At 35.6% G+C, this 115,343-nt stretch carries 97 protein-coding genes, 2 tRNA genes, 1 other RNA gene and 2 pseudogenes (1 of these 102 running past the window's edge); 63 read left to right on the top strand and 39 right to left on the bottom strand.

Annotated features, from left to right (window positions below):
- The 3 genes in view from AC5XHR_RS05650 to murI are tightly spaced (at most 57 nt apart) and all read left to right on the top strand, a layout consistent with a single transcriptional unit that may run on beyond the window.
- Positions 1 to 551, top strand: the 3' portion of a protein-coding gene (locus AC5XHR_RS05650; RefSeq protein ID WP_495949811.1) for a PorP/SprF family type IX secretion system membrane protein. The gene continues 409 nt to the left of window position 1, outside the view; the window shows 551 of its 960 coding nt (coding positions 410-960); its start codon lies beyond the left edge, outside the window; its stop codon occupies positions 549 to 551.
- A 48-nt stretch (positions 552 to 599) separates the two neighbouring features.
- Positions 600 to 1,724 carry a radical SAM family heme chaperone HemW gene (gene hemW, locus AC5XHR_RS05645; RefSeq protein WP_495949810.1) on the top strand — a complete coding sequence of 375 codons (1,125 nt, stop codon included), beginning with the start codon at positions 600 to 602 and terminating at the stop codon, positions 1,722 to 1,724.
- A gap of 57 nt (positions 1,725 to 1,781) precedes the next feature.
- Positions 1,782 to 2,612: a glutamate racemase gene (gene murI / locus AC5XHR_RS05640; protein WP_495949809.1), complete on the top strand. Its 831-nt coding sequence runs from the start codon at positions 1,782 to 1,784 to the stop codon at positions 2,610 to 2,612.
- A 20-nt stretch (positions 2,613 to 2,632) separates the two neighbouring features.
- On the opposite strand, the gene AC5XHR_RS05635 is transcribed toward murI, so the two are convergent.
- Genes AC5XHR_RS05635 through AC5XHR_RS05615 form a run of 5 tightly spaced genes read right to left on the bottom strand, consistent with a single transcriptional unit; the run spans position 2,633 to position 6,235 of the window.
- Positions 2,633 to 3,217, bottom strand: coding sequence for an RsmD family RNA methyltransferase (locus AC5XHR_RS05635; RefSeq protein WP_495949808.1), 585 nt, complete (start codon positions 3,215 to 3,217; stop codon positions 2,633 to 2,635).
- Positions 3,218 to 3,227: 10 nt separating this feature from the next.
- Positions 3,228 to 3,944 carry a DUF3822 family protein gene (locus AC5XHR_RS05630; protein ID WP_495949807.1) on the bottom strand — a complete coding sequence of 239 codons (717 nt, stop codon included), beginning with the start codon at positions 3,942 to 3,944 and terminating at the stop codon, positions 3,228 to 3,230.
- Between the two features lie 17 nt (positions 3,945 to 3,961).
- Positions 3,962 to 4,456: a DUF8465 domain-containing protein gene (locus AC5XHR_RS05625; RefSeq protein WP_495949806.1), complete on the bottom strand. Its 495-nt coding sequence runs from the start codon at positions 4,454 to 4,456 to the stop codon at positions 3,962 to 3,964.
- A gap of 9 nt (positions 4,457 to 4,465) precedes the next feature.
- Positions 4,466 to 4,960 (bottom strand): metallophosphoesterase family protein, encoded by a 495-nt coding sequence (locus AC5XHR_RS05620; RefSeq protein WP_495949805.1) that lies wholly within the window; start codon positions 4,958 to 4,960, stop codon positions 4,466 to 4,468.
- Positions 4,961 to 6,235 (bottom strand): M64 family metallopeptidase, encoded by a 1,275-nt coding sequence (locus AC5XHR_RS05615; RefSeq protein WP_495949804.1) that lies wholly within the window; start codon positions 6,233 to 6,235, stop codon positions 4,961 to 4,963.
- Between the two features lie 91 nt (positions 6,236 to 6,326).
- On the opposite strand from AC5XHR_RS05615, the gene truA reads away from it, so the two are divergent.
- The 4 genes from truA to AC5XHR_RS05595 are packed head-to-tail and all read left to right on the top strand — an operon-like array spanning position 6,327 to position 10,820.
- Positions 6,327 to 7,067, top strand: coding sequence for a tRNA pseudouridine(38-40) synthase TruA (gene truA / locus AC5XHR_RS05610; RefSeq protein WP_495949803.1), 741 nt, complete (start codon positions 6,327 to 6,329; stop codon positions 7,065 to 7,067).
- A 16-nt stretch (positions 7,068 to 7,083) separates the two neighbouring features.
- Complete coding sequence (locus tag AC5XHR_RS05605; RefSeq protein ID WP_495949802.1) at positions 7,084 to 8,832, top strand: ABC transporter ATP-binding protein; 1,749 nt, start codon at positions 7,084 to 7,086, stop codon at positions 8,830 to 8,832.
- Between the two features lie 54 nt (positions 8,833 to 8,886).
- Positions 8,887 to 10,233 carry a DNA repair protein RadA gene (gene radA / locus AC5XHR_RS05600; protein WP_495949801.1) on the top strand — a complete coding sequence of 449 codons (1,347 nt, stop codon included), beginning with the start codon at positions 8,887 to 8,889 and terminating at the stop codon, positions 10,231 to 10,233.
- A gap of 5 nt (positions 10,234 to 10,238) precedes the next feature.
- The gene (locus AC5XHR_RS05595; protein ID WP_495949800.1) at positions 10,239 to 10,820 is read left to right on the top strand and encodes an acyl carrier protein phosphodiesterase; all 582 of its coding nucleotides are present in this window, start codon (positions 10,239 to 10,241) and stop codon (positions 10,818 to 10,820) included.
- A gap of 1 nt (position 10,821) precedes the next feature.
- On the opposite strand, the gene AC5XHR_RS05590 is transcribed toward AC5XHR_RS05595, so the two are convergent.
- Positions 10,822 to 11,325, bottom strand: coding sequence for a DUF6702 family protein (locus tag AC5XHR_RS05590; RefSeq protein WP_495949799.1), 504 nt, complete (start codon positions 11,323 to 11,325; stop codon positions 10,822 to 10,824).
- A gap of 60 nt (positions 11,326 to 11,385) precedes the next feature.
- Between AC5XHR_RS05590 and AC5XHR_RS05585 the strand changes: the two genes are divergently transcribed.
- The 5 genes from AC5XHR_RS05585 to AC5XHR_RS05565 all read left to right on the top strand — a co-directional run bounded on the left by AC5XHR_RS05585 (position 11,386) and on the right by AC5XHR_RS05565 (position 18,536).
- Positions 11,386 to 11,964 (top strand): HupE/UreJ family protein, encoded by a 579-nt coding sequence (locus AC5XHR_RS05585; protein ID WP_495949798.1) that lies wholly within the window; start codon positions 11,386 to 11,388, stop codon positions 11,962 to 11,964.
- A 67-nt stretch (positions 11,965 to 12,031) separates the two neighbouring features.
- A complete protein-coding gene (locus AC5XHR_RS05580) occupies positions 12,032 to 14,407 on the top strand; it encodes a M1 family metallopeptidase (protein ID WP_495949797.1) in 2,376 nt (791 codons plus the stop codon).
- A gap of 151 nt (positions 14,408 to 14,558) precedes the next feature.
- Entirely contained in the window at positions 14,559 to 15,161 is a 603-nt protein-coding gene (locus AC5XHR_RS05575; RefSeq protein ID WP_495949796.1) for a hypothetical protein, read from the top strand.
- Between the two features lie 188 nt (positions 15,162 to 15,349).
- Positions 15,350 to 17,980, top strand: coding sequence for a phage tail-like protein (locus AC5XHR_RS05570; protein ID WP_495949795.1), 2,631 nt, complete (start codon positions 15,350 to 15,352; stop codon positions 17,978 to 17,980).
- Positions 17,981 to 18,002: 22 nt separating this feature from the next.
- A complete protein-coding gene (locus AC5XHR_RS05565; RefSeq protein WP_495949794.1) occupies positions 18,003 to 18,536 on the top strand; it encodes a phage tail-like protein in 534 nt (177 codons plus the stop codon).
- A 70-nt stretch (positions 18,537 to 18,606) separates the two neighbouring features.
- Here the strand turns inward: AC5XHR_RS05565 and AC5XHR_RS05560 are convergent, their stop codons facing one another.
- On the bottom strand, positions 18,607 to 19,584 hold the full coding sequence (locus AC5XHR_RS05560) for a hypothetical protein (protein ID WP_495949793.1): 978 nt from the start codon (positions 19,582 to 19,584) through the stop codon (positions 18,607 to 18,609).
- Between the two features lie 96 nt (positions 19,585 to 19,680).
- Between AC5XHR_RS05560 and AC5XHR_RS05555 the strand changes: the two genes are divergently transcribed.
- Both AC5XHR_RS05555 and AC5XHR_RS05550 read left to right on the top strand, forming a co-directional pair.
- On the top strand, positions 19,681 to 20,271 hold the full coding sequence (locus AC5XHR_RS05555) for a Crp/Fnr family transcriptional regulator (RefSeq protein ID WP_495949792.1): 591 nt from the start codon (positions 19,681 to 19,683) through the stop codon (positions 20,269 to 20,271).
- A gap of 138 nt (positions 20,272 to 20,409) precedes the next feature.
- On the top strand, positions 20,410 to 23,754 hold the full coding sequence (locus tag AC5XHR_RS05550) for a T9SS type B sorting domain-containing protein (RefSeq protein WP_495949791.1): 3,345 nt from the start codon (positions 20,410 to 20,412) through the stop codon (positions 23,752 to 23,754).
- A gap of 28 nt (positions 23,755 to 23,782) precedes the next feature.
- Here AC5XHR_RS05550 and AC5XHR_RS05545 read toward each other — a convergent pair whose 3' ends face one another.
- On the bottom strand, positions 23,783 to 24,697 hold the full coding sequence (locus AC5XHR_RS05545; protein WP_495949790.1) for a WG repeat-containing protein: 915 nt from the start codon (positions 24,695 to 24,697) through the stop codon (positions 23,783 to 23,785).
- A gap of 167 nt (positions 24,698 to 24,864) precedes the next feature.
- On the opposite strand from AC5XHR_RS05545, the gene AC5XHR_RS05540 reads away from it, so the two are divergent.
- The 6 genes and pseudogenes from AC5XHR_RS05540 to yidC all read left to right on the top strand — a co-directional run bounded on the left by AC5XHR_RS05540 (position 24,865) and on the right by yidC (position 32,041).
- Positions 24,865 to 25,143: a co-chaperone GroES gene (locus AC5XHR_RS05540; RefSeq protein WP_495949789.1), complete on the top strand. Its 279-nt coding sequence runs from the start codon at positions 24,865 to 24,867 to the stop codon at positions 25,141 to 25,143.
- Positions 25,144 to 25,256: 113 nt separating this feature from the next.
- The gene (groL, locus tag AC5XHR_RS05535) at positions 25,257 to 26,882 is read left to right on the top strand and encodes a chaperonin GroEL (RefSeq protein WP_495949788.1); all 1,626 of its coding nucleotides are present in this window, start codon (positions 25,257 to 25,259) and stop codon (positions 26,880 to 26,882) included.
- 333 nt (positions 26,883 to 27,215) lie between these two features.
- Positions 27,216 to 27,680 (top strand): annotated as a pseudogene (locus AC5XHR_RS05530) (3,4-dihydroxy-2-butanone-4-phosphate synthase).
- A gap of 133 nt (positions 27,681 to 27,813) precedes the next feature.
- Positions 27,814 to 28,401: an FEKKY domain-containing protein gene (locus AC5XHR_RS05525; RefSeq protein WP_495949787.1), complete on the top strand. Its 588-nt coding sequence runs from the start codon at positions 27,814 to 27,816 to the stop codon at positions 28,399 to 28,401.
- Positions 28,402 to 28,469: 68 nt separating this feature from the next.
- Complete coding sequence (gene pyrG, locus AC5XHR_RS05520; protein ID WP_495949786.1) at positions 28,470 to 30,077, top strand: CTP synthase; 1,608 nt, start codon at positions 28,470 to 28,472, stop codon at positions 30,075 to 30,077.
- Between the two features lie 158 nt (positions 30,078 to 30,235).
- A complete protein-coding gene (gene yidC, locus AC5XHR_RS05515; RefSeq protein WP_495949785.1) occupies positions 30,236 to 32,041 on the top strand; it encodes a membrane protein insertase YidC in 1,806 nt (601 codons plus the stop codon).
- Positions 32,042 to 32,107: 66 nt separating this feature from the next.
- Here the strand turns inward: yidC and rnhB are convergent, their stop codons facing one another.
- On the bottom strand, positions 32,108 to 32,695 hold the full coding sequence (gene rnhB, locus AC5XHR_RS05510; RefSeq protein WP_495949784.1) for a ribonuclease HII: 588 nt from the start codon (positions 32,693 to 32,695) through the stop codon (positions 32,108 to 32,110).
- Positions 32,696 to 32,826: 131 nt separating this feature from the next.
- Here rnhB and AC5XHR_RS05505 point away from each other — a divergent pair, with 131 nt between their 5' ends.
- The 7 genes from AC5XHR_RS05505 (at position 32,827) to AC5XHR_RS05475 (ending at position 45,056) form a co-directional block, all read left to right on the top strand.
- A complete protein-coding gene (locus AC5XHR_RS05505; protein ID WP_495949783.1) occupies positions 32,827 to 35,841 on the top strand; it encodes a SusC/RagA family TonB-linked outer membrane protein in 3,015 nt (1,004 codons plus the stop codon).
- A gap of 14 nt (positions 35,842 to 35,855) precedes the next feature.
- Positions 35,856 to 37,283, top strand: coding sequence for a SusD/RagB family nutrient-binding outer membrane lipoprotein (locus tag AC5XHR_RS05500; protein WP_495949782.1), 1,428 nt, complete (start codon positions 35,856 to 35,858; stop codon positions 37,281 to 37,283).
- Between the two features lie 302 nt (positions 37,284 to 37,585).
- Positions 37,586 to 40,468, top strand: coding sequence for a SusC/RagA family TonB-linked outer membrane protein (locus tag AC5XHR_RS05495; RefSeq protein ID WP_495949781.1), 2,883 nt, complete (start codon positions 37,586 to 37,588; stop codon positions 40,466 to 40,468).
- A 10-nt stretch (positions 40,469 to 40,478) separates the two neighbouring features.
- Positions 40,479 to 41,981 (top strand): SusD/RagB family nutrient-binding outer membrane lipoprotein, encoded by a 1,503-nt coding sequence (locus AC5XHR_RS05490; protein ID WP_495949780.1) that lies wholly within the window; start codon positions 40,479 to 40,481, stop codon positions 41,979 to 41,981.
- 18 nt (positions 41,982 to 41,999) lie between these two features.
- Positions 42,000 to 42,773 carry a DUF1735 domain-containing protein gene (locus tag AC5XHR_RS05485; protein ID WP_495949779.1) on the top strand — a complete coding sequence of 258 codons (774 nt, stop codon included), beginning with the start codon at positions 42,000 to 42,002 and terminating at the stop codon, positions 42,771 to 42,773.
- A gap of 105 nt (positions 42,774 to 42,878) precedes the next feature.
- The gene (argS, locus tag AC5XHR_RS05480) at positions 42,879 to 44,639 is read left to right on the top strand and encodes an arginine--tRNA ligase (RefSeq protein WP_495949778.1); all 1,761 of its coding nucleotides are present in this window, start codon (positions 42,879 to 42,881) and stop codon (positions 44,637 to 44,639) included.
- A gap of 33 nt (positions 44,640 to 44,672) precedes the next feature.
- Positions 44,673 to 45,056 carry a hypothetical protein gene (locus tag AC5XHR_RS05475; protein WP_495949777.1) on the top strand — a complete coding sequence of 128 codons (384 nt, stop codon included), beginning with the start codon at positions 44,673 to 44,675 and terminating at the stop codon, positions 45,054 to 45,056.
- A gap of 69 nt (positions 45,057 to 45,125) precedes the next feature.
- On the opposite strand, the gene AC5XHR_RS05470 is transcribed toward AC5XHR_RS05475, so the two are convergent.
- Positions 45,126 to 45,196 (bottom strand) — tRNA-Gln (locus AC5XHR_RS05470).
- Between the two features lie 95 nt (positions 45,197 to 45,291).
- On the opposite strand from AC5XHR_RS05470, the gene AC5XHR_RS05465 reads away from it, so the two are divergent.
- The 3 genes from AC5XHR_RS05465 (at position 45,292) to AC5XHR_RS05455 (ending at position 47,936) form a co-directional block, all read left to right on the top strand.
- Complete coding sequence (locus AC5XHR_RS05465; RefSeq protein WP_495949776.1) at positions 45,292 to 46,338, top strand: AMP-binding protein; 1,047 nt, start codon at positions 45,292 to 45,294, stop codon at positions 46,336 to 46,338.
- 114 nt (positions 46,339 to 46,452) lie between these two features.
- Entirely contained in the window at positions 46,453 to 46,845 is a 393-nt protein-coding gene (gene arfB / locus AC5XHR_RS05460) for an alternative ribosome rescue aminoacyl-tRNA hydrolase ArfB (RefSeq protein WP_495949775.1), read from the top strand.
- 113 nt (positions 46,846 to 46,958) lie between these two features.
- The gene (locus AC5XHR_RS05455) at positions 46,959 to 47,936 is read left to right on the top strand and encodes a deoxyhypusine synthase family protein (RefSeq protein ID WP_079666860.1); all 978 of its coding nucleotides are present in this window, start codon (positions 46,959 to 46,961) and stop codon (positions 47,934 to 47,936) included.
- A 394-nt stretch (positions 47,937 to 48,330) separates the two neighbouring features.
- Here the strand turns inward: AC5XHR_RS05455 and AC5XHR_RS05450 are convergent, their stop codons facing one another.
- The 7 genes and pseudogenes from AC5XHR_RS05450 to AC5XHR_RS05420 all read right to left on the bottom strand — a co-directional run bounded on the left by AC5XHR_RS05450 (position 48,331) and on the right by AC5XHR_RS05420 (position 54,251).
- A complete protein-coding gene (locus AC5XHR_RS05450; RefSeq protein ID WP_495949774.1) occupies positions 48,331 to 48,480 on the bottom strand; it encodes a hypothetical protein in 150 nt (49 codons plus the stop codon).
- A gap of 15 nt (positions 48,481 to 48,495) precedes the next feature.
- A pseudogene (locus AC5XHR_RS05445) lies at positions 48,496 to 49,632 on the bottom strand (acyltransferase).
- A 138-nt stretch (positions 49,633 to 49,770) separates the two neighbouring features.
- Complete coding sequence (locus AC5XHR_RS05440) at positions 49,771 to 50,415, bottom strand: hypothetical protein (protein ID WP_495949773.1); 645 nt, start codon at positions 50,413 to 50,415, stop codon at positions 49,771 to 49,773.
- A gap of 22 nt (positions 50,416 to 50,437) precedes the next feature.
- On the bottom strand, positions 50,438 to 50,962 hold the full coding sequence (locus tag AC5XHR_RS05435; RefSeq protein WP_495949772.1) for a hypothetical protein: 525 nt from the start codon (positions 50,960 to 50,962) through the stop codon (positions 50,438 to 50,440).
- Between the two features lie 18 nt (positions 50,963 to 50,980).
- Complete coding sequence (locus tag AC5XHR_RS05430) at positions 50,981 to 51,589, bottom strand: hypothetical protein (RefSeq protein WP_495949771.1); 609 nt, start codon at positions 51,587 to 51,589, stop codon at positions 50,981 to 50,983.
- A gap of 102 nt (positions 51,590 to 51,691) precedes the next feature.
- Positions 51,692 to 52,315: a response regulator gene (locus AC5XHR_RS05425; protein ID WP_495949770.1), complete on the bottom strand. Its 624-nt coding sequence runs from the start codon at positions 52,313 to 52,315 to the stop codon at positions 51,692 to 51,694.
- On the bottom strand, positions 52,308 to 54,251 hold the full coding sequence (locus tag AC5XHR_RS05420) for an ATP-binding protein (protein WP_495949769.1): 1,944 nt from the start codon (positions 54,249 to 54,251) through the stop codon (positions 52,308 to 52,310). The genes AC5XHR_RS05425 and AC5XHR_RS05420 overlap by 8 nt, the downstream gene beginning before the upstream one ends.
- Before the next feature lie 140 nt (positions 54,252 to 54,391).
- Here AC5XHR_RS05420 and AC5XHR_RS05415 point away from each other — a divergent pair, with 140 nt between their 5' ends.
- Genes AC5XHR_RS05415 through AC5XHR_RS05405 form a run of 3 tightly spaced genes read left to right on the top strand, consistent with a single transcriptional unit; the run spans position 54,392 to position 56,290 of the window.
- Entirely contained in the window at positions 54,392 to 55,615 is a 1,224-nt protein-coding gene (locus tag AC5XHR_RS05415; protein WP_495949768.1) for an S-adenosylmethionine:tRNA ribosyltransferase-isomerase, read from the top strand.
- An 18-nt stretch (positions 55,616 to 55,633) separates the two neighbouring features.
- Complete coding sequence (locus AC5XHR_RS05410) at positions 55,634 to 55,945, top strand: MGMT family protein (RefSeq protein WP_495949767.1); 312 nt, start codon at positions 55,634 to 55,636, stop codon at positions 55,943 to 55,945.
- Between the two features lie 57 nt (positions 55,946 to 56,002).
- Positions 56,003 to 56,290 carry a hypothetical protein gene (locus tag AC5XHR_RS05405; RefSeq protein WP_495949766.1) on the top strand — a complete coding sequence of 96 codons (288 nt, stop codon included), beginning with the start codon at positions 56,003 to 56,005 and terminating at the stop codon, positions 56,288 to 56,290.
- Positions 56,291 to 56,412: 122 nt separating this feature from the next.
- Here the strand turns inward: AC5XHR_RS05405 and AC5XHR_RS05400 are convergent, their stop codons facing one another.
- The 9 genes from AC5XHR_RS05400 to lpxK form a co-directional block, all read right to left on the bottom strand.
- Positions 56,413 to 57,633: a hypothetical protein gene (locus tag AC5XHR_RS05400; protein WP_495949765.1), complete on the bottom strand. Its 1,221-nt coding sequence runs from the start codon at positions 57,631 to 57,633 to the stop codon at positions 56,413 to 56,415.
- Positions 57,617 to 60,202, bottom strand: coding sequence for a DUF2339 domain-containing protein (locus AC5XHR_RS05395; RefSeq protein ID WP_495949764.1), 2,586 nt, complete (start codon positions 60,200 to 60,202; stop codon positions 57,617 to 57,619). The genes AC5XHR_RS05400 and AC5XHR_RS05395 overlap by 17 nt, the downstream gene beginning before the upstream one ends.
- 164 nt (positions 60,203 to 60,366) lie before the next feature.
- A complete protein-coding gene (gene htpG / locus AC5XHR_RS05390; protein ID WP_495949763.1) occupies positions 60,367 to 62,256 on the bottom strand; it encodes a molecular chaperone HtpG in 1,890 nt (629 codons plus the stop codon).
- Between the two features lie 15 nt (positions 62,257 to 62,271).
- The gene (locus tag AC5XHR_RS05385) at positions 62,272 to 62,880 is read right to left on the bottom strand and encodes a class I SAM-dependent methyltransferase (protein WP_495949762.1); all 609 of its coding nucleotides are present in this window, start codon (positions 62,878 to 62,880) and stop codon (positions 62,272 to 62,274) included.
- A 237-nt stretch (positions 62,881 to 63,117) separates the two neighbouring features.
- Positions 63,118 to 64,122, bottom strand: a complete 1,005-nt coding sequence (recA, locus tag AC5XHR_RS05380; RefSeq protein ID WP_495949761.1) for a recombinase RecA — start codon at positions 64,120 to 64,122, stop codon at positions 63,118 to 63,120.
- Between the two features lie 147 nt (positions 64,123 to 64,269).
- Positions 64,270 to 65,469, bottom strand: coding sequence for an oxygenase MpaB family protein (locus tag AC5XHR_RS05375; RefSeq protein ID WP_495949760.1), 1,200 nt, complete (start codon positions 65,467 to 65,469; stop codon positions 64,270 to 64,272).
- A 60-nt stretch (positions 65,470 to 65,529) separates the two neighbouring features.
- Positions 65,530 to 66,618 carry a DNA polymerase IV gene (gene dinB, locus AC5XHR_RS05370; protein WP_495949759.1) on the bottom strand — a complete coding sequence of 363 codons (1,089 nt, stop codon included), beginning with the start codon at positions 66,616 to 66,618 and terminating at the stop codon, positions 65,530 to 65,532.
- A gap of 84 nt (positions 66,619 to 66,702) precedes the next feature.
- Complete coding sequence (locus tag AC5XHR_RS05365) at positions 66,703 to 67,518, bottom strand: purine-nucleoside phosphorylase (RefSeq protein WP_495949758.1); 816 nt, start codon at positions 67,516 to 67,518, stop codon at positions 66,703 to 66,705.
- The gene (lpxK, locus tag AC5XHR_RS05360; RefSeq protein ID WP_495949757.1) at positions 67,502 to 68,527 is read right to left on the bottom strand and encodes a tetraacyldisaccharide 4'-kinase; all 1,026 of its coding nucleotides are present in this window, start codon (positions 68,525 to 68,527) and stop codon (positions 67,502 to 67,504) included. The genes AC5XHR_RS05365 and lpxK overlap by 17 nt, the downstream gene beginning before the upstream one ends.
- Positions 68,528 to 68,769: 242 nt before the next feature.
- Between lpxK and galK the strand changes: the two genes are divergently transcribed.
- Together galK and AC5XHR_RS05350 are read left to right on the top strand one after the other, a co-directional pair.
- Entirely contained in the window at positions 68,770 to 69,957 is a 1,188-nt protein-coding gene (gene galK / locus AC5XHR_RS05355) for a galactokinase (protein WP_495949756.1), read from the top strand.
- Positions 69,944 to 70,993 carry a UDP-glucose--hexose-1-phosphate uridylyltransferase gene (locus tag AC5XHR_RS05350; protein ID WP_495949755.1) on the top strand — a complete coding sequence of 350 codons (1,050 nt, stop codon included), beginning with the start codon at positions 69,944 to 69,946 and terminating at the stop codon, positions 70,991 to 70,993. The genes galK and AC5XHR_RS05350 overlap by 14 nt, the downstream gene beginning before the upstream one ends.
- 42 nt (positions 70,994 to 71,035) lie before the next feature.
- On the opposite strand, the gene ssrA is transcribed toward AC5XHR_RS05350, so the two are convergent.
- Positions 71,036 to 71,434: a transfer-messenger RNA gene (ssrA, locus tag AC5XHR_RS05345) on the bottom strand.
- Positions 71,435 to 71,680: 246 nt separating this feature from the next.
- Between ssrA and AC5XHR_RS05340 the strand changes: the two genes are divergently transcribed.
- From AC5XHR_RS05340 to paaZ, 3 genes are read left to right on the top strand one after another with little or no spacing between them, the layout of a single operon-like run.
- Positions 71,681 to 71,944 (top strand): hypothetical protein, encoded by a 264-nt coding sequence (locus tag AC5XHR_RS05340; protein ID WP_495949754.1) that lies wholly within the window; start codon positions 71,681 to 71,683, stop codon positions 71,942 to 71,944.
- A 10-nt stretch (positions 71,945 to 71,954) separates the two neighbouring features.
- Entirely contained in the window at positions 71,955 to 72,722 is a 768-nt protein-coding gene (locus AC5XHR_RS05335) for a hypothetical protein (RefSeq protein ID WP_495949753.1), read from the top strand.
- Positions 72,719 to 75,214, top strand: a complete 2,496-nt coding sequence (gene paaZ / locus AC5XHR_RS05330; protein WP_495949752.1) for a phenylacetic acid degradation bifunctional protein PaaZ — start codon at positions 72,719 to 72,721, stop codon at positions 75,212 to 75,214. Before AC5XHR_RS05335 ends, paaZ begins: the two co-directional genes overlap by 4 nt.
- A gap of 37 nt (positions 75,215 to 75,251) precedes the next feature.
- Here the strand turns inward: paaZ and AC5XHR_RS05325 are convergent, their stop codons facing one another.
- From AC5XHR_RS05325 to AC5XHR_RS05305, 5 genes are read right to left on the bottom strand one after another with little or no spacing between them, the layout of a single operon-like run.
- On the bottom strand, positions 75,252 to 76,064 hold the full coding sequence (locus tag AC5XHR_RS05325; RefSeq protein WP_495949751.1) for a siderophore-interacting protein: 813 nt from the start codon (positions 76,062 to 76,064) through the stop codon (positions 75,252 to 75,254).
- 1 nt (position 76,065) lies between these two features.
- Complete coding sequence (locus AC5XHR_RS05320; protein ID WP_495949750.1) at positions 76,066 to 76,998, bottom strand: siderophore ABC transporter substrate-binding protein; 933 nt, start codon at positions 76,996 to 76,998, stop codon at positions 76,066 to 76,068.
- 17 nt (positions 76,999 to 77,015) lie between these two features.
- Positions 77,016 to 77,777, bottom strand: coding sequence for an iron ABC transporter ATP-binding protein (locus AC5XHR_RS05315; RefSeq protein WP_495949749.1), 762 nt, complete (start codon positions 77,775 to 77,777; stop codon positions 77,016 to 77,018).
- Positions 77,774 to 78,730, bottom strand: a complete 957-nt coding sequence (locus tag AC5XHR_RS05310) for an iron chelate uptake ABC transporter family permease subunit (RefSeq protein WP_495949748.1) — start codon at positions 78,728 to 78,730, stop codon at positions 77,774 to 77,776. Before AC5XHR_RS05310 ends, AC5XHR_RS05315 begins: the two co-directional genes overlap by 4 nt.
- Position 78,731: 1 nt before the next feature.
- The gene (locus AC5XHR_RS05305; protein WP_495949747.1) at positions 78,732 to 79,673 is read right to left on the bottom strand and encodes an ABC transporter permease; all 942 of its coding nucleotides are present in this window, start codon (positions 79,671 to 79,673) and stop codon (positions 78,732 to 78,734) included.
- Between the two features lie 151 nt (positions 79,674 to 79,824).
- Between AC5XHR_RS05305 and AC5XHR_RS05300 the strand changes: the two genes are divergently transcribed.
- The 4 genes from AC5XHR_RS05300 to AC5XHR_RS05285 are packed head-to-tail and all read left to right on the top strand — an operon-like array spanning position 79,825 to position 84,518.
- Positions 79,825 to 80,517, top strand: a complete 693-nt coding sequence (locus tag AC5XHR_RS05300) for an SMUG2 DNA glycosylase family protein (RefSeq protein WP_495949746.1) — start codon at positions 79,825 to 79,827, stop codon at positions 80,515 to 80,517.
- Positions 80,498 to 81,070 carry a DUF3997 domain-containing protein gene (locus tag AC5XHR_RS05295; protein WP_495949745.1) on the top strand — a complete coding sequence of 191 codons (573 nt, stop codon included), beginning with the start codon at positions 80,498 to 80,500 and terminating at the stop codon, positions 81,068 to 81,070. Before AC5XHR_RS05300 ends, AC5XHR_RS05295 begins: the two co-directional genes overlap by 20 nt.
- Complete coding sequence (locus tag AC5XHR_RS05290; protein ID WP_495949744.1) at positions 81,054 to 81,821, top strand: methyltransferase domain-containing protein; 768 nt, start codon at positions 81,054 to 81,056, stop codon at positions 81,819 to 81,821. Before AC5XHR_RS05295 ends, AC5XHR_RS05290 begins: the two co-directional genes overlap by 17 nt.
- A gap of 18 nt (positions 81,822 to 81,839) precedes the next feature.
- Complete coding sequence (locus AC5XHR_RS05285) at positions 81,840 to 84,518, top strand: DEAD/DEAH box helicase family protein (protein WP_495949743.1); 2,679 nt, start codon at positions 81,840 to 81,842, stop codon at positions 84,516 to 84,518.
- A gap of 265 nt (positions 84,519 to 84,783) precedes the next feature.
- On the opposite strand, the gene AC5XHR_RS05280 is transcribed toward AC5XHR_RS05285, so the two are convergent.
- Positions 84,784 to 86,568: a tetratricopeptide repeat protein gene (locus AC5XHR_RS05280; protein ID WP_495949742.1), complete on the bottom strand. Its 1,785-nt coding sequence runs from the start codon at positions 86,566 to 86,568 to the stop codon at positions 84,784 to 84,786.
- Between the two features lie 135 nt (positions 86,569 to 86,703).
- Here AC5XHR_RS05280 and AC5XHR_RS05275 point away from each other — a divergent pair, with 135 nt between their 5' ends.
- The 7 genes from AC5XHR_RS05275 to AC5XHR_RS05245 all read left to right on the top strand — a co-directional run bounded on the left by AC5XHR_RS05275 (position 86,704) and on the right by AC5XHR_RS05245 (position 91,492).
- Positions 86,704 to 87,468, top strand: coding sequence for an enoyl-CoA hydratase/isomerase family protein (locus AC5XHR_RS05275; RefSeq protein WP_495949741.1), 765 nt, complete (start codon positions 86,704 to 86,706; stop codon positions 87,466 to 87,468).
- A 179-nt stretch (positions 87,469 to 87,647) separates the two neighbouring features.
- On the top strand, positions 87,648 to 88,265 hold the full coding sequence (locus tag AC5XHR_RS05270; protein ID WP_495949740.1) for a hypothetical protein: 618 nt from the start codon (positions 87,648 to 87,650) through the stop codon (positions 88,263 to 88,265).
- 50 nt (positions 88,266 to 88,315) lie between these two features.
- Positions 88,316 to 88,603, top strand: a complete 288-nt coding sequence (locus AC5XHR_RS05265; protein ID WP_495949739.1) for a winged helix-turn-helix domain-containing protein — start codon at positions 88,316 to 88,318, stop codon at positions 88,601 to 88,603.
- Between the two features lie 55 nt (positions 88,604 to 88,658).
- Positions 88,659 to 88,955, top strand: a complete 297-nt coding sequence (locus AC5XHR_RS05260) for a hypothetical protein (protein WP_495949738.1) — start codon at positions 88,659 to 88,661, stop codon at positions 88,953 to 88,955.
- A 43-nt stretch (positions 88,956 to 88,998) separates the two neighbouring features.
- On the top strand, positions 88,999 to 89,484 hold the full coding sequence (locus tag AC5XHR_RS05255; protein WP_495949737.1) for a Coq4 family protein: 486 nt from the start codon (positions 88,999 to 89,001) through the stop codon (positions 89,482 to 89,484).
- 12 nt (positions 89,485 to 89,496) lie between these two features.
- Positions 89,497 to 90,882: a DUF4153 domain-containing protein gene (locus tag AC5XHR_RS05250; RefSeq protein ID WP_495949736.1), complete on the top strand. Its 1,386-nt coding sequence runs from the start codon at positions 89,497 to 89,499 to the stop codon at positions 90,880 to 90,882.
- A gap of 73 nt (positions 90,883 to 90,955) precedes the next feature.
- Complete coding sequence (locus AC5XHR_RS05245; RefSeq protein ID WP_495949735.1) at positions 90,956 to 91,492, top strand: hypothetical protein; 537 nt, start codon at positions 90,956 to 90,958, stop codon at positions 91,490 to 91,492.
- A gap of 99 nt (positions 91,493 to 91,591) precedes the next feature.
- Here the strand turns inward: AC5XHR_RS05245 and dtd are convergent, their stop codons facing one another.
- The gene (gene dtd, locus AC5XHR_RS05240) at positions 91,592 to 92,041 is read right to left on the bottom strand and encodes a D-aminoacyl-tRNA deacylase (protein ID WP_495949734.1); all 450 of its coding nucleotides are present in this window, start codon (positions 92,039 to 92,041) and stop codon (positions 91,592 to 91,594) included.
- A gap of 31 nt (positions 92,042 to 92,072) precedes the next feature.
- A complete protein-coding gene (locus AC5XHR_RS05235; protein WP_495949733.1) occupies positions 92,073 to 92,432 on the bottom strand; it encodes a hypothetical protein in 360 nt (119 codons plus the stop codon).
- A 195-nt stretch (positions 92,433 to 92,627) separates the two neighbouring features.
- Between AC5XHR_RS05235 and greA the strand changes: the two genes are divergently transcribed.
- From greA to AC5XHR_RS05200, 7 genes are all read left to right on the top strand, one after another.
- The gene (gene greA, locus AC5XHR_RS05230) at positions 92,628 to 93,098 is read left to right on the top strand and encodes a transcription elongation factor GreA (protein ID WP_495949732.1); all 471 of its coding nucleotides are present in this window, start codon (positions 92,628 to 92,630) and stop codon (positions 93,096 to 93,098) included.
- A 25-nt stretch (positions 93,099 to 93,123) separates the two neighbouring features.
- Positions 93,124 to 93,513 carry an HIT family protein gene (locus AC5XHR_RS05225; RefSeq protein WP_495949731.1) on the top strand — a complete coding sequence of 130 codons (390 nt, stop codon included), beginning with the start codon at positions 93,124 to 93,126 and terminating at the stop codon, positions 93,511 to 93,513.
- 70 nt (positions 93,514 to 93,583) lie between these two features.
- The gene (clpX, locus tag AC5XHR_RS05220; protein WP_495949730.1) at positions 93,584 to 94,747 is read left to right on the top strand and encodes an ATP-dependent Clp protease ATP-binding subunit ClpX; all 1,164 of its coding nucleotides are present in this window, start codon (positions 93,584 to 93,586) and stop codon (positions 94,745 to 94,747) included.
- Between the two features lie 95 nt (positions 94,748 to 94,842).
- Positions 94,843 to 96,897, top strand: a complete 2,055-nt coding sequence (locus AC5XHR_RS05215; RefSeq protein WP_495949729.1) for a T9SS type A sorting domain-containing protein — start codon at positions 94,843 to 94,845, stop codon at positions 96,895 to 96,897.
- Between the two features lie 11 nt (positions 96,898 to 96,908).
- Entirely contained in the window at positions 96,909 to 97,121 is a 213-nt protein-coding gene (locus AC5XHR_RS05210) for a hypothetical protein (protein ID WP_495949728.1), read from the top strand.
- Positions 97,122 to 97,190: 69 nt separating this feature from the next.
- A complete protein-coding gene (locus AC5XHR_RS05205; RefSeq protein WP_495949727.1) occupies positions 97,191 to 98,483 on the top strand; it encodes a peroxiredoxin family protein in 1,293 nt (430 codons plus the stop codon).
- A 43-nt stretch (positions 98,484 to 98,526) separates the two neighbouring features.
- Positions 98,527 to 98,600 (top strand) — tRNA-Met (locus AC5XHR_RS05200).
- 367 nt (positions 98,601 to 98,967) lie between these two features.
- On the opposite strand, the gene AC5XHR_RS05195 is transcribed toward AC5XHR_RS05200, so the two are convergent.
- Genes AC5XHR_RS05195 through AC5XHR_RS05180 form a run of 4 tightly spaced genes read right to left on the bottom strand, consistent with a single transcriptional unit; the run spans position 98,968 to position 102,754 of the window.
- Positions 98,968 to 100,041 carry a DUF3810 domain-containing protein gene (locus tag AC5XHR_RS05195; protein ID WP_495949726.1) on the bottom strand — a complete coding sequence of 358 codons (1,074 nt, stop codon included), beginning with the start codon at positions 100,039 to 100,041 and terminating at the stop codon, positions 98,968 to 98,970.
- Positions 100,031 to 101,476: an MFS transporter gene (locus tag AC5XHR_RS05190; RefSeq protein ID WP_495949725.1), complete on the bottom strand. Its 1,446-nt coding sequence runs from the start codon at positions 101,474 to 101,476 to the stop codon at positions 100,031 to 100,033. The genes AC5XHR_RS05195 and AC5XHR_RS05190 overlap by 11 nt, the downstream gene beginning before the upstream one ends.
- A 32-nt stretch (positions 101,477 to 101,508) precedes the next feature.
- Positions 101,509 to 102,246: a lysophospholipid acyltransferase family protein gene (locus AC5XHR_RS05185; RefSeq protein WP_495949724.1), complete on the bottom strand. Its 738-nt coding sequence runs from the start codon at positions 102,244 to 102,246 to the stop codon at positions 101,509 to 101,511.
- Positions 102,247 to 102,295: 49 nt separating this feature from the next.
- Positions 102,296 to 102,754, bottom strand: coding sequence for a GtrA family protein (locus AC5XHR_RS05180; RefSeq protein WP_495949723.1), 459 nt, complete (start codon positions 102,752 to 102,754; stop codon positions 102,296 to 102,298).
- Positions 102,755 to 102,973: 219 nt separating this feature from the next.
- Between AC5XHR_RS05180 and AC5XHR_RS05175 the strand changes: the two genes are divergently transcribed.
- The 7 genes from AC5XHR_RS05175 to AC5XHR_RS05145 all read left to right on the top strand — a co-directional run bounded on the left by AC5XHR_RS05175 (position 102,974) and on the right by AC5XHR_RS05145 (position 115,024).
- A complete protein-coding gene (locus AC5XHR_RS05175; RefSeq protein WP_495949722.1) occupies positions 102,974 to 103,225 on the top strand; it encodes a hypothetical protein in 252 nt (83 codons plus the stop codon).
- Between the two features lie 58 nt (positions 103,226 to 103,283).
- Positions 103,284 to 104,147 carry a BadF/BadG/BcrA/BcrD ATPase family protein gene (locus AC5XHR_RS05170; RefSeq protein ID WP_495949721.1) on the top strand — a complete coding sequence of 288 codons (864 nt, stop codon included), beginning with the start codon at positions 103,284 to 103,286 and terminating at the stop codon, positions 104,145 to 104,147.
- A 51-nt stretch (positions 104,148 to 104,198) separates the two neighbouring features.
- Positions 104,199 to 106,484 carry an NADP-dependent malic enzyme gene (locus AC5XHR_RS05165; protein ID WP_495949720.1) on the top strand — a complete coding sequence of 762 codons (2,286 nt, stop codon included), beginning with the start codon at positions 104,199 to 104,201 and terminating at the stop codon, positions 106,482 to 106,484.
- 89 nt (positions 106,485 to 106,573) lie between these two features.
- Positions 106,574 to 107,158: a Holliday junction branch migration protein RuvA gene (gene ruvA, locus AC5XHR_RS05160; RefSeq protein WP_495949719.1), complete on the top strand. Its 585-nt coding sequence runs from the start codon at positions 106,574 to 106,576 to the stop codon at positions 107,156 to 107,158.
- Between the two features lie 6 nt (positions 107,159 to 107,164).
- Entirely contained in the window at positions 107,165 to 114,226 is a 7,062-nt protein-coding gene (gene sov / locus AC5XHR_RS05155) for a T9SS outer membrane translocon Sov/SprA (protein WP_495949718.1), read from the top strand.
- A 59-nt stretch (positions 114,227 to 114,285) separates the two neighbouring features.
- On the top strand, positions 114,286 to 114,663 hold the full coding sequence (gene gcvH / locus AC5XHR_RS05150; protein WP_495949717.1) for a glycine cleavage system protein GcvH: 378 nt from the start codon (positions 114,286 to 114,288) through the stop codon (positions 114,661 to 114,663).
- 55 nt (positions 114,664 to 114,718) lie between these two features.
- Positions 114,719 to 115,024, top strand: a complete 306-nt coding sequence (locus tag AC5XHR_RS05145) for a VanZ family protein (protein WP_495950493.1) — start codon at positions 114,719 to 114,721, stop codon at positions 115,022 to 115,024.
- Positions 115,025 to 115,343 lie beyond the last annotated feature (319 nt).

Raw genomic sequence — 115,343 nt, 5'->3', positions numbered from 1 at the left:
CCATGTTAAATCCACAAGATCCAAATGATCCTGTTTTACATGATGGTTCTAATTCAATTTTCATTGCTTATGCCAATTTAGGTTTGCAAGCCACGTACAGCAATTTTTTTGCGGGCGTTTCCATTTTAGATATTCCTTTGTCTAACGATATTCCGATTGTGAATGGTATTGAACCTTCACCAACCAAATATATTTTAAACGCGGGTTACGATTACGAAATCACAGAAGGACTTTCTGTAGAACCTTCGGTTTTGTTAAATTTAAATACCAATTCTTCTCGCATGCTCGATTTGAATTTGATGGGAAAAGTATATAGTGAAGAAAATATGTTTGCGGCGGGAGTAAGTTTCCGTACAGCGAAAGATCATGTTGGTAGTCAGCAATTGAGTATTTCTCCGATCATTAAAGGACGCGTAAATCGGTTGACTTTTGGCGCGAGTTACAATATCGGAATGAGCGATATTCAAACGTATGGCGGAAATAGTTTTATGATTAGTTTAGGCTACAACATTCCGAATTTTATTAATCCACGGGGATACCGTTATCGTTAACGGATAGAAAAATACTACATTTGTGCCCTGAATCAGGGCATTTTTTTTATGATTTATTTCCATATTCCTTTTTGCAAGCAGAAATGCACATATTGCAATTTCCATTTTTCCACCTCTTTGGCGCACAAAAAGGAAATGTTGGATGCGATTGCGCAAGAACTTCATATTCGACATTCGGAACTGGAAATTTCGCAAGTACCATCGGTATATTTTGGGGGAGGAACGCCTTCAATTTTAGAGCCGGATGAAATTCAAAAATTATTAGATGATGTTTCTAGATTTTATTCGATTGGTGAAACGACGGAACTTACTTTAGAAGCAAATCCAGATGATTTGGATGCGAAATTTTTAAAAGGCATTGTCAAAGCTGGGATTAATCGACTTTCCATCGGAACGCAAAGTTTTGATGATCGAGATCTAAAAATGATGAATCGCGCGCATCACGCCGAACAAGCGGAATCGTCCATTAAAAGAGCGCAAGATATAGGAATTGAAAATATAAGTATTGATTTAATTTACGGTTCGCCCACCTCAGATTTCGAAGTTTGGAAGCAAAATCTTCAAAAAACAATTGAACTTCAAGTTCCGCACGTTTCGAGTTATGCTTTGACGGTTGAGCCCAAAACCATCCTCGAAAATTGGATTGAAAAAGGCAAAATAAAAGCACCAAAAGAAGTCGAACAAAATAAGGAATTCTACTACATGATTGATTTTTTAAAAGATCATGGGTTTGATCATTACGAAATTTCCAATTTTGGAAAGCCAGGTTTTCATTCCGAGCACAATTCGGCATATTGGGAATCGCATCCGTATTTAGGTTTGGGACCTTCTGCGCATTCGTATGACGGGAAAAATACGCGATCGTGGAATGTGGCAAACAATGCAAAATATGTGAAAGCATTGCAAGAAAATACACTTCCGATTGAACGGGAAATATTATCCGATAAAGATCAATACAACGAGCGATTGATGATTGGCTTACGTACTGCGAAAGGCGTTGATATGCAACGTTTGAAGGAAGAAATGAATGATGAAATTGCAGCTCACTATCAACATTCAGTTCAACAAAAATTGGATGATGGAAAACTGATTGTGGAAGATGGATTTCTGAAAATTCCAGAAAAAGATTGGTTTTTTGCCGATGGAATTGCTTCCGACTTATTTATTCTTTAATCAATTGAAAACGCAATGCTCTAAATTGCGTATTTTTGCACTACAATTCAACTCATTTTGAAAAAGAAAAAAATAGATTACTCGCATTTGGATGCATCACAACCCATCGGAATTTTCGATTCTGGAGTTGGTGGACTTACGGTTGCTAAGGAAATTAAACGATTGCTGCCCAACGAAAATCTGATTTATTTTGGCGATACAAAACACCTTCCTTACGGTGAAAAATCGAAGGAAGCGATTATTGAATATTCATCAAAAATTACCAACTTCCTTTTAGAAAAGAACTGCAAAGCGATTGTAATTGCGTGTAATACAGCAACAGCAAATGCTTTGAAAGAAGTTTTGGAATTGGTGAATGAAAAAGTTCCCGTAATTGATGTGATTAATCCGGTTGCTGAAAAAGTTGCCTACGAATTGCACACGAACGTGGGCGTTATTGCGACCAAAGCAACGGTGAATTCTGGGTTGTATAAAAAATCTATCCGCAAGCATAATCGCTTCATTAAAGTCGATGAATTGGCGACGCCTTTATTGGTTCCTGCAATTGAAGAAGGTTTTAAAAACCATCCAATCACACATTCGATTATTTACAATTATTTGAGCAATCAAAAGCTGAAAAATATTGAAACGTTGATTCTAGGATGTACGCATTATCCGCTTGTTTTAGACGAAATCAAACAGTATTACGGAAACCGAGTTCGCGTGATTGATTCACCAAATATTGTGGCAAATCAACTTAAAATGATTTTGGAAAAGCATCAATTATTGAACGAGCAAAATCCAAATCCTACCTATGAGTTTTTCCTTTCGGACATCACGAAAAATTTTGAGAAAATCTCGAAAAAGTTCTTTGGGAAATCGATTGATTTAGAATTAAAAGTATTGTAAGAAGCCTTCAGGCTTCTTTTTTATTCGTTATTTTCTAGAGATTCTTCAGTTGGCAACGGATTAAAGAAACTGAAACTAAGATTTCCGTACTTTCTTGTCGTTGAAATTTGCGGATGTTCTAGCTTTAGACGCGCTTGATGCTCCAAAATAAAAACACCGTTTGGTTTCAGATAGTTGTTGTTCAACACTAAAGAAATTAATTCTCCATATTTTTTTTCATCCGTAATATCAAAAGGCGCATCCGCGAAAATAATATCGTATTGTTTTCTTTTGCGATTTTTCTTCAACCAATCGTAGACATCACCACGCTGAACATTCACTTGCAAGGCCATATCCAATTCGGCTGCTGTAGCGTTGACAAAAGCCGTATGTTTTGGGTTTAAATCAACCGATGTTACGTCTTGGCAATCACGAGATGCGAATTCCAACGAAATGGAACCAATCCCACAAAACAAATCTAAAACCGAACAGAATTCGAGATCGTATTTGTTTTCGATAATGCTGAAAAGGGCTTCCTTCGCAAAATCGGTGGTTGGTCGTACATCAAAATTTTTGGGAGCTGCTATTTTTTTTGCCTTCCATCTTCCGGAAATAATTCGATACATAGGCGTTAATTTAAGATAATATGAAATTCTTGTTTGGGATATTGTCAAAACTAATTTTTAGGTTTTTGACAAATTTTCGCAACTCAGAAATAAAGGTTTCGTTTTCGGTGGTTTCGCCGTACACGTAAAAGTTGGTTTCTTTAATTTGGAATCCAATTTTGCTCAACGTAAACATCACAAAATAAAGAAAATCGACTTCCGAATTCACATCCAAATTGTTGTATAATAGGACTTTTTTACGGTCAATTGCGAAAAATTCACATTGATTATGATACAAATTAATATGGATTTCTTTTCCGTTTTTTGGATGCAAACTGCTTAAAAATTTTTCGCCCGAAAAATTGAAAAATGTTGGTTTGTTTTTACCTTTTATTTTCGAATAATACACTTTTGGAAATGCGTAATAGAACTGCACATCGTACTTTTTGTTTACAGAAAGCATCAATTCTTCCTTGCTTCTGTCCACTGCCGCATTGTAACCAATCAATTGATAGCCCATCTCGTGAACGGAAAAACCAGCCGGCATCATGGTAAAATGATTGAGCGCCGAAAGCGTAATGATTTCGCCATAGGATTTTTCAGAAAGAAGTTCGGCAAGTTTCTGCTCAATATACTGGGCAGGCGTTTCTTCTGTTACGAAAAATGCCCCTTCTTCAACGGTGCTTCGGCCTTTGTTCAGCTGAAATTGCAATCCATCTTGGGTAAAAAGTAGTAAAAGTTTGTTCATAATCGATTGGGACAAATTTAGTGAAATTCTACTAGAACCGAACCGGCTTGATTGTGGAGGATTTCTTTGTTGTAAAAATCAATGTTAATTTGGGATTCCAGCGTTCGCCAAACCAATTGTTGAAGTGTTCCATCGCCTATTCCGTGGATGATTTCCAGTCGTTTAATTCTGTTTTTTCTACAGAAGTCTATCGTTTCCAAAAGTTTTTCTTTTTGAAGAAATAGGCGTTCAAAACTTTCGTAGTTTTCGGCATCAGGAACTAGCTTTTCGAAATGCAAATCGAGAACGAGTTCATTTTTCTTATTCTTTTTGGACTTTGGCGGCGTGTATTCAAATTTATTTTTGATTTTTATTCCATCGTAAAGTGCTGTTTCGCGAAGCACGACTTTTTCGGTGGGATATTGATAATTAAAACCATGTTCATCTTGAAAACAAATGGTATTTCCTTGGACGGACGTTATTTTTCCTTCCAAATCTTCATCAATAACCGCAACTAAATCTCCAATTTTCATCTTTTTATTTTATCGAGTTCCGAGTTCGATTAGTTCTAAATTTTTAATTTCTTTTCCCTCAATTTCGAATCTCAACATGGTTTTCATCGTGTGCCAACCTTGATTTCCACAAGCGCCAGGATTCATGTGTAAAAGTTGATTTTTCTCATCAAACATCACTTTCAAAATATGCGAATGTCCTGAAATAAACAAATTAGGAACTTTTTCCGCAATTTCCTTTTTTGCTAAAGGTGTATATTTTCCGGGATAACCACCGATATGAATCATCAAAACCTCGACATCTTCGCACTTGAATCGATTAACTTCGGGAAATTCTTTTCGAATAATAGGATCGTCAATATTTCCGTAAACGCCTTTTAAAGGTTTTATTTTTTCTAATTTTTTTATCAAATCCAAACTTCCAAAATCGCCTGCATGCCATATTTCATCGGCTTCTTGAGCGTACGTCAAAATGCGATCATCCAAATAAGAATGGGTGTCCGATAAAAGCAGAATTTTCGTCATTTAGTTTTCTTCTTTTGACGTGTAAAACAAAATCATTTCTTCCAAAGCATTGCTGCAAACTGGGCAAAAATCCGGTGTATTGTTGATTTTCATTCGGCAAGTCAAGGTTGGAATGTACAATTTATTGCCTTCCAAACCTTCATAAGCTCCAATTTTATACTTTTTGCTATCGATAATTGGTGTTGGAATCGGCGTTTTTGCTTTGATGAGTTTTTCCCACTTGCTTTTGAAATTAGCTAAAGACGTCACGTTTTTCTCCCAAGGTTCCACGTTTTTATTTCCTGAAGGATCGAAAATATCGTTTGGATAAAAATATTCATCTCCTAAACCTCCAAAACTATGTCCAAATTCATGAACAACAACGGGCGCAAATTCTTTGTTTTTAGTTGTTGTCAATGTGTACGAATTTAAAACGCCGCCACCTCCGTAAATGTCGGTGTTTGCAAGAATGATGATATGTTGATACGGCATATTTTCCAGCCAATTGTGAAGCTGTTTCAAATGCGTTGTTGTTAAATAGCGCTTGGAATAAAACGTATCAAAATTGGATTGAACTGCCGTTGATTTCCAATTGTTTTCCGATGGTTGAGAAACGCCTGAGTCTTTAGACGGCGTTTTAATTGCTGTAATTTCGAAACTAGATTCGTATTTTTTGAAAATCGCGCGATTGAACAAACTTTTTACCGTTTCTTTCGCGTATTTCATAAACTGATCCATTTCAGCTTCTTGATAGCCTTCCGCAACAATTGCTACTTTAATTGGGTTGGGAACCGTTGCTTTATGAATAACTTCAAACGGCGTTTCGTTGATTTTTGCTTTGCGAATTAAAATGTCATTAGGTTTAACAACATGCGTTAAAAGAACTTTTTCCTCATTTTTTGAGTTGAAGAACGAAACTTGAATTTTCGCTTCTTTTTTTGGAAACGGAACGAGGTAGGTATTTTCAAAACTTTTGGAAAGGGTTTTTGCTTCTTCCTGCGTAAGCCATTCTTGAAACAAGCTACTGAAAGGCAATACGTAAATAAGTTTTCCACTCGCGACATCGTATACTTTTACTTGTCCATTTCCTTGGATGGGCGTTTTACTCAATAGGCCTTTTCGCCCGTTCCAGCCGTCCATTTGGATGAGTTCACTCAAAAAAATACTTTGTTGATCCTTGTTTCCACCAAAAATATAATCCAATCGTAATGTTTTGTTTTCAAAATAATCGGAGAATTTTTGAGCCGAAATCGACAAACACATGATGCTGAAGAGCAAACTGATAATGTATTTCATGAAACCGCTTTTTGCAAAAATATTTACTTTTTTCGAATATCTAGGGTTACACCGAATTAAACTATATTTGTACTGGAAAAAATATAATAAGTTGCGGTATTTTATCGAGTTTTCATACAACGGAAAGAACTATTTCGGATATCAAATTCAGCCTAATCAGATTTCGGTTCAGGAGGTTTTAGAAAAAGCACTTTCTACCATTCTTCGGGAAGATGTGAAAACGACGGGAGCTGGACGAACAGACACAGGCGTTCATGCAAAGAAAATTTTTGCGCATTTTGATACAACACAAGAAATCAAACCTGAATTAGCCGATCGATTGAATTCTTTTCTACCAGAAGATATTAGTATTCATCGAATTTTTCCGGTTGCAGATGATTTTCATGCCCGTTTTGATGCGACGTATCGAACGTATACTTATTATATTTTTCAGGGAAAAGATCCGTTTAGTTCTGAGTTTGCTTGGCAAATTAGAAAGCGAAAATTGGATGTTGAAAAGATGAATGAAGCATGCAAAATTCTATTTGATTATAAGGATTTTAGCAGTTTTGCGAAAGTTGGTGGCGACAACAAAACTAATTTTTGTGAAATCTATCAAGCCGAATGGTCTGAAGATGGTCCGATGTTGAAATTCACCATTTCTGCAAATCGTTTTTTACGAAATATGGTTCGCGCGATTGTGGGGACTTTGGTGGAAGTGGGGTCTGGGAAAATTCAGCCCGAAGAAATGCATCAAGTCATCCAAAATCAAAATCGAAACTCAGCAGGAACTTCAGCTCCAGCACACGGACTTTTCTTGGTAGATGTTGGTTATAATTTTGAAAATAAATAGGCTGTAAAGCCAGTGTATGAGTAGCAAAACACATAGTACTTGGGAAATTATCCGAAGATTATTCGGGATCGGAATGAAATTTAAAGGGTGGTTTATTGCCGCTTTGCTGATTTCTATTGCGCTTTCGGCTGTTTCTACGTATCGACCGTACTTGAGTATGGAAATTGTTGATGTGGATATCATCAAACTGAAAGATAAAGAACAGATGATGAAGCACATTTATCTTTTCATCGGTTTGGTTGTTGCAGAAACGATTTTGAACTTCTTTTTGGTTTATTTTTCCAATTTTATTTCTCAAAATGCGATTCGAGATATTCGGGAACGTTTATTCAAGAAATTGATTTATTTCAAAACCTCTTTTTTCGATAAAACACCGATTGGTCAGTTGGTAACGCGCGCCGTTGGCGATGTAGAAACCATTGCGACGGTGTATACGGATGGATTTTTGATGGTTTTTGGCGATGTGTTGCGAATTATTTTCGTCTTGGTAATGATGTTTGCCGTAAACGTTCATTTAAGTTATATTTCACTTGCGATTTTACCGTTAATGTTGATCATTACTCGATTTTTCCAAAAGCGATTGAAAAAAGCATTTGGTGATGAGCGAAGTTGGACAGCGATTCAAAATACGTTTGTTCAAGAACGTTTGGCGGGAATGTCGTTGATTCAAGTTTTTAATCGTCAAGAAGCCGAGTTTAAGAAGTTTGATGACATTAACATCACGTTGAAAGGCGCTTTGTTGAGAACGGTTTTTATATTCTCTTTGTTTTTCCCGGTTGTGGAATTAATTTCTTCCCTTTTTATAGGATTCATATTAGTTTATGGAGGTTATATTACGATCACCGCGGGAGAAGTTATTGCATTTATTCAATTTATTAATATGTTGATTCGTCCGCTTCGTCAAATTGCAGATAGATTCAACAATATTCAACGTGGAATTGTCGGTGCAGAACGTGTTTTGGGAATTATGGACCAAGATATTGTGATGCCGAATAACGGAACAATCAAAAAAGATCATTTTGCTGGAAAAATTGAATTTCAAAACGTTCATTTTTCGTACGATGAAAAACAAGAAGTTCTTAAAGGAATTGATTTTGTCGTTCAACCAGGAGAATTGGTGGCTATCGTGGGCGCGACTGGCGCTGGGAAATCAACGATTATTAGTTTGATTCCACGATTGTATGAAATCAATTCTGGAAAGATTTTAATAGACGATGTCGAAGTTCAAGACTACGAATTGTATAATCTACGAGGTCATATTGGTGTTGTTTTGCAAGATGTTTTCCTTTTCCATGGAAGTATTTTCGAAAACCTTTCATTTGGAGACGATTCGATTACGTTAGAACAAGTTCAAAAAGCTGCAAAAGAAATTGAAGTTGATGATTTTATTAATCAACTTCCTGGCGGTTACGATTATGTGGTGAGTGAGCGTGGATCTTCCATTTCGCTTGGTCAACGTCAGTTATTATCGTTTTTACGAGCTTATCTTTCGGATCCTAAGATTTTGATTTTGGATGAAGCAACCTCGTCCATCGACCACGAAAGTGAAAAGTTAATTCAGCGAGCGACCGAAAAAATTACCCAAAATAGAACAGCAATTGTGATTGCGCACCGTTTGTCAACCATTGAAAAAGCCGATCGCATTATTGTGATGGATCAAGGAAAAATTGTGGAAACAGGTAAGCATTCGGATTTGTTGCTTCAAGACGGCTATTATTCTAATTTATATAAAGCGCAGTTGCGCAATCGTTTGGATATTGAATAAAATTGAAGGTGGAAAACCTTTTAAAACTTCAAATCAAATCTGTATTTTTACATTATGGCAAAACTAAAGACGGTCTATTTCTGTCAGAATTGTGGTTCTCAATATTCGCAGTGGCATGGGCAATGTAAAAATTGCAACCAGTGGAATACGTTGGTGGAGGAAGTGGTAGAAAAGTCTGCTGCGAAGTCTCCGCACACCAAAAATAAACAACAGCTTATCAATATTATCGAGGTTGTAACCAACGAAGAACCTCGTATTGCAACGCCTTCCGACGAATTGAATCGCGTTTTGGGTGGTGGAATTGTCTTAGGTTCGGTGACGTTAATTGGTGGTGAACCCGGAATTGGAAAATCAACCTTGCTGCTTCAATTAGCGTTGAAGATGAAGAAGAAAATTCTTTATGTTTCGGGTGAAGAAAGTGCGTCGCAGATTAAGATGCGTGCCGATCGTTTAACGGATGCTCAAAATCCGGAATGTTTTCTTTTTACGGAAACTTCGGTGGAAAAAATTATTCATGAAGCACAGAAATTAGAGCCTGATTTTGTGATTATTGATTCCATTCAAACTTTGCAATCGTCTTTAATTGAAAGTTCGCCAGGTTCTGTTTCGCAAATTCGCGAATGCTCCAATGAAATTATAAAATACGCTAAAGAAACCAATACACCTGTGTTTTTAGTAGGTCATATCACCAAAGATGGGCAGATTGCTGGACCAAAAGTTTTGGAGCATATGGTGGATGTGGTTTTGAATTTTGATGGCGACCGAAATCATCTTTTCCGCTTGTTGCGAGCGAATAAAAATCGTTTTGGATCAACGTCTGAAATTGGGATTTATGAAATGATTTCCCAAGGTTTGAAAGAAATTAAAAACCCATCGCAAATATTAATCACCAAGAAAACGGAGGAACTCTCAGGAAACTCTGTAGCGGTGACCTTAGAAGGGAATCGTCCGATGTTATTGGAAATTCAAGCATTGGTAAGTACTGCGGTTTATGGAACTCCACAGCGAAGTTCTACCGGTTTTGATGCCAAACGATTGAATATGCTTTTGGCGGTTTTGGAAAAGCGAGCTGGCTTTCAATTGGGTGCAAAAGACGTTTTCTTAAACATTACGGGCGGAATAAAAACCGACGATCCCGCATTGGATTTGGCCGTCGTTGCATCGATTTTGTCCAGCAACCAAGATATTGCGATTTCAGAACATTTTTGCTTTGCAGGTGAAATTGGATTGAGTGGTGAAATTAGACCGATTGCTCAAATTGAACAACGGATTACGGAAGCCGAAAAATTAGGCTACGAATCTATTTTTGTGTCGAATCTAAATAAAATTCCAAAACGAAAATTCGGAATTAAAATCGAAGAAGTAAGCAAGGTTGAAGATTTTGCAGAACGTTTATTTTAGAGACTATGAACTATCTAGCCCATTCTTATTTGACTTTCACGGACGAACAAATTGTTGGTCAGTTTTTGCAGGATTATATCCAAAATAAGGATCGGTTTTCTTTGCCAAAGCCAATACAAGAAGGTGTCACACTACATCGCGAGATCGATACATTTACGGATTCACATCCTGCAATTTCGGAAGCGAAGAAGATTTTTTCGCCTTTAGTTCGGTTGTATTCAGGTGCGTTTGTGGATGTGGCTATGGATTATTTTTTAGCAAATGATCCCAAAATAAAATCTCCACAAGAATGGAAAGATTTTTCACAGCATGTGTATCAGGTTTTGGATAAGTTCGAATCTCTTTTCCCAGAAGCATTTCATCGGATGTTGGGAAGAATGTCTTCTGATGATTGGTTGTATAATTACCGTGAAGATTGGGGCGTGAAATTCAGCATGAAAAATGTACTAAACAAAGCAAAATATCTTGATAAAGAACTGAATGTTTTTCAACTTTTTCTAGATCATAAACATGAATTACAAGGGGTTTACGATGTTTTTTTTCCTGATTTGCAGAAGCGTGTCAAGGAAGTTGCTTCTCGGTTTTAATTTAAAACTGTTGATATAAATAGCGATCTGGATAGCCTAGTTTTGAAGATTTTCGTTGTCCATTAACGATAACATGAATGATATTCAATTGATCGTCGTATAGATTATAAATAAAACTCACGGCGGTTTCTACTTTTTTAGGATCGGCGATACGTTCGGATTCTAAATAAACATTGACACTTTCTCTATCTTCTTCAAACCCCAAATAATTGACATTAACAAAATTGGAGTTTACTTTCAATTTTAAATAATCTGAAGTATAGGCTTCTAGAGCTTTGTTCATTAATTCCTTTTGTTTGCTATCGTGGAAGCGAAGTGTTTTCCCTACTTTTTTACTCACCGCATTTTCAAGATCATCGGTGAAAAATCGACCTGTAATTTCAAATGTTTGCGACTTTTTATTGTAATTAAACTCAACCGAACCTACATGGTATGGGTGAATTCTAAATGACGTAAAACAAAAACAAAAAACCAATAAAAAGAAGTAAACTAGCCACTTTTTCATTTGAAATAATCTTTAAGCCTCAAAAATAATCATTATTTTCGTCGGCTAACTCATGAAACTATGCAAGACTTTATTTTTTATTTAAAATTAGGCTGGGAGCACATCATTTCTTTGGATGCTTTAGACCATCAATTATTTATTTTGGCGCTTATTGCCGTGTATTCGTACAATGATTTTAAAAAGATTCTGATTCTTGTTACGGCCTTTACCATTGGACATTCGATAACTTTGGCTCTAAGTGTTTTGGATGTTTTTCGGATTCCTTCGGATTGGGTGGAATTTCTTATTCCCCTAACCATTGCAATAACAGCTTTCGATAACATTTTGATGCGAAATAAACAAAGCCGATTGATGAAGATGAACTACTATCTTGCGCTCGTTTTTGGATTGGTTCACGGAATGGGATTTGCCAACCTCGCGCGAATGACGATGGCTTCTGAGCAGTCTATTTTTATGCCGCTTTTAGGCTTTAATATTGGTTTGGAGTTGGGGCAAATTGTTGTCGTTATCGCTTTTATGATCCTGTTTTTCATTTTGTTGAAGGTGTTCCGCATTCAAAAGAAAGATTGGGTGATGTTTGTGTCTTCAGGCGTCTTTGCATTGGCTATGCAAATGTGTCTTGAAAGAATTCCTGTTTAAAGCTTTCTATATTAATACTGATTCTTTACATTTGTAATGAAATCGCTATTTTTTTAATAATATCCTTATGAAATTCAAAGTTGGTATACTGCTGTGTTTAAGTATTTTGGCTAAATCACAGAATCTGCAGCATAATCCGGGAAGCAACCACGGAAATAAATTTGAGCAATTAGGATCTCTTTTACCCACTCCCAATGTATTTCGATCAGCTTCTGGAGCACCTGGAAGTCAGTATTGGCAGAATAGGGCAGACTATGATATTACCGCTTATTTGGATGAAGATAAACGTCATCTAAAAGCATCAGAAACAATTACATACCACAATAATTCACCCGATGATTTAGATTATTTATGGCTGCAGTTGGATGAAAACGAACATTCAACGGTACGGAATGCCGACTTTCCATTTGCATCAACGTTACCCAAAGCGGTGAATTATGACAAATTAGAATTGTCTCAACTTCCTGAGCCTGATAATGGCTATGGTATTAATATTGATAAAATAACAGATTTATCTGGGAAAGCTTTACCATACGTTATCAACAAAACGATGATGCGTATTGACTTACCAAAACCATTGAAAAAAGGAGAAAAAATTTCATTTAAAGTAGATTGGAATTACAAAATTTCTGATCGTATGGCGATGGGAGGACGTGGTGGTTACGAGCATTTTCAAGATGATGGAAACGATTTATACACGATGACACAGTGGTTTCCAAGAATGTGCGTTTACAGTGATTTTCACGGCTGGCAAAATCATCAATTTACGGGTAGAGGCGAGTTTGCATTGCCTTTTGGAAATTATAAAGTTAGCGTAAACGTTCCTGCAGATCATGTTGTTGGTGGGACGGGAGTTGTTAAAAACTACGATCAAGTTCTTTCATCAGCTCAATTAGCTCGATACAAACAGGCTGAAAAATCATCAGAACCAATAGAAATTGTAACTCTTGATGAAGCGAAAAAAGCCGAAAAGTCAAAATCAAAACAAAGAAAAACGTGGATTTTCGAAGCCAATGATGTTCGTGATTTTGCATGGACTTCATCGCGAAAATTTGTGTGGGACGCGATGGGCGTTTTGATTCCTGAAAACAACAATAAAGTTATGGCCATGAGCTTCTACGGAAAAGAAGCGTATGGTTTGTACAGAAAATATTCAACAAAAGCGGTTGCTCATACGATAAAAACGTATTCTGAATTTACCATTCCGTATCCGTATCCTACTGCTCAATCTGTTGAGGCAGCGAATGGAATGGAATATCCGATGATTTGTTTTAACTACGGACGTACAGAAAAAGATGGAACGTATTCTGAAGCTACGAAAAACGGAATGTTGGGTGTCATTATTCACGAAGTAGGACATAACTTTTTCCCGATGATTATTAATTCCGATGAGCGTCAATGGACATGGATGGATGAAGGATTGAATACATTTGTTGAATATCTTACCGAAGAAAAGTGGGATCCAACATTTCCTTCGAGACGAGGTCCAGCTTGGACGATTGTTGATTACATGAAACTTCCTAAAGATCAGTTGGAACCTATTATGAGTAACTCAGAAAATATTCGTCAGTTTGGTCCAAACGCTTACGCAAAGCCAGCTACAGGATTGAATATTCTTCGTGAAACTATTATGGGAAGAGAGTTGTTTGATAAAGCGTTTAAAACCTATTCGCAACGATGGGCATTCCGTCATCCTGAGCCTGCCGATTTTTTCAGAACGATGGAAGATGCGAGCGGTGAAGACTTGGATTGGTTTTGGAGAGGTTGGTTCTACGGATCGGATCCTGTCGATATTTCTTTGGATAAAGTGACGTTGGCAACACCAGATTACGCGTCAATTCCAGATATAAAGGCGAGAACATATACCGTTGATAAACCTCAAGTTCATGATTTTGAAGATATTTCAAAAGTGAGAAATAAGGCCGATAAGTCGATTCAATTTGAAGTTGAGAAAGATAAATCGCTTCAAGATTTTTATTACCGCTACGATCGTGGACAAGAAAAAGTTGATACCAATAAGCAATACACAGCAAAAGGTCCGGAGTTAGAAAAGGTTTCGGATAAAGATCAGAAAGCAAAAGGTGACGTGTACGCCTATCAATTGGATTTTTCCAACAAAGGAGGTTTGGTAATGCCTATTATATTAGAATTTACTTTTGAAGATGGTTCGAAATTGAATGATAAAATTAATGCACAAGTTTGGCGACATAATGAAAATACGACGTCGAAATCGTATATTTTTTCAAAGAAATTAAAGTCCGTGCAAATGGATCCAATGAAAGAAACGGCGGATATTAATGTGGCAAATAATTATTGGTCCGCAGACGGATCAGCTCAAACAACACCATCTAAATTTTCTGTTTTCAAAGAAAAAGGTGGAGCGAGCGCTCGAGGTGCTTCAAACGGTCGAGTTAACCCAATGCAAGCTGCAGGAAAGAAGTAGAAATAAGCTTACAAAAAATCATAAACTATTCATTTTACTTGTGAAATAGGTGTAAAATGAGTTTGTAATTTGAATGATATTGTCAAAATAAACTGAAATTTTGACAATATCATTTTTTTATTATATTTGTCTCAACAAAAACACAAATTAGGTGGAGAAAATTCTATTTTTTCATCATTTCCTTTTTATTCGATTATTTCCAAAGTATTTGGGGGTAATTCTTGTGTTTTTATTTTCCTTTCAAATCTCTTTTGCGCAAACAACTTCAGAAGTTTCCCAAAAAGAAGAGGCGGTATTATATAATGCCGAGAATATCTATCTAGTTGGTGATGCGGAGATTATCGTTAAACAAAGTAATGGAGAAGAAATTCTTTTAAGCCAAGTTAAGTCGTCGAAAATTGAACCAAAAAAAGTTTTAGCAAAATCGACAAAGGCAGATGAACTTGTAAAAAAAGAACTACAGAAAAAGGTAGAAAGTCCACAAAAGAAAGAAATTGAAGTTGTTGCTTATTTTAAAAATAATGGTTCTAGCTCAACTAACTTTACGTTTTACGTTTTACAGAAAAAATCGTGTGTTCTTTCGCAAAATACGCTCGATTATTCAGTAAAATATGTGCAAGACTGTCCATCGTCCACTTTTGCTCCATTTATCGTAAGTAGGGAAAGGGAAAGTGAATTTTCTGAATTTCTTGTCAACAAAGCGCAATCTAATTGGCGGCCTTCAGTCTATTCTAGACCTCCGCCTTTGGCGTAAAATTCAATCCTTGTCGAAATCTAGATAACAATTTTCTGTTTAGATTGTTGGTGTTTGGTGTCGCTTATTTCAATCCATTTAGTTCAGTTTAACGAAACTTTGGATTAGAAATGTGATTGAATTTTTCTTGAAAACGATAAGCTTATTGTAAATGAGATCTTCATTTACTTATTTCAAAAAAAACAAATATGAAAAACAATATATTTATTTCAATGCTCTTGATGCTTTTTACTCTTTTTGGAGTAACTATGAAGGGACAATGTCCAGCTGCATCGAGCGTTACTTTAAGCGTTTCTAGTACTGCTACAACATGTGGTAGCAATGGTACCATAACTGCAACTTTTTCACCTGCTGGATCATCTTCTAATGTAACGGTTCAACTATTGAAAAATGGAGCTCCGATGGACTCAAAAGTGAATGTGGCAAGCCCATACACGTTTCCGAATCTTCAAGCAGGTTCAGATTATACGGTAAGATTAATTTGTTCCAATGATAATAGCATCGTCTTTAGAAGTGAAGCTGTCACGGTTGTTGATGGTTATAATGAGATTACAGATGTTGCTGTCTCTACAAGCGGCGTATGTACTAGTTTTACACCTGGTGGTATGATTAAGATTGATGGAGTTACCGGTGGAAAAGCACCACTTCAATACTCTATTATTCAAAATACGTCAGCAAATTATCCAGATAATTTAAGTGTTTATTCATCAAGTATGTCTAAAACAGTTACTGCTTTTGGAACATACCAAATCCGAGTTAAGGATGCTTGTGGCGAATTCTATACAAAAACAATAGAACTAGCTCCTTCTCTACCAAAAGTCGATTATTATTGGAAGCCAACTCGTGTTTGCGGTAGTAGTACTCAAGCTACGGGATCTTATTGGTATATGAGTAATGTTGATTCTGGTGGAGGCGCATCTATTGATGATCACCCACTAGGTATTAGGATCGAAATTCGAGATACGAGTTCAACGGGTACAGTTTTGTTTAGCGGAAGTGTTGCGAACGCAGGTTCAACTTTTCAGTATACAATGAGTCCATCTCATAAATATTATATTAAAACGACCAATGCTTGTGGAATTTCGAGCGAGTCTTATCACGATTTGTCATCCAATACAACAGATAATGGAGAGCGTTATGAGTTTGAGCCTGTTGTGAAATCTACTGGTTGCGGATCTAATCAAACCATGTCAATTTTTGGTGACTTAACTCGAGAGTCTTTTTGGAAATATCCTGTTACTGCTGTTTTAAAGGATGCCTCGGGAACTCAAATTGGTGCTGCTCAGACTTTAACCGGGCAATATACAAATCAAAGCTCATATAATTTTACAGGATTAACCATGGGGAACTATAAATTGACCTTAACTGATGCTTGTGGTGGCTCTTATACGGTTGATGTTACGAACCCTCAAGGGGCTGGTGCACCAAAGTTGCAAGTTTATAGAACCTTAAAATGGTTATGTGGTGAAGTTGGATTATTACCTCTTTCTCAAACCAATACAACGCAGATACAAATTGAAATTTTAGGGTTTTTCCCTGATGTTGATAATGCATCTGTTAAAATAATTAGTGGCCCTTCGAATATTGGAGTTGCCGGAATTTTAATTGATGGTAGATATTGGAGTTGGTCTAATTTGTTACCTGGAACATATACGGTTCAATACTCTTCTTGTAATCAAGTACATACAGGGATATTTACTATTGATCCAAACGATTATGGTTTACTCCATCAAAGTTTTACCGCAAAGGCGAATTCTCAATGTGGTGGCACAGGTACTATTACTTCAACGATGAATTATGATGGGTCATACACCTACGAAGTTGAATTATTAAATAGTGCTGGGCAATTAATTACTAGTAACAATACAGGGAATTTTTCTAATCTACCTGCAGGAGAATATACAGTGAGAATGAAAGTGACGCCATATTGCGGTGATGATAAATACGATTATTTTGTAGATCAACCTGTGAAATTAACTATTGTTGGTGCTAATGCAGGACCTCAAGTTTCTTCCCGCGTAGGAATTATTTGTGAAGACGGATCAGGAAACGCACTTTCAACAGGTTCTGCTTATTTGGATATTGATGGTGCTGGACCGTTTACGGTTGCTTATTCTACGAGTCAAACGGGGCCGTGGACAACAATAAACAATGTTGGAAACTCGCTTACATTAAACAATCTTGTCGCTAATACAGAATATTTTGTGGAGGTAACTGACCTTTGTGGTATTAAGAAAACGCATACGGTTCAAGTAAATAAAATGGGAAGTTTAAGTTCTTCCAATTCTGTTCACCCTTGTAATAATCAACCATACGTACTTGAAATTCCATATTACAGTGGTGCAACGTATGAATGGACTAATCCTCAAGGTGCTGTGGTTTCTAATACAAGAACGTATTCAATCTCCACATACGATCCAAGTTATAATGGTACTTATGTAGCCAAAATTTCGTGGGGTAATTGTGTGACTCGCTATGTTAATTTAACAATTAATAGTACTCAGTGTGGTGAGCCTATTCAGGAGGCGTGTTATCGTTTCCCAGGATCTTCATCTCCAGTTTTAGACTCAAAACATGGTGTTACAACATTAGGAAGAGCTGGAACCACCAATGGTAATTGGCCAATGGTTAGAAAAGGAGCGCATACGGTTCTAGAATCTAAAACAAAAGGTTTTGTTGTTAATCGTTTAACAACAACAGATAAAAATAAATTGACTCCAGTTTTGGGTATGACGGTTTATGATGTAGATCTTGATTGTTTAAGTATTTATGACGGTACGGCATGGAAATGTTACCGCCGTCCAGGATGTCCAGACTAATAATTAATAAAAATTGATTCAAATGAAAAATAATATAATAGTATGTGCATTAACCTTGTTTGGGATTTCTAGCATGAGTGCACAAGTAATTATTGGAACGGGAAAAACAGAACCAACCAACGCTTCAGTTTCGTTAGAGTTTGGTACCGAAGAAAAAGGAATTGTTTTGCCGTGGGTAACCAATGCTCAAGTTGTTAAAGATGCTGGAGCCATAGATGGAACACTTATTTTTGATTCAAATGATAAAAAAGTGAAATTGCTTGCTAATAATACTTGGTTTGATTATTCTACAATTAACGATGGTGTTGTCGATACATCACTTCAAAATCCGTTAACGGAGAAAACAAATGCAAAAGCATCAATTGGAGTTCCTAAAACACCAGCTGTTCAAGGTGTTTTAGTTCTTGAAGATACTAATAAAGGGATGATTTTACCTCAGGTTTCATCCTATACACACATTACGAGCCCAACTGCAGGGATGATGGTTTTTGATACATCGAAAAAACTATTGTGTTTTTTCAACGGTACAAAATGGTCCTTTTGGAAGGGGGAATAATTTAGATTTTTAATAGAAAGAATCCGCTTCATTTTTGGAGCGGATTTTTCTTTATTTTTTCTTTGAATGTTTATTCGTTGATGTACATGCTTACTTTTTTTAATTTCTTGAAAGCTTTACCATTTTCGTCCCATTCATAGCCTTCGTAAGGAGTGCCGTCAATTCGAACTTCGGTTCTGCACACATTTGCAATGAATAAACGACTGTCTCTCTCAAAATTAAAACCCCATTCCGGTTTGATGCAACTCATTGGCGTTTCGTAAATAGTTCCCGTACGAGAATCAATCATAAATCCTAGATAATTCGAATTTTTTTCAACGAAAACTAAAGTATAGAAATTAGCAAAATTGGGTTCGGTGGATTGAATACTATTTTCAATTTGTTTTTGAAATTTTTGCACTTTGCTATTGCTCTTCCAATTTACAGGAACTTGCTGGTTTTGAGAGGTTGTTTTCACCAAATACTGGTCAAATTTAAAAGACGTAACAATAGTGGCTGTGTCCATAACGGCTTCAGAAATAGTCGTATACTCTTCCTCGCCAGAAGAGGCCGCTGAAACCGTGTCCACAGGAATTGATTCAGTTTCTGGGAAAAAGCGTTCCATTTTTAAACTTTTTTCAAAATAAGTAGCAATTTTATCAACCACATCTTTGTCAGATTCACTATCGCAAAAAACTGTTGAAATTAAACTGCCTTTTTTCAAATAAACTTGTCTATTTGTACCATCATCCTTCATTTTTTGAGATTCACTTTCTGCACTGGAATTAGATATATATTGATAATGAACTACGCCTACTTCACTACTATTTTTCTTGGAAATGATGTCTCCATATATAAAGTTAATTTGCTTTTCATCGGCGTTATCATACAAACGTGCGGCTCCTGATTTGTCAAAAATTCCGGGGTTTTTTGGGAAGTTTTTGTCTTTTTCGCTGTTGTGTCCCCAAAAATTGGGGATTAACGAATTGGGTATTTTGTAAGCGTCGTAATTTTGGGCAAAGCCAATAGTGCTAAAGAAAAATAGGACAATTGCAAGTAGATTTTTCATCAATTTTTTTTATTTTTAATCAGTCGTAAATGTACTAATTCCAATTTATTTGTAGAATATTCCGATGTTTTGCATACTATTTGTTGAAATTTAAAAATGAGTTTTAAACATCTTTTAAAAGAAAAAATACTTCAATTTCATCCGCATTTTAATGAGGAAGTTCTAGAATTAGGGCTTCAGAAATTCAAATGTATGGATGTGCAAGCTGGAGATCATATTGTAAATTCTGGCGATGTTATTTCGGAATTATTCATTGCAGAAAAGTCTATTTCTCGGGCATATCGTGTTTCTGATGATGGAGAAGAGCAGACGCTTTGGATAGAGCCTGAACTCAAATTTCTTACCGATATGGAAAGTTTCAGGAATGGAACTCCAAATTTCATGAATATTCAGTTGTATGAAGATTCGGAGGTGATGTATATTGATCGAAAAGACTTGGTAGAGCTTTATGCAACCTATCATGATTGGTCTCTATTCGGGAATGCACTTATGGAGGATTATCTTATTTACATCTTTTCCATCACCAATTTGATGTTTTCTAACGATGCAACTTCCAATTATCAATTAATTGAAAAGCATTACGCACGCTATTTACAAGTAGTTCCTTTAAAACATATTGCTTCCCGACTAAATGTAAGCCCCATTACTATTTCAAGAATTCGTGGTGACAAACAAAAGAAAAAGTAAGCGTTAACAGATGTTAATTACAGAAAAAAATAGGGTTTTATATTTGTAAAAAACAACTACAAAACCATGGAAATTCGCTGATATCAAGTAAAGCTGATGCAAAGGATTTCTATCTTTTTTATTCTATTATTTTCTTTTTTGTCAATTGCTCTCGTAGGGCAAACGATTTGGTATGTCACGCCAACAGGCGCTGGAACCCAAAACGGAAATTCTTGGGCCAATGCACGATCGCTACAAAATGCCATTGCTAATTTGAATTCTGGACAAACTGAACTTAGATTACGACAAGGAAATTATCTTATCAATTCAACACTTAATATTGATTGGGGAAAAAAAGTTCGTTTAGTTGGCGGTTACAGCGGTGTGGGAACAACCCGAAATTACACTTTATATCCAACAAATCTCAATGGGCAAAATACCACTCAAATCATGTATATTCAAGAAGATGATTGTAGTATTGACGGTGTTAATTTCGTTAATGGATTCGCTACAGGAGCAAATGAAGGCGGAGCTGGACTTGTATTAAGAACCAATATTGCTCAGATTCGGAATTCAACTTTTAGAAATAATATTTCGGAAGGCGGTCGTGGTGCAGGTGCACTTTATCTCATGCACGGTTTCCAAGGTGCAATTCTTATTGATAACTGTACCTTCGAGAATAACAGGAGCAATCACAAAGTTTATCCAATGGGTGACAATGGCGGCGGCGCGATCCATAATTGGTCGGATAATGTCACCATAAAAAATTCTGTGTTCCGAAACAACTATGCGGAAAATGATGGTGGTGCCATTTATACTTGGGGAGAAAATTTCCAACTAGAAAATACACGGTTTGAAAATAATACTACCGAAACACAAGGCGGTGGTATTTATATTAATTATTATGATGTTAAATTAAAAAACACTCAATTTATTGGCAACAAAGCAGACGAAGGTGGTGGAATTTTTATTTTTGGAACATCACTTTCGGTTGAGAATTCACAATTCAATAATAATGAAGCCCAAGAAGGAGGTGCACTTAACAGCAGTTTTGGGAAATGGGATTTCCTGAATACCGTTTTTAGAAATAATAAAGCAAGCGAAAATGGAGGCGCAATATACAATCATCGATTTTCGGAAGTTTCAACGATTAACAAGTCTGAATTTTATGATAATGCTGCAAAACAAGGCGGTGCCATTTATAATTTTAGCGATGAAGGATTAAAAATTTCGAACGCGCTTTTCCACAAAAATTTAGCAAGTGACAAAGGTGGCGCTATATATAATTATCGAAATATTGAAGTTGCCAATGCAACTTTTGTTGGGAATACAAATACCGCTTTTATAATTCCCCGTTACGCAAATACGCCATCCAATCCGAATATTACTCATATTTATAATTCTATTTTTTATCAAAATACAGCAAAAACGGGAGGTTTTAGACCCGATATTCATTCTGAAATTGTCAACGCAGATAGTGGAGAGAAAGATATCCGACGAAATATTACGCAAAGTTACACTGCAGGTACCGCGAACCTTGTTGGCGTAAATCCACTTTTTATAAATAATTCAGCGAATTTCCGAGTACAACAAACAAGTCCAGCTGTTAATTATGGTGTGAATGCTTTGTATAATCAAGTTTCTGCAACTCCGGCCGGTACTTCTACCGATTTGGCTAATTTGCCAAGATTGGTGGGGGCTTCTATCGACTTAGGTGTTTATGAAGTGCAACCAGTTGTACTTGCGTGCCCTGCGATGACTTTACCCACGCCCAATGCAACCAATGTTCCCATTACAACAAATATTTCCTGGAATGCGATTGCCAATGCAACGGGTTATCGACTTTCCATTGGTACAACGCCAGGTGGAACCAATATTCGAAATAATTTTGATGTTGGAAATCTAACAACGTATAATCACCCAACCAATTTTTCACCTGCAACAAGATATTATGTGAGAATTACGCCATATAATACTGTTTCGGCTACAGCAAATTGTAGTGAATATTCATTTACCACTGCAAATCCTACGATAACGATCCCATCGTGTTCAACCATTACGTTTCCTGCTAATAATGGAATCAATGTTTCTGTTAGTCCAACAATAACTTGGACGGCTAGTTCAGGTGCGACAGGATATCGAATTCGAGTTGGAACCACGGCTGGCGGAAATGATGTTTTCAGTCAAAATTTAGGAAATGTTACTTCTTTTACACTTCCATCGAATTTAAATTACGGCACGAATTACTTTGTTCAGATTATTCCGTTTAATTCAGCGGGTGATGCAACGGGTTGTTCCGAACATCGCTTTAGAACGGAGAATGCTCCGATCTCGATTCCACCATGTTCTACGATTACTTTCCCAGCGAATAATGCGACAAACGTTCCCATCAATCCAACGATTTCGTGGACTGCAAGTTCAGACGCGACAGGTTACATAATTAGAATTGGAACCACGTCTGGAGGAAGTGATGTTTTCAGTCAAAATTTAGGAAATGTTACTTCTTTTACACTTCCTTCGAATTTAAATTACGGCACGAATTACTTTGTTCAGATTATTCCGTTTAATTCTGCTGGTGATGCAACGGGTTGTTCTGAACATCGATTTGTGACAGAATCTGCACCGGTTACAATTCCAACTTGTTCTGCGATTACATTTCCTACAAATAATGCAACGAATGTTTCGGTTAGTCCAACGATTTCGTGGACAGCAAGTTCAGGCGCGACAGGTTACAGAATTAGAATCGGTACAACTGCAGGTGGAAATGATATTTTGAATCAGAATTTAGGAAATGTAACAAGTTTCACGCTTCCAGCAAATTTGAACCACAACACGAATTATTTTGTTCAGATTATTCCATTCAATTCTGCAGGAGATGCGACTGGATGTTTCGAACATCGATTTAGAACGGAGAATGCTCCGATCTCGATTCCACCATGTTCTACGATTACATTCCCAGCGAATAATGCAACCAACGTTTCCATCAATCCAACGATTTCGTGGACTGCAAGTTCAGGTGCGACAGGATATCGAATTCGAGTTGGAACCACGGCTGGCGGAAATGATGTTTTCAGTCAGAATCTTGGAAATGTTACTTCTTTTACACTTCCATCAAATTTAAATTACAGCACGAATTATTTTGTTCAGATTATTCCATTCAATTCTGCAGGAGATGCGACAGGATGTATTGAGAATCAATTTACAACGGAGAGCCAAATCATTCAAGAGTTTAAAATTCCAAATGCGTTTACTCCAAACGGAGATGGAATAAATGATACGATTGATTTTTCAGAATTACTGAATCAAAACGACCTAAAGATTAAAGTTTTTGATCGCTATGGGAAACTACATTTCGAAGGAAATCAATCCAATCAATTTATTTGGGATGGTTCGTTTTATGGCAAAAAATCTTCAACAGGAACGTATTGGTATCTGATTGAGTGGAGTGATGCTCTTGGAGAAAAACATCTCGAAAAAGGTTGGATTTTATTAAAAAGCAGGTAAGGTATTTTTGAAGCTTTAGCTCGAGAAATTAATTTGAATGAATATCTTTGTTTTTCAACCATTTTTCAATCGGTTGCTTTTTGACAGGTGTATCATAGTATTCCTCACCGTTTTTCTTTAAAATTTTTGTTTCTTCATATTGACCATAAAAAGTGTCGGTTTTTGGGTCGTAATAGAAATTGTCTTCGGTTTCATTATCAAACGTCGTATGCCAATAATTGCTGTATTTATTGTACAATTTTATATGGTAATACGGCTCGTATTTTGTGGGTGGATATACGATTTCAAATTTAATATCATCTTTTGGTTGCTTGATTTTATCAGCAATTTTTGATTTATACGAACCAAATTTCTTAAGAATTTCAGCCTCTTTTTCTGCGTATTTAAATTGATGATCTAGATTCGATTTTAGTTTTTCAGGATAATTTTTAGCATCCAGAATGTTTCCGTTTTTATCCAATTGAAACCAAGTTCCGTCAACTAACGGAGGGTGTTCCGGATCAACTTTTCGATTAAAATAGCAACCCTTACAAGCGTCAACAATTCCATTTGTTAGAAATCCCATATAATCGTACTCGGCTGGAATTGCAATTTTTCCTTCTTTGTTGGCCAAACCTTGTTTTCCTTTTTCTTCGAATGCAACATGACCTTCAGAAAATACGACACTATAATCAAAAATCGTCGGTGTAAATAAGAATTTACCTTCACGATTATAGACTTTATAATCGATCATGTTTTCTTGAATTAAAATAAGATCCGTTTTTATTTCTTCTTTCTCTTTATAAGCTTCCCATAAGATACGGAATGACGGAATGATAACCTTGTTTTTAGAATCTCGAACACTCATGGTTGAATCGTTTTCCTTCACAAAAAACAACTTTGTTGCTTGTCCAAAATTTAAGGTAGAAATTAAAAATACAAGTCCAAAAAAAGGTCTTTTCATCATTCAGAATTAGAAATCTAAATATACTTTTTTCTGCCAAATTTTCTCGTTTTTATTTTTAGTGTGACAATTCTAACTTCAAACATGAAACTTCAAACATGAAATTTCAAATGGCACATTCTTGGAGAAAAATTAGAGAGAAAATAACTATTAAATAAAGATAAATTATGTCAGTAAATTTCAAACCACTAGCAGACAGAGTTTTAGTTGAGCCAACTCCGGCAGAAACGAAAACAGCTTCAGGAATTATCATCCCAGATACAGCAAAAGAAAAACCTCAAGAAGGAACTGTTGTTGCAGTAGGACCAGGGAAAAAAGACGAAGCGATGACTGTAAATGTTGGCGATAAAGTACTTTACGGTAAATATTCTGGAACAGAATTGAAATTCGAAGGAAAAGATTATTTAATCATCAAAGAATCTGATTTATTAGGAATCTTAGGATAGGATTTGTAAAAAGTACAATGTACTAAGTACACTGTATTTTTCTTATTCAGCTTAAAATCTAAACATTAAAAAGTACATTTTACATTGTACATCATACAATAATACATTTAAAAATGGCAAAAGAAATAAAATTCGATATCGAATCAAGAGACGCTCTTAAAAGAGGAGTTGATGCATTGGCTAATGCAGTAAAAGTAACTTTAGGACCTAAAGGTAGAAATGTGGTAATCGAGAAAGCTTTCGGTGCGCCTCACGTAACGAAAGATGGGGTTTCGGTAGCGAAAGAAATCGAACTTGAAGATAGAGTAGAAAACATGGGTGCTCAAATGGTAAAAGAAGTTGCTTCTAAAACCAATGACATCGCAGGTGATGGAACGACAACGGCAACGGTTTTGGCTCAAGCTATCGTAAGAGAAGGTCTTAAAAACGTAGCTGCGGGTGCAAACCCAATGGATTTGAAAAGAGGGATTGACAAAGCGGTAGCTAATGTTGTTGAAAATTTGAAATCTCAATCTCAAACGGTTGGTGATTCTACAGATAAAATTAAGCAAGTAGCTTCTGTATCAGCAAATAATGATGAAACGATTGGTTCTCTTATTTCTGAAGCTTTTGGAAAAGTTGGAAAAGAAGGTGTAATTACAGTTGAAGAAGCAAAAGGTATTGATACGACAGTTGATGTTGTAGAAGGTATGCAGTTTGACAGAGGTTTCCAATCTCCATATTTCGTAACGAATCCAGAAAAAATGGTTGCTGAATTGGATAATCCATACATTCTTTTAGTTGAGAAAAAAATCTCTTCAATGAAAGAATTACTTCCAGTTTTGGAGCCAATTGCCCAAGGTGGAAAATCATTATTGATTATTTCTGAAGAAGTTGAAGGAGAAGCTTTGGCAACTTTAGTAGTAAACAAATTGAGAGGTTCTCTTAAAATTGCTGCCGTTAAAGCGCCAGGTTTTGGTGATAGAAGAAAAGCAATGCTAGAAGATATCGCAATTCTTACAGGTGGAACAGTAATCTCTGAAGAAAGAGGTTTCACAATGGAGAATGCTACAATCGAAATGTTAGGTACTGCTGAAAAAGTGGTTATCGACAAAGATAATACGACTCTTGTAAATGGAGGTGGAGACGAAGCTCAAATCAAAGGAAGAGTTGGTCAAATCAAAGCTCAGATGGAAACAACAACATCGGATTACGATAGAGAAAAATTGCAAGAGCGTTTGGCCAAATTAGCTGGCGGTGTTGCTGTTCTTTACGTAGGTGCCGCTTCTGAGGTTGAAATGAAAGAGAAAAAAGACAGAGTTGATGATGCGCTTCACGCAACAAGAGCAGCGGTAGAAGAAGGTATCGTTGCTGGTGGAGGTGTTGCTTTAGTTAGAGCAATCGCTTCTTTAAATTCAGTTTCTGGAGATAATGCAGATGAAACGACAGGGATCAAAATCGTAAAAAGAGCAATCGAGGAGCCATTGAGACAAATCGTTGCTAATGCAGGTGGAGAAGGTTCTGTTATCGTTGCTAAAGTAGCAGAAGGTAACGGAGATTTCGGATACAATGCAAAAACAGACGAGTATGTAAACATGCTTGAAGCAGGAATTATCGACCCAACTAAAGTAACGAGAGTTGCTCTAGAAAATGCGGCTTCAGTTGCAGGAATGCTTTTAACAACGGAATGTGTAATTACAGAAGTTAAGAAAGACGAACCAGCAATGCCAATGGGCGGTGGTATGCCAGGAATGATGTAATGGTAAATAATTGATTATATGAAAACCTTCACTTTTCAGTGAAGGTTTTTTTTTATTTTTTTAATATGAATTACACAGCTGCTAATATCGTATATCTAGCGCAAAAATTTTAAAACGCCGGTCTTATTTTAGAGCAAAATTATATTAAGAATAGTAATAATTTGAGTAAAGAAAAAACTTTAATACTAAATAAGCAAAGTCTTACTCATGAAATAGAGCCTGCATCAACTTTATGTGGGTTATCATTGGAATTGTATTCTCCTTGTAGATGATGAAAATCGCGAAAACGAAGGCAACATCATCTTTCCAGCATCCACCATTACATAACAAGATATGGCGCTTCTCATCCGAGAATGTAGCATTATTGTTTGTCTTTGTAATTCTGAAGAGAAAAGTAAAAAACTGAATCTCCGACCAATGGTGGAAACTAACACCAGTAAAAATCAAACCGCTTTTACAATTTCGATTGAAGCTAAAGAAGGTGCGGAATTTGGTGTGTCAGCAAAAGATCGAGTAACTTCCATTAGAACAGCCGTTGCAAAAATGCCGATTGCAGATGATATTGCATCTCCAGGTCACGTTTTTCCTTTAATAGCGAAAAATGATGGCGTTTTCGAAAGACTTGGACATACCGAGGGAAGTGTTGATTTGGTGAAGTAAGCAAATCTTGGTGAAGATGCGGTTCTTTGTGAACTGACCAATGAAGATGGCACGATGGCTCGACTTCCAGAAATTATTCAGTTTGCATCAAACAGAGAAATGACGGTAGTTACTATCGACGATCTATCAGTATCGTAAAATGATGAATTAAATAGATAAATTATTTAACGTACATTATTCCTTCATTAAGTTAAATGAAGGATTTTTTTTCTGTTTTTCCGTTTCGATTTAACTAAATAGAATAAAAAGAATCAAAGTTTAAAATCACGATATGAAATGGTCCTATTTTAGTTTTGTCTTTGCTTTATTGTTGTTATTAAGCTTTGGTCATGCGCCTTTGAGGGTGAAAGTTGAAGTTGAGAATCTATCAGGCGAAACCTTTGAAGGTGGAACCCTGAAAATTCCAAAACTAAATAAGTCGTTTACGATTGATGACGAAAAAAATGTCGATATTTACCTAGAGAAAGGCGATTACAAATTTGTTTTTATTCCGAAAAATAAATCAGTTTCTGCGATTGTTTTTCATCCAAAAATAATTTCGAAATCAAACGATGTTGTAAAAATTCAAATTCACAAAAACAAAACGATGATAGATACCACTTTAGATAGTTCTAACGTAGAACAGAGAATTAAAGAAAAGAAAGCACGTTTTATTTCTTTTGGAATTAGTCCTATGTTCGATAAAGCGTTTTCTGAAAAGTACGGCGTTGAGTTTACAAATTTGGGATGTGTGATGACGGAAACCTTGATGGAGCAAACGTCTCAAAACAATAAGATCATAGGTGATTTTTTAACTAAAAAGTTCGGTAAAGACTGGAAAGCTGATTTACAAGCGCTTCCGTACGGTTTAGAAAGATAAAGAATTAAGATGGGCGAAAAATTGCCTTGTATCTCTTTTTCCTTTAACTTTGCACAAACCTAAATCTAATGAGTAAAAAGAATACCAAATACATCTTCGTTACAGGGGGTGTTACTTCTTCACTTGGTAAAGGAATTGTTTCCGCTTCACTTGGCCTACTTCTAAAATCCCGAGGATACAACGTCACTATTCAAAAATTAGATCCTTATATCAATATCGATCCAGGAACTTTAAATCCGTATGAGCATGGTGAATGTTATGTAACGGAAGATGGTGCCGAAACCGATTTAGACTTGGGACATTATGAGCGTTTTCTGAATTCGAAAACCTCGCAGAATAATAATGTGACTACGGGAAGAATCTATCAAACTGTAATCGAAAAAGAAAGAAAAGGAGACTTTTTGGGGAAAACTGTTCAGGTTATTCCGCATATCACCAACGAAATTAAAAGACGAATTAAAATTCTTGCGAAAGAAAATTACGATATCATTATCACAGAAATCGGTGGTACGGTGGGTGATATTGAATCGTTACCGTATATTGAATCGGTTCGTCAGTTGAAATGGGAATTGGGTGAAAATAACTCGATGGTTATCCATTTAACATTATTGCCGTATTTGGCCTCTAGTGGCGAGTTGAAAACAAAACCTTCACAACATTCTGTTCGTCAATTGATGGAAAGTGGAATTATGGCGGATGTTTTGGTTTGCCGTACAGAGCATAAAATTGCAAAAGACCTTCGTGCCAAATTGGCGCAATTTTGTAACGTTGGAATCGAAAACGTGATTGAATGTATGGATATGGACACGATTTATGAAGTTCCTATCTATCTTCAAAAGCAGAATTTCGACGATGTTGTGTTGAAAGAACTGGGTCTTAACAATGATAAAACAGCAGATCTTAGTGATTGGAAAACGTTTTTGAAAAAACACAAAAGCCCGAAAAAATCTGTAGAAATTGCATTGGTTGGAAAATATGTGAGTTTGCAAGATTCGTATAAATCAATTGCAGAAGCATTTATTCATGCAGGAGCAGATTTGGATACCGAAGTGAAAGTTCGTTGGGTGTATAGTGGAGATATTACGGCAGAAAACGTAGCTGAAACTTTTAAAGGAATTGACGGAATGTTAATTGCTCCAGGTTTTGGAGATCGTGGTATTGAAGGTAAAATCGAAGCCGCGAATTATGCAAGAACGAATAATATTCCGCTTTTAGGAATTTGTTTGGGAATGCAGATTATGACTATTGAATTTGCGCGCAATGTTTTAGGTTTAACAAAGGCCAATTCAATGGAATTTGATACATCAACTCCAGAACCAGTTATTTCATTAATGGAAGATCAGAAAAATGTGGTTGATAAAGGTGGAACGATGCGTTTGGGAGCTTGGAAATGTACATTGAAGCAAGGTTCGAAATTAGCAGAAATCTACGGAGCGAAGAATATTTCCGAAAGACATAGGCACCGTTACGAGTTCAATTCAGAGTTTAAAAACGATTTTGAAAAGAACGGTTTAGTTCCAACGGGAATCAACCCAGATACGGGACTTGTAGAAACGTTAGAATTGAAAGATCATCCGTTTTATGTTGGGGTGCAATACCATCCAGAATATAAAAGTACGGTACTTACGCCGCATCCGCTTTTCAAAGCGCTTATTAAGGCAGCAAGTTCAAAATAGAAACATAAAATCACCCAATTTTTGGGTGATTTTTATTTCACACCATTTCACAAAGGAATCCCAAAAAAAATCAGTAATTTTGTCCGCCTTTAATTCTATGCAAAATATTGGTATTGTTTTGATAGAGTTGAAGAATATCCATTTTTAAGAATTTAACAATGCAACAGAAATCCGGTCTTGACAAAAATCAGTTAATCAGTTTCGTTATTTTTTCGATTCTTTTGATTGCTTCGATGTTCTATTTTCAGAACAAGCAAATGAAAGAAGAGCAAGAGTTACAAGCTCAAAAAGCGAAAACAGAAAAGGTTACTGCTTCTAAAACTCCTGTGGCTCCCGCTGCGCAACTTAATGGAACAGTGCAACCCGCTGCTATCCAAAATGTAAACCTAAAAAATTCTGAATTGAATTTGGAGTTTTCAAGTTTAGGAGGTCAACTTTCTAAAGTTGAATTATCGCAATATAAAGCGTACGACGAAAAATCAGATAATGCTGATCTTCCATTAAACTTGATAGCGAATAATTCTTCTTCGTACGGATTTCAATTCAAAGATAAAGCTGGAAAGGTTATTAATACCAAAGATTTGGTGTTTACGCCAACGGTTGCTGGAAATGTTGTAACATTTACCCATTCTAATAATGGAGCGACAATTCAGTTTGTTTATACTTTACTTCCAAAATATACCGTTGATTTTAAAGTTAAGTCTCAAGGTTTAGCACAACTTACGAATTCACCAACATCGGATTTTGTTTGGGATTATAATGTTCGTAAGATGGAAAAAGGACGTTCTCAAGAACAGACGCATTCCGAGTTCTCGTACGCGTTCAATAATTATAAAGATTATGATTATGATGGACGAACGGATATGGATGAAACCAAGGAAACATTGAACTGGATTGGTGTAAAACAACAGTTTTTTGCATCGGTAATTGAAGCAAAAAATGGATTTACAAATAGTAAGGGGTTTCAAGAAAATGTTGATGCTGGAGAATATTTGAAGAAAATGAACTACAGTGGAAGTGTAGCACTTCACGGTGGCGAATTGAATCAGGATTTTACATGGTATTTTATGCCATTGGACTTACCTTTATTAAAAGAATACAATAAGAATTTTGACGAAATCCTTCCTTTAGGATGGTCATTTATTGGCGCGATGAACCGTTTGTTCTTCATTCCGATGTATAACCTAATTGCATCTTGGGGAATAACTGCCGGTTGGGTGATCTTCCTTATGACGATCATTGTAAAATTGATTTTATCGCCAGTAATGTTCAAGCAGCACAAGCTAAGTGCAATGATGCGTGTTATTCGTCCAGAAATTGATGAGGTAAACGAAAAATATAAGAATGCGGATCCGATGAAGAAGCAGCAAGAAACAATGGCTGTCTATCGAAAGGCGGGTGTGAACCAGTTCGCGGGATGTTTGCCGGCATTGCTTCAGATTCCTATTTTCTATGCCTTATTCCGTTTCTTCCCGAACTTTATTGATCTTCGTGGTAAGAGCTTCTGGTTTGCAAAAGACCTTACAGCATACGATGATTTGATTAAATTACCATTCCAAATTCCGTTTTTCGGATGGGATCACATCAGTATTTTTGCGGTAGCGTGTACGGCAGTAGTTCTTATCTATACGGTTATGACGACGGGGCAAATGCAGCAACCACAACAAGAAGGAATGCCTAATATGAAAGTGTTAATGTACATTTTCCCAATTACATTCTTCTTCTTCTTGAACTCTGCAGCGTCTGGTTTATCATGGTATTATTTCGTGTCGAACGCGATTAACATTATCATTATTCTCGTTATTAAATATTGGATTTTAGATGAAAAGAAAATTCATGCTCAGATCCAAGCCAATAAGGAAAAGCCGAAGAAAGAAGGTAAATTCCAAAAGAGAATGCGTGAAATGATGGAACAAGCTCAAGAGCAACAAAAAGCTGCTGAAAAAGCAAGAAACAAAAAATAAGAACAACGAGTAAAATTTGTTCAATATCATAAAATAAAAAAGTCCGAAACGAAGTTTCGGACTTTTTTATTCTGAATAATCTAAACGGAACGATTTCCGATGATGTACCGTTGGTCCGTATTTGTTTAAAGCTTCTCGATGTTGTTTTGTTGCATAACCCATATTTTTGTTCCAACCATATTCGGGAAATTCTTCATGAAGTTCAATAAGTAATTTGTCCCGATAGTTTTTTGCAAGAATAGAGGCGCATGCAATACTTAAATATTTAGAATCTCCTTTAATGATGCATTCGTGTGGAATAAAATTATACGGTTTGAATTTATTACCGTCCACCAAGATGAATTCAGGTCTTGTTTTTAGTTGATCCAATGCAAGGTGCATCGCATGAATACTTGCATTAAGGATATTATGCTCATCAATAAATGCTGGTGGAAGTTCTGCAATTGCGTATTCCTGAACATTGTCTTTGATGAATTGATCAAGATCATTTCGCATCTTAAATGTTAATTTTTTAGAATCATTAACAAACTCATTTTCAAAATTTGGATCTAAAATTACAGCCGCTGCAACTACAGGCCCGCAAAGACATCCTCTACCAACTTCGTCGCAACCTGCTTCAATGTAATTATCGGTGTGACTTTTTATTAAATTCATAATTCTATGATCTTAATATTGTTAAAAATTATAAGATGTGTAAATATAGTCGATTTTTTTGATTTTTTTAACAAATTATTTGTCTATTTTAACTTTAATCCACATATTTGTAACGAAAAATTTAATTTGATATGAAGAAACTAACATCAAGTGTTTTAGCTGTGGTGCTATCGTCGTCTTTTGTGATGATGAATGCACAAACAGATTCAACTAAAACTACTGAAATCGAGGGTGTAGTTGTTACAGCACTCGGTATCAAAAGAGAGAAAAGATCTCTTGGTTACGCAACCACAGAAGTAAAAGGAGATCAGGTTTCGCAAGTTCCTGTTGCAAACGTTTCTGATGCATTAGCAGGACAAGTTGCAGGTTTGAATATTACCCAATCTGGTACTATGGGTGGTTCTGCGAACATGGTGATTCGTGGTGTAAAATCTTTGACTTCAAGTAACCAAGCGTTAATTGTTGTTGATGGTACACCTATTAACAATGACACGTTTAACCAATCTGGAATTGGTCAAGGTGGAGGTGGTTACGATTACTCCAATGGTATGGCGGATATCAACCCGAACGACATCGAAAGTGTAAACGTATTGAAAGGTGCTGCTGCATCTGCACTTTACGGATCACGAGGGATGAACGGGGTTATCATGATTACTACTAAAAAAGGAAAGAGATCAAGAAAAATCGGTGTAGAGTTCAATAGTTCTGCAACCTACGGTTTTGTAGATCGTGAGACGTTACCAAAATACCAAAACCAATACGGTGGAGGTTATACGGGGGGTTCATTTTATGCTGGTGATATTAATGGGGACGGTGTAGAAGATAAAAACATTGTATATACTTACGATGATGCTTCTTTTGGTACGAAGTTCGACCCGAACATGATGGTATATAATTGGGATTCTCAATATCCTCAATTGCCAGGTTATTTAAAGCCTACGGCTTGGGTTGCTGGTAAGAACCCAAATTCTATTTGGAACACAGCTGCAACCTATCAAAACTCAGTTGCTTTTTCTGGAGGTAACGAAAGTGGAAAATTTAGATTAGGTTTTACAAACTTCTTGCAAGAAGGGGCTTTAGTTAACAGTAATATCAAGAGAAATACATTAGATTTCTCTGCGGATTATAACTTAACAGAAAAATTGAATGTTTTTGGTAGCTTAACTTACTCTAATACCAATGGAAAAGGAAGAGTGTATACAGGTTACGAAACGAGAAACCCAATGCAAGGTTTCAGACAATGGTGGAATCTTTCTGTTGATATGGATAAGCAAAGACAAGCGTATGACTTGACAGGGCAAAACATGACTTGGAACATTAAAGATTATGAGTCACAAGCAGTTGGTTATACGGATAACTTCTATTTTAACAGATACCAAAACTTCCAAACAGATAAAAGAAATCGTTATTTCGGAAACTTTGGTTTAAACTATAAGTTTACGGATTGGTTAAGTGCAATGGGGAGATATACTTTTGACTCTTTTGATGATTTAAGAGAAGAAAGAGTTGCGATTGGATCGTCTGACCAAGGTCGTTTAGCGAATGGAGGAAAAGGAGAGTATTATTTCTTACAACAAAAAGTGTATGAAATGAACTACGATGCCATCTTGAATATTGATAAAGATTTAAGTGACGATTTAAATTTAACTGGTAACATCGGTTTCAACTTAAGAAGAAACGGACGTTATGGAAACTCTGCAGTAACTAATGGTGGATTGAAAGTGCCAGGATTGTACTCAATCTCTAATACTGCTGAACCATTAACTGAAAATAACGTTACCGATTTTTACGGAAGAAAAAGTGTTGACGGGTTATTCGCACAGGCAAGTTTAGGATACAAAAATATGTTGTTCTTAGATGGTTCCGTAAGAAGAGACCGTTCATCAGCTTTACCTAAAGATAACAACACGTATTGGTATTACTCAGGATCTGCGAGTTTAGTGTTCTCAGAATTATTGAACAATAAAGATAAAATCAATTTTGGTAAGTTGAGATTCAACTACGCGAAAGTAGGTAACGATACAGGTGAATACAGATTGTATAATACCTATACATTAAACCCTGCATTCAACGGTTCATTTAATGCTACTTCACCTTCTACATCAAACAACCCATATTTGAAGCCTGAATTCATGACAGAAATGGAAGCAGGTTTAGAAATGGCTTTCTTCAAAAATAGAATTAGTTTCGATGTTTCTGTTTACAAACAAAAAACGGAAGACTTAATTACGCCTACGGATATTTCTGGAGCATCTGGATTTACAAGTATGTGGGTTAACGCTGGAGATATTGAAAACAAAGGTATTGAAGCAAGATTAACAGTTGTTCCAGTGAAAAACGAAAACTTCACTTGGGAATTAACTGGAAACTGGTCGAAAAACAAATCTAAAGTTACTCATATCTTCGGTGAAAGTACGTTCTTAGAATTCGGATCAATGTGGAATGTTACTACTGGTGCAATGCTAGGAGAATCTACAGGAACTTTGAGAGGAACGAACTATGTTTATCTTGATGGACAAAGAGTTGTAGGAGCTAATGGTAAATATTTAGTGAGCGACGATCCTCAAGAAGTAATTGGTGATGCGGTTCCAGATTGGAGAGGAAGTATTATGAATACATTGAAGTACAAAAACTTTAGCTTAAGCTTCTTGGTTGACTTCAAGAAAGGAGGTGATGTATATTCTCAAGATATGGCATTCGGACTTGCGACAGGTTTGTATCAAGAAACAGCAGGTGTTAACGATTTAGGGAATTTAAAAAGATTACCAATTGCTCAAGGTGGTGGTGTGATCTTGCCAGGTGTGAAAGCAGATGGTTCACCTAACGATATTCGTACACAGATGTCCAATTATACAAACGCATATGGTTTCTACGGAGGTCCAGAAGCAATGCATGTTTATGATGGTTCATTTGTGAAGTTGAGAAACGTAACGGTTTCTTATAGACTTCCGAAAGAGATGTTTGGAAATTCATTTATTGATAATATGACATTCTCATTAATTGGTAGAAATTTATGGATCATCCATAAAAATATGCCGTACTCAGATCCTGAAGCAACAATTGGAAATGGTAACTTAATGGGATTCCAAAACGGGGCGCACCCTTCATTTAGAGAAATTGGTGCTAGTATCAAAGTTGAATTTTAAAATTTAGAAACGAAATGAAAAAAATAATATTAGGATCCTTGATAGCATTGTCTATTACAGCTTGTACTGATCAAGATTATGCTAATCTTAATGAAGATCCAAAAAATCCGTCGGAAGTTCCAGGAAGTTTCCTTTTTACCAATGGAGTGAAAAGTTTATTCGACCAAATGGGAAATACCAATGTTAATGCTAATATCTTTAGATTAGTGGCGCAACAATGGACGGAAACACAGTATGTTGAAGAAACGAACTTTGATATTCGTAATAGAAGTATTCCTGATACGCACTGGAACAGAGTGTATATGAATGTTCTATACGATTTGAAAAAAGCAAAAGAATCGGTAAATGCGGATCATAATTTGCTAGAAGGTGAAAAGAAAAACCAAGCAGCCTATATTACAATTGTAGAAGTTTATACTTGGCAACAGTTGGTAGATTTATTTGGAAATATTCCGTACACAGAGGCATTAGCTGGAGTTGATGGGACGTTACCAAAATATGATGATGCTGCGACTATTTATAAAGACTTGTTAACGAAAGTTACAGCGGCTTATAATGATATCGATGCTTCAGCAGATGGTTTAGAAAATGATTTTATCTTCAATGGAGATCATTCAAAATGGAAAAAGTTAGCAGCTTCTTTACGTTTCAAATTGGCAATGAGAATTGCTGATGCTGATCCGGCTTTATCTAAAGCAGAAGCGGAAGCAGCAGTAGCAAAAGGGCTAATTGCTTCTAACCAAGATAACTTTACATTAGCGTACGAAGATAATACAACAAACGCGAACCCATTATATGCAGATTTGGTATTAAGTGGAAGACAAGATTTCTTACCATCGGATACGTTTGTAGATTATATGAATGATCTTGCAGATCCAAGAAGAGAGATTTTCTTTGACAATAATAAAACACCATATAAAGGTGGGGTTTATGGAGATTTCAATACGTATACAGAGTTCACACATATCGGCCCATTGTTCTTTACAAGAAACCTAAAAGGTGATTTGATGGACTTTTCTGAGATCTCATTCTTGTTGGCAGAAGCTAAAGAAAGAGGATATAATGTTCCATTAACAGCTGCGGCTTATTACACGCAAGGTGTTACAGCGAGTTTAGATTATTGGGGAGTTCCTGCAGCGGATATCGCAACGTATTTGGCGAGACCGGATGTTAACTATGCAACAGCGGCTGGGACATGGAAACAGAAAATTGGAAAACAATTCTGGATTGCGATGTATAACAGAGGTTTTGAAGCATGGTCTGTTTACAGAAAGTATGATGCACCTGCGCTTAAGCTTCCTGCAGCAACGCAAACTCCAATTCCTAAGAGATTTACGTACCCTGTAACAGAACGTAACTTGAACAAAACAAATTACGAGCAAGCAGCTACTGCGATTGGTGGTGATGAGCAGCAAACTAAATTGTTCTGGGATAAATTTTAATTAAACTTAAATTTTTTAAAATAGTAATAAAGCCGTTTTTAAACGGCTTTATTTTTTTATAACTACAGTCTTAAGTAGTATTTTTTTTAACAATTTTTAATATTTTTTTTTAATTCACAGTAATAAGTGATTGCTTATTACTGTATTTCAGATAAAATTGTAGATAAACTAGTAATTTATAATTGAAATTATTTTAAAACTAACTGGTTGTTAGTTTTTTTTACGTTTTATGAATTTTTTAACAAAATGTTTGGTTAATTTAACAGAATTATACATATTTGTAACGAAAAATTTAATTTGATATGAAGAAACTAACAACAAATGTTTTAGCTGTAGTGCTAACATCCGCTTTTGTGGTTGCCAATGCGCAAACAGATACAACTAAAACAAGAGATATCGATGAAGTTGTAGTAACTGCAATCGGTATTAAAAGAAAACCAAAAGAGATGTCTTACTCGGTAAGTAGAGTTAAAGACGAGGATCTTACAGCAACAAATGCAACTAACGCTGCATCAGTAATGATTGGTAAGGTTTCAGGTTTGAATGTTAATGTCGTTAATAATGGTGTTAACCCTTCAACAAGAGTTATTTTAAGGGGTTTTAGAAGTATTGGAGGAGACAACGAAGCTTTAGTAGTCGTTGATGGTTTTCCTGCTCCAAGAGGTGTTCTAGACAGAATTAACCCTGATGATATTCAGGAGGTTACTGTTCTTAAAGGGGCCAATGCATCCGCATTATATGGTTCCGATGCATCGAACGGGGTTATCGTTATTACAACGAAAAAAGGAAAATCTGACCGCTTAAAAGTGACCTTAAATTCGGCTGTAGAAGCAGAATCTGTTTCGTTTATGCCGAAGATGCAATCCGAATTTGGGGTTGGAGGTTTTCCTGACGGTACCTTATATCCTTTAGAAAACGTAAACTGGGGTCCTAGATACGATGGTAGTTTAGTTCCAGCTTCAGAAACGTATGATAATGGGGATGTTTGGATGGTTCCTTTCAGACCTATTAAGAATAATCACAAGAATTTCTTTGACACAGGAATGGGGTATCGTAATGGTATTACGGTTTCTAGTGGTGATAGAGATTCTAATATGTTATTCTCTGTGGACTTCTTTGATAAAGCAGGTATTGTTCCAAAAGATGAGTATAATAGAACTAACGTAAGATTGAAGGCTGGTAAAAGAGTTGGAAATCTTGAGTACAATGGTAACTTTTCATTCTTTACTTCAAAATCAGATGTAGTTCCTACAGCTGCAGGAAGACAAGGACGTCCTTTGTATTGGAATATTTTGAATACACCAATGCATATTCCATTATCTCAAATGAAAAATTGGAGAGATGGTTATTATACTAGAAATGAAGTTTCATACTACAGATTCTATGAAAATCCTTATTTCATCATTGACAACAACAGACAAACGTCTAAATTTAATGAATTTACATTCATTGGAGATATGAAATATGATTTCAATGATTGGTTGTCTGCGAAATTAATTGTTGGTTACACTTTCAATAACCAAAGAGTAAAAACAAACTTGGGAGCGTTGCGATATGCTTTTGAATTAGAGCATACCTATTCAACAATGGATGAATATGGAGCATCAACTTCGACTTCCCAAACGACAACGGATAGATTCAATTCGGATTTCTTAATCAGTATGGATAAAGATATTTCGGAATCCTTCAATTTGAAAGCTAACGTTGGTTATAACGTAAGAATTGAAAACGCGAACTCTATTAACGTTTCAGGTTCTAACCTTATTATTCCAGATTTCTGGAATGTTTCTACAAGAACTGGTGAATTAGGAGGTGGAGAAAGTGAGTCTAAATATAGAAAAATTGGTTTCTATGGGGATGCAACAATCGGATTTAAAGATTTCTTATTCTTAAACGGATCTGTTAGAAATGACGTGAGTTCTGCTTTAAGTAAAGAGAATAGATCGTATTGGTATCCAGGTGGAGGTATCTCTTTCATCGCATCTAGTGCGTTTCCAGGAATGGTTACGGCTAAGGGACTTAGCTACATGAAACTAAGTGCTAACATTACAAGATCAGGTAAAGATACAGATCCGTACAGAATCAATGAAACATTTGGTACTGCTGCAGGCTTCCCACATGGTGCATTGCCAGGATTAACTCAAGGTAACGGTGCTACTGATCCAAACTTAAGTCCAGAATTTACCCTTTCTAAAGAAGTTGGCTTAGAATTAGGTTTCTTAAATAATAGAATCACAGCCAATCTTACTGCGTTTAGAACGAATACAACAAAACAAATTTTAGCATTTACAACTTCAGTTGCTTCTGGAGCGAATTCATATACTACCAATATTGGGGATATGATGAGTGAAGGTATTGAAGCGGATTTGAATTTAGGAATTATTAGAAAGCCAAAATTCACTTGGGATGTTGGATTTAACTATTCATACTACGGTTCAATGGTAGAAAACCTAATTGAAGGTGTAGATGAAGTAAGTTTAGGTGGTTATGCAGAGGCAGCTTATATTTATGCTGTTTTAGGAAGACCATTTACAATCATTAAAACAACACATTACGAGAGAGATCCTCAAGGAAGAGTAATTGTTGGTGATGATGGGGACCCTATTATTGCAAGTGGATTGAAAGATATGGGTAAAACAACTCCATCCTCTATTTATGGTCTTAATACAACAATCGGTTATAAAGGATTCAAATTGTATGTTGCTGCAGATTATAGAACAGGACATGTTTTCTACAATCAATTAGGAGATTTATTAGAATTTACAGGTTTGTCAGAGCATAGTGCTTCTTCTGGTAGAATGCCGTTTGTATTTCCTAACTCGTCATATTCAGATGGTAATGGAGGATTTATAGCGAATACTGATCGATTAACTTCTGGTGGAGGAAATGCATTCTGGGATGAGTATAACACTGTAAAAGAAAATTACGTTTCAGATGCCTCAGCAATAAAGATTAGAGAGATTTCATTATCCTACGATATGAATAAGAATTTAGTACAGAGCATGGGACTTACAGGACTTACTTTTGGAGTTTACGCAAGAAATCCATTTATGTTCTTACCTAAAACGAATGTATTATCAGATCCAGAATTTAACTTTACAACAGGAAATGCTATTGGTATTGGTAACCAAGCGCAGACGCCACCTACAAGAATTATTGGATTTAAATTAACTGCAAATTTTTAATATAATGAAAATGAAAAAATATATACTTAAATCAGTTTTTGCATTGCTTACACTCTCTGCAGTGGTAAGTTGTAAAGATGAGTTTTATGATGTTAATGAAAACCCGAATAATCCATCGGTGAGTAATCCGGGGTTAACATTACCTGTTGCTCAAGATCAATTAGTCAATCTTAATGCAACCACAATGACAATTGTTGGGCAGTATTTCATGTATAATTGGGCTACGCCATCAAACTGGTCTGCAAATCAGGATTTTACAAGATATCAGATTACGTCAACATTTCAAACTGGAATTTTTACGACATCGTATTTAAATGTATTCAAAAATTTAACATATGTTGAAAATTTCACAGATCCAGCTGGTGTAATTGATTATTCGTATTACAAAGGGATTTCATCAATCTTGAAAGCATACCAGTATCAACATTTGGTAGATACGTATGGTGATGTGCCTTATACGGAGGCTAATCAAAGACAAAATAATCTAACACCAAAATACGACAAAGCTGAAGACATTTATAAGGATCTTATCCTAAAAATGACAGAAGTTGTTCCAGCTTTAGATAACATGCCTTTAACAGCAGAAAATCCTGGTGCAAAAGACATTATTTTTGGTGGTGATGTTGTGAAGTGGCAAAAATTTGCAAACACTGTTAAATTAAGATTGTTGATGAGGTTAACCAATACCAAACAAGATTCTTTTATTAAAGACGAGATTGCAAAAATTACAGCTAACGGAAAAGGATTTATTACGGCTAACGTAAGTGTTGCTGGTGCAACTTTTTATTCAGATAATGTTGGTAAATTGAACCCTTTCTATGGATTGTTTAAGGCAGCGAGTACAGGAAATCAAACAGATAGAAATGACTTTACAGTAGCAACCGACACTGCTATTGATTTCTTTACTAATAATAATGATAAGAGATTGGCTAGATTGTATGCTCCTGCAAAAACAGGTGGTGCTTTCAAAGGTGCTCCTCAAAAAACAACTTTGCCAGGGGTAGGTTTTACATCTAACGATTTGTCTAAGGTTGGACCAGGTCTTATCAAGACTCCTACTCAAGATCAGCCATTAATGCTTTTGTCTGAAGCTTTATTCTTACAAGCTGAAGCAGTTCAAAGAGGATTCTTAGCTGGAAATGCAGAAGCTTTATACAACAAAGCGGTTCAAGAATCATTTACATTCCTTGGAGTTGAAAATGCAACAGTTGAAGCAAATACGTATTTAGCTCAAGCAATACAAAATGTAAACTTTGCGACGTCTACTGATAAGATTGAAGCAATCATTACGCAGAAATGGGCAGCTTTAAATGGTACGTCTTCAATTGAGTCTTGGTTTGAATATAACAGAACAGGTTTTCCTAAAGGATTGCCAATTCCAGCAGAATCTGGTAGAACAACAAGACCTTACAGATTGTTGATTCCTGTAAGTGAAGTTGCAACCAACTCTAATAATGTTCCAACACAAACGCCAGAAACAGCTTTCAATCAGAAAATCTTTTGGCAACGTTAATCTAATAGTCTAATTATTATGAAAAAAATAAGTATAAATATATTTCTAGTTTTATTTAGTCTTTTGACGCTAAGTTCTTGTTTACTTGAGGATGAAAAACTAGATTTTGGAAATGGTCCTATCGTGGTTCAGTTTCCTAAGAGTACTGCGGATGTTACATTCTTTGCAAATGGAAAAGTAAGAGATTACATTATTCCTGTGCAATATTTTGGGGGGAAAGGTCTTCCGTTAGATAAAGACGTTACTGCAACAATAGAAGTTGATCCTTCATCGGTTGCTAAAGACGGTGTAGAAGTAACTATCCCGAGTAAAGAAATTCATATTCCAGCGGGAAGTAACTCAGGAAACTTGTTGATCCAAGTCAACACAGCAAAACTGAGTACAACAAAAGCGATTCCTTTAGTGATTAAAATTAAAGAATCTTCTGAAACTGCATCTAACAATAGAGGTACAATGAATATTAACCTTACAGGTATTTGTGCTTCAGCTTTAGCAGGAAATTATTACTATACTAACACACCAACTAGAAACGTAACGGTAAAATCTGTTGATGCGGATTATGGCGACGGGTCTTATAGAATTAGTAGAGACAATGCTTTCGCATCTGACTATGGCTTTATTATCAGTGATGTTTGTGGAAAACTAACAGTAATTGATGCTGACCTTACAGGTATGGGTTATGCTGCTAGTGGTACTGGTACTGTAGATCCTGTTACAGGAACTATGGTGTTCAAGTATACTGTAAACAAACAGTTTACTGGTAGATCTATGACTTTGGTTAAAAAACCATAAAACTTTTTAGTTAAACTCTGAGGGCTGTATGATTTTCATGCAGCCCTTTTGTAATGGCTAGATTTGGTTTTTTTATTTTGTATCTTTGCAGGACAATATTTTCAGATGAATTCTAAAGAAATACTACAAAAAGAAATACAAAAATCCTTACTTAATCTGTATCAATTGCAAGATGTAGAGCTTGAGTTACAAAAAACAAAATCTGATTTTGAGGGTGATTTTACCGTGGTTACATTTCCGCTGGTGAAGCTTTTGAAGAAAAGTCCTGATGGGATTGCGACCGAATTGGGAAATGAACTATCAAATTCTGATTATATTGAAAGCTACAATATTGTTAAAGGCTTTTTGAATTTAAAATTAAAGGATTCTCTATTTGTAGAAACACTTTCTACCATTGTTGATAGGTTTGATGATATTCAACCTAAAAACGAAACAGTAATGGTGGAATATTCTTCTCCGAATACCAATAAACCGCTTCACTTAGGCCATATTCGTAACAATTTGTTAGGATTTTCCATTGCTTCCATTCTTCAGGAAGATGGATATAAGGTTATTAAAACCCAAATCATCAACGATCGTGGAATCCATATTTGTAAGTCTATGTTGGCTTGGCAAGAGTATGGAAACGGAGAAACTCCAGAATCTACAGGTTTGAAAGGTGATAAATTGGTAGGGAATTATTATGTAGAATTCGACAAAAATTATAAAAAAGAAATTGAAGACCTGAAAAGTCAAGGTATAGAAGAGGAGCAAGCGAAAAAGCAAGCACCTTCTATTTTGGACGCTCAGAATATGTTGTTAGATTGGGAAAAAGAAGATCAAACGGTTCGTGATTTATGGAACATGATGAACTCTTGGGTGTACGCTGGTTTCAACCAAACATATAATAGATTGGGGGTTCAATTTGATCAAGTTCAATACGAAAGTCAAACCTATATTCTAGGAAAAGATATTATTCAAGAAGGTTTGAATAAGAAGATTTTCTTCAAAAAAGACGATGGATCGGTTTGGGTAGATCTTACCGATGAAGGTTTAGATCAAAAATTATTGCTTCGTGGAGACGGAACTTCGGTGTATATGACTCAAGATTTGGGTACAGCAGTTGAGCGCTTCAAAGAGAATGATATCCAGAGATTGATTTATACCGTAGGAAACGAGCAAGATTACCATTTCCAAGTTTTATTTAAAATTTTAAAGAAATTGGGTTATCAATGGGCGGATCAACTATACCATTTGTCGTATGGAATGGTTGAGCTTCCACATGGTAAAATGAAGTCGCGTGAAGGGACAGTTGTAGATGCTGACGATTTAATGCAGGAAATGTATGAAACGGCAAAAATGAAGGCGCAAGAACTTGGAAAGCTTGAGAATCTGACTGACGAAGAGAAAGAAAAATCGTATGAAACGGTTGGTTTAGGAGCTTTGAAATATTTCATGTTGAAAGTAGATCCTAAGAAGAAAATGCTTTTCAATCCAGAAGAAAGTATCGATTTTAATGGTAATACAGGGCCTTTTATTCAATATACATACGCTCGAATTCAATCGCTTTTGGCAAGAGCGGAAGCTGGTTACGAAACATATTCTAAGGAAATAGTTCCAAATGAGTATGAGAAGGAACTGATTTCCGTTTTGTCCGAGTATAAAGATACTGTAGCGAGAGCAGCAGCAAGTTTGAGTCCGGCGCATGTAGCGAATTACGTTTATGATTTGGTGAAAACCTATAATGGATTTTATCAAAACAATCCAATTTTGAATAATGAAGATGAAAATGTGAAGAAATTCCGTTTGTTTTTGTCTGAATTAACTGGAAAAACGATTCAAAAATCCTTGAGATTACTAGGGATAGGAACAGTTAATAGAATGTAAAATACGAGCCTTCTTTGGAAGGCTTTTTAATTGATGAATACGATGAATAGTTTTGAAGATAATCATGTTGAATACCGTCGTCAATTGCAGGAGATTATTCAGCAATTGAAATCAGGGAATTCCAATATTCAACCGTTGGTTCATGATTTGGAATGGAGTGTGAAAAATGACCTTAATAGACTTGAAGTCATTGGAAAAGATGCGTTTGAAGATGAGATTGAAGAATTGATGAAGTTTCAGGAAGTTATCGATGCAATCAAAGCGAAATATGCGATGAATTTTCAAGTGGACACGGCTTCTTTCGATGATGTTGATGGCGATAGTGATGATGAAGATTTGTATTGGGAAGACGAAAATGAGTGGGACGACGATTTTGATGAAAAGGACTTACTAAAAGAAGAGTCTGAAGACGAATAATAGAAAATCTGAGAAAAATTTCTCAGATTTTTTTAATAAAAAAAACCATCTGAAAAATCAGATGGTTTGTAGACCCACAGGGATTCGAACCCCGACAGACGGTACCAAAAACCGGAGTGCTACCGTTACACCATGGGTCTGTCGTTTATTGTGGTGCAAATATACAACGTTTTTCTGTATTTGCAAGTCTTTTCTAAAAAATTATTGATAATTTTATCCCTCAATCATGGGCTTTATGCAAACAATAGACTTTAAAAATCTCAAAATAAAAGAATTACAACCTAATTCAGAATTCGAAAAAAAAGTACAAATTTTTATTAATTCGTGGTTTTCGGATATGGAAAAAGTAGAGGTTCAAACTTCGGGCTCGACAGGAACTCCCAAAATTTTCGAAATTGAGAAATCGAGAATGTTAGCTTCGGCAAAAAAGACCTGTGATTTTCTTGATTTGAAAGATGGTGATTCCGCTTTATTGTGTTTACCGGTTGAATACATTTCAGGGAAAATGATGGTGGTTCGTTCTATTTTGAGAAATTTAAAATTAACGATTTCAGATCCTTCAATAAAGCCATTAGAAAACCTAAAACAAGAAGTTGATTTCTGCGCTATGACGCCATTGCAAGTGGAAAATTCGCTGGACAAATTGCATTTGATTAAAAAGTTAATTATCGGTGGAGCTTCTGTTTCTACAAGTCTCAAATCTCAAATCTCAAATCTCAAATTGCAAAATCAAATTTTCGAAACTTACGGAATGTCAGAAACGCTTTCCCATATTGGTTTGCGACAAATTTTTCCAATTGAAGAAACGTATTTTAAATTGTTTGATGGCATTTCAATCTCAAAAGATGATCGTGGATGCTTAACAATCAATGCCCCAGAACTTAATTCTGAAGTCTTGCAAACCAATGATTTGGTTGAAATTATCAATGAAAATCAATTTCGGTTTTTAGGTCGAGTGGATAATGTCATCAATTCTGGTGGTGCAAAAATTTTCCCTGAAAAATTAGAAGCTTTGGTTAAAAAAGAAATTTCAAATGAAGTTGTTTTTTTAGGAACTCCAGATGAAACTTTAGGGCAGAAATTGGTATTAGTTGTTGAAATGAACCAAGAATCAAGAACCAAGAATCAAGATAATTTAAAATCTCAAATCTCAAATCTCAAATTCGAAAAATCCTTTCACAAGCCTAAAGAAATTCTTTTTGTGGATGAAATTCCAAGAACGCCTAATGGAAAGGTTAATAGGAGAGCACTTTTAAGTAAAATTATGAATTATGAATTATGAATTATGAATTATGAATTATGAATTATGAATTATGAATTACTTTTGCCTAACTTCTAACTTCTAACTTCTAACTTCTAACTTCTAACTTCTAACTTCTAACTTGTAACTTCAAAAATGAAAAACTTTACATCGGAAATACAATATAAAACCGCTCAAAGTAGTGGAGCTGGCGGACAGAACGTCAATAAAGTGGAGACCATGGTTTCAGCTAAATGGAACGTGTCTGCTTCTCAGTATTTTTCGGAGGAAGAAAAACTTTTGATTTTAGAAAAACTCAAGAATAAAATCAATTCGGAGGGATTTTTGCAACTGAGTTCGCAAGAATCGCGTTCGCAATTGGAGAACAAAGAAATCGTAACCGAAAAAATGCTTGTTTTAGTGGATAAAGCTCTTTTTATTCCAAAAAATCGAAAAGCAACAAAACCCACCAAAGGTTCCAAAGAAAAACGTTTGAATCAAAAAAAGCAACATTCTGAAAAGAAGGAAAATCGGAAATTTAGACTTTAGATACGAGACATGAGACGCAAGACTTTAGAATTAACAAATTTAGTAAAAGTCTCAAATCTCAGATCTTTTACTCTCAAGTCTAATCCCTATCTTTGCAAAAACAAATTTCAAAAATGAGCAATAGACCAATTTCAGAATTTCTTGAAAAGTACTATTTACACTTTAACGCAGCTGCACTTGTAGACGCGTCTAAAGGTTATGTTGCCCACCTAAAAGATGGCGGGAAAATGATGATTACTCTTGCTGGTGCAATGTCAACGGCAGAAATGGGTAAAATTCTTGCGGACATGATTCGTCAAGGTAAAGTGGATATTATTTCTTGTACAGGTGCCAACTTGGAGGAAGATGTAATGAATCTTGTTGCACATTCGCATTATAAAAGAGTTCCTAACTACCGTGATTTAACGCCGGAGCAGGAGAGAGAACTTTTAGATCAGCACTATAACCGTGTTACCGATACATGTATTCCAGAAGAGGAGGCTTTCAGAAGATTGCAAACGCATTTGGAAGATGTTTGGCATGCAGCCGAAGAAAAAGGCGAAAGATATTTCCCACACGAATTCTTATATCAAGTGGTGAATTCTGGAGTTCTAGAACAATATTACGAAATCGACCCTAAAGATTCTTGGATTGTAGCGGCGGCGGAGAAAAACTTGCCAATCGTTTGTCCAGGATGGGAAGATTCTACCACAGGAAACATCTTTACATCTAACGTTATCAAAGGAAATCTTAATGTTCACACCGTAAAATCAGGTATTGAATATATGATTTACTTAACGGAGTGGTATCGTGCAAATTCAGGTGGAAAAGGCGTTGGATTTTTCCAAATTGGAGGAGGTATCGCTGGAGATTTCCCAATTTGCGTTGTTCCGATGATGTACCAAGATCTGGAGTGGGAAGACGTACCTTTCTGGTCATATTTCTGTCAGATTTCAGATTCTACAACATCTTACGGATCGTATTCTGGAGCTGTTCCTAACGAGAAAATCACTTGGGGGAAATTGGATATCGATACACCAAAATACATCGTGGAATCAGATGCAACTATTTGCGCACCATTGATGTTTACATACATTTTGGAGAATTCTTAATTCGGAAATCAAAATATAGAAATTGCTCAACCTTGTGTTGGGCATTTTTTTTTGGGCGTGCCCCTCGCCAAAGCTTTCCAGCCGCTGAGGTCGGGCTGCTTTGGGCTCCGCTTCGCTTCGGTGCTTCGCACTGCTCCCTTCGGTCGCACCCGCCGCATCCCTCACGCGACTTTTTCGTTATTATTTCACGTCAGTTCGAGTAGTGTTTGCAAAACTCGTATCGAGAACTTCTTGTCAAAAACTTCTCGATACGCTTCGCTACTCGAAGTGACGGCGATTTAGAATATAGATTCATCTCTACATATTTTTTTGCTCAAGTCAGTTCGAGTGAAATTCTGAAAGAATTTTGTATCGAGAACTTTTGAAATAACTCCAAAAGATGTCAAAACAACAATCAATCATCCAACGAATTAATCAAAACATAGTATTTAATACCCAACAAAACCTTTTCAAATTTGGTTAGTTTCAAAGGATCTTTCTTCGCGAATTTGGGTAAAACGACTCGAGTAATTTTATTCAGAAATTTAAAAAATGTCTTTTTCATAGTTTATTTTTTACATTATTTCACAAATCGTCTTGTAAAACGATTCGAATCAAAAGCCAAAGTTATGACATAACTAATAATAAATCCTAAAATAGCAATCGATAGTATCTTTACCGTTGTTGGGAGCGTATTCAAATCTAAAAATACATCCGTTAGTATTTGAACGATAATAAAATGCGAAAGGAAAATTCCAAATGTTGCCGCCGAAACCTTTTTAATTAGGGCTGATGGTTCTATATTCAATTTTTGAAAAACGATGAACAAAGCAAAAGTCATCATAGCGACATTGATGCTGCAGAAATACCAAACTTGTTCAAGATTAGCAACATCAGAGGGAGAATATTTTTGGATCAATATGAATCCCGACATGGTTATTGCGAAGCCAACTATAAATGTAGGAATAGCGATGCTTAACGTCTTTTTCCAAGACCAGTTCACAGGATATTTTAGAAGATAATACGCTAAAATAATATACCCTAAAAACCCAGAAAAATAATAGAACGTCCCGAATTCATTCCAATTACTCACTCCCCAAATCCCATTATTTCCCCAATTTCCTGGAAAGCCAAGTGCTGGAGCTAGCATTTTTATATACGGAATAAACAAAGAAACAATCCAAAAGCTTAAGAATATTTTGAGGTCTTTTTTGCTCGCATGATTAATCCAAACACCGAATATAGGAATGATTAAATACAATCCAAGGAGCATATAAATGTACCATAAAGGCGTTGTATCGTAATTAAAATTGAAAACCGCAGTGAATATTTTGGTTAATGTGGCTTTAATTGTAAAATTATTCATGTCAATTAACGCGCTATTACTGGTTTTAATGAAATTTAGATATATGTAAAAACAGATTGGAAGTATAATCTACCAAAAAATCAACGGAACCACTATTCTTTTGATTCTTTTTTTGTAAAATGTAGCTAAATCGGTGGTTACTGGAAAAAGCAAAATCCCTGACATCATCGCAAATAGAGGAACACAAGCGCGAACAAGGCTTCCCCAGAAAACACCTGTCACAAACGTTGAACTTCCATCAAAAGTTCCTACAAAAGCATCGCAACTATGTGAAATGAGAACCATAAAGCAAGCTAAAATTCGTAAAAGATCAATCCAGGGTAGGTATTCTCTTTTTGCCGTGTTTTCCATTTTTAAATGATGTTGATTTGAGGGAACAAACTAGGGAAAAAATGGTAGAATTTATGCTGGTTTGCAATTTATTTAAATAAAAAAAACTTCTACAACATTGTAGAAGTTCGTGTTAAAATTTAAAAATAGAGAGTTACGTTATCTAAGATCCGCTTTTACAAGCTTTTCTCCTTCTTTAATTTCGATAATTTTCATCAGAAAATCACTATGGGTAATTCTGTAATGTTCTCTACGATAATAGTTGATCGTTCTTCCGGAATTACCATCGAATTGAGACCCGTTATACCGATCATTATATCCGGTTTCATTCCAAGGAAGGGTTCCCACGAGTATGTATTTTCCGGGCTTCATCTCGGGAAACGTAAAGTCGCCAACTTTATTTGTAACGCAGGTTAATCGATTTTCGTAAGCTTTGGAATCCATGTAAACTATCTTGTTCTTCTTTACTTTTTCTTTTTTTCGTTTCAGATCATACCATTCGGCATAATATGCTGTGTAAGGGAAAAGTTCTACCGTAATTTGATTTGCATAAATTTTGTCTGCAAAAGGATTTTTAAAACCCAAAGGATCTCTCCGTTTCGTAAATGCTTTTCCCTTCAAGGTTGTGGTGCCTTTTGCTAATGCATTTCGTGCTTCAGCCTCATCAAATTTGAGCGATGGAAAAATCTTTTCTCCGGAAGCGTAATCGTCTTCTTGGTATTGCGAATATGAATGAAGAGAAAGTCCGATCGCCAATAGGAACAGTATTTTTTGTATCGACCTTTTTATATGTAAATATTCCATGAATCTTTTTTTTAAATTGAACTTAATTTGCTAGAGGAATATTGAAAGATCCGTTTTCAACGGTCATTGTACTAAGAACTTGTGATGCTTGACCAACCACCATAATTCCTGAAAAACTTCCTTTAATATTGGATGAAGAAATCTCATCTATTTTAAATGAAAATTCATCGTTCCAAGTTGTTCCTCTAGATGCTGTATGATTTTTTTGTTGGTTGTTTTCTAGCATCTCGTTATGGACAGCCAAAATGGAATACGGTGTGTTATCATCTAAAGAATACGATCCAGCGGGTACTTTCTGGGCATCTGTCAAAATTGTAATCATCAAATTCGTATTATCGTGCTTACCGATTATTTCAAGATAATTACTGTTATCTACCCATCGAGCTCTCACATTCGTATAAACAACTTCTTTTCCATTTATGGTCGCTTTTAATATTCCGCTTCCGCCACCTGCATTGTCATCATCGCTACCATTACTGCAGCTTGCAAACGTGAAAGCTACTAATGCAAAAAGGAAAACCAGAATTGTGTTCGTTCTACTTTTCATACCTGTTTTTTTTATAATTTATCTTAAATGTTGCGTTACTTCGGATTTTCCTTCTTCAATTTCTATTATTCGCATGACTCTAGAATGTTGCTGTAAAGTGTAGTTTTCGTCGGTATAATAGTTGACCATTCGTCCCGAATTTCCATCAAATTGACTTCCGTTGTAATATCTTTTTGAAACGCCTTCTTTCCAGGGAATTATGGTAAATAAAATATATTTTCCTGGTTTCATGTTGGGGAATTCAAATACTCCTTTTTCGTTTGTTACTGCGGTTAATTTGTATTTGTACGCTTCGGTATCCATGTATACAATCTTATTTTTTCTTAGATTTTCTTTTTTCTTTTTCAGATTGTACCATTCGTCAAAATAAGGCGTGTAAGGAAATAGCTCCACCGTAACGTTGATGCCAATAAGAGAGGGAGCACCTATTACCCATTGCTTGCTTTTACCTGGTGTCGCTTTTGTTATTGCTTTTCCCTTTAATGTGGTCGTACCTTTTGCTAAACCGATTCTTGCTGCTTCGGCATCAAATTTCTGAGTTGGAAAAATCTTTTCTTCAACTCTGTTTTGTGCGTTGGTTATTAGAACTCCAAATAAAAACAGGAGAAGTGTCGATAGGTATTTCATATCATTGACCTTAAAATTAATACTACAAAGTTAGAGTCGATATATACCTTATACAATACCAATGATTAGGGTTTTTCACCCTCCTAATGTTAGGGTATTCTGCTAGATCATTTTATTCTGAACGAGAAGCATTAGTAATTCGGAGGTGTTTTTTACATCGAATTTTTGGAGAAGATTTTTTCTGTAGGTGTCCACAGTAAAGCGGCTAAGGAAAAGCTCATCGGCAATAATCGCCGTTGTTTTTCCTTGGGCTAGAAGTTCGATAAGTTGTTTTTCTCTCTTGGTGATTGATGGGAATTCACTTTTAGAAGTTTCGAACATCAATTTTCGGATTTCGTCATTCAAAATCATTTTTCCTTTAGCAGCTTCTTCGATTCCGTCTAAAATTTCTTCCGAGGGAGCACTTTTCAGAATAAAGCCAGAAGCGCCGTTTTGTAACATCGTATTAATCGTACTTTGTTCTGCCTGATTGCTAAAACCAATGATGATTGTATCTGGACTTAACGTTTTTATTTCTTTGCAAAAATCAACTCCATTTCCATCTGGCAAAACGATATCAAGAAGAATAATGTCTATTTTTTGATTTTGAAAGGCTTCAATCACCGATTTTCCATTGAAGAAACTGATTACTTCATACTTGTTTACCGACTGCAAAAGAGATTTCAAACCATCAACAACAATAGGATGATCATCTACAATCGCAATGATTTTCTGGTTTTCAGACATACACTTCTATATTTATTGTGGTTCCTTGATTGATTGCGCTATCAATGTCAATTTTTCCGTTGAGGTAGGTAACGCGATTTTTTACATTTTCTAAACCAATTCCTTTGGAAATAGTTTTTTTAGAAGGATCAAATCCTTTACCATTATCTTCAATCGTGATGAAAAAAGTTTTTTCGTTTTGGATGCATTGGATCAACACGTGTTTGGCTTCACCGTGTTTAATCGCGTTTATCAAAAGCTCTTGAACAATACGATAAATGTTAACTTGTGAATTGAGTTCCATATTCGCATCAAAATCGTTCGTTTGCAACTCAACTTTTGTGTCTTGAGTCGTTAAAGAATGTTGAAGATCGACCAACGCAATCTTCAAACCGGAACGAACAAGGGTTTCGGGCATCATGTTTCTAGAAATTCGTCTCAATTCATCGATCGATTTTTCGAGTTGATGAATGGTTTCATCCAAAACAGGGTTTGTTTTTGGATTTTGTTGCCCCGATAATTTTATTTTGATTCCAGATAAAGTTCCGCCCAAACCATCATGAAGGTCTCTCGCAATACGTTGTCTTTCGGTTTCTTCGCCTTCCATCATTGCTTTTACAAGTTGTAATTTTTTCTCTTGTTGTATTTCCTTGAGTTCGAATTTTGAGTTTCGCTTATGATTTCGATACAATAGGCCAACAAAAATTAGAGCTAAACAGAAAACGCAAATTCCAATTCCGAGTAACCAATTAAGTAGATTTTGATTTTTTTGTTTTAGAAGAGCTTCTTTTTTTTCGGATTCTAATTGAAGTATTTTTTTCTCTTTTACCGTATTATTAAATTTTAATTCCGTTTTTGCGATTTCCTCTTTCAGGTTTTTAGCGTACATGGTATCGCGAATGGTACTGTATTTTTTTTGCCATAAATAAGCATTTTTGTAATCATTCAACTTTTCATACGTATTCGAAAATTCATAGCTGAACATCGCTTGTTCTTCGGTGAAATCATATACCTTATTGTTATACGTTTTTTTTAACGCATCTAAAGCATTGTTGTATTGGTTGAGTTCTGTATAGACTTTGTATAATTGATATTGCAAACTGTTTTTCTGGATTGTATTTCCTAGATTTTCCGCGATTTGTATTCCTTCTTTTAAAATTTCTGCCGCTTTTTCGTTTTGATTAGTCGTTCGATAATACAAACTTTTATTAAGTAAATTATCCAAATGAATATCAGAAAGTGGGCGTTTTTGCAATAGTTGGTCCGTCTGGTCAATAATTACTTTTGCTTGTTTCGACTGTTTTAAAAAGCAAAGGGTTCGGGCTCGATAAATTTTTGCAACAAGAAGTCGATCCAAATCAACCTTAGTATTTTCAAGAATTTCTTCGGCTTTTTGCAGCTTTTCTTCAGCTTGTTTGTACAGTAATTGATTCATCAGTACCATACCGATATCGGTGTAATAAATTCCTACTAAATCATGAGCATTCGCTTTTTCCGCAAGTGGAATCGCTTTGTTCTGTATAGTCTCCATCATTCCTTTTTCATTGTTTTTCAATTGCAAAAGAATCCCGTAACTTCTCCAAGCTCTAGCTCGAAATTTATATGACTCCGTCGTATTGAACTTTGAAAACATTTTTTCGCTTTCAAGAAACTTCTTACTTGCTTTTTCTGGATTAACATCAAACAAATAATTGGCTTCGTAGAATGCAGAAACTGCCTTTAAATAGGAATTTGTCCCAACGGTTTTGTCGCCTTGAAGTAGATATTGTTTTGATTTTATACTGTCGGAATAGCTCCAATGATCAGATAGTAAAAAAGCAATGCGCGTTTTTACACTATCGGATTTTGAGGTTTTAAGCAGCGTTGTAAGGCTGTCAACTTGTTTTTTATTTGGTATATGTTGTGCGTTGGATAGGGTTGATAACAACAAAAAGAAATACAGTAAAAACAACTTCATCTTTTGGCTAAATATATAATTTTCAAATATCATCATTTTATTAGATATGAAAAATACCTAAAAATAGGAGGTTCTATTGAATATGTTAATCTCATGGCGAAAAATTATTGAAAAAGAAAAGTTTTTCAGAAATTTGCAAGATGCATCCACGAGAACTGAAAATCGAAGATTTTACTTACGATTTGCCCAACGAAAAAATAGCGTACAATCCTGCCAATCCTAGAGATTCTTCCAAATTATTGGTGTATAAAAACGGTGAAGTTTCACAGGATATTTACCAACATATTTCGTCGTACTTACCGAAAGATTCTGTTTTGGTTTTCAATGATACGAAAGTGATTAAGTCACGCATCTTTTTTCAGAACGAAACGGGCGCTACTATTGAAGTTTTCTGTTTGGAACCTTACGGCGAAAATGTGAACTATGAAGCGTGTTTTCAGAAGCAAGGTTCTGTTTTGTGGACATGTCTTATTGGAAAAGTAGCGAAATGGCGAGCGCCACATCTTACAAAAAAACTTCAAGTCAATGGAGTAGAAGTAGAACTTTCAGCAGAAATTGTTGAAAAGCTACCCGATTCCTATGTGGTGAAATTAGCATGGACGCCCGAGGAATTACCTTTTGCAGACGTTGTCGATGCCGCTGGAGTAACACCACTTCCACCATACATCAAACGAATTGCCGATAAAACCGATGAAGAAACCTATCAGACGGTTTATTCCGAACATGATGGTTCTGTAGCCGCTCCAACCGCTGGTTTACATTTCACAAAACGTATTTTAGATGATCTTTCTGAAAATGGAATTTCAACTTTGTTTACAACGCTACACGTTGGTGCAGGAACGTTCAAACCGGTGAAAACAGAGACGATGGAAGATCATATTATGCATTCGGAATGTATGAATATTACATTGGAGTTTCTAGAAAATTTACTTTCTAAAGTTATTCAACCCATTATTCCTGTTGGAACAACATCCATGAGAACGGTGGAAAGTATCTATTGGATGGGAAATAAAATTGCTCACGATCCTACTATTTCCGTTGAAAAATTAAAAGTTACGCAATGGGAACCGTATGAAACTAAAGATTTAGTTTCTGCAGAAAATGCTCTTAAAGCCTTTATTAATTGGCTAAAAATGAATAACCAAACCCATGTTTCTGTGGAAACGGAAATTATTATAGCGCCTTCTTATCAGTTTAAAATAGCGAAAGGGTTGGTGACTAATTTCCATCAGCCACAATCGACTTTATTGTTGTTGGTTTCGGCTTTGATAGGCGATAAGTGGAAAGAAATTTACGAATATGCTTTTCAAAATGATTTCCGATTTTTAAGTTACGGCGACGGAAGTTTGTTGTTGCCAAGTTAAATTGCGTATTTTTAAAAGATGAATCAGCAATTTAAAGATCAAGTTTTCGAAATTATCCAAATGATTCCGGAAGGTCGCGTGACTACGTATGGCGCGATTGCAAAAGCCGTTGGTTTCCCAAATCATTCTCGACATGTGGGAAATGCGCTTCGAAACTATGCTGTTGATTTTCCTGCACATCGTGTTTGTGGTGCTTGTGGCTATATTACGGCTTCTTGTCTAGATAAATTTATTGTGAAACTCAACCAAGAAGGTGTTGAAGTGAAAGGCAATAAGATTCAGAATTTCAAAACCATTTTCTGGGATCCGACTGAAGAGATTGAACTTTAATTCGTCATTTTTACCATTCAGGTTTTAAAATTTACCATTCAGAATTATTTTTTAGCATTGGCTTCGTTCACAGATATTGCAATGGCTTACGCTCCCGATTACAAAGATATGATTCAGCAAATGTTAGTTTCGCCGTATTCTGCAAAAACAGATTTGAAAGATTTGAATACACTTCCAAAGTTAATTATCAGAAGTAATAAAGACGAAAGCTTCTTTTTCGAGCAAGGGAAAGTTGTTTTTGATAACGCTAGCGAACCGAAGAAAATGCTTGAAGTAAGCGGAGGTCACATCGGTGGAATGAAAAGTAATACACAAGAAATTTTGAAAGCAATTGATATGATGTAAGAGAAGTTCCAGCGGCGGCTTCGCCGCCGCTGGAACTTATTCAAACCACATTATATATGATTTTCGCGGAGCCGAAGGCTCCGCGCAATTTCTTTTAAAACAATTTTATTGAAACTAAGTAGTTATTCATTTTTATTCATTTCTTTAATCATGCCTAACGAGAAATAACCAATAATCACAATGGCAATGACAATGCAAATCCACATGAACAAAGGTGTTTGCCAGAATTCCTTTTCGGAAGCTGGTTTAGCCGTTTTTTGAACTTCTTCTACATTAGAAACGGTCAAACTAGGATAGTTCTGATTAAAATTAATTCCTGATTGCGCCAAATCATAACTAGGAACCGAAAATTGAGGATTAATTTGTAACGTATAAGTTTCATTGGCTTTTACATCAGCTAAAATACTTATCGGATTTTGTAGAATTGTAATCTTCTTAATGTCAAGCTCTGGATTATCTTGATTATCAATTTCGATTACAAAGGAATCTGCGAATAAATCGGACAAATCAAATTGGTTTTTCAATTTAGAGTTAAGTTCAAAATGACTAAGAACTTCCTCGTAAGATTCGATACTTTTTTTGAGGTTTCTCGTTTTGTTTACCAAGATTTTAGCATCTCGAAGATAAAAATTGGGCGACGCGATTTCGAAACCAATTCCGTCTATTGCTTGCGGTTTTTTGAAGGAAATTTCAATTCTTGTTTGCTTGTTTTTAGTGTCGTGGACGATTTTCTGTTCAAAATTATCTAAAGAAATTTTTGCATTCGAAACAGAATGGTTTCTTTCTAAACTCGCATTTAAAACATTTATCGGAAGTGAATTTTTATCTATAAAATCGAATTTTAGAAATCGGTAATTGTTTAATGGAAAGCTAAAACTTCGATCGACTGACGTTTTCCCAGATTCATTTAATTGAGAAACCGTTTGGTTATTGACCAATCCAAACCATTCTTTTCCATCATTACTCCCGCTGATATTGTATTTTTTATCAACTTCTGTATTGGCTATTTTTAAAGTAAGTTCGTTCAGTTGAAGTCCATTTTCATTCGAAATAACAACGGACGTCATTACATTAGGAATGGCAGTTTTCGACTGTATTGTTAAGTTTTCTGTTGTCGAATTTGATGATTTTCCATCAAACAAAACATAGGGAACTTCTTTATTTTTTGCATCAAAAATTCTAACATGGTTGACGTTGTTTTCCATTGCAGAAACAACATCAGGCGAGAACTCTATTTTATGCAATCCGTTTTGGGAAGCACTGCTAATTTTGCCTTGAAAGTTTTGAGCAAATGAAATTTGGAGCGCAAAAAATATGAGTATAAGACTAACTAATTTCTTCATCAGTATTGTTTTTTGGTTCATCAACAACCAGTTTTTTTATCTTCTGATACACAAAAGAAATGATTAATATTAAAACACCAAGCAGAATAAATGCTATAATTTTCCCTGTTTCTGAAACGTTTTTGATGTCGTAAACAAACAGTTTCACAATGGTAAGTCCGAGCAAGGATAATGCAATAATTCGAAGTGTTTTGTTCTGTTTTTTTATTCCTAAAATCAGAAAAACGAAAGATAAAAGTCCCCACAGAATTGGATAACCTATCTTGATAATTTGTTCTTTTGCAACATTATAGTGATCTCTAAGATACAAGTCTTTATCATAGTCAAAACGATGTTCGTTTCCTTTCAAAATTGGGAATCTCTTTGCCAATTCTGCTTTGTTTATAATATCGTTGTTTAGTAATAAACCGTGGATCATTACTTCATTACTCAAAATGTAAACAACACAAAACGCAAATATCCAAGGCGTAATTTTATTTTCTAAAACGAAGAAAAGGTGCTCATTGGTTCTGTTTTTCACAAGAACGTAAAGGAAATAGCCCACGCATAACAAAAGCAAATAATGAATGTAATACGCTGACTTTCCGCTAAAGTTAAGATTTTGATTTTCTAAAATCTCGTTGTAAGGTAATTGGTAAACAAATACAATGTACAAGGCGATGTTAATCGTCGCTAATGCAATAGCAATAACAACTCCTGCCGCTTTTTTGTTTTTTAACAAGAAAAAGATGAGGATTGCACTAAAAACGGAATGATACAATATTGGGTACGCTAACGCCGAGTAATAGTTGGGAATATATTCCATTGACTGATACGAAACTTCAAAAATGCCCACGAAATAAGCAACAATAACGGAAGCTACTAAAGCAATGTTTCCATATATTTTTGGATCTATTGTTAAGAAATAGAATTTGGTTGATGTTTTTTCTTTTTTCAACAAATAATAGGTCGCGACCAAAGAGGCTACTGCAACCAATCCGGTGATGAAAATTTTGTTCAATAAAGGTTTTAAATCTTTCACTTCGTAAAGCGAGTAAGCTTGTCCCCAATCGATTAACAAACTGGATATCATTAATATTTGAACGATAATTCCGCCAACTTTGAATGTTGGAATTTTTGATTTTTGAGATAACCAAAGCAATAAAACGGCTTCGGTAGCCCAGAAAAGAGTAATATAGTTTCCGTTGAATTGGAATGGTATTGTGAGTGTGATGAACGTAAGCGCTAAGCCCAAAAGGAAATAGATTGCATTCTTATTAATTCCGAATTTTCTGTAGAGAACAATCGCAAAAACTAAGTTGTACAAGGCTAATGCAATCGTGAAAACACCTTTTAGTTCTGGTTTCCAATTTTCAATAATCGTTGCTCCCATCCCAAAATAAAAGAAGGTATTGGTAAGCATAATGAAATATTCCAACTTGGTGAAACTTCCTTTGTTTCGGATGTTGTTAATCACCGTTGCAATGCTAAATATCAAATAGAATAGGGTTGCAAAGAAAAAAGCGCCTTTATATGGCAATCGATCGCTTGAAAATTCATATCCAAACCATGATGAATAAAGAATGCATGTGAAAATAAATGCGAGAAGCGTGACAATACTCCATTTTTTGAAATACGCAATAATGAGCATTCCAATATTTAAAATCGCAATGTATGTCATGAGAACTTTGTAGTTACCTTCTCCTGAACTTACCATAAATGGAACCGCAAATCCGCCAATTAATGAAAGTATGGCAAGTTCTTTTCGGTTATACGATATGGAAACAAATGCACCAAAAATGGTGATGACAACCATGATAATAAACGCAACGGTTTGGTTAAAAAGTTTGTAATCGTGGTACGCAATCCCAATGGTGAGATAAAAAATACTGATGGCTCCGGCGACAAAAACAGAACTAAATGCAGCGTAGTTTTTTCGTAATCGATGGGCTATTCCCATAACGATGGATCCCGCTAAAATTCCGATTCCAACTCGAGCCGGTTCGTTTATCCAATCTTTGTCAATCGCGTATTTTACAAAGAAACTGATACCCAAAACCAATATTAAAATACCAATTTTATTGATAAGGTTTTCTCCAATGAATTTCTCGATATCTGGATTTTTCTCGCGGAAGTTTTCCATCCACGATTTCTTAGGGATTTTTGGAATAAGAGGTTCGTAAGGTTTTGTTGTTTCGAAAACAATTTCTTTTTTCGCCTTTATAGGACTGTAATTTGAAGAAAATGCCGCTGTAGTAACTGGTTTTTCCACTTCAACGGTTTCTACTTTTTTGATCTCTTCTATATGAGTTTCAGTAGGGACGATAACTTCTTTTTCAATCGGAATTTCTTCTTTCTCTACTATTGGAACTTCGGCTGTTACAGGTTTTTCTATTGGTGCTTCTTGGCTTAACTCCGAAGGTTGATTTTTTTCAATCGTGATCGGTTTAGATGCTAATTGCTTTTTTAAATCGTCAATTTTACTTTCAAGATTTTTAAATTGGTCTTGATTTTCGGCGCTTAATTTTTTTTGTTTTTTAAAAATTAGAAAGGCAAATAATAGTATTGCCAGAAGTAGTGTGATCTCCATTCTTTGCGTTTATGCAAAACAAATATAGAGAAAAAAAACTCGAAGCAACCTTGAATTTAAGTTGTAGAAATAGCGAAAAGCTTGATGTAAAAAACAAAATCGTTTTCAAAGCCTTGGCTCTGAAAACGATTTTTAAATTTTGAAAAACCTTTAGGTTTCGCTATTTATTTCTTCAACTGCTCGTAACTTCTCGCGATAAACTCGTTCAAATCTTTTCCTTTCAACAAGTTTTGAGATAGTTTTGCTAAATCCAAAGCATATTTAATTTTAGCATTTTTAGATTCAGAATCCTCCGATTTCAACAATTCCGAAGCAAAATCTGAGTTGGAATTCACCACCAAATTATACATCTCTGGGAAGTTCCCCATTCCGAACATTCCACCGCCGCCCGTCGCTTGCATGTCTTTCATACGACGCATAAATTCGGGTTGTGTAATTACGAAAGGCGCATCATCACTTGCTAAATCTTCTAACTGAACTGTGAATTTTTGATCATTAACCGCCGCTTCGATATCTTTTTTCAACGATTCTTTTTCGGTTTCGTTCAATTTAGAGATGATTGGTTCATCTTTTTTAATCAAATTATTCAAATGATCGGCATCAACGCGAGCAAAAGTAATGTTGTCTTTCGAAGATTCTAATTTCTGAATAACGTGCGGAACTATTGGCGAATCCAATAACAGAACTTCATAACCTTTGTCTTTCGCCGCTTGAATATAGCTGTATTGCTCATCAATATTGGTTGCGTAAAGAATCACCAACTTTCCATCTTTGTCCGTTTGATTTGGTTTGATTTTTTCTTCCAATTCATTCCATAAAAAGAATTTATTGTCGGTTGTTGGGTACATCGCAAATTTGTCCGATTTCTCGTAGAATTTGTCTTCCGTAATCATTCCGTATTCGATAACGACTTTAATATCATTCCATTTTTGTTCGTAATCTTCACGGTTTTCATTGATTAACGAAACCATTTTATCCGCTACTTTTTTCGTGATATACGACGAAATTTTCTTCACCGCTCCATCCGCTTGTAAATACGAACGAGAAACGTTCAACGGGATATCTGGAGAATCAATCACACCACGAAGAAGCATCAAGAAATCTGGAACAATTCCTTTCACTTCATCGGTCACGAAAACTTGATTTTGGTATAATTGAATTTTATCTTTTTCGATATTTAGATTGTTACCCAATTTTGGAAAGAACAAAATCCCTGTTAAGTTAAACGGATAATCCACATTCAAATGAATATTGAAAAGTGGCTCTTCAAACTGCATTGGATACAATTCGTGGTAGAATTTCACATAATCTTCCTTCGATAAATCACTTGGTGCAATCGTCCAAGCTGGATGCGGATTGTTGATGATATTATCGATTTCCACTTTCTCTAGTTCTGTTCCTTCGGGAGCATCTGCTGGCAAAGGAAGCGTTTCCGTTTTTGTTCCGAATTTAATAGGAACAGGCATGAATTTATTGTATTTTTCCAATAATTCACGGATTTTTCCTTCTTCTAAAAACTCAGTTGAATCTTCTGCGATATGCAAAATAATATCCGTTCCTCTTTCTGTTTTTGAACTTTCTTCTAAAGTAAATTCTGGACTTCCATCACAAATCCAATGAACCGCTGGTGCGTCTTTGTACGATTTTGTAATGATTTCTACTTGGTCTGCCACCATAAAAGCAGAGTAGAATCCAAGTCCGAAATGTCCTATAATTCCTGAATCCTTAGCTGAATCTTTATATTTTTCTAAAAACTCTTCCGCACCCGAAAATGCTACTTGGTTGATGTATTTTTCAACTTCTTCAGCGGTCATCCCCAAACCTTGGTCAGAAATGGTTAGCGTTTTCTTTTCTTTATCGATTTTAACTTCAATTTTTGGAGTCCCATATTCAACTTTGGCTTCTCCGATTGAGGTTAGATGTTTTAATTTTAAAGTAGCGTCCGTTGCATTCGAAATTAATTCTCTCAAGAAAATTTCGTGGTCGCTGTACAAGAATTTTTTAATTAGTGGAAAAATATTCTCCACACTTACATTAATATTTCCTTTAGTCATAGTATTTTGTATTGTTTATTTTATTTTTTTGAAGTTGCAATAAATGAAGTTTTGTTCTGTATCAAAAGGAGTTTTATGATTTTCAGTAAAACATTCTATTTTTTCAAATTGATCTTTCAAAAGATTCTCTAAACCTTCTTCGTTGTATTGAGTGATTTCCAATCCGCTACATTTTAAAGGTCCGTCTTTTGAAAATGTACTGATTATCAAGTTTCCATCAAGATTTGAATTTAATAAGTCCACATATTTTTGAATATCATTTTTATCAGTCAAGAAGTGGAAAGTAGCTCTATCATGCCAAATGTCGTAGTTTTCAACGGGTTGAAACTCGGTGATATCCGAAACAATCCAACTAATTTTTTCTGCAGATTTTCCTAATCTTTCTTTCGCATTTTCTAAAACTTTTTTAGAAATATTCAGAACACTAATGTTTTCAAACCCTTCATCCAAAAGTGCTTGAACAAAGCTTCCATCGCCACCGCCAACATCTAGTATTTTAGCTGATTTATCTGCATTTAAAGATTTTATCAAACGAAGAGAAGTTGCATATTCGTCCTGAGTCCAGCTCATTTGATCTGGCGTTTTTGTTTCGTACACATTTTCCCAATGTTCCTTTGTATTCATAAAACTTCTTTCCTTCTATTGCTCAAAAAAAATACCACTCAGCCGAAAGTGACAGAATGGCATTTTTGTTCGTTTTTTAGTGAAGTTTTTAGTTCCAGCGGCGGCTTCGCCGCCGCTGGAACTCTTTTTTAAGATAGAATAATTTCCTTTTGCGCAGCCGAACGCTGCGCAAAAGGAAATTCAAAAAAATCGGCGGAGCCTTTGGCTCCGCCGATTCAATATTTCAAAAGAAAAAGCTTATTTCTTGTTCGCAATTTCCTCTTTAATTTTATTTTCAAGCTCTTCCGCTAACTCAGGGTTGTCTTTCAAAACTTCCTTCACAGCATCACGACCCTGACCTAATTTAGTCTCCTCATAGCTAAACCAAGAACCACTTTTCTTCACGATTCCCATTTCAACAGCTTGATCTAGGATTTCTCCTGTTTTTGAAACACCTTCACCATACATAATGTCAAATTCCGCCATTTTGAAAGGAGGAGCAACTTTGTTCTTCACGATTTTTACTTTCACACGAGAACCAACCGCTTCGTCACCATTTTTAATTGGTGCAGAAGCTTTTCTGATGTCAATTCTTACAGAAGCGTAGAATTTAAGGGCGTTACCACCTGTTGTTGTTTCAGGATTTCCGAACATCACACCGATTTTTTCTCTCAACTGGTTGATGAAAATTACGGTACATTTCGTTCTTGAAATGGTCGCTGTCAATTTTCTCAAAGCTTGAGACATCAATCTTGCGTGCAATCCCATTTTAGAATCACCCATTTCACCTTCGATTTCCGCTTTTGGAGTTAAAGCTGCAACCGAGTCAATTACAACGATGTCAATTGCTCCAGAACGGATCAAATTATCTGCAATTTCTAAAGCTTGCTCACCGTTATCAGGCTGAGAAATAATTAAATTTTCTAAATCAATTCCTAATTTAGCGGCATAAGTTCTATCAAAAGCGTGCTCCGCATCGATGAAAGCTGCGATACCGCCTTGTTTTTGAGCTTCTGCAATCGCATGAAGCGTTAAAGTTGTTTTACCAGAAGATTCAGGTCCGTAGATTTCAATCACTCTTCCTTTCGGGTAACCGCCTACACCTAAAGCCAAATCCAATCCCAAAGATCCCGAAGGAATAACTTCGATGGTATGGTCAATAGAATCTTCTCCTAACGTCATCACGGTTCCTTTTCCGTAGGTTTTATCTAGTTTTTCTAGTACTAAGGCTAGTGCTTTTTTCTTATCGTCTGCGTTGCTCATTCTAAAATTTATTTTGTCAAAAATACGGAAATAATTTCTGAAAAGTTGCTACGTTTTGTAGCAATTATTGCTAATGATTTCATTTTCACTTCGCTGCCAAAATTGGACTTTTTTAAAGAAGTCTTGCTGCATTTTTATGAATATTAATCATCCATGCACATTTCTTGGAGCAATTTTCAAGTAGTCGTCCAAAACTTTTTCTTGGGCATCGCCACCAATTTTTATCTGTTTTTCGAGTGAATTAAACTTTTGAAACCATCGATTTCTAAAACGAATCATGTTTGCAAATGCATTGGGAAATTTCACTTTTGTAATTTTCAAACGTTCATTCACTTCTTTATCCAACAAAAACCAATTCATGGAAGCATGAAGATTCCTCAATGTTTTACGTTGGAAATGATATTTTAAAAAAGTGGCTTCAAGATTTTCATCTAAAAGTGATTGCGCTAACAAAACCGAATCTTCATCTGATGACGGTTGTATGGAAGTCCATAAATAAAAGGATTCTGTAGCTTCTTTTTTTGTGTTGGGTAAAAGGTTTTCTGGAATTCCGATGAGGTAACCAATGTATTTCCAAAGCATAAAATGTCCTTTTTCTTCCTCTTCGGAAATATGCATTTCCATTTTTTTAAGTCCATGTAAAAACACGAGTGAAAATCCAATATACGTGGCAACCATATCCCAAGTGTTGATAGGAAGCCCGTATTTTTCAGTGTCCCAATTTTTTGATTTTTCTAAAATCATCAAACGAGAATAGGAATGAATTAATCGGGTTTTTATCGCCATTTCATACCCTTTTTGATGAGGTTGAAGTGCATTTGCTCTTGTAACATTCACCCAAAAATTCAACGTATCCGCTAAACGTTTTACTGCGCCTTTTTTCAGCGCACCTGTATGAATTAATGGTTTGGTAAGATATGCATTATCGTAACCGCCCATCAACGTATAATCTCGAAGGACAATCAATGAATTTAATCCTGATCTTCGGCATAATCCGGCTCCGCTTTCAATTAAATTCCAATCGACCCAAGTTGGAACTTCCTGCGTTTGCTGGAAAAGTTTTTTGACGCTTTCTGGAATGTTTGAATCCGTAAAATCAACACCGTTTTTGATGTAGTTTTCTATTTCAGAAGTTGCTTCTTTAAAGGATTTTTTGAAATAAACGTCTTTCACAACTTCATCACCCAAGTCGTCGCAACGATGATAATTTGGAGCAAATTCTTCAAAATTATTGAAGTTTAAATCTGCACCGCTCCATTGCTGTAATTGTTTACCATTTCCTTTCGTCCAAAAGTCTAGAAAATGCTGTGCGTCTTGATATGTTGGTTTCAATTGAGAAAATTCCATAGTTTAAAGGTACTCAATTTACTCATTGAGAGTTTAAACGTGGTGAAAAATCATCGTTTTTTAGTCTTCAAATTCTTCAAAAGGAATCTTTAACTGAACTGAAATTTGCTTTTGTTCGGATGTATTTAAATTTGACACAGAAAGCCCTAAAAGCCGAATCGGTTTATCAAAAGGGCGATCTTCCCAAAGCTTTAGAGCGGTTTTAAAATATTTTTCAAATCCAAAAAAGAAAATTTCTTGTGTGAAACTTCGGGTGTAAAGACTAAAGTCGTTGTATTTTATTTTTAAGGTAAGCGTTTTTCCCTGAACATCGTTTTTAGAAAGGCGTTCATGGAGTTCCGAACTTAAAGATTTAAGTTTTTCGTTAATTCCATCTTGATCAAAAATATCGTCCCAAAATGTACGTTCTACACCGACACTTTTTCGTGTACGATCGGGTTTTACTTCACTGTTATGAATTCCACGAACGGCGTAATAATAGTACTTTCCAGATTTTCCGAACCAATATTCCAATTGCTCAAGGCTTTTCGATTTTAAATCGGCTCCATTGAAAATTTGAAGGTTATGCATTTTGGTTGCCGTAACTTTTCCGATTCCGAAAAACCGTTCAATAGGAAGTTTTTCAAGAAAATCATGCATTTTGTCGGGGTGAATGGTTTTCTGTCCATTTGGCTTGTTGACATCGGATGCAATTTTCGCTAAAAATTTATTGATCGAAATTCCTGCGGAAGCCGTTAAACCGGTTCTGTCAAAGATTTTTTTCCGAATTTCTTTCGCAATTTGATTCGCCGACGAAATATCCATTTTATTTTCTGTGACATCCAAATAGGCTTCATCTAAAGATAAAGGTTCCACTAAATCAGTGTACTCGTGAAAAATTTCATGAATCTGTTTGGAAACCTCTTTGTATCGACCAAATCTTGGTTTTACAAAAATCAATTGCGGACATTTTTCTTTTGCAATTTTACTAGACATTGCGGATCGAACTCCGTATTTTCGAGCTTCGTAACTCGCAGCTGCAACCACGCCACGATGCCCACCACCAACGGCAATAGGAAGACCTTTTAGTTCTGGATGATCGTGCTGTTCTACCGAAGCGTAGAACGCGTCCATATCCACGTGGATTATTTTTCTTTGGGAAGGTTGCATTAGAAAAGTAAAATTAGCAGTTTCCTTGAAATCAACAAAAAAAGCGCATCAATTTGACACGCTTTCTATTTTAATTCTATCGTTTTACGAATAGTTTTTAACCAAACCTTTTACAAGTCCAATAACGTTCGGCATGGCTTTTTTAGCGGCATTCAGAACTTCTTCATGGGAAACAGCGAATGAAATTTCTGGTCCACCCAAATCTGTAATCACCGAAACTCCAAAACAATCCATGCCTTGATGTTTTGCAACAATCACTTCGGGAACGGTGCTCATGCCAACGGCGTCTCCGCCAATTGCACGAATCATCCCGTACTCCGCAGGTGTTTCGAAAGTTGGACCTTGAAGCGCAACATAAACACCTTTATGAACCGATAGATTTTGTTCTTTAGCAACTTCTTCAGCAATAGAAATCATTTTTTGGCTGTACGGCTCGCTCATATCGACAAAACGTGGACCCAATTCGTCGATATTTTTGCCTCTCAATGGGTGTTCTGGCATCATGTTGATATGATCTGAAATAATCATCACATCACCAACATTAAAGTTTTTATTGACGCCACCAGAAGCGTTGGAAACAATCAGATTTTTAATTCCAAGCAAATGGAAAACACGGAACGGAAAAACTACGGTTTGAATGTCGTGTCCTTCATAATAATGGAACCGGCCGCTCATCATCAATACTTTTTTTCCTTCAAGAATTCCGTAAATCAAACTTCCACCATGTCCAACAACCGTTGTTTGAGGGAAATTCGGAATTTCATGATATTCTAAAGTGTGAATTGCTTCTACTTCATCTTTCAAAGCGCCCAAACCAGATCCTAAAACAATAGCAAAATCAGGCGTGTCCTGAATGATATTTTGGATGAATTCGGCGGTTTCTTTAATTCTTTCTAACATAATCCAATACAATTTGGTTAAACTCTTGTTGCTTATCGATACTCACGTTAATTGGCCAATAATACACCAACTCTCTAAGATAATCAAACGTTTTCAGGCGTACATAATCTTTCTCCGTCGTAAGAATCAGTTTGTATTCACCTAATTTTTTGTACTCAGCAAGGATGTTTTTGATATCTGCATCACTGAAATTATGATGATCTTTAAATTTTAAATGTTTTACTTTCTGAGAGAATTTAGCTAAATGCTGAACTAACGGTTTTGGATTTGCAATTCCTGTAATAAGTAGAATATCGTAATAGGCAAGGTTGTTATCGGGTAATTTTTTATTGACAGAAAAAATGTTTTCGTCATATCGAATCGACGAAAAAAAGACTTTTTGATTGTAAGCCGGCTTAATTCTAGAGACAAAATATTGTTTTTTCTCTTCGGTAAGATCACTCGGGCATTTAGAAACCATAATGATTTGGGCTCTACCAGCGCCACTACGACTTTCACGCAAATCTCCAGCTGGCAAGACGAAATCTTTAAAATAAGGATCGTTGTAATCCGTCATCAAAATATTGAATCCAGGTCTGATTGCTCTGTGCTGATAGGCATCATCCAAAACCAACACATCCAAATCCATATCCGAAATCACTTTTTCGGCTCCTGGAACTCGCTGTTCGGAAACGGCGATTACAAAACGATTTTTGAAACGTTCAAAAAGCTGCATCGCTTCATCACCAACAATTTTATAATTGCTTTCATAATTGGTGATTCCGTAACCTTTGGTCACTCTTCCGTAACCGCGAGACAAAACTCCAGTACGATAATGTTTGGACAAAAGATCCGCCAAATACATTACCATAGGCGATTTTCCCGATCCACCAACGGAAAGATTCCCAACGTTGATGATCGGTGTTTTAAATTTTTTCGACTTAAAGATCCCTAGATTATAAAAGACATTCCGTATGGATGTTGCCAAATGATAACCTAAGGAAAAGGGGTAGAGATACCATCTTTTCATAGACTGCAAAAATACTTTATTTTAGTTATTAAAAAAATCTCAAAAAGAAGAAGTTCGTCAGTTTTTTAGGATCATTTATTTATCTTTTACTGAGTGTTTTTAGATTTTAAAATATTTCTTGGAAAAATTCTTGGTTTCGTTGATGAAATTGCGAAATTTGAATAAACCTTTCTATTGATGGATAAAATTTCTATATTTTATTCTGAAAGTGCAAATAAAATCTAATAAATGAAAATGTACTTATGTTAAATACGGAAGAACTGATCCGAGAAACGCAGCGAATATTTCAAGAAAAGTTTCATCAAAACGCCGATAAAATTGTTTTGTCACCGGGCAGAATTAATCTAATCGGTGAACATATTGATTATAATGATGGTTATGTTTTACCTGCTGCGATTGATAAATATATTTGTTTTGCCGCTTGCTCAAATGATTTGAATTCGATTCGGGTTTTTGCTGCTGATATTGATGAATTTCGAGAATTTGATGTGAATGCTCCAATTCAGAAAAGTGAAAATTTATGGGAAAATTATTTTCTTGGTGTTATTGATCAAGCACTACAAACCAAAGACGAATTGGTCGGACTGGATATTGTCTTTTCAAGTAATCTACCGATTGGAGCTGGACTTTCATCTTCTGCGGCATTAAGTTGCGGTTTTGCAGCTTTGATGAACGATTATTCCCAATTACATTGGTCCAAAAAGGAAATCGCCTTAAAATGTCAATGGACAGAACACGAGTATGTAGGGGTAAAATGTGGAATTATGGATCAATTTGCGTCTGTTTTTGGGAAAGAAAATTCAGCGTTGCTACTTGATTGTCTAACGACGGAGATTCAATATTATCCAACAAATTTCGGGGATTATAGTTTGGTTTTGTTTGATTCGTGTGTGAAACATTCGCTCGTTGCTTCAGAATATAATCAAAGAAGAAATGAAGTGAAAGAAGGTTTTGATTTACTTAAAAAGCTTTATCCCAATTTGCAAACTTTTCGAGATTTGGATTTGGAAATGATTCAGAATAATGAAATTGATTTATCTGAGATTCAGAAAAAGCGATTGCAGTTTATTGTTAAAGAAATAGAGCGGACTTTAAAAGCCGTTCAATTTTTAGAAAACGAAAAGTTTAAAGAGTTTGGCGAGTTGCTTTCTCAAACCCATGAAGGCTTATCCAAAGAATATGAAGTAAGTTGCAAAGAGTTGGATTTTCTTGTGGGCGAAGCTTTGAAAAGCGAAAATGTTTTGGGAAGTCGAATGATGGGCGGAGGCTTTGGTGGGTGTTCCATCAACCTAATTAAATCAAATAAAATTGAGGAAATAAGCTCTGTCTTGAAAGAGCGCTATCTTCAAAAATTCGGAATTGAATTGAAAATTCATCCCATTCAGATTTTCAATGGAACTCAAATTTTAGAAAATCATGACAGAATTTAATATCAATAAACATCCACATAGACGCTACAATCCCTTGTTAGACGAGTGGGTTTTGGTTTCGCCACAACGTACTCAAAGGCCATGGCAAGGGCAACAGGAAAAAACGGAGCAAACCTCATTACCCGAATACGATCCGTCGTGTTATTTGTGTCCTGGAAATAAGCGTTCTAATGGAGAGATTAATGAAAACTACAGTCAAACCTATGTTTTTGATAATGATTTTCCAGCTTTAGGTCGAGAAGAAGTTTTATTTGAAAATTCTAAAAATCAACTTTTTCAAACCGCACCGGAACAAGGTGTAAATCGTGTCATTTGTTTTTCACCAAAACATAATTTAACCTTACCAGAATTAGAGGTTTCAGAAATTACGGGAGTTATTCACTTGTGGAAAAGTCAATATGAAGAATTGGGTGCAAAACCAAATATCAACCACGTACAAATTTTCGAAAACAAAGGAGCAGTGATGGGTTGCAGTAATCCGCATCCGCATTGTCAAATTTGGGCGCAATCGAGTATTCCGACTTTAGTTTCTAAAACTCAAGAGCAGTTAGAAAATTATTTTCAAAAGCATCAAAAGTCTCTACTTGAAGAGTATGTAGCGCAAGAATTGGAAAAAAAAGAGCGAGTGGTTTTGGAAAATCTAGATTTTGTTGCTTTAGTTCCGTTTTGGGCGACTTGGCCTTATGAAACGATGATCTTACCCCAAAAGAAAAAGATAAATTTATCGGAACTTTCCGATTCTGAAATCCTTTCCTATGCCGAAATTTTAAAGAAACTAACAATCAAATATGATAATTTGTTTGAAATTTCATTTCCGTATTCTGCTGGTATTCATCAAGCGCCTACTGATGGATTGGCGCATCCAGAATGGCATTTTCAGCATCACTTTTATCCTCCCTTACTACGTTCTGCCGAAGTTAAAAAATTTATGGTTGGTTATGAGATGCTGGCTGAGCCGCAACGAGATATTACTCCCGAACAGAGTGCAGAAATTTTACGAAATCTTTCGGATGTTCACTATAAATCCGTTAACTAAAATAAAAATAACCACCTGGACTTCAAGTGGTTATTTTGTTTTCTGTGGAGTTGGAGGGATTCGAACCCTCGTCCAAACAGGCAATACATAAGACTTCTACATGCTTATTCTACTATTGGTTTTCGACGTAAGGCAGAGAGTAGACACCCAACATTACGCTTAACTTCTAAAATTTTCGTCTTTTGGTCGAAGTTCCCAAAAGCTTATTTCCGCATTTCCATGCCCCGAACTCGGACGTCGCAGAACCGAACTTCCGCGGGACATCTTGTTTCCCTACTATACTTCAGGAAAAATGTTAATCCTACTAAACTTCAGATTAAGCAGCAAGAGCATACTCTTCGTTGCCAGTTAAAATTTGCAGCAAGGGATTAAAGAGATCGCGCTACGGTTCTCTGCATGCTTACTTACCCATTGTTCCTGCTGTCGAAACCAGTCAACCCCAGTTATAGATAAGCCCGCAAAGGTATGAAAATTCCGTTCCAAAAGTCAAATTCTCATTGGTTTTTTTGTTTTTGGGCAGCATTTCCGGCTTTCACTACTCGCTTTTTTCAATAATTAGGATTTGCGGCGGCAGAGCCGAAGCAACTCCGAATTCCCGAAAAAGAGCTCGATCAAACCGTTCAATCCGGGCTGCGTAAAATTCTCCGAAAATAAAGTATCTTTCATTAAATAATATAGAAATAAACAATGAAGCATCGTAATAAAGTCATTATTATATTGCTTTTCTTAGTCATTAGTAATGCAGTCGGATTTTGGGCGTATTACCAACAAATGTGGATTTCCGACATTTTAAAACGTGTAGAAACTGTAGAGTTTAGTGAAACAATGAAAAGGAAATCGACTTTGATGGAATGGATTATTAATGGTGTTGTAGTTCTAGATTTGGCTTGTATAGGGATTTTGATTTATCTTTTCATGCGTTACTTAATCAGAAAAAATAATAATAATTAAAAGTTAGAGTATGGCAACCTTGACATTGAGGGTTTTAAGTAAATCACATACTGATTTACTTAAAAGTGTTAAAGCATACGAAGATAAATCTGAATGGCAAATTACTCAAAACCGATTTGTCGCGTTTTTTGATATTTTAGGGTTTAAAGATTTGGTTTTAAGAAGTACCCATGAAGAAATATTCAATCGTTTGTCTAGTATTTCGGATTTAAGAAAAGAAATCAATCCTAAAGTTACTGATAAAGATTTTTCTATTGAAAGTAAACCAATTGAGATAGTTACTTTTTCCGATTCTATAATTGTTTTTTCAAAAAATGATTCCTTAGATACATTTAAGGTCTTTCTTGAGTCAGTAAATTGGGTTTTTGCAAGAATAATTGAAAGCGAGCAACCTTTGAAGGGAGCTTTTGCTCATGGAAAAGTGAGTGTTGATATTGGCAAACAAATATATTTTGGACAGGCATTAATTGATTCTTTTCAACTACAAGAAGACGTTGATTACTTTGGAGCAATTGCACATAATTCAATTGATAAGTATATTGTCGATAATGGAGTCGAATTTCATAAAAATCTATTGTTTGAATTTGCAACGCCTCTTAAATCTGGAAAAATTAGACACCTTAATCTTAATTATTTTCAATTTATAGTGTATGAAAGTCATAATCTGATGTATCAGTACTTTGAAAAATTTAAGCTTTCTTCTTCTGGGAAACCAAGGAAGTATCTAGAAAACACATTAAATTTTTACAATGAATATTTAAAGACTATTGAAAAATGAATAAACTAAAAAACTATATCGCAGGACAGTGGGTGGAAGGTAACGGAGCAGGAATTCCGTTGTATAACGCTGTTAATGGCGAAGTGGTCGCAATTTCAGATACCGAAGGATTGAACTTCGAACAAGCTTTAGAATATGGTAGAACTTTAGGCTACAAAAACCTTTCATCAATGACGTTTTATGACAGAGGTCAGATGTTGAAGAAAGTGGCGCTTTACCTTTTAGAAAGAAAGAAAAAATACTACGAACTTTCCTACAAAACGGGAGCTACTCATGTAGATTCTTGGGTAGATATCGAAGGCGGTTTCGGAACGTTTTTTACCTATTCAGGTTTAGCAAAAAGAATGTTGCCGAATACCACATTTTGGGTTGATGGCGATGTACAAAAGATTTCCGCAAACGGGACGCATTTAGGAGCACATATTTTAACACCGTCAGAAGGGGTTTCAGTTCAAATTAACGCTTATAATTTTCCAGTTTGGGGAATGTTGGAAAAACTGTCAACTTCATTATTGGCGGGAGTTCCGAGTGTAGTAAAACCTTCACCTTTTGGTTCGTATTTAACGTACGAGGTTTTCAAAGATATGATTGAAAGTGGTTTTCTTCCCGAAGGAGCCATTCAGTTAGTTTGCGGTGAGCCAGGAAATATTTTAGACTACATTCAAGATGGCGATTCTGTTTTATTTACAGGTTCTGCAGGAACAGGTAGAAAACTAAAATCACTTCCAAATATTGCTGGTGGAGCCGTTCGTTTTAATATGGAAGCCGATTCTCTGAATGCGTCAATTTTAGGATTAGAAGCAAAACCAGGAACTCCAGAATTCGATTTATTCATTAAGGAAGTTCGCAACGAAATGACGACAAAAGCGGGACAAAAATGTACTGCAATTCGTAGAATTATCGTTCCTGAACATTTGGTAGGTGATGTACAAAATGCTTTGTCAAAAGCTTTAGACCAAGTAAAAATTGGAAATCCACTTTCTCGTGAAACTCGCATGGGTTCTTTGGTTGGAAAGCAACAGTATGATGAGGTTCAAAGAAAAATAGATATTTTAAAATCAGAAACGGAACTTATTTATGACGGAAAACAAGAATTAATAGATGCTTCGTTTGATTCGGGAGCGTTTATGACACCGAAATTATTCTTAAATGATTCTCCGTTTACCAAAAATATTTCTCACGATGTTGAAGCTTTCGGTCCAGTTTCTACGATTATGCCGTATAAAGATGCGGAGGAAGCTGCTGCATTGGCAAAACGCGGAAAAGGAAGTTTGGTTTCATCCATCATTTCTCACGACGAAAAATTCATTGCCGAAACGGCTTGGAAAATCGCTTCTCAACATGGTAGAATTTTCGTTCTGAACAGAGATAATGCTAAAGAAAGCACAGGTCACGGTTCGCCGCTACCAACCTTGATGCACGGCGGTCCTGGTAGAGCGGGAGGAGGCGAAGAAATGGGCGGCTTGAATGGTCTTCATTTCTTTCTTCAAAAAACGGCAATTCAAGGTTCACCAGATGTTTTAACGGCGATAACAAAAGTGTATACACAAGGTGCAGAGAAAAAATATTCCGACAAACATCCTTTCCAAAAATTCTTTGAAGAAGTTGAAGTTGGTGATTCTTTGGAAACTGCAGGAAGAACGGTTACTGAAACGGATATCGTTAATTTCTCTAATGTTTCTTGGGACCATTTTTATGCACATACCGATGCAACTTCGCTTTCGGGAACTATTTTCGATGAGAAAGTGGCGCATGGCTATTTCATTCTTTCGGCGGCGGCCGGATTGTTCGTTTCAGGCAAAAAAGGTCCTGTTATCGCCAATTACGGCTTAGAGGAATGTTCGTTCTTTAAGCCAGTTTATGCGGGAGACACGATTACCGTTTATTTAACCGCGAAAGAGAAAATCAATAGAGGTGTTAAAGGTAGAAATATTCCATCTGGTGTTGTAAAATGGTTGGTGGAAGTGGTTAATCAGCGTGATGAGGTGGTTTGTGTAGCTACAATTTTAACTTTAGTTGCAAAAAAATCTCCATTTATGGATTTAAATGTAAAAGCAATTGAGAAAAAATTGAATGCTTTAACGGAAAATTCTGACAAAAATTTCGGAAATATGTCTCCACAATTAATGGTGGAGCATTTGGAAGAAGTAGTTAGAAATGGTTTTGGTGATTTGAAAGCTGAGGATTTCCCAGAAATTCCTATAGAACATTTAGAAAAATTGCAAGATTGGTTGTACACAACCAAAGAAATTCAGCTAGGTGCAAAATATCCTTTGCTGAAAGAAGGGGAAGAACTTCAACCGAAATATAAGAGTCTGGATGAAGCTAAAACAAAATTACTCGAAGGCTTGAAAGAATTTTTAGTTTATTACCGAGAAAATCCAAGAGCAGAACATTTTCATCCACGTTTTGGAATGTTAAATAAAGAAATGATGGAATTGTTCAACAGAAAACACTTTACACACCATTTTTCACAATTTGGTTTGATATAAAAATAAAAAAGCTGCAAAAATTTTGCAGCTTTTTTAATTAGTTTTCGGCTTTTTCCTTTTGTCTGTCGGATGCCGATTGATCTTCCGCAACCCCGGCTTTCCAATAGGAATAGGCATATAGTTCATCTTTCGTCCAAGCCAATTCCTTTCGGAAATAGTTTCGCAATTCTTTTACTGTTGAAAATTCTGCAGCAACATAAGCGAATTTTTCACCTTCAGGAATTTCAAATTCCTTAGCTTTTTCAGCCAATTCACTTCCATTTTCAGGATGCGAATTATGAATCCAAATAACTTCGAAATTTTCTGGCTTTGTAAGGCTTTGTTCATCTTCTTTAGTGGGAACTTCAATTAGGGCAACTCCTTTTTTATCGTTGGGTAAGCTTTCCATGATGGCGCTTAAAACGGGAATCGCCGTAGCATCACCAATTAAAAAATACCAATCCGATTCGGGATACAATTCTGATTTGTACATTTTCATGGCAACTCCAATTTCCTCGCCTAATTTTGCATTAATTGCCCAAGCAGAAGCCGGTCCGTTATCGCCGTGATGTACAAAATCAACAATCATTTGATTTTTTTCGAAATCAGCACCGCGATACGTATAGGTTCGGATAATAGGTTTTAGATGATCTTCTGGGAAAATCCAATCGTGGGTTTCATCATCAAATTTCGGAAGATTCACTTCCTTGCTTCCAGGTCTAGGAAGTAGTATTTTATTGTTCACGCCAATCGTGCAAACTTCATAAGGTTTCATATCGTCTCCTTGCAGAGTCAAACGGATGAAATTCGGCGTAATAAACTCGCGTTTGGCTAAGCGAAAGAGATTTCTTAAAATTTTAACGTCGCTCATTTTAATTTACTGTTTGTTGAACATCTTTAATCATTTGCTGTGTAGAAGCCGTTCCACCACCAGAAAGATACCAATATCCAGCATCCAAATAGGTGATTTTTCCATTTTTAAACGCATTGGTTTTTTGAATCATAACGTTTTCAATTTCGGATTTATTGGTCGGGATGCTTTCTACAGCTGCATTTCTATCAACAATAAAAATGTAATCCGGATTGGTTTTTAAAATTAGCTCATTAGAAACGGGTTGGCCGTGTGTTGCGACTTCCAAATCTTCAATCGCAGGTTTTACGCCCATAACATCGTGGATGAAGCCAAAACGTGATCCTTTCCCGTAAGCACTAAATTTCCCTTTGTTGTACAATAGAATTAATCCTTTTTTGTCGGATTTTGAAATTTCAGCATTCGATGTTTCGATTTCCTTTTTTAGCTGTGCTACTTTTGCATTTAATTCGTCTTCTTTTTTGAAAATCTGACCCAATGTTTTCATTTTAATTTCCAAGGCGCTCATGTAATCTTTATCGTACGTATTGAAATAGACTGTTGGCGCTATTTTGCTCAATTCTCCATAAACTGCTTGCTGACGGTTGGATACGAAGATTGCCTCGGGACCTAGCGCATTTATTTTTTCAAAATTAGGTTCTTGCATGGTACCGATATCAACAATATTAGGGTCTTCTGCGTATTTTTTCAGGTGACTCGGTAGGTTTTTCTTCGGTAAACCTGCTACTTTGATTCCCAATTCATCAAGGGTTTCTAGCGTTCCCATATCGAAAACAACTATTTTTTGTGGGTTTTCTACCAAACTTGTTTTACCAAGTTCGTGGGTAATTTCTATTTTTTCGCTTGATGCAGCGGTGTCGTTTTTCTTATCGCCGTTACATGCTGTAAAAGCCATTAAAATGAATGCGGAGATAATGTTGATACTTTTTTTCATAAGATTTATAGATTAAATTAAACTTTAAAATAATTGCAGAATTTTTTTCCGTCTTTTTCTATGATTTCAAACTCCAAATCGAAAATATTTTTAAGGATTTCTGGAGTAATAATGGTATGTGTTTCCCCAAAATGGGCTACTTTTTTGTCTTTCAAAGCGATAATGTAATCGGAATAAATGAACGCGAAATTCACTTCATGAATCACAATAATCACGGTTTTGTTGAGTTCCGTTACCAATCGTTGAAGCGTGTTCATAATCTGTACTGAAAGCTTCATGTCGAGGTTGTTCAGCGGTTCGTCTAGTAAAATGTAATCGGTGTCTTGTGCGATAACCATTGCTAAAAAAGCGCGCTGACGTTGGCCACCACTTAATTCATCCAAGTAAGCATCTTTAATTTCAGTCAAAGAACAGAAATCCAATGCTTGATTTATTTTTTCTTTATCGATTTCGTTCAATCGTCCTTGAGAATGCGGAAAACGTCCGAAAGCAACCAATTCTTCAATGGTTAATTTCAAATCCATTTGATTGCTTTGCTTTAAAATCGAAATTTTCTTAGCTAAATTTTTACTTTTAAATGAACTCAATTCCTGATCTTGAAGATAAATACGTCCATTATCGCGCTCCAAAAGTCTCGAAATAATAGATAAAAGCGTACTTTTTCCAGAACCATTGGCGCCAATAAGCGACGTGATTTTGCCTGTCGGAATTTCTACCGAAAGGTCTTCTAGGATGATTTTAGTTCCAAATTTTTTATGAAGATTTTCTACTTTAATCATTTCTTTTGAGTTGATTTTAAAATCAAATAAATAAAATACAAACCCCCAATAAAATTGATTACAATGCTCACCGTTGTTGAGAAATTGAAAAAATGCTCAACAAAAGTTTGCCCAATAAACAAGGCTACACACGCAATTGCGCTACAAATCCAAACGGTATATTGATGTTTGTAGGTTTTAAAAAGTTGATACGTAAGATTCGTTACCAAGATTCCTAGAAAGGTGAGCGGACCAACCAACGCGGTAGAAACGGATACCAAAATGGAAATGATGAGTAAATAAATCTGTATAAGTCGATTGTAATTAAGTCCTAAGTTAATCGCTTGTTCGCGTCCCAATGCGATAATGTTGAGGTATTTCAAATACGGTTGTCCTGCAATTAAAGTAATCACCGTAATAATTCCTGATACCAAAAGTAAATTGGAATTTATTTTATTGAAAGACGCAAAAATGTACGATTCTACCATGGAGAATTCATTAGGATCGATGATGATTTGTAGAAATTTGCCGAAGGTTTCAAAAAGAATTCCGAGAACCAATCCCGTTAATAGAAGATGATAGATATTATTTTTGCCTTTTTTGAAAAGGATGAAATACATTAAAAACGAAAACAAAAGCATGAAGAATAATGCAACGAAAAAGTTCTCCGTTGAGTTCAATACTTTAAAGGTTTTGTCCCCATAAATAAACACCAATACGGTTTGGAAGAGTATGAAAACCGCTTCGTAACCCATAATGGAAGGCGTTAAAATCTTGTTGTTTGTGATTGTTTGAAAAATTAATGAAGAATAACCAACACTAACGCCCACCAATACTATGGTTCCTAATCGTACTAATCGTTTGGGTAATACGTAATCAAAATTGCTTCCAGTATTGTACAACATGAAAAAAGTTGCCACCATCAACAAGACGCCTGCTAAAATCAGAATTCTATTTTTCAGTTCTTTACTCATACTACTTACGTTTAAAAATGAGATAAAAGAAGAAAATTCCACCTAAAATGCCCACTGTTAAGCCAATTGGAATTTCGTATGGATAAAGAATTAGCCTGCCCAGAATGTCGCAACACACGATGAAAATTGCACCGATCAAAGCGGTATAAGGGAGTGTTTTCTTAAGATTGTCCCCATAAATCATACTCACCATATTGGGAATAATCAACCCTAAAAAAGGGATTGCACCCACCGTCACCACGGTTACGCTTACCGTTAACGAAATGCAGAATAAACCAATACCCACAATCGCGTTGTAATTGAGACCAAGGTTTTTTGAAAAACTTTCGCCCATTCCCACAACCACAAACTCGTTTGCGTAGATGTAGGATAGAATTACCGCAGGAAGAATAAAATAAACGGCTTCGTAATTTCCTTCTAGAATTCCAGAAAAATCGCCTAACAACCAGCCTTGAACATTCTGGACAATATTATTTTTGTACGCAAAAAAGGTCGCAATAGCATTCAAAATACTTCCAAACATAATTCCTATTAGCGGAACTAAAATCACATTTTTAATTTGGATTTTTCGGACCATCGTTATAAAAATCATACTTGCCGCTAAAGTGAAAACTAAGGCAAAAAGTGTTTTTTCTAAAGCGCTTCCTAACGGAAACCAAAGGATACTAAAAAGGATTCCGATTTTCGCAGCATCTAAAGTTCCTGCTGTTGAGGGAGAAACGAATTTGTTTTGTGAAATTTGCTGCATGATAAATCCCGATATACTTAGCCCAACTCCCGTTAACACTAAAGCGATCGTTCTTGGAACCCTACTTTTGAAAAGGACGAAAAGTTCTTCCTCTGAAAATGAAATAACGTCTTGAAAGGAAATTTCCTTAGCGCCAACGAATAAGGATGCAATGCAGACGAGTAGTAAAAGTATGTATAGTAAAACCTTGTTCAATTTATTTAGAATAAATAAAAACAAAAATACGAAATTTATTCTAAAGACCTAATTTTAGGCTCTGAAAAGCTAGTTTTTAACCTTTATTTAGAATGCTGATTTTAGTTTATTTTTTTTGAAACTTGTATCTTGCTAAAGAAAAACGTCTTCTATGAGTTTGGCAGACCAAATAGTGAAATTCAATAAAAACTTAAAATACAACGGAAAGCTTCCCGAAGGTTTTGAGGTGTTAAATCCTTTTTTCGATAATCCCGAAACGATGATCGTTATGGAGAAGTTTTATCAAAAATTTTACAATGATACATATCAACGGAAATTCATTATTGGGATTAACCCAAGTCGAAAAGGAGCAGGCGTTACGGGCGTTCCATTTACTGATACAAAACGTTTGAAAACTGAATGTGGAATCGAAATGAAATTTGCTCACACGCACGAAATTTCGTCTGTATTTATGTATGATATGATTGCTGCTTTTGGTGGTGTTGAGAAGTTTTATTCCCAGTTTTACATCAATTCACCATTTCCGCTAGCAATTGTTAAACAGACAAAAAATGGAGATTTGAATGCTAATTACTACGATGATAAAACGCTTTTCGAAGATGTAAAACCTTTTATAATTGAATCTTTGAAGAAACATATTGCGCTTGGTTTGGATACTTCGGAGGTTTTTGTTTTAGGGAAGAAAAACGCCGATTTTCTAACCAAAATTAACAATGAAGAATCTTTTTTCGATAAAATGACCGTTTTGGAACATCCGCGCTACATTCAGCAGTACAAATCGAAGGAAAAAGATTTGTATATTGATAAATATATTTTAGCTCTCCATGGTAAAAAAAATACATAAGAATCTAGAGTACAAGAAAAACTGGTTTGTTTATCTTATTTTTCTGTTTATGAACTGTGTACCAGGTGGATACGGATTAGCGTATGAGGTGAAAATTTCTGATGGCTTTTACTTAACTGCATTAGATGCTGCGAAAGAATTAAAGCTCATCTATCGTGGAGATGATAATAAAGGTGGAGGAATTTTAGTTACTCAAACAGTTTATGCAATCGGATATGATGAAAATTTTATAATTTTAAAACAACATCCATGGCATAAGAATCAAATGGATACAACCATTACAAATTACTATATAGTTAATTTAATGGAAGTTAGGGGTGAGAAATTGAAATTCAAACCGGAAGTAGATACAGTTAATTATGCAAATGTAATTAAGACTAATAGTGGAAAAGACTCCATTGGAAAGATGAATACATCGATATTTACAACGAGATTTGAGCCTAAAGAACCTAAAAAGCTAACATTGAAAGAATTTGAAAAGGAAAGAACCAGATTAAAAGTATCAGATACCTTATCATTTTTCTTAAATTTCAAAAATGAAATGGAACCCTGAAATTTACAATCAATTTAAAGATATTCGTAATCAACCGTTTTTTGATTTAATGGCGATGATTTCTGACGAAAATTTAGAAAGCGCCGTTGACATCGGTTGCGGAACAGGTGAGCAAACTAAAATTTTGTCGGAACAATTCCCCAATACTAATTTTTTGGGAATTGATACTTCAAAAGAAATGTTAGCAAAATCGAAAGGATTTGAAAGTCCAAATCTGCATTTCGAAATCAAAAGTGTTGAGGATTTTATTCAAGAAGATTCAAAATATGATTTAATCTTTAGTAATGCGGCTTTGCAATGGTCGGATAATCATGAAGATTTATTTCCAGCGTTACTTTCGAAACTTTCTGAAAATGGACAATTTGCTGTTCAAATGCCGATGCAGTCTCAGAATGTTCTCAATCAACTTTTAGTTCAATTAGCTTCCGAACAACCTTTTAAAACTGAATTAAATGGATTTAATCGTATTTCGCCTTTATTGACAGTTGACGAATATGCTCAGATTTTATTCGATGCAGGTTTACAAAATTTGAACATTTCGGTTCGTGTTTATCCAATTATTGCAAAAGATGTGGAAACGTTATTTAATTTCATTTCGGGTTCGGCCTTAATTCCTTATTTCGAAAGATTGAATGATGAACAAAGAGATGTTTTTTCGCGAGAATTTAGAAAGAGAATTCAACAAATATTTAAAACTTTTCCGGCAATTTATTCATTCAAAAGATTGTTGATGTATGGGAGAAAAGCGTAGAAACAGTAATTTGTAGAAATGAAAAATTTCCCAGACGGAATTCAATTCAAATATCTTTGGCGTAAATACCAACATCAGTTTTTAGACGGTTTGGACGGTTATTTTACCGATCGTCATTTACACGTTGTCGCGCCTCCAGGTTCTGGAAAAACGGTGCTTGGACTAGAAATTATGCTTCGATTGAATGCCCCAACATTAATTGTCGCCCCAACGATTGCTATTCGAGAGCAATGGATTCAACGTTTATGCGAATTATTTTTGCAGCAAGATGAGGTGCCTGAATGGATTTCCACTTCGATTCGTGAGCCTAAATTCATGACGGTCGTTACTTACCAGGGGATTCACGCAGCCGTTTCGCTATCGAAAGATATGGAGGAGAGTGAAGAAGAGACGGAAGAAACGGTTTCTGATGAAAAAGTTAATTCCAAAGAGCTTTCGCAAGTTATTTCTAAACTCAAAAAAAATGGCGTCAAGACCATGATTTTGGATGAAGCGCATCATTTGAAAAAGGCGTGGTGGGCATCACTTACGGATATTAAAAACGAGCTTGATCCTGTTTTGGTCGCATTAACGGCGACGCCTCCTTATGATGTTTCTCCCTTAGAATGGCAGCGTTATATTTCGTTGAATGGTCCTGTGGATGCGGAAATTTCTGTTCCCGAATTGATGATTGAAGGCGATTTATGTCCGCATCAAGATTTGGTGCATATTTCCTTGCCATCGGTTGAAGAAAATGAAAAACTTGAAAAGATTCAACAACGTGCACAAAAGTATTGGAAAGAATTTATGGATGATGAGGCCGTTTTGGAGGCTTTAAAAAACTATTCGGTTTATCAAAATCCAAGTTTGTCGTTTGATTGGATTTATGAAAATATTTCATCCTATTCTTCGGGTTTGGTCTTTCTGAATTTCAAAAAAGTAGAAATTAATCCCATTCATTTTGAGATTTTGGGCGATTCGCAAAAGTTAATTCCTGAATTTAGTTTTTTCTGGTTGGAGGAGCTTTTGGATCTACTTTTATTTGTTGACCGAAAAAGTTTTTTCGAAATTGAATCGCATTTGGAGAATTGGGAAAACAAGCTTCGGCATGGCGGCTTTTTAGAACATAAAACGGTCAATTTTCTTCAAAACAAGACCGCTTCACAAATTTTAAATTCAAGTGTTGGGAAATTGAGTTCTATCTTGGAAATTGTTCAGTTGGAACATCAGCAATTACAGAGCGATTTACGAATGGTGATTTTAACAGATTACATTCGAAAGGATTTTCTCGATGCCAAGTTGGATCTATCGAAAATTGGAGCCGTTCCTATTTTTGAATTGCTTAGAAGAAATAATTCCAATCATTTTCTCGTTGGAATGCTTACTGGAAGTCTTGTTATTGTTCCGAAAAGTTTAGAATTTGATTTGAAGAATGTAAATTCGACAGCTGTTTTTGAGGTTGAAGATTTGGCTTATGACACGCGCTATTGTATTGTTAAGTTGAGTTCTCAAAATCGTTCCCAAATTGTTAAAACCATTACAGATTTGTTTCAGAAGGGTGGTTTAACGATTTTAGTGGGTACCAAATCACTTCTTGGTGAAGGTTGGGATGCACCGAAAATTAATTCTTTAATTCTTGCTTCAACCGTTGGGTCTTTTGTTTTGTCGAATCAAATGCGAGGTCGCGCCATTCGAATCGATAAAGATAACCCTAATAAATCGTCGAACATTTGGCATATAGCCACGTTTAATGAGCATTCGTTTGATGGTGGAAACGATTGGGTTACCTTGAATCGTAGATTTAAAACTTTTGTCGGAATATCCAACACGGACGCGCCTTTGATTCAGAATTCAATGGAACGTTTGGGGATTCCTGAAACTATTGAGAATACTGCGCAGATTGAAAATATAAATCAGGTCACAGAAAACTGGGCTACGAATCGTACCTCAATTAAAACTTGTTGGCAAGAAGCTTTGAAACATGGGAATACAATGGTTGAGGAAATCGTTCTTCCCACGGAAATTGGGAAAGAATATCAAGAGCGAAAGGTGGTCTATGCTGGGAAATCGGCGGCTCATTTTGCTATGATTTCGTTATCCACGCTGTTTGCTTTTGGTGGTGAATTGCTCTCTTCATTGATCAAGAATTTTTATAATCCAATGCTTTCGCAAACATTTTTGTTCGCCGGAGTTTGTGGGATTTTAGTATATGGAATTCGTTTTTTTAAGTCGTTTCGATTGTTCTTACGATATCGACATATTCAGTATCATATTTTAACGATCGGAAAAATTCTTTTGAAAACCTTAGTTTTTGAGCGAATTGCGAGAACGCCTTTGGATAATTTAACTGTGGTAACTTCATACTCGAAAGAAGGGGTGTTGGGTTGCCATCTTCATGGTGGAAACCAATACGAAAAATCTCAATTTATTCAGAATTTACAAGAGATCGTTTCGCCGATTGACAATCCAAGATATTTATTGGAAGAAAAATATGGTTTTTTGAGAAAGAGCAGTCGTTATTTTCAAGTTCCCGAAGCATTGGGTAAAAACAAAAAAACAGCAGCGTATTTTGCTACTGAATGGCAAGAGAAATTCGGAAAAACAAATTTGATATTTACCCGAACCATAGAAGGACGAAAAGTCTTACTAAAGCTTAGATTTAAAAATATTCTAAAATCGAATATTCAGATTAAACATTTGCATACGTGGACGCGTTAAAAATGAAATGAGAGTTTAAAAAAATCTATAAAAAAAAAGCGATCCGAATCCGAATCGCTTAATTTGATTTTGAAAAAACATTAAGCTTCCATGGTTATTAGTTTTTTTTAATGTTTATTCAATAAACTTTTTTTCATTTTTGTTGACACGAAATTGGGATTTTTTTTAGAATTTTGTTGAGTAGAATGCGTTACAAAAGCGTTACAAGTTGAAATGTATTGATTTTCAATAATTTGCGATTAATTATAAACTTTGTTATTTCTAATTAATCTTGGATTTTAACCAGATTAAAAGGGAAATCTTCCTCTTTTGCACCTGTTTTTTTGCGAATTCTGTGTTTTGTAACGCGCAAAGAAGCGGGGGAAACACCCAAAGCGGATGCAATTTCTGAATTATTTAAACCTAATTGGGCTAAACAAAGAAAGCGTAATTCGCTCTGAGTTAGTTCAGAATTTGTTTCTTTTAGGTCGGTAAGAAAATTGGGAAAAGCCTTTTCAAACTGCTTTTTGAACTCCATCCAATCTTCTGTGGTAAGGATGGTTGTTTCCTTGAGTTTGTTCAGTTTGGTAGTCGTGCTGTTTTCGGTTCCAATTGCTTCAATAATTTTTTGATTTCGCGCAAGTTTTTGTCGAAACTGTTCTAGTTGTAATTCTGCAATTTTAGATTCTTTTTGGCTGTCCTCAAGTTGTTTTTCAACTTGTAAACGCTGGTTCTCTGATAAACTGTATTTTAGTTTTTGTTTAAAGTAAAACATTCTGTAAGCCACTCCAATTCCTAATATTACGATGAAACATAGTAAAATCGTCATATTACGAATTGTATTTTGTCTTTTTATCGTGGCATCTGCTTTTCGGATGGAGTTTCGAAGGTTTTCTTGTTTCAGCTTTTCACTGATCGTACTGTAACGTCGGAAACTCAAATCTTTTTCAATTTCTGCCTTTTTAGCGTTGTATTGAACGTTAAATTTGTACGCGTTTTCAAACTGTTTTAAATCCCGATAACTTTCAGAAATTCCTAATAACGAGTTCGTAATATTGGGTTCATCGTTGACATGTTGCGAAAAATCGAGCGATTTTTTGTAATAATCTAAGGCATTTGCTGGGCGATTTTGTTTCGTTTCTATTTTCCCCAACAAATAATGCACTTTTGCAATGTCATTATCTAACCGATATTTCTCTGCTGTAATAAGGTTTTGTTCCAACAATTCTTTTGCTTTTGGATATTCCTTTTTCTCAATGGCTACTCGTGCAAGTCCACCCGCAGCTATTCCTTCCCAGATTTCTACAAATTGTTTGTCATACGCTGAAAATCGACCTTTGTATGTTGCATACTCTTTTTTGTATCTACTTAAAGTGGTCTTTAATAATGAATAATAATGCTCACTTTTCGAATAATTTCCAATTTGATAATAATTAGTCCCCAAAATATCCAAAAAGAAGCAGTAATAGTCTAAATAGTCTTTTGGTGAAGGAATGTGTTTTAGACCTTTTAACCCTTTTTGAATGCTCGCATTATATTCGTGTGCTAAATAATAGCCTAAACTTAAATTATAATAGCGGAAGAATAGTTTTGGAAAATATTGCGCACCAATTTTCTCCTGCATTTCCACGGTTTTGCTGATATAATAGAGCTTTTCATTAGGATCACCGAAACCTTGCTCATAGAAAAGTGAGTAGATTTCCGTTAATAATTGTTCGTCATTAAGAATTAATGCTGATTTTATCGACTCTTCCAGTTGTTTTTTTAGTTCTGGATCTAGTTTTTTTTGAAGGAACATTTCGGCATTTGATTCATAAAGAATGAAGCGTGATTGAAGACGAACATTCTTCTTGATTACCTTACTTTTTTTAATTTCTTCTTTGATCGCATTGTATTTCTTTGGATCGTAATTATTTGATAGATCATCTTGAGCTTTTAAAGCTTCAATGGTTTGCGTTTTATCGGAAATTGACCAAATATCAAGCAGCTGTTTTGCCGTTAGCTTTTGTGAAAAAGCACATGCAGAAATAATAAGGGAGACGAAAAGTAGAATCCGAGTATTGAGGTGCAAAATAGTTCTTATTTTAAGTTTCTAAAATTAGTCTTTTTGTTGAATTTAACAATAAATATGGTTTAGAAATGGAGTTTTTAAAGGGAATTACTGTAATTTTAGTATTTTTGGTCAAATCAATTTGAAAACCTTACTATGACAGATTTCGTTAAATCGGAGATAAAAAATAGCATTGCAGAAATTACGTTTGGAACCGCTAAAAGCAACTCGTTGCCAGGAGAAATATTAGAAAAATTAGCCCAGACTATTTTAAGTGAAGGTTCTAAGTCGGAAGTGAAGGCAATTTTATTGAAAAGTGAAGGCGAAAAAGCGTTTTGTGCGGGAGCTAGCTTTGATGAGTTGTTAGAAATTGAAGATTTAGAAACATCAAAGAAATTTTTTGGAGGTTTTGCGAAAGTTTTGAATGCCATGCGTACTTGTGGGAAAATTGTCGTTGTGCGTGTGCAGGGAAAAACGACTGGCGGAGGCGTTGGAATTGCGTGTGGAGCAGATTATTGCTTTGCAACTCAAGATTCGGCTTTGGCGTTAACCGAATTAAATTTAGGAATTGGTCCATTCGTAATCGGTCCCTATGTAGAACGCAAAATCGGGAAGTCTCAATTTGGGGCTATGGCTATTGATGCCGATTTTAGAAGTTCGGATTGGGCTGAACAGCATAATATTTACCATTCCGTTTCTAGTTCAATTGAGAAAATGGACGAGAAAATTGAAACGTTTTTGAAAACGCTTTCGGGACGAAGTGATGATGCTTTGGCTTTGATTAAACAAGTTTCTTGGGAGGGAACCGAACATTTTAATGATTTGATGCCTGCTCGTATTCATATGAGTGCGAGTTTGATTTTAGAAGATTCAGCGAAGCAAAATATTGCAAAAATTAAAGAACGTCTTCGAGCAAAATAGTTTTTTTTAATAATATTTGAGTTCGAGCGGTGGCTTTGCCACCGCTCGAACTTTTTTACAATCTTTTTTCTTCAATTACTCTCTAATTAAAACAGCTTCCTTAATTTTTTTCAAAAAATATAAAAAATTTTTTGTTTGATTGAAATCAATTTTTAACTTTGCAATTCAAAGTGCTTTTTATGAAAGATAAAAATTACCATGATGATCTGTCTCATATTCGTTCGATGATGGAACGAAGCAGCAGATTTCTTTCTCTTAGCGGCTTGTCTGGCGTTTTTGCGGGCATCACTGCGCTTGTTGGTTCTGCATACGCTTACTATCTGATGCAGAGGGAAGGGATTTCGTATTTTGATGGTCAACATATTCGTTTTACCAAAGAATTAATTACGGAATTGGTCATCACGGGTTTGGTGATCTTATTAGTTGCCATTACATTAGGTTACGTTTTTACAGTGCGAAAAAGCAAAAAGAACCAAGTTTCGATGTGGGATGCAACGACGAAGAAATTGTTAGTCGCTTTTGTGATTCCATTAATCACTGGTGGCTTGGTTTGTTTGGCGCTTCTTTATCATGATATGTTGGTTTTTGTTGCGCCAATGACTTTGATTTTTTATGGTTTAGCATTAGTTAGTGCGGAACGATACACCTTGTCGGATGTAAAATATTTGGGACTTTGTGAGATTTTGTTGGGGATACTTTCTTCATTCTTTCTAGGTTGGGGTTTTCTTGCCTGGATCGTTGGTTTCGGGGTTTTGCATATTGTTTACGGTCTTGTAATGCATAGAAAATATCATTAAAATTTTAGTAATTAATAGTTAATAGGAATAGAATAGAAGTTACGAATCTCATGAACATCCATCAATTGAATAAGGAATTTGAAAGTCGCGTTCGACTCGGCATTATGTCTGTGTTGATGGTAAATGATTGGGTGGATTTTAATGAAATGAAAAAGCTTTTAGAAGTTACAGACGGAAATTTGGCCAGTCATTCTTCTTCTTTAGAAAAATCAGGATTTATTGAGATCAAAAAAGAGTTTGTAGGAAAGAAACCCAAAACGTCGTATCGAGTAACTTTAGAAGGAAGAAAGGCTTTTGAAGACCATTTACAAGCTTTAGAAAAATTGTTGTCTCGTTAGACTCTTTTTTTTAAATTTTCACTTTGAAAAACAAAGTACTTTAAATAGAACAAATATGAAAACAAATTTTAAAAACACCCGATTGCTGATTTTGTTAGGGGCGGCTGGGAGTTTATTGCTAATTCCATTAGTAGCGATGCAGTTTACAAACGAAGTTTCTTGGTCAGCATTTGATTTTGCCATCGCTTCGATTATCCTTTTAGGAACAATAATTCCAGTAGAAATGGTTTTGCGACCCGTTACGAAAAAATCACAACGAATTTGGATGATTTGTGTACTAACTATCCTTTTACTTTTGGTTTGGGCAGAATTGGCTGTCGGAATATTCGGAAGCCCTTTCGCTGGTTCTTAATTAGTGAATATGTAGTTGATTTATAAGTTATTAATACGATTTTATGAAAAATTTTCGAGTACAATTTTTACTGTTCATGTATCAGATTTCCCAAAAGAATTACCGTCGTTTTTTTAAACGTAAAAAGCGAAAGTGGGTTTTTACCGAAGAACAATTGCTTCAATTTAAGGAGGATTCTTTGGGACGAACGTTGGGCGAATTCTACAAAGAACACGGCTTTAGAATGATTCTGCAGATGGAAAACCATGATGTCTATCATTTGATTTCCGAGTACAGCACCAATATGATTGACGAGATTTCTATGCAGTATTTACTTTTTGGAAATGGAAAAAAGTCGGCGTACTTGTTAGGAGTTTTAATTTTAGGAACTTTGGTTTTTCCTGAACATCTAAAAACGTATTGCAAGGCCTATGAAAAGGGAAAAAATATGCGTCGATTTTATCATTTGGATTTTGAAAGTTTACTGCAACAAAATTTTCATCAATTGAAGGATTTTATTCATCAAAAATCAACTCCCGTTTTATTTTAAAACTCAGAAATTATGAAAAAGTATCAGATTATTTTGCTTGCAACTTTATTCTTTGTGGTCATTTTTTATGATGAATATTTTGCACTCAACTTCGGGCTTTTTGGCTTGTTTAATGCGGTTTTCGCATGGTATTTGGCGCCTGAAAAAAATAAAACAAGATTGTTTATTACACTGTTTGTTTGTGCAATTTTGTCCAGTTTCGCCTTTATTTGGTTTAATGATGGACCTTCATTTATCGCGATTATTTCTTCACTTTTACTCTTGAATTTGAAAGCGAAAGCGCGAAATCTAAAACCTCTAATGGTTATTCCCATCGCTGTAACCAATGCGTGCACGTTTATTTGCCGAGTTTTCGATTTTGATAAATGGCTTCCCAAGTCTAATGAAGGGAAATCTTGGCAACAAATGATCGCCGTTATTTTAATTCCGTTTGTGTTCTTAAGTTTGTTTTTCGTGATTTATACGTACGGAAGCGATCATTTTGCAAACCTTTTTGTGGATTGGGAATGGAATTTTAATTTCATACATTTCTTTGCATTACTCATTTTGGGTTTCTTTTTGGCATTCAATTATTGGAATTTCGTTGTATTACGTTCGATTTATGAAAGCAACAGATATTTGAACAACGATTTTGATGCAAAACGCATTTCGAACAAGCCGAGTTTTTCTTTTCTAAGTCTAGATTTCGAACGTTTAAGCGGCGTTGTTACGTTTTTCGCACTTTCTATTTTATTGGTGATTTTTATTTTCACATTCAATTATGAACAATTTGGTGAGCGGATAAATGATTCCACCTTGTCCGAAGAAACACATGAACGTGTTGCTGCGGTGATTATGAGTATTGCAATGGCAATTGTGGTGATCATGTTTTATTTTAAATCTGGATTTAACTTTGATTCAAATGCTAAATTATTAAAGATTGCCGCTTATGTTTGGATTGTGTTGAACGCAATTTTGGTTCTCTCCACGATGGTTAAAAACACAGAATATGTGTATCATTTTGGATTAACCTATAAAAGATTGGGCGTTTACGCATTCCTTACACTGAGTTTATTGGGATTGGTTTTCACATGGTACAAGATTTCTGCAAAAAAGACGAACGTATTCTTATTTAATACAATGATTTGGTCGGTTTACGGGATGATTTTGGTTTGCAGTTGGCTTAATTGGGGTGGGATTATCACGCAATACAACTTGAAACAATCTCATTTTGATTTAAACTACCTTCTAAATGAAGTTCATCTCAACGAGAAAGATTTACTAGATTATGCACAACAGTATGATAATAAATCATTAGAAAACGAAGTCGTACACAAAATTAAGAGCAAGCAAAGAAGCCAATTTTTGTCAAAGGTTTTATACTACGAAACCGTTCGATTTCAAGAACATTCTGAGTAAGAATTTGTAAAAATCTTGGTTTGGTGCAGGTTTTGTATTGTTTTTGCAATTATTCTAAAAAAACGTTGCCTATATGAAAAAACTTTTGTTACTTCTGCCCTTAATTATTGTAGCTTGTAAAGAGGATAAAATAACCACAGAATCGTCATCTAAAGATTCGTTACAAATTACGGAAGACTCGATGAATACAATGGTTGTTGATTCAGTAGCTTTACGAGATTCACTAATTAATAATGCACCGAAAACAAAAGAAGTTTTGAAAAATGGTGTCATGAGAAGCAATGAAGATGGTGAAATTGTGAGAGATTTGGATGCAAGCATGCTTCCGATAAAAGTAGGAGAAGAGTTTTCATCTGAGAATCAAAGATTAGTTTTGAATATTACTAATTTCGCGGGAAAAGCGATTAACGTAAAAGTAAATCCGGAGAAACCCACAATGAATATTCGAGTTAATCAAATTATTCTTCCAAACGGCGAACAAGATGGACCTTTTGGTAGGGAAGTGCAAGAATATCATGTTTCCGAAAAGGGAAAAGTTCAGATAATTATTGCAAAAAGTAATATGGCATCGGGCGACGCAAAAGGCCATTTTACAGTAAACATTGAATAATCACTTTCTTAGAAAGTTTTTATAACTAGTTTAACTAATTTTTGGGGAATTATTAATTAAACTAAAAATGAGACTCTACGGAGTCTCATTTATTTTTTTCTATGCTTTGGTTTTCGAGTCCATGACTATCGTTGCGGGGCCATCATTGACCAAAGAAACTTTCATATCTGCACCGAAAATTCCACTTTCAATAGGTGTTCCTGATTTTCCTAATTCTGTTTTGAAATAATCAAATAAAGGAATGGCTTTATCAGGTTTGGCCGCTTTAATAAAGGAAGGACGATTTCCCTTTTTGTAATCTGCAATCAATGTAAACTGGCTAATACAAAGAATTTCACCTTTACTTTCTTGGATGGAAAGATTGAGTTTTCCATCTTCATCGCCAAAAATTCGAAGATTTAATATTTTTTGAGCAAGCCAATCTGCATCTTCTTTTTCATCATCTTCCTGAATGCCAACAAGTAGCATGAATCCACTTTTAATTTGGCCAACACTATTTCCGTCTACTTTAACATGGGCTTCAGAAACCCTTTGTATAACTACTTTCATGTAGGTAATTTACATTTTTATTTTGAACTATTTAATTATAAATCGCTAAAATTTGAGATCCAGAATCGTAATTGGTAAAATAGGTTTTAGGGGCAATTTTCGCAACTTTTGTTGGTTGCCCTGTCAATAAAATCCATTCTGAATTATCGGCTTTGCACGTTATTTTAATATCTTCAGTAACCTCCAATGTTGTGTTTGCTCCAGGGCAAATGTGAGGCGCATTTCGATCATATACTTTAAAACCATTGGACGTTCGTACGACAATTAAACCTCGAGTTCCAGAACCTTGCTCATTAACGTATATCCATCCTCCGGTGTATTGCAATTTTTGATACGCAGGAAGTTTAAGGTCTAGTTGAACGCTAATTCCTGTCTTAGGAAAGCAGTCCACGGTTTGTTCTCTTTCTGAGCATGAAAAAACAATGGTTAAAAGGCTGAAAGTAAGGAATATTGTGAAAAACTTCGAAAGAATCTTGTGTCGCATATGAAAATTATTTTATATCTTTGTGTTACTAATTCACAAACAGAAACATTGTCCGGCAAATGTCGGATTATTTTTTTATACTAACGTTAAAACTCAAAAATTATGGCAACGTATGTTACAAATGAGGGCCTCGAAAAAATGAAGGCCGAACTCGAGTTGTTGGAAACCATAGAAAGACCAAAAATTACGCAGCAAATTGCAGAAGCGAGAGATAAAGGTGATCTTTCGGAAAATGCGGAATATGATGCTGCCAAAGAGGCTCAAGGGATGCTAGAAATGAAAATTTCTAAATTGAAAGACGCAATTGCTTCTTCTAAAGTGATAGACGAGTCTCAATTGGATACATCCAAAGTTTCGATTTTAATGACGGTGCGTCTTAAAAATAAAACAACCAATCAAGAACAAAAATTTACGCTTGTTCCTGATAACGAAAGCGATCTGAAAACAGGAAAAATTTCTGTAAACACACCTATTGCTAAAGGGCTTTTAGGGAAAACTGTTGGAGAAGTAGCTGACGTTGTTTTGCCAAATGGAAACAAACTTTCATTTGAAGTTTTAGAAATTTCGCTTTAAATTTGTTCCTTTAAAATCAAGAAAAATGAGCTCTATATTCACAAAGATTGTCAACGGAGAAATTCCAGCGTATAAAGTAGCAGAAAATGATCAGTTTTTATCATTTTTGGATGCGATGCCTTTAGTAGAAGGGCATACTTTAGTGATTCCTAAAAAGGAAGTAGATCTTATTTTTGATATTGATTCTGAAGAATATAAAGAGTTGTGGGCATTTGCACAGCAAGTCGCTCAAAAAATGAAAAGAGCATATCCCGATAAAAGAATAGCAGTGGCCGTGGTCGGACTAGAAGTTCCGCATGCGCATATTCATTTAATTCCAATTTCAAAAATGGAGGATATGAATTTTAGAAATGAACGATTGAAGTTCAGTCAAGAAGAATACAATCAAGTTCTTGAAAAAATTAAAAATGCTTAAATAGACTTTGTCAAGGTAATTTACTTTGACAAAGTTTTTTTATACCTAATATAAAAAGAGACAATACTATATGAATCCTAACCAATGTTCGTTTTGTGGTAGAAATAGAAATGAAGTACAAATGCTGGTTTCTGGGCAAAATGGGTTTATTTGCGAAAATTGTATCGAGCAAGCACATGCTATTGTAAAAGATAACGGAACAGGATCGGTTACTGGAGGACCAGCAGCAAATCTTGAAGAATTAAAAAAACCAAAGGAAATTAAAACCTTCCTAGATCAATATGTTATTGGTCAAGATCAAGCGAAGAAGCAATTATCTATTGCTGTTTATAACCATTACAAACGGTTGTTGCACTCGGAAGATGAAAACCGTGAGGTAGAAATCGAAAAGTCTAATATCATCATGATTGGTGAGACGGGAACAGGAAAAACGTTATTAGCAAAAACCATTGCTCGAGAATTAAATGTTCCTTTTTGCATTGTTGATGCAACAATTCTTACCGAAGCTGGTTATGTTGGGGAAGATGTAGAAAGTATTCTTTCACGTTTATTGATGGTGGCGGATTATGATGTTCAAAAAGCAGAAAGAGGTATCGTTTTTATTGATGAGATCGACAAAATCGCAAGGAAATCGGATAACCCAAGTATTACACGTGATGTTTCAGGAGAAGGTGTTCAGCAAGGTTTGTTGAAACTTTTGGAGGGAAGTATTGTGAATGTTCCGCCTCAAGGTGGAAGAAAGCATCCAGATCAAAAATACATTCAAGTCAATACACAAAATATTTTGTTCATCGCAGGTGGCGCTTTTGATGGGATGAAAGACATTATCGAAAGACGTCTAAACAAACAAGCAATTGGATTTAGCGCTGATAAACTAAATAAAGTAGATAAGGAAGATGATATTTTAAGTCAGATTAACGCGTTGGATTTGAAACGTTTTGGTTTAATTCCTGAATTATTGGGACGTTTTCCGATTATTACTTATTTGGATAAGCTAACTAAAGAGACCATGATGCGAATTATGACGGAGCCGAAAAACTCTATCGTCAATCAATTTGTTGAGTTGTTTAAAATGGATGGAATTAATTTGAGTTTTTCTAAAAAAGCAATTGAGAGCATCGTAGAAGAGACAATGGAGAAGGGATTGGGAGCGCGTGGCCTTCGTGGTACAACAGAAAAGCGATTGGAAGATTATATGTTTAATATTGGTGATCAGAAAGATATCCAATTATAAATGTTCGTAATACATGAAATTAAATTTGTAATTAAGGAAAATAATTATAAATTTACAACTTAAATAGTTTTGTTTAAAACACAAATAATATACACATGAAAAAAAATTTATTAACTGTAGGTTTACTATTGTTGGCATTTTCTGCGCACGCGCAAGTGCTAACCTATGTGGGCGATGGAGCTAAATTCTATGTGTCCAGCGGGGCATTAGTTTATAGTGGAGGTGATATGGCTGTGAATTCAGCTGTCGCACAAACGGTTGAGAATAAAGGTAATATTATAATCGTAGGAGATTATAAAAAAGGAACAACTGTTGCAAATGCAGCTACTGATGGGCAGGAGTTTCTTAATGTTTATACTTCTCAAAATGACTATGGACAAGTAATTATCCAAAATACAGCTAGTGCTACTGACGCTAGAATGACAGTACAAAGACCAGCTGCACCATCTACATATTACAATGGATCTTTCCCAATTAGTTTTCCCTATAAAGATGCTGCGACTTATTTGATGAAGTCTTTTGGTAAAAATGAAAGTGATTTTATTGGTACTTGTGCATTAAATGCGAATTGTGGACCTAATTTCTACAATATGTCTTTGCATAAATGGAATAATAGTAAAGTTCATAACGATCCAATTCAAGTTGGAGTGCCAATTGTAGCTGGAGACTATTACTTGCTAAATCTTAGAAAAGGAGATATGCAGTCTGTCATGACTGGTATCGTTGGTTATAAAGGTATGCCCTCTCCTGGTGCTTATGTAGCAAAGGGTAAATCGGTGATTGCTAATTTTACTGAGGCTCAGTTCTCTGATTTCACATATGATCAATGGAAAACTAAAGTAAACCCCTATAATGAGGAATACCAATCCTATATGGGTAGAATTTCTTCAACAAGTAAAGTTACAGGAAAGAATGTATATCGTTTTGGAAATCCGTATACATCCAATCTTGATTTAAGTGCTTATGATGGTGCAAATGCATGGTTGAAAATTATGAATGCAGGAGGATCTCGAACCATTAAAGGAGCTACGGATGCGCAAATGATTAAAGACCTTTATGTATCTAAGAGAACTCAAGCTTACGATGTGATTTGGAATCCGTCAACAGGTAGTACTAGTGCTAATGCAGATTATGTTAAAGCAATGTACAATGGTACTACATGGGTTGGTAGCCCTGAAGCTCTATTAATTAGACCTTTTGAAACATTTAATTTGAATTTCGCTCAAGTTAATCCAACTACTTTAGGTGGTACAAGGATTGTTGACGTTGAAGTCTCTTTTAATGATAACCATAAAACATTTGAATATGCTCCAGGAATTACACCTGTAACTGGAACAATACCTTATGGTAGTAAAATGGTTTCTAATTCCGTATCGACTGATTCAAAGAGTGCAAAGACAACGAGTGCACCAGTTTCTAATTTTGATGGGTTTTATCAAGCAGAAATTTTCTTGACAGAAAATAATACTATTATTGAGCAGCCAGTTTATTTAGTTGGAACGAATTATGAGAAAGAATCGGCGACGGAAGGTGTGTCAAGTAGAAAATTATTTGTATTTGGAAATTCAAACGGACAAGTAGTATCAACAAGCCAGAAAGACTTCAATACTTTTAATTCAATTGATTATATAGCAAAACCTTTAGGAGTAGGATTTAAAGATTTGAAAATTGGTTCTACTTATGAATTGAAATTCAATTTATATGAAGGTTCAATTTTTAACAGAGTTAAGAATTTGAGCGATGCTAAGTTTTATATTTTTGATGCTGCAACGAATAAAAGTGAAATTGTAAGTGCGGATAAATCCTATGCTTTCACTATTAATTCAGATGCGGATTTACAAAATGTAAATAATCGTTTTGTTATGTTTTGGCAAAATGTACCGGATAGTACATTAGGTCAAGAAAATGTTGATCTAAATAATGGAAAAACTATAGTATACAGAGATAGTGACCTTAGAAAGGTGAAATTCGAAAAAGTATCTAATAAGGCAAGTCTTGAAGTATATGATATGAGTGGTAGATTGTTGAACTCTGCTACGAATGTATCTACAAGTACGGATTATGTGCTACCTTTAACGAGTCAAGGTGTCTTTGTTGTAAAGGTTACATATGACAATGGAGAGGTTAGAACTTTAAAAACAACTAAATAACACAAAGTAAGATGAAAAATAAAATTAAATTTATATTAGGTGTTCTAATTGCTTTTTTTTCGTATTTGCCTATTTCAGCTCAATTTGAAGGAGGGGATCCGCCACCACCAGAAGACTTAGGTAGTCAGGCATCTCCAATCGATGGTTATTTAATAGCTCTGATTGTAGTTGCAATTTCAATGGTCGTTTATTTCGTTAGAAAAAAACAATCAAAAGTTGCGTAATCAAGTATTAAGATATAAATTGCAAACTCACTGCTAAGCAGTGAGTTTCTTTTTTTTAAAACTAATTATATGAAAAATAAAAATTTTCTATTGATGCCGTTGTTGTTTGCTTCAATTGGTATTTCTGCTCAATTTAATGTTACAGCGAAGGTTTCGGGAGGTTCTGTCGGAAATGAGGCGTATTTATATTCTTTAGATGGATCAAAAGACATATTGGTGTCAAAACTAAATGTTATAGGAGATTCATTTAAATATAAAGTTCCGAATCGTTATGTGGGAATGATGAAGCTCTTTTTCCCTAAAACGAATTACGCTATTAATTTCATTTCAGAAAACAAAGATGTCAATTTGGATGTTAAAGTTTCTGGAGATAAAGTAAGCGAAATCGTGTATAACGATGCTAGTAACCGACTAATGAACGATGTTCAGGATAAAGAACGTAAGAAACAATATATTCTTCCAGCTTTATATCAAATCATGGAGTATTATAAACCTTCAGATGTGTTTTATGCGGCAATGGAAAAAGAGGTTAAAGGATTATCAGATGCGAAAACGACAATTAATTCTGAACAAAATCCTTTTGTTTCATACTACGTAACAAATTACGGAAAGTATGTTGAAGAATCTGCTAATTCTGCGGTTTCTGATCAGGATTTAATTAAGTTTATTTCAAATTCGAACGAACTTTTGGAAACTTCTTCCTTACTAAGACCTGTTTTATTGCGCTATTTGAATACAAAGGATGCGGAAAACAACGATGCTAAAGTTGACAAATTACTGACGGCAGTTAATGTTGAAACATCGAGAGGACAAACTGTTTTATCTGAATTTATCGATATTTTTGATGTATACTCTATGAATACGTTAAAGGAGAAGTATCTTAATCAAGCGAAGAATTTAAAGTGTGAAATTAATTCTAGATTAACGAGCACGATTCAAACTAACGAAAGTGTTAATGTAGGAGCTGTATTTGCAAACTCTAATCTTGACCATGCAATTAATACGACAGCTAAGTCATTACATGATTTAAAAGCGGCTAAGAAAGTAATTGTTTTTTGGTCATCCACGTGTTCGCATTGCGAGACGGATTTACCCAACTTTATTCCGGTGTACCAAAAATTGAAAGCAGCTAATATCGAAATTGTAGGTTTTTCCTTAGATTCAGAGCAGTCGGCTTATCAAAATAAAGCGAAAAATTATCCTTGGATCAGCAGCTCTGAGTTGAAAGGCTGGTACAGCAGTTATGTGGATAAATACAACGTACACGCTACTCCAAGCTATTTTGTTTTGGATGCGAATAACAAAATAATTGCGAAGCCTAATATGTCTAAAGATGTTTTAGAATTTTTAGGTGTAAAATAATTTGGTGGTAAAAAGATATTTTCTATATTTGCACCACCAAAACGGCGAGGTAGCTCAGATGGTTAGAGCGCAGGATTCATAACCCTGAGGTCACGGGTTCAATTCCCGTCTTCGCTACAAGAAACCCTTTCAAATCGAAAGGGTTTTTTTATGTTTTAAACTGAAACTTGCTGTTTTGGTAATTAATATTTGCGATTATATAAATTGTAGGTAATATTTTTCAATTGCTCCTGCTATTTCAAACTTAAAAATATTTTCAATTATGAGAAAATGCTTGTAAATGAAACACTTGATATTTGATTCCGTGGAATAATATAATTATTTTCAAATATTATGAAAAATAAACACTTTTATTTTTGCAAAATTGTAAAATAGTAGTATCTTTGAACCGCTTGATAGAGCACTGTTCTAGAAAGCAATAAATTTTTTTTCATCATTTGTGTTTTTGGAATCGCGTTGTGAAACGCGATTCATTTTTTTTGTACTAAAGTGACTTATTTTGATTCTCATATTGAACAAGTAATTCTACAAAATAGGAATAGGTGATGGCACCTTCCTGCTGATTTGTCTTTAAAAACAGATCGTTTGTAAATCCGAAAAACGCATCCACTTTTCCAGCATGTTTTTCTCTAAAAGCTAGCTCATAATTTCGATCCCGTTTCATCGCTTCAGAATAGGAGTCTAACATTTTCTTTGCAGTAACTTCATCATTGTAGGATAGGGCATTAATTAAACTTCTAAGAGTAAAGTAATGAGTTGCGTACTTCAATGAAATGTCCGTACTGTTTTTACCAAGCATATAAGCTATAAAATTGGCTTCTTGTTCTCGTGCAAAGCCTAATTGATGAGCGCTTTCATGAGCTATTGTAAATGGGATATAGGTGTCGGGCAAATAGTGATTGTATTGCGCTTCGGCGGTAAAAGGGTTATAATAACCCAAAATGCCCGTATAGCCTTCGATAAAGCTAAATAAACTTGGTTTTATGCTGTTGTATACAATTGGCTTTTTTTTCGAAATTTCAAGCGGAATTTTACTTTGATTTTGTAAAACTTCCAATTGAATTTTTTTAACATCAACTAAAGTGAAAACTCCTTTTTCGTTTTCATGCAGTTGTTCTCGTAATGATTTACAAATTTCTAATTCTTTTAGCGCTAACTCCTTTAAAATTTGGTTGTTGATTTCGGCAGGTTTTAACTTCTCCTTTATTGGTTTTTGGAAATAGAGCATTCCCCAAAATATTTGATAAACAAAATAAAATATATTGGCTAAAACCAACAGTTGGAATACTGCTTTTTTCCTCGTTTTTCTTCTAAATATTTGGAATAATTTAAAGATGATAAATAGACATAATAATGTATAAAAAACATCGCCGATTGAAAATGAAATTCGAGAAGGTAGAAAGTTGTGTGCGTTTTTTTGTTTTTCAAAAAACCATTCGAAAAAAGAGACCGCTTTTTCTGATTTTGAGAGGACATAAAATAAAAGAAATTGGGCAAGTAAAACACCTGCCCAAATCCTTTTCTTCGTTACTATGTCATTAAATTTATTAATGTCCACCTTCCGATTTTATTTTATCAAGATCAATACCTTGAGACTTTAAAATTTTCGTAACTCGTAATGCGTAGAATACTAAATAAGCAAAACATAATACCCCAACGATGTAGCTGAAATGGATATTTACAATATCGGCAACATAACCTTGTAGCCAACTGATAATTCCACCTCCCATGATCATCATGATTAGGAAACCAGAACCTTCATTAGTATGTTTTCCTAAGCCATTAATTGCTAAAGCAAAAATACATGGCCACAACGTTGAGCAGAATAAACCAACACTTGTAATGGCGTACACGGAAACCATTCCTGTTGTAAACATTCCTATTAGAAGTGCAATAATTCCTAATGATGAAAAGATAAGGAGCATTCTTGCTGGGTTTCCTTTGCTTGCCATATCTGCAAGAATCATAACTAGGATGAATACTGCGTAGATGTAGAATGGTTTAAGATCATGTTGGGCTACAGCGTTTACAAATAAGAATACAGCAAACGCTAAATACGGAGCAACAAAACGTAAGATTTTTTGCATTCCTGCATTGACATCAAATGCTTCAACCGCTCCAGTCCAACGACCAATCATCATTGATGCCCAGTATAAAGAAACGTAAGGAGCAACATCTTTCGTTGCAAAACCTAAAGAAGTTTCCATATAAGCAGGTAGATTACTCGCAGTTGCAACTTCTACACCTACATAAAGGAAAATCGCGATCATCCCTAAGATTAACTGAGGATATTGGAATGCACTAGTCTTGTGGTGTCCTTGTGTATCGTCATCTGTATCTTGAGAATTGGTTTCAGTTACTTGCGGAATTTTTGAGAATTTCAAGAAAATAGCAACCAATACGAAAACTGCACCTAGAATTAAATATGGGATTTTCACCGATTCAATACTAGCTTCTGTATTTTCTGAAGTTGCAGAACCAAAAATAGCAAAGGAAACGATTAGTGGGCCAATCGTTGTTCCTAAATTATTAATACCTCCAGCTAAAGTTAACCTTTGAGAACCTGTTTTTACAGGACCTAAAGCGATCGCTAGTGGGTTTGCTACAATTTGTTGAAGTGAAAACCCTAGTCCTACGATAAATAAACCTGAAATCATTAATGTAAATGACCCAGAATTTGCTGCAGGATAAAATAATAAAGTTCCAACTGCGGAAATTAATAAACCGACAATCAAACCGTTTTTATATCCGATTTTGTTAATTAAATCTTGTCTCATTGATTTTGAAATAAACATGTAAATCAACGAACCTACAGTGTACGCAATGTAGAAAGCTAATGAAACTAGCTGACTTTGTCCTTGTGTAAGATTAAAAGCTTCTTTAAAAACGGGAATCAAAATATCGTTACTAGCAGCAACGAATCCCCAAAAGAAAAATACGGTAACTAACGGAACAAACTGCGCCCAATTAGTCTGGTTTGAATTGTTTGACATAAAGATGTTAAGTTTTCTTAAAACAAATATATTTAATTTTTCCTATTATAAAAGGTTTCCAAAGTATTTTTTATCTCAAGATGAGATAATGACTTCAGCTCTTCGGCTGTTTGATTAGGTTGCAGAATGTCATTAAAAAAAACCGAAACCTTACCTGGATGTCCTTTCCCATTGTCGAAAGGAAACATTTCTTTCAAACCTCCAAATGTAAAAACAGCAATAGGAAATTGATGTTTGGAAGCAAGTATGAATGCTCCGTCTTTAAATGTATCAAGTAAAATATTGGTATCATCCGGCACGCCGCCTTCAGGGAAAATTACAACGCTGTCGCCTTCTTGCATTCGTTCTGCGCAGCGTCTGTACACATCGGCACGACTTCTTGCAGAAGTTCGATCAACCATAACGCAAAGGCGTTTATAGATCGTCCCAAAAAGTGGAATTTTCACCAATTCTTTCTTACCAACAAAACAAATAGGATGGTGCGGAAATAAGATTACCGGAAGCATAATATCCATAATAGACGTATGGTTCGCGATAATAACGTATTGCTGGTTTTTGTCGATTTTCTTTTGCGTCTTTTTAATAAGTTCATATCGGAAGCCCATACCAAAAAAGATGATATAGCACCAAATACGCATAAAAAAGTATGCGTATTTAAAATGGGATTTCCGTATGGAAAGTAGGTACACGGGAAAAAAAAATAGTAAGGTGAAAACAAAGCCCAAAATCACGAGCCAGCCTCTCCATACATAATTCAAAACTTTGGTCATTTTACTATTTTCATCATAAAAAGCCAAAAGTACTAAAAAATAGAATTGCCTATCCGTTAAAAATTATTCTTTTTTTAATCGTGTAGTTTAAGAAAGAAACCACAACGATTGCAGCAATTTTACTAATCATCTCGGGGCTGAATACAAAGAAACCTACATTGAGTACATCTTTGAAAACATAACGGAAGAAAATTTGGAAAATAGCCAAGCTTAAAATAGTTGAAAGAACAGAAACGCCCATAAAGTAAGCAAACTCCCTTCTTTTAGAGTGTTTTCCACGTTCAAATACAAACCAAATACTCAAAAAGTAATTCGTGATAATCCCTAGTGAGGTAGAAAAAATGTTACTTAAAGGGAAGTGGATACCGTACAAATCTTTCTCAAAACTAAAAATTGAAGGAAGATAAACGGAGAATATTTTAAAACTTCCCACCTCGACAACTGCGCTAAGCGCACCAGCAAGAATGAAAAATAGAATTTGCTTTTGTTTTAGAACGAGGTGTAGCATTTATATAATATTGCTGCAAATTTATAATTTAATGTTAATTGCTAAAAATTCTGTTAAATTATTTTTTCGTTTCAAAATTATTTCTAATTTTAATCTCCCATTAGGAAGAATAGAAACCTGATTATCAATCTTATACTTGCGTGTAAGGTTTTTTAGTCTTGAGGCACGACAGAATTGTCTATCACGTATTTTACGCAACCCTTTTATTAAATTAACCCCGTGAGACCAGAGAAAAGATATCGTAAATTTAAGCCTCAACAGAAAAAAATAGAGGAATTAGAAAAATCGAACAGTCGATTTAAAAGAATATTTTCCGAGTACGAAAATATCAATGACGAGTTATGGGATTTGGATACTGCCAAAGAAAATACCTTCCCAGACGACTTTTATAATGCTTTACAACTGCAATCTGATTATTTAGAAGATGAAATTTCGGATTGGCTGAAAGGTGAGCATGATTCTAAAGATTAAATTTTGAATACGAGTTTCAGAGATTATTCCTATTTTAGCATATTAAACTAGCTAGAATATGATTGTTATTGTTGATGGTGGATCGACGAAATGCGATTGGGTACTGCTGAACGATGCAGGAGAGTTTCACTCTAAAACTCAAACTATTGGGTTCAATCCCAATATTATCGATGTTGAAAAAGTTCCTACAGAACTGGAAAACAACAACGAACTTAAAGATCATAAATATACGATCAAGCATGTATTTTTTTACGGATCTGGTTGCGGAGTCGAAGAAAACCGCAACAAGGTAGAAGCTGCACTGAAGAAATTTTTCGTACACGCCAATGTTGTTGCGAAAGAAGATCTTACGGCGGCTGCATATTCGGCTTATACGGGCAAACCAGCCATCGTTTGTATTTTGGGAACAGGGTCTAATTCCTGTTTTTTTGATGGAAAAGACATTCGGTTAGAGCTTCCTTCCCTTGGATTTTTAATCGGTGATGACGGAAGCGGTTGTGCTTTGGGTAAAATTATTCTGAAGAATTATTTTATGAAGAAGCTTCCGCCAGATTTGCATGAAGAATTTGAAAAAACCTACAATTTGGGCATCGATGAGTTAATTCGTAATATGTATCATAATCCTCGTGCTAACGCTTATTTAGCTGATTTTTCCAAATTCATTATCGATCGTAAAGAACATCCTTTTTTACAGCATTTAGTTTTTAATGAGTTGAAGAACTTCTTAGATTATCAAGTTTTACCATACGAAGAAAGTAAATCGTGTGAAATCAACTTCATAGGTTCTATCGCATATTATTACGAAGATATTTTAAGAGCTGCAGCGGCAGAATATCATTTAAATATTGGGAAAATTGTGCAAAAGCCAATTGAAAGTCTGGTAGAATATCATAGAAATTATATCATTCCGAATTTAGATTAAGCCTAAATTTGCAGCCCACAAAAGAAATTTTATTATTTAGAAAAAAAACATATGTCAAATACTCATAGAGACGAAAAAAACTTTAACCAAGCGGCTTTGGATTATCACAAAGCAGAACCGAAAGGGAAGATTGAAGTTAAACCATCAAAACCGCATTCATCACAAAGAGATTTATCCTTAGCATATTCACCAGGTGTTGCTATTCCATGTTTGGAGATTGAAAAAAATCCGGAAACCGTTTACGATTATACAGGAAAAGGAAACTTAGTTGCTGTAATATCTAATGGTACAGCCGTTTTAGGTTTGGGTGATATCGGTGCCGAAGCATCAAAACCCGTAATGGAAGGAAAGGGATTGCTTTTCAAAATTTTTGCAGATATCAACGTGTTTGATATTGAAATAGACGAAAAAGATCCAGATAAATTTATTGAAATTGTTAAAGGAATTGCGCCAACGTTTGGTGGAATCAACTTAGAAGATATTAAGGCTCCAGAAGCATTTTACATTGAGCAAAGACTGAAAGAAGAATTGAATATTCCGTTGATGCACGATGATCAGCACGGAACGGCGATTATTTCTGCAGCGGCTTTAATCAATGCTTTGGAAATTGCTGACAAGAAAATTGAAGATGTAAAAGTTGTTGTAAACGGTGCGGGAGCAGCGGCAATTGCTTGTACAAAATTATATATCGCTTTAGGATTGAATAAAGATAATGTACTAATGTGTGATAGTAAAGGAGTTATCAACGATTCTCGTGAGAATCTAACTCCAGAAAAGCTAGATTTTATTGCGAAAACAACGAAATCAACGTTAGAAGAAGCTGTTGAAGGAGCGGACGTGTTTATCGGGCTTTCCAAAGGAAATGTTATGTCTCCTGAGATGTTGTTGTCGATGACTGAAAATCCAATTGTTTTTGGTTTAGCAAATCCAAATCCTGAAATCGCTTACGAATTGGCTTACGAGACTCGTAAAGATGTCATCATGGCGACGGGACGAAGTGATTATCCTAACCAAGTGAACAACGTTCTTGGTTTCCCATATATTTTTAGAGGAGCTTTGGACGTTCAAGCCACTGGAATTAACGAAGAAATGAAGATGGCAGCTGTTAAAGCAATTGCTGATCTTGCAAAAGAACCCGTTCCAGAAGCGGTGATTCTTGCATATAATTTGAAGAGTTTAAGCTTCAGTAGAGATTATTTCATTCCAAAACCTTTTGATAGCAGATTAATTACACGTGTTTCTATTGCTGTAGCAAAAGCAGCGATTGATAGTGGAATTGCAAATGCGCCGATTGAAGATTTTGAAGCTTACGAAAACTCACTTCTAGACCGTATGGGTAAAGACGAGCGTTTGATTCGTATGATGCAAAACCGTGCCCGCTCGAATCCAAAAAGAGTTACCTTCGGTAATGCAGAAGAATATAATGTTCTTAAAGCGGCTCAGATCGTTTATGAAGAAGGAATTGCGAAGCCAATTTTGTTAGGTGATAAGAAATTTATCAAAGAACAAATGGAAAAGTACAATATCGTCATGGATGTTCCAATTGTTGATCCTACGGATGCTGATCAAGAAGAGAAGCGTAAAGAATATCGTGAAACGTTATGGAAGCTTCGTCAACGCAAAGGAATGAACGAATACAAAGCAAAACGTTTCGTTCGTCAAAGAGATTATTTCGGACCGCTAATGTTGAGACATGGTGATACGGATGCTTTAGTTGTTGGTTTTTCCAAAAACTATTCTAGTGTTCTGAAACCTGTTTTAGAAGTGGTTGAAAAAGAAAAAGGGGTTGATAAAGTTGCGGGGATGATGATGATTCTTACCGAGAAGAAACCAATTTTCTTTGCAGATACGTCAATTAACCAGAATCCAACATCAGAAGATTTAGTGAATATTGCTCGAATGGCAGAAATCACGGTGAAATCATTTGCGATTGAACCAAGATTGGCGATGCTTTCATTTGAAAATTTCGCTGGAATTTCAGAAACATCGAAGAAAGTTGCCAAAGCTGTCAGCATTTTGCACGAAAAATTCCCTAAAATGATTGTTGATGGGGAAATTCAACCAGATTTTGCGATGAATAGCGATCATTTAAGTGATTATCCATTCTCAAAATTAGGAACAGAACCGGCAAACGTTTTTGTATTTCCGAATCTTGAAAGTGCGAACCTTTCATATAAAATTATCCGCGGAATGAAGATGGCGCAAGTGGTTGGGCCAATTTTGATGGGCTTCAAACAGCCAGTTCACGTATTGCAAATGAGATCAAGCGTTGACGAAATTGTGAATCTTGCAACGATTGCCGTTTTAGACGCGCAAAGACGAGAAGAGCAGAAATAATATCTGTATTGAATATAAATTAAGCAGCCTTTCTAGGCTGCTTTTTTTGTACAAGCCAATTTGTTATATTTGAAACTTGATATAAAAGCATGATTTATTCATTAACAGGAACGGTTCAGGAGCTTTCTCCGACCTATGCAGTGATCCAAGTTCAAGGCGTTGGCTACTATGTTGGGATCAGTTTGCAAACCTCCCAACATCTACAAGTCGGTAAAGAAACGATGATTTATACACAGCAAATTTTTCGTGAAGATGCTCAGTTGTTGTTTGGTTTTAACACTTTTTTAGAAAAAGAACTCTTCAATCTCTTAATTAGTGTTAATGGAGTAGGTCCCGTTTCGGCGTTAATAATGTTGTCTTCGTTAACGATTGAGGAAATTGCTGGTGCTATTCTTAATGGTCAAGCTTTGTTGCTTCAAAAAGTAAAGGGAATTGGAGCAAAAACGGCCGAACGAATTATCATCGATCTTCGTGATAAAGTACAAAAATTCGGTATTGCCCAAGAAAATATTTCTACTTCGATAAATACTAAAATCAAAGAAGAATCGTTAACTGCTTTAGAAGTTTTAGGAATTCCTAGGAAGACGAGTGAGAAGATCGCGGACAAAATTTTGAAACAAAGTCCAGACCTGAATGTTGAGGAATTGGTGAAACAAATTTTAAAAAACATTTAACATTTAGTGAAAAATAAATTTATCTGCTTAAAAGCATATATCACTATCGTATTTTTTTGTTTTTTCGGAAGTGCTTTTGCGCAAGAAAATCCATCGGATACGCTCAATATAAGGAAAGAGTATCAGTTGCCAGACCCAACACAGTACGAAGCGTATTATGATGTCGGCTCCGGAATGTATTACCTTTATCCGAAAATCGGTAATACAGTCGTAGGCGCGCCTATTGCAATGACTCCTGCAGAATATAAAAGATACACACTTTCGAATGCGCTTTCATCCTATTATCGAGAGAAATCCGATAACAAAAGTTTGATTTTTAGAAAAGATCAAACCGATGCAAAAAAGAAAGGTCTTTTCCCGGCCCTTCAAATCAAGAATAAAATCTTCGAAACCATATTTGGAAGTAACAAAATTGAGATTATTCCTCAAGGTTTTGCTTCTTTCGATTTAGGTGGTTTATATCAGAAAATTGACAACCCGATGGTTCTTCCTCAAAACAGAACCAGTTTTGCATTCAATATTCAACAAAGAATGCAGTTGAGTTTGCTAGGAAAAGTGGGTGAGAACTTACAACTTCGAGCAAATTACGATACACAAAGTGGTTTTGCTTTTGAAAACCGAATGAATTTGGTTTGGCAAGCAAAAGGAACGTGGAAAGATCTTCAACAAAAAGGGTTGGACAGCCCAATTGAAGGTGGTGAAGATAAAATTATCAAGCGAGTAGAATTTGGTAATGTAAATATGCCACTTTCGACAAGTTTGATTCGTGGTTCCGAATCTCTTTTTGGACTAAAAACGGAATTCCAATTAGGAAAAACAACGGGAACTTTGGTGTTTTCGCAACAACAAGGGGAGGCTCGAAATATTGTTGTCCAAGGTGGTGGTGCTTTGCAGTCGTTTAAGATTGCGGCTTCTGATTATGAAGACAATCAACACTACTATTTAGGGCATTATTTCTTGAATAATTACGATAATGCATTGGCTCAATATCCACTAGTCAATTCTAAAGTTAATATTACACGTTTAGAAGTTTGGATTTTAGAACAAGGTTCTGGAAATCTTTCGGAGCAGAAAAGTATTTTAGGTATTCGAGATTTAGGGGAAGGGATTTCGGGTTATCCTCAAAATAGCCAAAACGGATTGTACAATTCAATCACGAATTTGGGTCCGGCTTTGCGAGATCCAACGACAACGTATAATGCGATTAACAGGCAACAATTCCCAAATGCGAATAACGTTCCCGAAACCTATCAGGATGGAGAGCAATTTGTTTTTAATCGTCGTGCACGTCGATTATCAAGCAACGAATACAAATTTCAGTCGCAGTTAGGATACATTTCCTTAAATCAACGATTAAATGACAATCAACTTTTAGCGGTTTCGTATTCCTACACAGTGAATGGCGATGCGAGTAAAGTTTATAAAGTAGGAGAGTTTTCAGAAGAAAGCCCGGTCGTTATTACCAAGCTTTTGAAGCCGAATAATGTGGTGAAAACAACGTCTCCAATGTGGGATTTGATGATGAAAAACATCTATCCAATGGATGCGAATCAAATTTCACCAGAAAACTTCATGTTGAATGTGTATTATCGTAGTCCACAAAACGGAAAAGTCAATTATCTTCCCAACACCAATGTTCAAGATGAAATTTTGTTGAAGGTGATGAACTGGGATCGTTTGAACAGAAACAACGATATGCAAGGCGATGCCGGAGGTGGTGGAACTTTGGGTGACGGTTTGTTCGACTTTGTGCCAGGAATTACAATTGATCCCGAAAATGGAAAATTGATTTTCACAAAAGCGCAACCATTCGGAAATCACTTGGTGAATGTTTTAGGAAGCACCGATCCGCAATATGTTTTTTCTGAACTCTATACACAATTGAAAGATGTTGTTCAGAAAAACTCCAATCTAGCGCAACGCTATACGATTGAAGGTCGTTATCAAGGTTCGCAAGGAACAGGAATTTCGTTGAATGCGATTAATGTTCCGCAAGGATCAGTCAAGGTTACTGCAAACGGTGTTCAACTTACGGAAGGAGTTGATTATACCGTAGATTATATGTTGGGAACGGTGAATATCATCAACGAGCAAGTGAAAAACTCGGGTCAAGCCATCAATATTGCGATGGAAAACCAAATGATGTTTAATACTCAAAGAAAGCGTTTTTTAGGGTTGAATTTGGAGCGTAAATTCAACGAAAATTTATTGGTTGGAGCCACTTTGGTGAATTATTCCGAGCGTCCATTGACCCAAAAAGTGAATTTCGGGCAAGAAGCGGTAAACAACACCATGGCGGGATTCAATTTATTGTATAATAATGAATTGCCGTTCTTAACTCGTTTAACGGATAAAATCCCGTTGGTAAATACGGAAGCGCCTTCTAATTTGAATTTCAAAATGGAAGCGGCGTATTTACTTCCAGGTCAAAATAAAGGAATTAACGATCAATCCTATGTTGATGATTTTGAACAAACATCAAGTAAGATTTCGTTGAAAGATCCTGCGATGTGGAGTTTGGCGTCGAAGCCGGAACGAAATGTCAACGACCCTCTGTACGCAACGGCTGGAATGGACAACGATATCCGAAATGGATTTGGGCGTGGTTTGCTTTCTTGGTACACGATTGATCCTCGCTTCTACGGAGTTGGTGGTAAAACACCTTCTGGAATTAACGCACAAGCGGTTTCGAATCATGCAAGTAGACGAGTTCGTACTTCGGAATTGTTGAATAATAGAGACTTTGTTGCGGGTGAACAAACATTCACCAATACATTTGATATTACGTATTATCCTGAAGAGCGTGGTCCATACAACTTAAATCCAACGCAGGAATCAACGGCAGAACGTTGGGCAGGTTTGATGCGTGGAATTACGGTAAGTAATTTCGTCAATTCAAATATTGAATATGTCGAATTCTGGATGATGGATCCGTATGCGGATGGAAATAATTTAGGTTCAAATCCAAAATTAAAACTTCAATTAGGAAACGTTTCCGAAGATGTTTTAAAAGACGGAAAACTTCAATATGAAAATGGTTTGCCAACACCAAATCAGATGAATTCAACATCCACAACGAATTGGGGAGTTCAGCCAAATCAGTTTCCGATTTTATATGCATTTTCTACGGAAGGCGAAGATCGTGAAGCGCAAGATACTGGTTTGGATGGGTTGAATAATTCTCAGGAATTTGACAAATTCGGAACGACGTTTATCAATCCAGTTACGGGTGAAAATGACCCTGCGGCGGATGATTTCCTATTCTATTTGTCAGATAAATTTACAGGGAATTTAGCAAGTTCAGTTACGGGAAGATACCGTTATTTCAGAAATCCGGATGGAAACAATAGATCAAATACGTTAGAGGTTTCGTCTCAAACACCAGATGCGGAAGATATCAACCGAGATTTCAACTTGGATCAAAACGAAAACTACAATCAGTACACAATTAATCTAGATAAAACGAGTTTAGCATTAAACCAAAATTTCATCGTTGATGAAAAAGAGGTGAATGTTCGATTCGAAAATGGTCAAAACGGAAAGAGTAAATGGTATTTGTTTAGAGTTCCCGTAGCGCAGTTCGACCAAGATATTGATGGCGCTTCGGAAAGTATTTTGAACAACGTTCGTTTCATGAGATTAATCGTGGACGGATTTGATGAAACTTCCACGCTACGTTTCGGGTCTTTAGATTTGGTACGTTCCGATTGGAGAAAATACACGAAAAAACTTTCGGTGACGTCACCTGCAATTCCAGAAGGAGCAACCAATGAAGGTGTTGATTTAGCAGATAACAACGATTTCTTTATTGGAAGTGTTAATTTGGAAGAAAACGGTATGGGAGCACCGCCGTATGTGCTTCCTCCAGGAATCGATAGACAGGTTCTTAGCGGTAACGCAGGTTCTCAGCGTCAGAATGAAGCTTCACTTTTCATGAAGGTGAATAACTTCAGCAACGATGCAAAAGGTGTTGTGAAAAACACGAATTTGGATATGCGTCGTTACAAAAAATTAGAATTATTCGTTCATGCGGAAGATTTGAGAAATGCAATGCCGGTAAGTCAAGTTGACCCAAACAACCGTTTCTTCATCCGTTTTGGTAGCGATGTTACCGATAACTATTACGAATACGAAGCTTCTTTAAAGTATACGCCAAACAGTGCGCGTTCGCCAATGGAAATTTGGCCGCTAGAAAATACGGTGAATCTTGAACTTCAAAGTTTCATTGATGCGAAAACGGCGCGTGACAAAACCGGAGATTCTCGTTGGATGCAATACCGTTATCAATATGCAGATTTTGGTGATGATAATAAGAAAATCTACGTGAAAGGACGTCCAAGTTTAGGAAATATTACAACGATTGTGATCGGCGTTCGAAACTATTCGGGAACGTCTAAAGATTTAGTGCTTTGGGTGAACGAAATTCGAATGTCGGGAATTGATAATAAAGGCGGATATGCAGGAAACGCGAGTTTAGATTTCAACCTTGGAGACTTTGCTTTGGTGAATGCCAATGCGTCTTTAGCAACGGTAGGATTTGGAAATATTGATCAAAAACCGTCGGAGCGTTTGCAATCGGATAACTTGGCTTTCAACATTAACACAACCGTAAATGTTGACAAATTTTTACCTGAAAAATCAGGAATGAAGATTCCGTTGAACTATTCTTACACGCAAACCATTGAAGATCCGAAATACAATCCGATTGATAATGATGTGAAGTTTAGCGAGGCGGCGAATCATGGCGAACTTAAAAAAGTGGCTAGAACATACACGCAACAACGAAGTATTGGTGTAGTAGGAATGCGTAAAGAACGTATGAATCCTGAGAAAAAACAGAAATTCTACGATGTAGAAAACCTTTCGGTGACGGCGGTTTATAATGATGATTATTCTCGTGATATTTATACAAGCAAGAATTTAACGCAATATTTACGCGGAAATATTGATTACAGCTACAATTTCAAATCGTGGAACTTGAAGCCTTTCAATAAAATGATTAGTGATACGGCGAAGTCGTTTAAATATTTACGTTGGGTGAAAGAATTTAATTTCAATCCAATTCCGACACGTTTTTCATTCAGAACGGAGATTGATCGTAATTATAATGAACTTCAATATCGTAATATCGAAGCGATTCTTAACGGAAATTCAGGAAACGAATTTGATGTTATTCGAAACCGTAATTTCTATTTCGGATGGCAGTATAATTTAGGATTCAACTTCACAAAATCGTTGAAGTTGGACATCAACTCGGCAACACGAACATTGAACGATCATTTGGATGCGAGCTCAATGGATTCAAAATCGATTTTCAATAATCCATTCCGAGCAGGAAGACCAGTATTGTATAATCATCGAGTTCAGTTAAGTTATCAATTCCCATTTGCACTTTTACCGTATTTGGATTTTATGACGGCGGAAGCGGCGTATGGTTTCCAATATAATTGGAATGCGCGATCGACGGTGTTAATGAATAACCCAAGTGGAAACTTAGGTCACATTGCCCAAAACACAAGAACGATGCGGGCGACGGGATCGATGGATATTCCGAAATTCTTCTCGAAGTTTAAATACTTCCAAAAAATCAATGAAACGATGACGAAACGTCGTGCAGAAATTGATTCTTTGAACAATGTATTTACGAAGCAAAGTGAAAAACCAGATAATCGATTCAAGTTTAAATCCTATCATTTCAAAAATAAATTGACTCCGTTTCAAAGTGTTGCGTATGCATTGACATCGTTCAAACAATTGGATATTGATTACAATGAAACGGGCGGAACGATTTTGCCAGGTGTTCTTGCATCGCCGAACTTCTATGGTTATGGACAAGGAATAGGTGGTCCAACGTTTGGTTTCTTGATGGGATCGCAAGCGGATATCCGAAGATTGGCCGTTGAAAATGGTTGGATTTCGAATTCGGATTTACTGATTGATCCGTATGTGATTAATAAATCTCAGACTTTGGATGCGAATCTTCAGTTCAATCCAATTAATGATTTACGAATTGACTTTATGTGGATGAAGCGTTTCAATAGCAACTTCTCGCAATCGGGTTATAATTTCCGTGATGCAAATTATGTAGGCTATCGAGATGCATTTGCCAATGAAATGGTGACGTATTCGCGTTCGGCTTGGATGTTCAAGACTGCATTTAAAAATACGGATGCAGTATATCAAAAAATGATTGTAAATGCACAAGCGTTATCGCAGCAATTGGGAGATCCCGCAACAACCGATGCGGATGGATATACGAAAGGATATAAAATTTCGAATGCCTATGTTTTGATTCCGGCATTCCAAGCGGCGGTTGAAGGAAAATCTCCGAAGCAACTTTCGAATCCGAAAAAAGTAGGAATCCCAATGCCGAATTGGAAATTAACGTACTCTGGATTTAAAAATATTCCGATTGTGAATAGTCAATTCTCGAAGTTTGATATTCTTCATACCTATACATCAACATACACTGGGGCGGGAATCCAAACAAGTGTAGATTATTTCAATAATTTGAATGTAACGGATGCACTAGACCTTAACGGAAATCGCTATAATCCATATACATTTAGCCAAGTTGGTTATGTCGAATCATTTGCACCGCTTGTTGGAGTTGATATGACGATGCGCAACAACATGCAGCTTCGCGCCCAAATGAATAAAGACCGTACCTTCTTATTAGGATTGGTGAATAATACGCTTACCGAAGACGATTCTAAAGAATACATCGTTGGGTTTGGCTATATTATTAAGGACTTCAAAATGCGAATGAATATCGGTGGGAAATCAAGAACGATTAAGAGTGACCTTAATATTAAAGGTGACTTGTCCATCCGTGATAGTAAAACAACCATTCGTAACATTTTATTGAATGATTCTCAAGTAACGGGCGGTCAAACGTTAATTGGAATCAAACTTTCGGCAGACTATAATATGTCTGAGAATTTGAATATTCGAATTTTCTACGACCAATTGATGACAAAATATAAGATTTCGACAGCGTTTCCATTATCTACAATACGAGCAGGAATCTCGGCAACCTTTAATTTTGGAGGTTCTAGCGGATTCTAATCATATTTTTTTGGAGCGTATCGGGAATTAAGCTAAATTTGGAAGATAAATTATTAATAATGAATACACCATCAGAATTAAAGTACACGAAAGATCACGAGTGGATCAAGATTGAAGGTAATGTCGCAACAATTGGTATTACAGATTTTGCTCAAGGAGAGTTAGGAGATATCGTTTTTATTGATATTGATACGGTTGATGAAGACCTTGCTTCAGGTGATGTTTTCGGAAGTGTTGAAGCAGTGAAAACAGTTTCAGACTTATTCTTGCCACTTTCTGGGAAAGTACTTGAAATGAATGAGGCTTTAGAAGATGAGCCAGAATTAGTAAACTCGGATCCTTATGGAAAAGGGTGGATTATTAAATTAGAACTTAGTGCAGATGCAGATCATTCAGAATTGCTTACTGCAGAACAATATCAAGAAGTGATTGGATAAAATCCAAAACATATTTAGTAAGATCTTGCCCATTTATTGGGCATTTCTTACTTATATGCTTCTTAAGCCAGGAGTGGAGAATAAAGAATACTGGTTCATGTTTCCTGGGATAGACAAACTTCTCCATTTTTCAATCTTCGCCTTTCTAGGCTTTTGCTTTTTAGCAACCTTTCCCAAAATCAAATTTCTATACTATATATATATAATGCTTATTTATGCATTAGTCACGGAAATTCTTCAAGACGAAATGGGACTTGGAAGATCATTAGAATTTTTTGATGTCATCGCCGATTCTATCGGTTTTCTATTGGGATACCTTATTTACAGACTCTTACGTAATTCCTTCGCAAAGTATTTTTAAACTCATTCTACAAATTTCGCATTGTGGATAAGTTTGCGTTTATTGTTTAATTAATTGATTTTCAGTAATTAGTTTTACACATTAAGTGTGTTTTCAGGTTAAAAAAGGAAATCCGATTTGTTTTGTAACGTTGTGTTAACGTACCTTTGTCGTCACGAAAAAGAGCAGAAGTCACACTTAAAATTTTCGAAGATCAAATTAGAAAATTATTTTCGAAAATAAATCAAATTTAATTTGGTCATATCAAAATAAGTTATTACTTTTGCACACGCAAATCGGACGAAAAGACAGAAAGTAGTTTGGTTAAAGCGAGAAGAGA

The organism is Kaistella sp. CFF1-2 (assembly GCF_059509915.1).
The sequence above is the reverse complement of the archived record's forward strand: the minus strand, read 5'-3'. Positions and strand labels throughout refer to the sequence as shown.

Coding starts and splice junctions, on each gene's coding strand:
- hemW (WP_495949810.1), top strand. CDS start 600: ATGATTTATTTCCATATTCCTTTTTGCAAGCAGAAATGCACATATTGC.
- AC5XHR_RS05635 (WP_495949808.1), bottom strand. CDS start 3,217: ATGTATCGAATTATTTCCGGAAGATGGAAGGCAAAAAAAATAGCAGCT.
- AC5XHR_RS05630 (WP_495949807.1), bottom strand. CDS start 3,944: ATGAACAAACTTTTACTACTTTTTACCCAAGATGGATTGCAATTTCAG.
- AC5XHR_RS05625 (WP_495949806.1), bottom strand. CDS start 4,456: ATGAAAATTGGAGATTTAGTTGCGGTTATTGATGAAGATTTGGAAGGA.
- AC5XHR_RS05620 (WP_495949805.1), bottom strand. CDS start 4,960: ATGACGAAAATTCTGCTTTTATCGGACACCCATTCTTATTTGGATGAT.
- AC5XHR_RS05615 (WP_495949804.1), bottom strand. CDS start 6,235: ATGAAATACATTATCAGTTTGCTCTTCAGCATCATGTGTTTGTCGATT.
- AC5XHR_RS05605 (WP_495949802.1), top strand. CDS start 7,084: ATGAGTAGCAAAACACATAGTACTTGGGAAATTATCCGAAGATTATTC.
- radA (WP_495949801.1), top strand. CDS start 8,887: ATGGCAAAACTAAAGACGGTCTATTTCTGTCAGAATTGTGGTTCTCAA.
- AC5XHR_RS05595 (WP_495949800.1), top strand. CDS start 10,239: ATGAACTATCTAGCCCATTCTTATTTGACTTTCACGGACGAACAAATT.
- AC5XHR_RS05590 (WP_495949799.1), bottom strand. CDS start 11,325: ATGAAAAAGTGGCTAGTTTACTTCTTTTTATTGGTTTTTTGTTTTTGT.
- AC5XHR_RS05585 (WP_495949798.1), top strand. CDS start 11,386: ATGCAAGACTTTATTTTTTATTTAAAATTAGGCTGGGAGCACATCATT.
- AC5XHR_RS05580 (WP_495949797.1), top strand. CDS start 12,032: ATGAAATTCAAAGTTGGTATACTGCTGTGTTTAAGTATTTTGGCTAAA.
- AC5XHR_RS05570 (WP_495949795.1), top strand. CDS start 15,350: ATGAAAAACAATATATTTATTTCAATGCTCTTGATGCTTTTTACTCTT.
- AC5XHR_RS05565 (WP_495949794.1), top strand. CDS start 18,003: ATGAAAAATAATATAATAGTATGTGCATTAACCTTGTTTGGGATTTCT.
- AC5XHR_RS05560 (WP_495949793.1), bottom strand. CDS start 19,584: ATGAAAAATCTACTTGCAATTGTCCTATTTTTCTTTAGCACTATTGGC.
- AC5XHR_RS05555 (WP_495949792.1), top strand. CDS start 19,681: ATGAGTTTTAAACATCTTTTAAAAGAAAAAATACTTCAATTTCATCCG.
- AC5XHR_RS05545 (WP_495949790.1), bottom strand. CDS start 24,697: ATGAAAAGACCTTTTTTTGGACTTGTATTTTTAATTTCTACCTTAAAT.
- AC5XHR_RS05540 (WP_495949789.1), top strand. CDS start 24,865: ATGTCAGTAAATTTCAAACCACTAGCAGACAGAGTTTTAGTTGAGCCA.
- groL (WP_495949788.1), top strand. CDS start 25,257: ATGGCAAAAGAAATAAAATTCGATATCGAATCAAGAGACGCTCTTAAA.
- AC5XHR_RS05525 (WP_495949787.1), top strand. CDS start 27,814: ATGAAATGGTCCTATTTTAGTTTTGTCTTTGCTTTATTGTTGTTATTA.
- pyrG (WP_495949786.1), top strand. CDS start 28,470: ATGAGTAAAAAGAATACCAAATACATCTTCGTTACAGGGGGTGTTACT.
- yidC (WP_495949785.1), top strand. CDS start 30,236: ATGCAACAGAAATCCGGTCTTGACAAAAATCAGTTAATCAGTTTCGTT.
- rnhB (WP_495949784.1), bottom strand. CDS start 32,695: ATGAATTTAATAAAAAGTCACACCGATAATTACATTGAAGCAGGTTGC.
- AC5XHR_RS05505 (WP_495949783.1), top strand. CDS start 32,827: ATGAAGAAACTAACATCAAGTGTTTTAGCTGTGGTGCTATCGTCGTCT.
- AC5XHR_RS05500 (WP_495949782.1), top strand. CDS start 35,856: ATGAAAAAAATAATATTAGGATCCTTGATAGCATTGTCTATTACAGCT.
- AC5XHR_RS05495 (WP_495949781.1), top strand. CDS start 37,586: ATGAAGAAACTAACAACAAATGTTTTAGCTGTAGTGCTAACATCCGCT.
- AC5XHR_RS05490 (WP_495949780.1), top strand. CDS start 40,479: ATGAAAAAATATATACTTAAATCAGTTTTTGCATTGCTTACACTCTCT.
- AC5XHR_RS05485 (WP_495949779.1), top strand. CDS start 42,000: ATGAAAAAAATAAGTATAAATATATTTCTAGTTTTATTTAGTCTTTTG.
- argS (WP_495949778.1), top strand. CDS start 42,879: ATGAATTCTAAAGAAATACTACAAAAAGAAATACAAAAATCCTTACTT.
- AC5XHR_RS05475 (WP_495949777.1), top strand. CDS start 44,673: ATGAATACGATGAATAGTTTTGAAGATAATCATGTTGAATACCGTCGT.
- AC5XHR_RS05465 (WP_495949776.1), top strand. CDS start 45,292: ATGCAAACAATAGACTTTAAAAATCTCAAAATAAAAGAATTACAACCT.
- arfB (WP_495949775.1), top strand. CDS start 46,453: ATGAAAAACTTTACATCGGAAATACAATATAAAACCGCTCAAAGTAGT.
- AC5XHR_RS05455 (WP_079666860.1), top strand. CDS start 46,959: ATGAGCAATAGACCAATTTCAGAATTTCTTGAAAAGTACTATTTACAC.
- AC5XHR_RS05450 (WP_495949774.1), bottom strand. CDS start 48,480: ATGAAAAAGACATTTTTTAAATTTCTGAATAAAATTACTCGAGTCGTT.
- AC5XHR_RS05440 (WP_495949773.1), bottom strand. CDS start 50,415: ATGGAATATTTACATATAAAAAGGTCGATACAAAAAATACTGTTCCTA.
- AC5XHR_RS05435 (WP_495949772.1), bottom strand. CDS start 50,962: ATGAAAAGTAGAACGAACACAATTCTGGTTTTCCTTTTTGCATTAGTA.
- AC5XHR_RS05430 (WP_495949771.1), bottom strand. CDS start 51,589: ATGAAATACCTATCGACACTTCTCCTGTTTTTATTTGGAGTTCTAATA.
- AC5XHR_RS05425 (WP_495949770.1), bottom strand. CDS start 52,315: ATGTCTGAAAACCAGAAAATCATTGCGATTGTAGATGATCATCCTATT.
- AC5XHR_RS05420 (WP_495949769.1), bottom strand. CDS start 54,251: ATGAAGTTGTTTTTACTGTATTTCTTTTTGTTGTTATCAACCCTATCC.
- AC5XHR_RS05415 (WP_495949768.1), top strand. CDS start 54,392: ATGCATCCACGAGAACTGAAAATCGAAGATTTTACTTACGATTTGCCC.
- AC5XHR_RS05410 (WP_495949767.1), top strand. CDS start 55,634: ATGAATCAGCAATTTAAAGATCAAGTTTTCGAAATTATCCAAATGATT.
- AC5XHR_RS05400 (WP_495949765.1), bottom strand. CDS start 57,633: ATGAAGAAATTAGTTAGTCTTATACTCATATTTTTTGCGCTCCAAATT.
- AC5XHR_RS05395 (WP_495949764.1), bottom strand. CDS start 60,202: ATGGAGATCACACTACTTCTGGCAATACTATTATTTGCCTTTCTAATT.
- htpG (WP_495949763.1), bottom strand. CDS start 62,256: ATGACTAAAGGAAATATTAATGTAAGTGTGGAGAATATTTTTCCACTA.
- AC5XHR_RS05385 (WP_495949762.1), bottom strand. CDS start 62,880: ATGAATACAAAGGAACATTGGGAAAATGTGTACGAAACAAAAACGCCA.
- recA (WP_495949761.1), bottom strand. CDS start 64,122: ATGAGCAACGCAGACGATAAGAAAAAAGCACTAGCCTTAGTACTAGAA.
- AC5XHR_RS05375 (WP_495949760.1), bottom strand. CDS start 65,469: ATGGAATTTTCTCAATTGAAACCAACATATCAAGACGCACAGCATTTT.
- dinB (WP_495949759.1), bottom strand. CDS start 66,618: ATGCAACCTTCCCAAAGAAAAATAATCCACGTGGATATGGACGCGTTC.
- AC5XHR_RS05365 (WP_495949758.1), bottom strand. CDS start 67,518: ATGTTAGAAAGAATTAAAGAAACCGCCGAATTCATCCAAAATATCATT.
- lpxK (WP_495949757.1), bottom strand. CDS start 68,527: ATGAAAAGATGGTATCTCTACCCCTTTTCCTTAGGTTATCATTTGGCA.
- galK (WP_495949756.1), top strand. CDS start 68,770: ATGTTAAATACGGAAGAACTGATCCGAGAAACGCAGCGAATATTTCAA.
- AC5XHR_RS05350 (WP_495949755.1), top strand. CDS start 69,944: ATGACAGAATTTAATATCAATAAACATCCACATAGACGCTACAATCCC.
- AC5XHR_RS05340 (WP_495949754.1), top strand. CDS start 71,681: ATGAAGCATCGTAATAAAGTCATTATTATATTGCTTTTCTTAGTCATT.
- AC5XHR_RS05335 (WP_495949753.1), top strand. CDS start 71,955: ATGGCAACCTTGACATTGAGGGTTTTAAGTAAATCACATACTGATTTA.
- paaZ (WP_495949752.1), top strand. CDS start 72,719: ATGAATAAACTAAAAAACTATATCGCAGGACAGTGGGTGGAAGGTAAC.
- AC5XHR_RS05325 (WP_495949751.1), bottom strand. CDS start 76,064: ATGAGCGACGTTAAAATTTTAAGAAATCTCTTTCGCTTAGCCAAACGC.
- AC5XHR_RS05320 (WP_495949750.1), bottom strand. CDS start 76,998: ATGAAAAAAAGTATCAACATTATCTCCGCATTCATTTTAATGGCTTTT.
- AC5XHR_RS05315 (WP_495949749.1), bottom strand. CDS start 77,777: ATGATTAAAGTAGAAAATCTTCATAAAAAATTTGGAACTAAAATCATC.
- AC5XHR_RS05310 (WP_495949748.1), bottom strand. CDS start 78,730: ATGAGTAAAGAACTGAAAAATAGAATTCTGATTTTAGCAGGCGTCTTG.
- AC5XHR_RS05300 (WP_495949746.1), top strand. CDS start 79,825: ATGAGTTTGGCAGACCAAATAGTGAAATTCAATAAAAACTTAAAATAC.
- AC5XHR_RS05295 (WP_495949745.1), top strand. CDS start 80,498: ATGGTAAAAAAAATACATAAGAATCTAGAGTACAAGAAAAACTGGTTT.
- AC5XHR_RS05290 (WP_495949744.1), top strand. CDS start 81,054: ATGAAATGGAACCCTGAAATTTACAATCAATTTAAAGATATTCGTAAT.
- AC5XHR_RS05285 (WP_495949743.1), top strand. CDS start 81,840: ATGAAAAATTTCCCAGACGGAATTCAATTCAAATATCTTTGGCGTAAA.
- AC5XHR_RS05275 (WP_495949741.1), top strand. CDS start 86,704: ATGACAGATTTCGTTAAATCGGAGATAAAAAATAGCATTGCAGAAATT.
- AC5XHR_RS05270 (WP_495949740.1), top strand. CDS start 87,648: ATGAAAGATAAAAATTACCATGATGATCTGTCTCATATTCGTTCGATG.
- AC5XHR_RS05265 (WP_495949739.1), top strand. CDS start 88,316: ATGAACATCCATCAATTGAATAAGGAATTTGAAAGTCGCGTTCGACTC.
- AC5XHR_RS05260 (WP_495949738.1), top strand. CDS start 88,659: ATGAAAACAAATTTTAAAAACACCCGATTGCTGATTTTGTTAGGGGCG.
- AC5XHR_RS05255 (WP_495949737.1), top strand. CDS start 88,999: ATGAAAAATTTTCGAGTACAATTTTTACTGTTCATGTATCAGATTTCC.
- AC5XHR_RS05250 (WP_495949736.1), top strand. CDS start 89,497: ATGAAAAAGTATCAGATTATTTTGCTTGCAACTTTATTCTTTGTGGTC.
- AC5XHR_RS05245 (WP_495949735.1), top strand. CDS start 90,956: ATGAAAAAACTTTTGTTACTTCTGCCCTTAATTATTGTAGCTTGTAAA.
- dtd (WP_495949734.1), bottom strand. CDS start 92,041: ATGAAAGTAGTTATACAAAGGGTTTCTGAAGCCCATGTTAAAGTAGAC.
- greA (WP_495949732.1), top strand. CDS start 92,628: ATGGCAACGTATGTTACAAATGAGGGCCTCGAAAAAATGAAGGCCGAA.
- AC5XHR_RS05225 (WP_495949731.1), top strand. CDS start 93,124: ATGAGCTCTATATTCACAAAGATTGTCAACGGAGAAATTCCAGCGTAT.
- clpX (WP_495949730.1), top strand. CDS start 93,584: ATGAATCCTAACCAATGTTCGTTTTGTGGTAGAAATAGAAATGAAGTA.
- AC5XHR_RS05215 (WP_495949729.1), top strand. CDS start 94,843: ATGAAAAAAAATTTATTAACTGTAGGTTTACTATTGTTGGCATTTTCT.
- AC5XHR_RS05210 (WP_495949728.1), top strand. CDS start 96,909: ATGAAAAATAAAATTAAATTTATATTAGGTGTTCTAATTGCTTTTTTT.
- AC5XHR_RS05205 (WP_495949727.1), top strand. CDS start 97,191: ATGAAAAATAAAAATTTTCTATTGATGCCGTTGTTGTTTGCTTCAATT.
- AC5XHR_RS05190 (WP_495949725.1), bottom strand. CDS start 101,476: ATGTCAAACAATTCAAACCAGACTAATTGGGCGCAGTTTGTTCCGTTA.
- AC5XHR_RS05185 (WP_495949724.1), bottom strand. CDS start 102,246: ATGACCAAAGTTTTGAATTATGTATGGAGAGGCTGGCTCGTGATTTTG.
- AC5XHR_RS05180 (WP_495949723.1), bottom strand. CDS start 102,754: ATGCTACACCTCGTTCTAAAACAAAAGCAAATTCTATTTTTCATTCTT.
- AC5XHR_RS05170 (WP_495949721.1), top strand. CDS start 103,284: ATGATTGTTATTGTTGATGGTGGATCGACGAAATGCGATTGGGTACTG.
- AC5XHR_RS05165 (WP_495949720.1), top strand. CDS start 104,199: ATGTCAAATACTCATAGAGACGAAAAAAACTTTAACCAAGCGGCTTTG.
- ruvA (WP_495949719.1), top strand. CDS start 106,574: ATGATTTATTCATTAACAGGAACGGTTCAGGAGCTTTCTCCGACCTAT.
- gcvH (WP_495949717.1), top strand. CDS start 114,286: ATGAATACACCATCAGAATTAAAGTACACGAAAGATCACGAGTGGATC.
- AC5XHR_RS05145 (WP_495950493.1), top strand. CDS start 114,719: ATGCTTCTTAAGCCAGGAGTGGAGAATAAAGAATACTGGTTCATGTTT.